The sequence below is a fragment of the Bartonella bovis 91-4 genome (genome assembly GCF_000384965.1).
Taxonomy (GTDB): Bacteria; Pseudomonadota; Alphaproteobacteria; order Rhizobiales; family Rhizobiaceae; genus Bartonella; species Bartonella bovis.
Genome location: NZ_CM001844.1, coordinates 673,568 through 788,910 on the forward strand (window position 1 = coordinate 673,568; position 115,343 = coordinate 788,910).

The window sequence follows — 115,343 nt, forward strand, 5'->3', positions numbered from 1 at the left end:
AGACAAAATTCCCACAGATCATAGAGTAAATAGTATCAAAAAATAACTCTATTTTAGATTTTTACAATCAAATAGAGTTATATTTTAAAAGCATTCTAACCTAACAGTTAGTTTTATGAAAATACATTACAGGCAAATTTTATTCTAATTCGGAAAAACTCACACTCAGCTGACTATATCTTTCTTCTCCAATAGTGTTAAGAAGCTGAATCTGAGTTTCAAGAGAATCAATGTGATTCTCTTCATCTTCAAGTAATTCATCGAATAATTTCTTTGAAACATGGTCAGAGAGTTTAGAACAAATCTCCCGCGACTTAAGATAAGATTCCCGAGCATCATACTCACTTTTAAGATCGCATTCTAAAACTTCTCTAAGGTTTCTTCCAATACGCAACGGTGCAGGAAACTCAAGGTTAGGGTGCCCTTCAAGAAAAGTGATACGCTTAACAATTCTATTTACATGTTTCATTTCTTCTGTAGCTTCTTTACGTTCTATTTCAGCTAACTTTGCGTAACCCCAACTTTCTGTCAGGCAAGAATGCAACTGATATTGATTAACGGCACTAATTTCAAGAGCAAGAGCTTCATTGAGCTGCTTGATGATTTCTGGATGACCTTTCATGGTATTTAATCTTCCTATATCAATTTCTTTAATGGATGGACACAAATAAAAAAGAAGGTAACATATTATCCCCCTAATTATGTTTATAAAAATAATTTTTTATTATCTTAATGATAATCTCTACAATATTAGGAAAATAACCACAATATTTCTCATATTACTTCACTAAACTAAATTATATAATTTTTTATGAGCTATAATCAATAATCAACACTCTTTTTGAGAAAGAAAAGAAATGATTTTCGCTGTTTAACTGATTGATAATTTTGCAAGGATGTATGATCACTATAAATTTGAATTTGAATAATGAGAGTTATGCTAAAGTCGTTTCCTAAAAGAGTCAATATAAACAAATTTCAAAAGAGATATAGTTAATCATTGTATTCTATAAAGTGGTATGTTTTGCTATAATAACTGACTTTTTAACAGAAGATGGCAAATAAGTCTGTGAGAATTGAGGAAACAGGGTGTTTTTTTGTTATTAATTCATAATTAATAAAGATAATCGGTAACAGGAAAAGTGTTCATGGATGCTCAAAAATTAAAAAAGATGGCGGCTGCTAAAGCACTTGAGTTTGTTCAAGATGATATGCGACTTGGTATAGGTGCTGGTTCTACAGTCAATGAATTTATTCGTTTACTTGGTGAGCGTGTTGCAGATGGTCTGCGTGTCATTGGTGTTGCTGCTTCACGTTATTCTGAACAATTATGTATTAAATACGGAGTGCCTGTCACTACTCTAGAACAAATATCTGAACTTGACCTTGACATTGATGGGGCTGATGAAATTGGTCCTGATATGACTTTAATTAAAGGAGGGGGGGGAGCATTATTGCGTGAAAAAATTGTAGCGGCAGCATCTCGTACGATGCTTGTTATCGCAGATGAAACAAAAGTGGTAAAAACGCTTGGTTCTTTTGCACTACCGGTTGAGGTTAATCAATTTGGTATGAGTGCTACATGCAAAGCAATTGAAAAAATGGCTGATAATCTAGGACTTTCAGGAAAAATTAGATTACGGATGAATGGAGATATTCCTTTTGAAACAGATGAGGGTCATTTTATTCTTGATGCATTTTGGGGTCGCATTATGCAACCCAAAATATTATCAGATGCATTATTTGAAATTCCTGGTGTTGTTGAGCACGGCCTTTTTTTGGGGTTGGCTTCGCGTTCAATTGTAGCAATGGCAGATGGTACAATAAAAATTTTAGAGCCGTGTGATTTTTGAACGAAATATTTATATTGCTGATGTATTAGTTATAATAAAACGTTATTAAAAATTTTGAATAGAAATAATATAATATGGGAGTAATAATTGAATGAGAACTATACTTTCTCTTCAGCGCTTTGTAATATCACTTGGTACAGTTGTTATTTTTATTGTGAATATGGGAATGGTTTATGCACAAGATGTGAAAGACCAACATTTAGATTCAGCAAGAAAGATGATCAAGGCCATTCAAGCAACCGATCAATTTGATAATTTTTTACCAAGTGCTGCGTATAACCTCAAAAATGAATTAATAAGTGGTGATCCAAATTTGGCAACAACTATTTCTGAAATTGTTGATAAGCAAGCACTTGCTTTGGCTAAACGGCGTGCTGATTTGGAAGAAGAAATTGCTCATGTCTACGTAAAACATTTTAGTCAGGAAGAGCTAGATACAATTGCAACATTTTATAATTCTGCTGCTGGTAAAAAGTTTTTAACAGAAGTTCCAAATATCGCACGTGACTCTTATTCTGTCTTTGATAAGTGGCGTTCTAATGTAATGCAAGATCTTGTAAAAAATGTAGAAAAAGAGATGGTTAAGATACTCGGTTTGAATAAATCTACTACTTCAGAGCCTGCTTCTTCAGCAGATTCAAAATAGTTTTATGATAGTATCATAATTATCAGTGTTTTTTTATCTCACTAAAAGTGGCAGTTTTATTGTCGTTTTTAACGAAAATAAGTATTTTTTAAGTATCGTATTTATACAAAAAATTTTATTAAAGATAAAAAAGACTTTCATTCAGTGATAAAGATTAATAACCTGTACGATATAGCTGTATGGGAAGGAATGATTTGTGGCATCTTTTGATTTTGATTTATTTGTTATTGGGAGTGGTTCTGGTGGTGTACGTGCTGCTCGTCTCGCAGGGGGGCTTGGTAAGCGCGTAGCTATAGCGGAAGAATATCGTATAGGGGGTACTTGTGTTATTCGCGGTTGTGTCCCCAAAAAATTATTTGTTTACGCATCAAAGTACGCACAAGAATTCAGTGATAGCGTTGGTTTTGGTTGGCAATGTGCTGATCCAGTTTTTAACTGGGAAAAATTAGTTGCGGCTAAAAATAAAGAAATATCAAGACTAGAAGAGCTTTATCGAAAACAATTAAAAAATAATAATGTTCATATTTACGAAAGTCGTGCTGTTTTTATTGATGATCATACATTAGAGCTTTCTGCAACAGGTGAACGAGTAACAGCGGAAAAGATTTTAATCGCAACAGGAGCAAAGACTTTAACAAATACCGCAATAGGTAGTGATTTATGTCTTACTTCTAATGAAATTTTTAACCTTAAAGAGTTACCAAAATCAATAGTAATTATTGGTGGGGGGTATATTGGTGTTGAATTTGCTAATATTTTTCATGGATTAGGTGTAAAAACAACATTGCTCCATCATGGTGATTTAATCCTTCGTAATTTTGATCATGATTTGCGGCAGTTGCTAAGTGATGCAATGATTGAAAAGGGGATTTCTATTGTCTATGAGGCAACAATCTCTCAGGTTAAAACCAACGGTAATGGCTATGATGCTATTTTGTCAGATGGAAGAACTCTCAGTGTCGATCAGGTTATGTTTGCTACAGGGCGTGTGCCAAATACTGTAGACTTAGGGCTTCAGCGGGCAGGGGTTAGATTTAATGAAATTGGTGCAGTTATTGTTGATGAAAAGATGACCACCAATATACCCCATATTTGGGCTGTTGGTGATGTGACTGACCGTCGTCAATTAACACCTGTCGCTATCCATGAGGCAATGTGTTTTATTAAAACCGCATTTCAAAATACTCCAACTATACCTGATTATGATTTAGTTGCGACAGCTGTTTTTTCACAACCGGAGATTGGGACAGTTGGTCTTTCAGAAGAGGAAGCAATACACTGTTATAAATGTGTTGAAATTTATCGTACGTTATTTCGTCCTATGCGTAATACTCTTTCCGGTAACCCAGAAAAAATGTTTATGAAACTTGTTGTTGATGGTGAAAGCCGTGTTGTTGTTGGTGCGCATATTTTAGGGGAGGGCGCTGGTGAGATGGTACAGCTTATTGGAATATCTCTCAAAGGAAAACTGACGAAAGATGTATTTGATGAAACTATGGCAATACATCCAACGGCAGCAGAAGAACTGGTAACGATGTATAAACCGAACTATATATATGAAAATGGAAAGAAGTTGGAAGGCTAAACGTTGATTACTATGGTGAACTAACTTAAGACTTTTATGCTATAATCTGCGTGGAGGGGCTTTAAAAGAAAGTTACGATGGTAAAAAAATGGACACCTCAATCTTGGAAAGAAAAGCCAATTAAACAGGTTCCAACTTATCCAGATCAATCTCTATTAGCGAATATTGAAAATAAGCTACGTAAATATCCTCCTTTAGTTTTTGTTGATGAAATTCATGATTTGAAAGATAAATTAGCGGCAGTTACTAAAGGTCAAGCTTTTTTGTTACAAGGTGGTGATTGTGCGGAAAGCTTTGCAGAATATGAGGCTAATAATATTCGTGATTTTTTTCGTGTATTTTTGCAAATGGCGATTGTTTTAACTTTTGGCAATTCTAAGCCAGTTGTTAAAATTGGTCGTATTGCTGGTCAATTTGCAAAGCCACGCTCTTGTGATATGGAAAGCAAAGGTAAGGATAAGCTTCCTGCTTATCGGGGTGATATTATTAATAGCATTGAATTTGACAAAAATTCTCGTATTCCCGATCCACGACGAATGTTAATAGTCTATCGTCAATCGGCAGCAACGCTTAATTTGTTGCGTGCTTTTTCACAAGGTGGCTATGCTAACTTAGAAAATCTCCATACATGGATGTTGAGTTTTATTTCCAATAGCCCACAAGGCGAACATTATGAATTGTTGGCAAAACGTATTTCTGAAACAATAGATTTTATGCGTTCAATAGGAATTACGGCCAAAACAAATCCTTTATTATATACAACGTCTTTTTATACCAGCCACGAAGCACTTTTACTTAACTATGAAGAACCTTTAACGCGGATTGATTCAATTTCTGGAAATTGGTATGCTACATCTGGCCATATGTTATGGATAGGTGATCGTACGCGCCAATTTGATCATGCGCATGTTGAATATTGCCGTGGTATTGAAAATCCTATCGGATTAAAATGTGGTCCTTCTATTGAACCTGATGAGCTTTTGAGATTAGTTGATATTCTTAATCCTAAGAATGAACCAGGTAGGCTTACTCTCATTGTTCGTTTTGGTTATGATAAGATTGAGAATTATCTTCCTCAACTAATTCGTGTAATTAAACGTGAGAGGCGCAATGTTTTATGGTCTTGTGACCCAATGCATGGCAATACAATTATTGCAAATGGTTATAAAACTCGCCCTTTTGGTCATATTTTAAAAGAAGTCAAAAGTTTTTTTTCAATACATCAAAGCGAGGGAACTTATCCAGGTGGTATTCATATTGAAATGACAGGTCGTGATGTAACTGAATGTACAGGTGGTGCGTATGCTATTTCAGTAGAAGATCTTTCTGATCGCTATCATACTCATTGTGATCCACGATTGAATGCGAATCAGGCATTAGAATTGGCTTTTTTTGTCGCTGAACTTCTTAAAAAGAATTGTGATTCTAGTCCATTAATTGTTGAATCAAATATATAAATGGGAAATACCTAATATAATTTATAATCAATGTTTTTCTATTTGTGGAATTAAGCGCTTTTTGACAAAAGAAATGCTTTGGTGATTGAAACTGAATTATAGTCACATTAAATTAATCTGATGACACAACAACTTATAAAAAATGATTTTCGGGTTGCGGTTGCCCAATTAAATCCTATTATCGGTGATGTTGAAGGAAATTTTGCTCTCGCAGTAATGGCACATCAGGAAGCTCAAGAACAAGGTGCCGATCTTGTATTATTAACTGAGCTTTTTATAAGTGCTTATCCACCGGAAGATCTTGTGCTTAAACCTGCTTTTATAAAAGCATGTGAAAATGCTATACAGAAATTAGCAAAAGTAACAAAAAATGGACCAGGAATTGTTATTGGTGTTCCGCTAAAGCGTGGTGATGCTATTTATAATGGTATTATACTTCTTAATGATGGGCAAATAGTTGCTGAACGCTTAAAATTTGATTTGCCTAATTATGCTGAATTTGACGAAAAGCGTATGTTTTCTTCTGGTTCGTATCTTGAGCCTATTGTTTACCGTGGAGTGACATTAGGAATTGTGATCTGTGAAGATATTTGGGGTGATTCCTCTATTTGTGCACAGCTTAGTAATAAAGGAGCTGAAATTATTCTTGTTGCTAATGGATCTCCTTATAAGCGCCATAAAACATTCAAACGCTTAGATATTGTTCGAGCGCAAGCTATTCAATCGGGTGTGCCAATTATTTATGCTAATCAAGTTGGTGGTCAAGATGAGTTAGTTTTTGATGGAGGATCTTTTGCATTGAATGGACAAGGCAAAATAGCATTTCAGATGAAGCATTTTGAGAGCCATATTGCTTTAAGTCACTGGCAACGACAATCTATCGGGTGGCAATGTGTTTCTGGGCCTAATGAAGAACTTTTTAGTGGATTAGCTGCTGATTATCAGGCTTGTGTTTTAGGTTTAAGAGATTACGTTAATAAAAACTGTTTTCAAGATGTTATTCTTGGTCTTTCGGGGGGAATTGATTCAGCACTTTGCGCGACAATGGCAGTAGATGCTCTTGGAGCTGAAAGAGTGTGCGCTGTAATGATGCCTTATCATTATACTTCACAAGAATCATTAAAGGATGCTGAAGATTGCGTGCGTTTGTTAGGGTGTCATTACGAAATCATACCAATTATTCAACCTGTTGAGGGTTTTTTAAATGCACTAGCACCTATTTTTTCACAATTAAAGCCTGATGTTACAGAAGAAAATCTTCAAAGTCGTACACGCGGAACTATTTTAATGGCTCTTTCGAATAAATTTGGTTCAATGCTGATTGCAACAGGTAATAAGTCAGAAATGGCCGTTGGGTATGCAACACTTTATGGTGATATGAACGGTGGTTTTAATCCTATTAAAGATATTTATAAAATGCAGGTCTATGCATTAGCGAAGTGGCGTAATGAAAATCACTGGCAGAATTTGTTGGGGGCAAAAGGGGTTGTTATTCCATCTAATATTATCATGAAAGCACCTTCCGCAGAGCTACGAGAAAATCAGAAAGATGAGGATTCTCTTCCTCCTTATCCCATTTTAGATGATGTTTTACAATCTCTTGTCGAAAATGACATGAGTGTTGATGAGATTGTTCAGTGTGGGCATTTACGAGAAACGGTTGAGAAAATTGAACATTTGCTTTATTTAGCTGAATATAAAAGGCGGCAGTCCGCACCTGGTGTAAAAATCAGTTGTAAAAGCTTCGGGCGTGATCGTCGTTATCCTATTGTCAATCGTTTTCGTGATAAAAGTTGAGCATTGTTTAATGATAAAAGTTCGTTTTGCCCCATCTCCAACGGGTTATATTCATGTTGGCAATGCCCGTATTGCTTTATTTAACTGGCTTTATGCGCAGACATGTAATGGCACATTTGTTTTGCGTTATGACGATACAGATGTTGAACGTTCTAAACAAGAATATATTGATGGTATTATGGTTGATCTTGAGTGGCTTGGTATTAAGCCAGATGAGATTTACTATCAATCTAGACGATTTAGTCGGTATGATGAGGTTACAGAAACTCTCAAACAACGCGGTCTTCTTTACCCCTGTTATGAAACGGCAGAGGAATTAGATCGGCGCCGCAAAATCCAACTTTCACGTAGGCTACCTCCTGTTTATAATCGTGATGCATTAAAATTGAAACCAGAAGATAAAAGAAACTTTGAATTTCAGGGTCGTAAACCCCATTGGCGTTTTCTTTTACCTAATTTTGAAAAAGATCCATTTCAAACAAAGCGGACAGAAATTTATTGGGATGATCTTGTAAAGGGAAAGCAGGCGATTGATTTAGCCTCTATCTCAGATCCCGTTTTAATTCGTGAGGATGGGAGCTATCTTTATACACTGCCCTCTGTAGTTGATGATATAGATATGGCTATTACACATGTTATTCGTGGTGATGATCATATTACCAATACAGGTGCACAGATTGCTATTTTTAAGGCTCTCGGTGTAAAGCCGCCTATTTTAGGGCATATTAATTTATTGACTACAATTTCAGGAAAAGGGCTTTCAAAACGTAACAATGATCTTTCCGTTCGTTCTTTACGACAAGAAGGGTTTGAATCTATAGCTGTTCAGTGTCTTTCTGTATTGACTGGAACATCGCAAAATGTGCAGATTTATCCTAATCAAGCTGCTCTTTTAGAGCATTTTGATCTCCAAAATACGTCAAAATCAGCTGCAAAATTTGATTTTGTTGATCTTCTTTCTCTAAATAGTCATTGCGTTCATGAGTTAACATATGAAGATGTCAAAGAACGGCTTGAAAAACTTTCTATTGGTGGAGAAAAAGCAGAAGAGTTTTGGAATGCGATAAGAAGCAATATTAATAAAGTGAATGATGCAGCTTTATGGTGGACAATTATTCATGGTGATCAGAATTTTGAGGCGATTTCTCCTGAAGATCATACATTTGTACGCCAGTCTGTTGAGTTGTTACCGAAAGGTGTGTTAAATGATGAAACTTGGAAAGTTTGGACAACAGCATTAAAAGAGAAAACGGACCGCAAAGGAAAGGCTTTGTTTATGCCATTGCGTCAGGCACTTACTGGAATGGAATATGGTCCAGAAATGGGTAAGCTTTTGCAGCTTTTAGGGCGTGAAAAAGTCATAAAAAGATTAACTGTTTAAAATATTCAATATAGAACAATTAAAAAATATTTTATCAATCTTATCCGTTTCTCAATGATCAAATTTGCTATTTAAGAGCGAATTTTTATGAGCATAAATGCTGGGATATCGCTACCAAACCCAAGAGGGGTAGGACCTTTATCTTTTTCTAAATGGGATAAGTCGGGTGAATTTACTTTGTTTTTTGCAGTTTCATTATAAAATACTTTATCTTCTTTTGACAATTTTTTGATATGAGCGGTGCGTTTTTTAGGGGTGGATTTCTTTGAAAGTTTTGCAGATTTTGTTTTTATAATAGAGTCATTTGCTTGATCGTTGACTAAAGTAGAAAGGTCCCCATTGAGCCATTCAATTTTTTCTTTGCTTATTTTTTCAATAGCACTGATGTATTTTTGGTCATCGGGTGTAACAATGGTAAAAGCTTTTCCACTACGCTTTGCACGCCCTGTACGACCAATCCGATGAATATAATCTTCAGCGTGTGTTGGTACATCATAGTTGAAAACATGACTGACATCTGGGATATCAAGTCCACGAGCAGCAACGTCAGAAGCAACGAGAAGTGTGAGTTTATTGTCTTTAAAATCAGCTAATGTATTCATACGTGAGTGCTGGTCCATGTCACCATGAAGTGCACCTACACTGAAATTATATTTGATAAGCGATCTAAAAAGCTCAGAAATATCTTTTTTCCTGTTGCAGAAAATAATAGCATTTTTAAGTTCATCACCTTCATTATAAATAAGTTCTCGCAAAACAGCTCTTTTATCCCACGCTTTGCTTCCAGATTTGACAAGACGTTGCGTAATTGTTTTAGCTGTTGATGAAGCTTTTGTAACTTCAATACAGATGGGTGAATGTAAAAATTGCTCTGTCAATTTTGTAATTTCTGGCGCCATTGTTGCTGAGAAAAACAAAGTTTGACGAGTAAACGGGGTTAATTTGCAGATGCGTTCAATATCAGGAATAAAGCCCATATCTAACATACGATCGGCTTCATCAATGACAAGAATTTCAGTACCTATTAAAAGTAATTTACCGCGTTCGAAATGATCAAGAAGACGTCCTGGTGTTGCTATAAGAACATCGGCACCTTGTTCAAGCTTGCGATTTTGATCTTCAAAAGAAACTCCACCAATTAAAAGAACGACATTTAAACGATGATTCACTCCATATTTATCGAAATTTTCTTGAACTTGGGCTGCAAGTTCTCGTGTTGGCTCTAATATAAGAGTACGGGGCATTCTTGCTCTTGCACGGCCTTTTTCGAGTAATGTAAGCATAGGGAGCACGAATGAAGCTGTTTTACCAGTACCGGTCTGAGCGATCCCAAGCACATCTTTGCGTTGAAGCACATGAGGAATTGTTTCACTCTGAATAGGTGTTGGAGTCGTGTATCCTGCTGATCTTACAGCTTTAATAACTTTTTCGGAAAGGCCTAAATCATCAAAACTATTCAAAGGTGGTGTCATTTTTCTATCAATTGTTCTGCAATTTTAACCTAGTTATTGGTTAGGTTGGTTAGCATCCCATGTTATTAAAAAGGGTTAAGATGCATTTACAAAAAAGTCAACTGTAACTACCCTATATGTATAAGAAAGCAATGATAAAAATAATTAATAACGAAATTGTTCTGATAAAATACGTTCATCCCATGAATGGTCAGGATCAAAAAGAATAGAGGCTGTTATTTCTGGAGCCGATGAAATGATAACTGAATGGACAGATTTAACTTCCACATTATCAGCAGCAGCATTTACAGGGCGTTTGTTTGCTTCGAGCATATCAAAACGCACTGTCATTGTATTGGGAAGTAATGCTCCATGCCAGCGCCGAGGGCGAAAAGCGCTAACAGGGGTGAGGGCCATAAGAGGTGCCATAAGAGGCAAAATAGGACCTTGTACCGACAAGTTATATGCGGTAGATCCGGCTGGTGTGGCAACAAGAATACCATCACAATTTAATTGTTCCATGCGCACTTTGTTATCAATGCTGATACGAATCTTAGCAGCTTGATAAGATTGACGAAATAAGGATACTTCATTAATTGCAAGTGCTTCAATATGTTTTTGGCATTCAGTATTTGCAATCATACGTAGGGGATGAATTTCTTTTTTATGTGCAGCAGCAACGCGAGTTGGCAGTTTTTTCTCATGAAACTCATTCATAAGAAATCCTATTGAACCTCGATTCATCCCATAAATAGGTTTTCCGGTATTCATAACATCTCGCACTGCTCGCAACATTGTTCCATCACCGCCAAGTGCAACAACTACATCGCTTTCTTCAAGAGAAGAGTGACCGTAAACGGAAATTAATGTATTGGTAGCTTTAATAGCTTCTTCAGTTTCAGCAGAAATAAAATGAAAGCGGCTTGGTAATGGTGGCATTGAGGATTGTCCTGATATTTATGGTCTATTTTTAATGTATTTTTTAGAATTTGGAAGTTTTATATAAACACCATTTTTGCAAAAAGAAGGAATTTTGTATAAAAAGTTGATCTATTGTGGGACAATATTTTTCTTTTTGCAATTTTTTCAGAATGGTAATTCACCATTGAAGCGGAGAGCATGATCAGTTAAAAGGCTTTAATTGGTTTTTAAAACGGTTTTTAGCACCCGTAGCTCAGTTGGATAGAGCGCTGCCCTCCGAAGGCAGAGGTCACAGATTCGAATTCTGTCGGGTGCACCACATTTTTTAATACTAGAGTATATACTTTAGTTGAAATTAAATAAAAATTGAACAGTGGATATTTACAAAACGTAAGAGAAATTTTCTTTGTTATGTGTTTGTTACTTTATTAAAGCCAAGCGGTTTTTTGTTTATAAAGTCTTTGGAATTTTTGCATCTGCTAAAATAGCTGAAATATAACACTTTACAAAACTATATTAATAGAGAAACTATTCTAACAATATTTTGTTAAATTAATATTTATTAGCAAAACAATCGGTTGATTTCATATTAGTGCAACAATTTTACAATTGACAATGCCGTTCAATATATTTGCTATCATCAATTAACTATAAAACTGGCTGAGTTATTCTGATTTAGTGCAAAAGTTCTCGTTAAGATATTGTTAGGTTGTAACTCTAAATAATTATCAATATTTACATCACACTTGTGACTATGTTGTACTATTGAGGCGTTAAAAATCACACTTATAAGTTAGGTATAAGCATTATAATATTTTATATTAAATTTTAATGACCTAGTATTATTTTGATGAAGTAAATATAAGCTATATAGAATTGTTATGCTTTTTCTTTTCATAAGAAAAGCATTAATTTTGCGTTATACTAGACAAATAAGAAAGAAGATTATGACGATTATAATCAAGTCAGGTGAGGTAACACTTAGCGAACTTGAATCTGTTTATTGGGGTGATGAAGTAAGTAAACTTCATGAAGATACTCATTTAGCTATTAAGAAAGGAACAGCCGGCTCACATTGCTGAAATTGCTGCAGGCGATGAACCAGTTTATGGCATTAATACTGGTTTTGGAAAATTAGCTTCAATTAAAATTAATGTAAATGATGTGGTTATTTTACAAAGAAATCTTATCTTATCGCATTATTGTGGTAGGGGCCCCTTTAGCTGAAAATATTGTACGCTTGATAATTACGTTAAAGCTTATTTCGCTTGGGCGAGGGAGTTCTGGTGTTCAGCTGGAATTAATAAATTTATTAGAAAATATGCTTAAAAAGGGAGTTATTCCTGTTATTTCTGAAAAAGGATCAGTTGGTGCATCAGGTGATCTTGCACCACTCGCTCATATGGTAGCTGTTATAATAGGTGAAGGAGAATCGTTCTTTCAGAATATTCATATGAGTGGAGGAGCTGCTTTAAAAAAGCGGGATTATCTCCTGTTGTTTTAAAGGCAAAAGAAGGCTTAGCTCTTATCAATGGTACTCAGACATCAATAGGCACTTGCGCTCGCAGATTTTTTTCGCGATTATCGGGTACTGTGTGTGGGGCTTCTTTTTTGTGCAATATCTACAAATGTCATTATAGGCTTAACAGCCCCATTTCATTCCGATATCCATATTTTACGTGATCATCATGGGTAAATTATTGTATTGCAGGTATTAAAAAAACTTATGAAAGATTCAAAAAATTCTGGTAGAACATCTACGTGGTGATAATGTGTTCAAGATCCTTATTGTATACGTTCCAGCCACAAATTATGGGTGCTTGTTTTGATATTTTTACAGTGGCAGCAAAAACGCTGATTATTAAAGCAAATGCAGTAACAGATAATCCATTGTTTTAGGAAACGGTGGCAAGTTGTATCGAGTAGAAATTTTCATTGCTGAGCCTATTGTTTTATTGCTGATCAGGTCGCACTTGTTTTATGTGAAATAGGTTCAATTTCTCAAAGACACATTGCTCTTATGGTTGATCTAGCAGTTTTCCATGGAATTCCTGCTTTTTAAGTACAAAATGCAGGTCTTAATTCAGGTTTCATGATCGCTGAAGTGACAGCAGCTTCTTTAATGTTTGAAAATAAGCAAATGGTACATCCCGCTTCGTTTAATTCAACGCTAACTTCAGTAAATCAAGAAGGTCATGTTTCAATGGCTTACCATGGTACTCGTCGATTATTAGCTATGAGCGAAAATCTTTTACTATTATTGGTATTGAAATACTTGTTGCAGCACAGCGAATTGAATGCTGTGCCCCTCTAAAACCAAGTCCTTTATTGCAGGCTGTTATGGAGTATTTACGCAGAAATATCACAATTCTTAAAGCGGATCGTTATATGGTTGTAGGTCTTGAAAAGGTGCATGTACTTGTGAATGAGGGGCATTATTTATATATTTTATCAAAAACAATTTTTCCACAATTGGAGCTGAAATAATATTTATTTTGAGATTGAACAAAGAAAGAGGCTCATTATTCTAAGTTTATCTCATAAGTTTGGAGTCAGATGATATATTTACCAATTGAGTGAGGGGAAACAAATTTATAAATCAGACGAGCATATTTATTATTGCTATGATTGGTTTATAATAATGTAATGGCAGCACACGCAAAGTATCATAAAGGGGTATTATTTAATCAAATACCTCTTAAAACTTAAAGAGACAGAAAGAATGCAATTTTTTTGTTATGAACAGTGCAAATTGCACCACCATACATAGTGATTATGCGTCTTAACTATCATGATATTATATTTTATGCGATGAAAAAATAGAAATTTCAAAATCTTTCAGATCCATTAAAGTTTTTTACATTTCAGTTGGCTTCAGTGCTTGTTAATCTGAAGAGTGAGCCTTTATAAGGATTATACAGCATTTGAAAAGGAAAAAAATGTCAGTAAACAAGCTTAAACGAGGTATGAATAAACGTCAGGTTATATTTTTAGCTTTCGGATCTGCTATTGGAACAGGCCTTTTTTACGGGTCTACGCAAGCAATTAATCTTGCTGGTCCAAGTGTTCTTATTGCGTATTGTATTGCGGGTTTAGCTGTTTTTATGGTGATGCGGGCTCTAGGTGAGATGATTATTCATAATCCTTTGCCAGGTTCTTTTGCCCGTTACGCTGCAAATCATATATCACCTTTGGCTGGTTTTCTAACAGGGTGGACATATGTTTTTGAGGTGGTTCTTGTTGGTTTAGCTGATATTACAGTTTTTGCAACTTATATGGGTTTTTGGTATCCTGGTGTTTCTCCTTGGATCTGGACATTGAGCATTACGCTTATTATTACCGCTATTAACTTAGCGGCAGTCAAAGTATATGGTGAGCTAGAATTTTGGCTGTCTTCTATCAAAGTAATTGCTATTATCGTTATGATTGTTTTAGGCATAGCAATTATTGTGTTTAATTGGAATATGGGCACACAATCCACTGTTCATAATTTATGGCAAAATGGTGGTATATTTCCCAATGGTTGGTTTGGTTTTTTAGCTTGCTTTAGTGTTGTTGTTTTTTCTTTTGGTGGGGTAGAGATTGTTGGAATAGCAGCTATGGAAACGCAAGATCCTAATAAAACTATTTCAAAAGCAATTAATTCTATTCCAATTCGGATTTTACTATTTTACGTTATAACTTTGACGGTTTTAATGATACTTTATCCTTGGAATAAAATTGGGTTGATTGGTAGTCCTTTTGTTTCAATTTTTGAAAACCTTGGTATTTCATCAGCAGCTAACATTCTTAACGTTGTTGTTGTTACAGCGGCTATTTCAGCCATTAATAGCGAAATGTATGGCGCTAGTCGCATGATTCATGGGCTATCACAAGAAGGCTATGTATTTAAGAAATTTCAATATCTATCAAAAAACGGTATACCAATTTTTATTATTTTACTAATATCTGTCGTATTTTTTTTTGGTGTTGTTCTTAACTATTTTTATCATGATCAACTTTTTTTTCTCATTGCAGCAATGGCAACATTTGCAACAGTTTTCGTTTGGCTGATGATTTTACTTTCGCAAATTTTCATGAGACTTAAAATGCCTAAAGAAAAACAGCATAATCTAAAATTTCCTATTCCATTTTGGCCAGTAGGATCGATTTTTGCTATTTTATTTATGATCTTTATTTTTGTTTTGTTATGTTTTTTTGATGATACACGACCAGTTTTAATGATAGGAGTAGCTTGGCTTAGTTGGCTCGTAGTTTGCTTTTATGCACTTAAATTTTTTAATAAAGAAAAAAGAAAAACTATCTGTAAAAATTGAATTTTTCATTTATTAAAAAGCAAAATACTTTTACTATTTGGGTAGATAATTATTACAAAAACGCTAAATATTATAAGCGTATTTCATTGGTAAGCCTAGTTTTATTAATTGAGTGGCTAGAAAAATCTACTTTATAAATATTCTATATAGCTAATAAGATTAACATAATATTTTAGAAAGAAGACATGGTTATATCAAGGTATAAATTTCAAATTCTTGGAAAACTTTTATGGTTAAACTAATAACTGCTTTTGAATGTTTATGGAATTAATTTATGTTACTTGTTTTTTTTCATCGATCTTCAAGAGTGTGGGAACGAATTGACGAGGCAGGAGGAAGAGAAAATCTTGGATGCTTGCAATCGTGTGCAGAGATTGCTCAGTGTGAAAGCTTCGGATGAGCAGGTTAAGAAAGCTGCTTTTTTGCTCTCAAGTTGAGAGTTCCAGCCAACACAGATCCCAGTGTAGTTTCCTTGTCTTACAAGACGATACTCGAATATGTTTCAGCATACGCTCTTGCACAAGCCGTTGAAAAATTTTCACGGGTCAAGCCAAGAATTATGTCAAAGGTATTCATGCCTACGTGTGCAGAGCTTGTTTCCTACTGTCAGCAGATAGGATGAAATAACAGGGCTGTTAACAACAATCCCTTTTTCTTATTAGTGGAAAAATGAAGAGTAGCCAAAACATATGACGAAGTATCAAGGAGATGGAGTAACTGTCAAAGAGTAGTAAATAAAAGAGCATCTTTATGTCTTGCTCGCTAGTAATTTGATCGGTGAGATAGAATCCCTAGTTTTTTTGGTTTTCAGCTTCCATCACGAGTACTGCTGCCTCTGTATAAGGCGCTACTCTAATGCTGCATGTACACTATCAGGTAGCAAAACAGCTACTACAGGAGCACAAATAACAAGAAAACGTGAACAGTAGAGATAAAAGCGTTTCAATCTGCATTAATGCAAGGTGTGACACGGGCAGAAGCAAAACTTGTAGAAAAGGAAACTATAACAAGCAGGTGCAAAGAAAGAAACAGCAAAATTTTTTTAGGGCGCTATAAAAACAGATGCGATCTATGGGGCTATAGCGGGAAGCGGTGAGAGCAGTGTTGTTAGTACTATTAGCAAAGGTAGCTTAGATGGCAATGGTGAAAACAGTATTTATGGTGGTGCAGGAGGCGGGGTAGGGGATGGTTTAGCTGCTTTTTTTATGATTTTAACTAAGGTCTTTCGTTTTGGAAGACAAGTTAAACAGTGCAAGCAAACAGAGGAAGTTTTAAAAATAGCAAGAACACGATTTGAAATAGAAGATGAAATTAATAAGAAAAGTGATGTTGATGTATGCTCTGATCTTTCTAAGTGGGTGTGTAAAAAATGAATATGTTTCTTGTATTGGGTGTTGCCAATGTATTTAGATCAGCAAGATTATGATGGAATCAGTTCAAGCTTGGCAAGAGACATTTTAAAGCATAATGAATACGGAAAATGCTCGTGTGGTTGGGAAACTATTAACAAAAGTTCAAGATAATTTTAGTGCAGTTTATAAAGACAAGTTAAAAAATTTTATTCCATAACTTGATTATCTTTTTTCTAACCTTAAGTAAATAGCAATAAAATCAACAGGTTATAGAAAAAAAACAACTGGTGGGCGTGACAGGGATTGAACCTGTGACCCCTACGATGTCAACGTAGTGCTCTCCCACTGAGCTACACGCCCATTCAATGATGGTGCATACTGCATATAGAATTATAAACGTCAATGTCTGATTTAATTTTTTATTTGATTAAATGCAAACAATTTACAGAAAATATTCTATTAAGCAGCTATAAGTATTTTTTCAACTTCACTAACTAATTCACGCAAATGAAATGGTTTAGAAAGCACTTTAGCATCAGGAATAGTATTATTATTTGAATTTAATGCAACTGCTGCAAAGCCTGTAATGAACATAACTCGTAAATCAGGATCAATTTCAGTAGCACGTCGTGCTAATTCAATTCCATCCATTTCTGGCATAACAATATCAGTGAGTAGAAGAGAAAATGGTTCTTCTTGTAAACGTTTATATGCACTAGCACCATTATCAAAATCGATGACTTCATAACCTGCACGTTCTAGTGCTTTTGCTAGAAAGCGGCGCATATCATTATCATCTTCCGCGAGCAGGATTCGTTTCATGATTATGTCCAATTGCTCCATTTATTAGTTTTTCACTATATTGATGTATACGATATAGTGTATTTATAAAAAAGCGGTAAAATGCTTATAATTAGAATGAATAGCAAAATGGTTAACTCTTGCATATTTGTCAAGGATACATAATGTCGTTTTTAGTTGAGTTCAATTTAAAATATGTATGACAGTAGAAGGAGACCGGACATTTATATATTTTGAGTTTTCTTAATTACATGTTTTGTTTTTAAATTTTTTTCATATTTGTTTTATAAGTATGCTGGTTTAGAGGTTATTGATACTCAAAATTCAGAAAGGTATTGTGTTAATTTTCTATTTTGAAATATCATACAGAAAAACAATATTTTCGAGCAGTCGTTCTATCTATTTTTAGTAATATGAATTGTAGGACATATGAGTTAGTCCTAATATGCTTGCTTTTTCCTCACCAAATTTTGGTTATTCCAAAAGAATATTAAAGATTACAAGAAAAATTAATATATTTTGTAAAAGGAGCTTTCTTATTAAAGCCCTTAATGAAGGCAAAAAGCTATAATTTTTCTTCCCACATAGTGTTAAACTAAGATAACACTTAATGGCTAAGTTATAATAGTGATGAAGAAATAGTAAATAGTTATCTTATTTTGTCCTCTTTTATGAGTTAAAATATAAAAGAGTTGAAATGGAAAAGATTGATTACCAAATAAATGTTACAATCGCCATAATGGGATTGTTGGTTTGTAAGAAAGTCTGCCATTTGGAGACTTTGTAAATTAATTGTAGTCGCTCTAAAGGAGGGCAATTATGCGTCAAGTAGATTTTTCACCATTTTATCGTTCAACAGTAGGTTTTGATCATCTTTTAAATTGGTTTGATTCCAGAACACAACCGGATGATGTCTCTTCTTATCCACCATATAATATTGAGCGTTTAAGTGAGGATTCTTATCGGATTTCTATGGCTGTTGCTGGTTTTTCTTTAAATGAAATCGATATTGAAACGCATTGTAACCAGCTAACCATTAAAGGTGAGAAAATACCTGAAAATGATGATGAAGGACGAGAATTCCTTTATCGAGGAATTGCTTCGCGTGCTTTTGAAAGACGTTTTCATTTAGCTGATCACGTTAAGGTCATAGGAGCAGAATTAAGAGATGGTCTTCTTCATATTCAGCTTAAAAGAGAAATGCCGGCTGAATTAAAACCAAAAAAGATAGTTGTGCAACAAGCCTCGCCAGCTGTTGCTAAAAGTAGCAATGGTTATAATATGCCTAAAGCAAGCTTAGAAGTTGAAACAACAGAATGATTTATAATTTTTAAAATATTTAGAACGCGAGACAAAAGTCTCGCGTTTTTTATTTTCTACTGATGAAAAGACTATTTAACTGAAAGTTTGTTACGTAAATAATGGCATTTTTTTAGTAATACGAGATGAAGAGATATATAAAATGTAGCTAAACTAAAGGCAGGATAATTTTTGTAAATCAATTAATAACTATAAAATCTTATAACTTACTGCGTGATAAGCTATTTATATAGGCAATAAAATTTTTTTGATAATTCAACACAATGTGTAATAAGTAAGCACGATATTAGATTAAGTAAGTGTATTTATTATATATATTAAGTAGGTATCAGATTTGGAATAGAATATAAAGAATGGTCGGAGCGGCGGGATTCGAACCCACGACCCCTTGACCCCCAGTCAAGTGCGCTACCAGGCTGCGCTACGCTCCGAGTTGTCAAAAACGACTAAACGACTGTCTCTTTAAAGGCAAGAGGAAAAATAAACAGAATAAAATCTAATAAAATGCTTTTTTCCAGTTTAAAAAAAAGCTTAAAAAAGTAAAAGTGAAACTTGGCACTTTATTACTTCGGAGTAGCTTTGAAATAAAAAATCAAAGCTTAAGTTTACGGAAAAGGTTAAACATTCCGATTTATGTCTTGTTATTTTGTTTTTAATATATCAAAAAAATAAAATTATCGTAAATAAAGTCATTGAAAGCGCTTATTTGGTAAGGGAAAAATGAACAATGGGTCGTTCGGTAATAAGTTTGACAGAAGCCGCAGTAGATCGCATTAAAGATATTATGAAAACAAAAAATGCGTGTGGTATTCTTATTGGTATCAAAAAGGGTGGCTGTGCGGGAATGGAATATACAATTACTCTCGCAAAAGAAAAAATGCACGATGCGGATGCTGTTGAAATTAATGGTGCTCACGTTTTTATTGCGCGCGATGCAATATTATTTTTATTAGGCACACAAATAGATTATGAAGTGACCACACTTCGTTCTGGTTTTATATTCAACAATCCCAATCAAATTTCAGCATGTGGATGTGGTGAATCAGTAGAAATTCGCCCCGCTTCACAGAATAAATTGAATGAAATGTATGAAAACCATTGAGTTTTGTTAAATTGTGTTTAGTAAAGCAAGGTTGTGATTAGTTTTTTCTTATTGTGTATTTTTAGCTTTATTCCAAAGATTTTCCATTTCTTTTAAAGATACGTCAACCAATGTTTTTGACTGGTTTGATAGACTTTCTTCAATATAGGTGAAGCGATTTCTAAATTTTATATTTGTTTTTTTTAATGCCTTTTGTGGGTCAATATTCAAATGGCGTGCAAGGTTAAGTATGGCAAAATAAAGATCACCAAATTCTGCTTCTATTTCTGAGGTTTTATCAGCTTTGATTGCTTCTTTAAGTTCATTGAATTCTTCTTTTATTTTTTTTAAGACTTTATCTTTTTTATGCCAATCAAAACCCACTTTAGCAGCCATATTTTGTAAAGCGAGCGCTTCTTGATCTGCTGGTTGTGTCGGTTTTACTTGTGCAAGATAGCCTGTTGGTGCATCGTCTGCTAAACCTGCCTCTTTGAGCTGTTGTTTTCGTTCAGCTTTTTCTATTTTTTTGATATATTCCCATGTATCCTCTGGAGGAAGGTCTACGTTTTTTTGTTCTGCATTTTCAAAGATATGAGGATGACGGCGAATTATTTTTGCGGTAATCGCGTAAACAACGTCATCAAAAGAAAAGCTACCTTCTTCCTTAGCAATCGCAGCATAATAAACTATCTGTAAAAGAAGGTCACCTAGTTCATCGCAAAGATCTACTCGGTTACCTCGCTCAATGGCATCGATAACTTCATAAACTTCTTCGATCGTATAAGGTATGATGGATTCAAAGGTTTGTTTTATATCCCAAACACAACCATTATCGCGATCTCGTAATATTGAAATAATTGTAATAAGGTCATTAATATCTTTTGATGCTAACACTGATGTCTCTTTTATGTGGATAATATGGATACATTATTCACCCCAACGTCTATGAAACCACATCCATTGTCCAGGATATTCACGCACCCAAGTTTCAACAATATCATTTAATTTTTGTACAGAGGCATTTATGTCAATTTCATTTTTATCATCAAGTGGCAGTTCCATACGCTCATATAACTCTAAACGATAACGTCCTCCAGCTAATCGGATACAGCGTGCTGGATAAATATCACAATTATATTGCCGAGCAAGTTTTATAATTAAGGGATTAGTTTTAAGCGATCGATTAAAAAATGTACTAGGGATACCTCGGCGAAATTTTTGATCAACAAGCATGCCAACATTTTCATTTTTTGCTAATTTTTCTGCTAATGCCCAAGTTGCGTGCGCTGCAGATGGCACAAGGTGCCCCATAGAATTTTGTCGAGCTTTCAAAACTCGATCTGCAATATGAGGGTTGTTGGGTGGTCTAAATAACACTGTAACATTAAGATCAAAGCTTTGTGCACATATAGGAAGAAGCTCAAAATTTCCAGTATGGGCTGTGAAAAAAATATGAGGCTTTTTTTCATTTTTTAATCGTTGAAATATTTCAGCACCACTGACTTCAATTAAACCAGGTTGGCTGGCATTGGGATCAAAATCAAAAATTTTATCGAGAAAAATATATTCGACAAGAAGTCGTCCCATATTTTCCCACATTTCTAGTGCAATTGCATGTAATTCTTGTTCTGTTTTTTCTGGGTATGCAGCTCTAAGGTTTGCAAGCGCAATTTGATGACGAGATACAAGAGGACCAAATGTCTTTGCTAACCAAGAAATAAAAGAGAATCCAATGTTAATAGGGAGATGTCGTAAAATAGCTAAAAAAGCAATAAGCAAATGTACCCACAGCCAATTGACAGAATTTTTAATAACCATTTTAATACGATACATTGAAATTTTGATAAAATGCTTTGTCATGATTTAGTCAATTTTGAGAATAATTTTACCAAAAACATCACGACTTTCTATTCGTTTTAAGGCTGTATCGATTTTATTAAAGTCAACAATCGTATCAATGATAGGGGATACAATCCCTTGTGCCATTTTCTGCATAGCATTTGCCATATTTTCCATACGACAGCCAAATGAACCAAATATTTTAAGTTGTTGTTGAAATAGTTGCATTAAATTTATAGGTGCTGAAACACCAGAAGTTGAACCACAAGTTACTAAACGAGCGCCTCGTTTCATACACAATATAGAGCCTGTCCATGTATCAGCACCTACATGTTCAAAAACGACATCAACTCCTTTTTTTTGAGTTAATTTGCGGACCACACCTTCAAAGCGATCTTTACGGTAATTAATCACATAATCAGCTCCAAGGGATTGTGCTTTTACAATTTTATTGTCTGAGCCCACAGTGGTAATAACTGTGCACCCTATGGCTTTTGCGATCTGGATGGCTGCTGAACCAATACCAGAACCACCGGCATGTATTAAAATTGTTTCTCCAGCTTGTAATTTTGCGTTATCAAAAAGCATATGTTCTACAGTGCCAAAAGTGATTGGAGCGACAGCTGCTTTTATTGCATCACATTCCAATGGAGCTGGCACTAATAGACGTGCTGGAAGGTTAACAAGTTCACAAGCAAAGCCATCAAGATGAAAACCATAAACACCTTTTACATCACTACAAAGGTTGTCACGTCCTTCGCGGCAGGCTTTGCACAAACCGCAGGTTTGTGCACCATAAATTGAAACAATTTGCCCGAGTTGTAGATTTTCAACGCCATCTCCTAGTTGAACAATTTCACCGGAAGCTTCTGCACCTATAATAAGCGGCATTTTTCTTTTAGCAAAAGCCATACCACGCCATCCCCACACATCAATATGATTAAGAGCAACAGCCTTTATACAGACTGTCACTTCACCAGGGCTAGGCAGTGGTGGTGGTGCAATATCAGTGATCTCAAGTTGACGCTCATTAAATAGTTGCAGTGCACGCATCATTATTCTCTATTAATATATATTGTTATAAGATTAGTGTTTACGAAATTTAATTATTAAAGGATTACTGTTTATATGCCGTAATAACAAGACTAGTATTTTGACCGCCAAAACCAAATGAATTAGATAAAACCGCATTAACGCAAGCTTTACGGCTATAATTAGGAACAACATCCAAAGGGATAGTAGGATCTGGATCATCATAATTGATCGTGGGGGGAAGTATTCCCGATTGGATAGTTAAAAGTGAAAAGACAGCTTCTATAGTGCCAGCAGCAGTTAAAGTGTGCCCAATCATTGATTTATTGGAAGAAACGGGAATATGTTCTAAAATATCACCAAATACCTTTGATAATGCTAGATATTCCATCTTTTCATTTTCAGGTGTAGAAGTTCCATGTGCGTTGATATAATCAATTTCATTGATTGTTATTTGTGCATCAGCTAATGCTTTACGTACTGCTTCAGTTGCTGGGGATGCGTCGGGTTTTGAACGAGTACGGTGGAAATCATCTGCTGTTTCTCCACAACCAGCTAGAATTCCCAGAACTTTTGCTTTACGCTCTAGAGCACTTTCAAGAGATTCAAGAACAAGAGCACCCGATCCTTCTGCCATGACAAAGCCGTTTCGGTCACGGCTAAATGGTTTTGATGCTTTTTCTGCGGGATCATTATGGGTTGAAAGAGCAGATAATAAAGAAAAACGAATAAGAGATTCCGCTGAAACTGAACCGTCAGTAGCGATGATAAGTGCGCGATCTGTTTCCCCTCGTCGAATAGATTCCACACCTAGTTGAATTGCCGTCGCGCCAGATGCACAAGCAGTTGAAAGTGTAATAGGAAGCCCCTTTGTTCCAAATGTTTTTTGCAGTTTTTCTGCAATTGCTCCAAATTGCGTTGTTTCGAAAAGTGCATACTGAGGCTTACGGCTACAGACTTCGAGAAGATGCGCATAAGAAGGTTCATCATTAGATACCTCTTCTTGATCAAGAGCAAAACGAGCTTTCCACTCAAGTTCAACAGGGGGAGCTGCTAAGAATAATGGTCCATTAAAATTTGTTTTATCAAGATTGGCTTGCTCTAAAGCTTCTTCTGCTGCAAGATGTGCTAGTTTTTCAGAAAGAGCTGAAGCTCCAATTGTGCTTTCTTGAAGAAAATCAACTGTTCCTGCAATAATTGTATTTAATCCTTCAACAGGAAAGCGTGTTATTTTATGAATACCGCTAACGCCATTGATTAATTTTTGCCAATTTTCTTGTTTACCTTGCCCTAGTGATGTTACAATTCCTGTTCCAGTTATTGCTATAAGTGGACGTCCGAAATGATCGTTATATTCCGTCATGGAAATTCCTTTTAAACAGCAGCTAAGTGCACTATACCTTCGGCTCTTTTTATACCAATTGTAGTGGCTAATGCTTCATGTACTTCTCCAGAAAATGGTTTTTCATGAGTACTCAATGTTGGAAAACTAAGTTTTTTCTCAACAGAAATGGCAGCTAATGCGAGCGCTAAGAGAAATTGCGCTTCTCGTAAGTAGCCAAATAATGTTGTTATACCACGGTAAGGTATATTAGCAGCATCAAGTGCACTTTGTTCTGCTTTTGTTGCTTCATGCGATCCTGAAGCACCTGAAATTGTAAAAGCAGATTTAGCCGTTATTGTTTTCAACATTGTAGCAATTGTATCTTTAAGTGGAATTTTTGTCCTATTTGTTTGATCTGTAATGATTTGGCTTATTTCAGCATAAACACGAGCATTTCGCTTTTTTGCTTGTTCACCTTTTTCAAGAACTAAAAAAATGCCCACAGAACCAGTTATTATTTCACCGCCAAGAGAGTTTTTACGCCCCCAAACTGGCGACCAACCATCACGTGCTAAAAGGCCCCCAAGCCCATGAGCTAACAACATATCATAGCTTTGAGCGTTATAGGAGCTGCCTACTAAAACGTGTGTACTCTGTCCTGCTCGAATCCGGGCAACAGCTACTTGAACAGCAGAAAGTCCACTACCTTCTTCACCCATAAATGTACGAGAAGAGCCTGTTACTTTATGAACAATTGAAATATTACCAGCTAAAAGATTAGATAATTGTGCTAAAAACAAAGTTGGTCGGAGTTCAGTTGAAAGAACAGAGTTAAGCATAGAAGCATGATTATCTGTTGTGCGTGCTTTAGCGAGAATTTGTGTATCAACAGCAATATCACGTTCGCCTCCACTAGCAGCAACGATCATATCCATTGTTGATGTTAACTGTTCATTGTTTTTTATTCCAGCATCTTCAAGAGCAAGGCCAGCTGCATAGGTACCAAGACGTTGCCATGTTTCCATTTGTCGTTGATCACTACGTTTTGGAATTTGTAGATTCCAATCGACTTCAGTTAATTTATGGACAGTGTAAGGTGAAAAACTTGTACAATCTAGATTTGGTATAACTTTAGGATCGTTCAATTTTTGCCAATGACAATCAACCCCTTCACCTAAAGAGCTTATCAGTCCTATACCGGTAATGAATACAGATTGATCGCGCATAGTAAAAAGAGTCAATTAGCCTTTTTCAAGGTAATGAGTTCATCAATTTTTGCACAAAGGTTTTTAAGAACAAAATATTCTTCGGTTGTAACAATACCTTCATTAATTTCTTGAGTCCACTGTTCTAGCGGAATTTTAATTCCAAAAGCTTTATCAAGAGCAAAAACGATATCAAGAAAATCCAGACTATCGATTCCTAAATCATCAATTGTATGACTTTCAGGCGTAATCATGCTGCGATCGACTTCACTAATTTCCGCAATAACATCAGCGACTTTATCAAAAGTAGAGTGCAATGTGTAATTCCTTATTATAGGTTGATAGCTTCATAAAACATTTAAATATAACTCTATCTAGCTTTTTTTACCTAAAAAAAAAAGACTTAATCCAAAATGCAACTATCTTTTCAATATGAAAAATGAATTTGCGATGGATTAAGTCACAATTTTTGACGATTTATGAGGAGATACTTTAAATTTTATCGTAATGAGGGTTACTTATTTTTTATCATGAAGTTTTTTTCTATTTGCGGCAAGCACTGCCAGTGCTGTCATATTGACAACCCCTCGTGAAGTTACTGAAGGTGTAAGAATATGCACAGGGCGTGCTGCCCCAATTAAAATAGGGCCAACATGGAGTGAATCTGTTAGATTTTTTACAATATTGAGTGTGATATTGGCCGCATCAAGTGTTGGAAAAACAAGCAAATTAGCTTCTCCCTTGAGACGTGAATCAGGAAAAACACGATCACGAAAAATTTGAGAAAGTGCAGAATCACCATGCATTTCCCCATCTGCCTCCAGATCTGGGTATAACTCTGCCAAGATTTCAGCTGCACGACGCATTTTACGCGCGCTTTCTGTATTTTTAGAACCAAAATTTGAATGTGATAATAATGCTACTTTTGGTGTTATACCAAAAGCTTCAACTTCCTGTGCTGCCAACACTGTCATTTCCACTATCTCTTCTGCAGAAGGATTTTCGTTAACGTAAGTATCCGTTAAAAAAAGAGTGTTATGCGGAAAGATAAGTAAACTAACAGAAGAAAAACGGCTAACATTAGAATCAAGTCCAATAATTTGCTCGATTAATTGAAGATTACGTTCAAAACGTCCTTCTAAACCGCAAATCATTGCATCAGCTTCTTCACGCATAACTGCAAGGGCAGCAATAGCTGTTGTTGATGTTCTTACAATTGTTTTTGCAACTTCAGGTGATACACCACATCTACCTGTATAACGAAGCAATAAATTAACATAATCACGAAAACGTGGATCATCTTCTGGATTTGTGAGCTCAAAGTCTACACCGGGACGAATTCTTAAACCAAAGCGCTCTAATCTAGATTCCACTACATGTGGACGACCAATGAGAAGAGGAATTGCAGTTTGTTCTTCAAGAACAATTTGTGCTGCACGAAGTACACGTTCATCTTCGCCATTGGCATAAATTACACGTTTGCGTTTTGCTGTTTTCACACTAGCAAAAACAGGTTTCATTGTTAGACCAGAACGGTATACAAAACGATTAAGGTTATCATGATAAGCAGCAATATCTTCAATTGGCCGCATTGCTACACCAGTTTCCATTGCTGCATTAGCAACTGCAGGTGCAATACGTAGTATTAAACGTGGATCAAAAGGGAAGGGGATAAGATAATCTGGACCAAAATTAGATGTTTCTTTTGAATAGGCAAGTTCTGCAACATCTGAAGATTCTTCACGGGCAAGGGCAGCAATGGCATGAACTGCAGCTATTTTCATTTCTTCATTAATTGCAGTAGCACCAACATCTAATGCACCACGAAAAATATAAGGAAAACAAAGGACATTATTGACTTGATTGGGATAATCAGAACGTCCTGTGCAGATCATTGCATCTGGTCGTACAGCACGCGCTTCTTCTGGCATGATTTCCGGTGTTGGATTAGCAAGTGCTAAAATTAAAGGTTTTGAAGCCATTTTTTTGAGATATTCAGGTTTTAAAACACCACCTGCTGAAACACCTAAAAAAACGTCTGCATCATCAATAATCTCGGATAAAGTTCGTGCATCAGTTTTTTGAGCATAATTGATTTTCCAACGATCCATAAGTGTTTTGCGGCCTTTATAAACAACACCGTCTAAGTCACTAAGCCAAATATTTTCAACTTTTGCTCCAAGACGAACCAAAAGATTGAGACAAGCCAAGGCAGCAGCACCTGCACCTGAAGTAACTATTTTTACATCTTCAATTTTTTTACCAGCAAGATGTAATCCATTTAGTACAGCAGCAGAAACAATAATGGCAGTTCCATGTTGGTCATCATGAAAGACTGGAATATTCATTTTGGCACGAAGTTGTTCTTCGATTTCAAAGCATTCAGGAGCTTTGATGTCTTCAAGATTGATACCACTAAATGTCGGCTCCAACGCAGATACGATTTCTACCATTTGCGCAATATCAGGTGCATCAAGTTCAATATCAAAAACATCAATATTCGCAAATTTTTTAAATAAAACAGCTTTTCCTTCCATAACAGGTTTAGAAGCAAGCGGACCAATGTTTCCTAATCCTAAAACAGCCGTTCCATTTGATATAACAGCCACCAAATTGGAACGGGAAGTATATTGAGCTGCTAGGTTTGGATCTTTATGAATTGCAAGACATGGCGCAGCAACGCCGGGAGAATAAGCAAGCGCTAAATCACGTTGATTACCAAGCGGTTTTGTTGCTTGTATTTTTAGTTTTCCAGGTTTTGGATATTGGTGGTAAAAAAGCGCTGCGCTATCAAGTTCAGTTTGATGTGAACTGACTTTATTATTTGATTTTGTAGACATTTTTGTGATATCCGAGTTAATATATTTTATAGGGACATTGCCATTTATAATAAGATTATGTCCGCTAAAAGATTCTAATTTTAAATATAAGAAGGCATAAATACGCACAAATTCTTGTGAATTTTCAAACTAATACACCAGATTAATTTATTTACGTTAATTAATAATTTCATTAACATTATTATTTTTGCCTCCTTAACAATTTTTACAACAATTGATCAGTTTGAAAAGGCCCTGATAAGATAGTGTTGGTGGTTATATTACAAGTAGTTATGTTTTTGTAATGCTTACAAGAAATGATGCAAGCTTAATATGTATGCTGAAAATGGAAAAAAATCTAAATTTATGATTGATGTGCAGAGGGATACAAAGATAGTTATAAATACGCTTAATTATTTGTAAAATAACATTTAGCATTACTTTTATAACCCTTATGAGAATAATTTTATTTTGGATAAAGTTTGTCATAAATTTTTCGTATTTTAACTTTTCCAATTCGTAACATCCAAGATTGTTATTATTACTAACAAAAGTTCAAGTAAATGTATTGAAAATGATACGCTTTATTCTCCTTTTGTCCATATATTTGGAATAACATTCGTCATTTCTATATTAAATTAAGATAATTTCTGCTGTTGTTTTCTGAAGTGTATTGAATAGCGTTTATTCATGACCATATGTAGTTTATTATTCCGGCACATGTGCACATACTTTTTCTTGTGTTCTGTTTAAGCATAAACGGGCGGTTTATGATTTTTTATCTTAATTCCATGAAGTATACTTCTCTTATAAGCAAGTAACGGGATTTTGAAACAACATTTACGCTTTTGACTTACTAAGTATGCTTAAAAAAGAATATTAGCAAGTTGAATGATGAAGAAACTGCTGCTTGTAGTTGAACGATGTAAAAGTTAGCTACTTTTACGGTTAAAACTTATTAGTATTATTCATAACATTGTATAAATTCATGATGATGATGATTAATTAATACAATAAAAAAAGGAAAAAGTTATTCTTTTTCCTTTTTTTGTTGGTTTATTGAATGCGTCCACTTGCATGGGCAAGCATAGTATAAACTTTTCCGGTATCTGATATTAAATATTGTCGTGCTGTACGGGTATTTCCAGAACTACGGGATACATCACGTAATAATTTTTCAAAATCTGCAATGTATTGATTGACTAAGTTTTTAAAATTAATATCATTTGTATATTTTTGTTTAATCATTTCAAATATTATTTTCCCGCTTGAGGTATAAATCTGCTCAGTTATGATATTTTTTTGTCCACGCCGATAATGATTCCATAACTCAACAATCGCGTTATGATTAATAGCTTGTAAAATACTTGTTGCTAATGAATTAAGAGATCCATTCGCAGAATGAGATTTTGTTTGTACTGATGAAGCAACTGAGCTGTTATTAGTGCTTTCAGGTTGTGTTTTTTCACACGAAGCTTCTGCCAGCAAATCTGATACCCATCTGTTTTGATTTGGTTTGCTTTGTTCTTGAGACCAAATAGGCTTTGGTGGCACTATCTTCTTTGTGGTTTCAGAAGAAGTACTATTGACCCCATTTGACGTTAATGATGTAGTTATGGCTGACATCAATTGATCTTTTCCGCTATTTTTGTCATTGTTTTGTATAACATTTGTTAAGTCCTTTAATGCTGCAATTTGTTCATTCAGAGTGTAACGGACTGTTTGTATTGTTTCTTTTGTTTGCTCTGGTAGTTTTTGAATATTCTCATTAATATCATTATTAACTTTTAAAAGTTGTAAACGAATTTCACCAGCTAATTTACGTATATCTTCTGCAGCTCCTGAGAAACGTGCTGAAACTTCATTGATAAGTTGATTAAGTGTCTGTTCCAGTAATTGCGTAGAATTACGTGTATTTTCATCGGTGTGTTTAAATGCTAAACTAAGAGTATCTTCATAATGTTTGATAAATTGATTAATCTCATCAGACTTTGAAACAAGAGTATTGCTCAGCGTAGATAGTGCATTTCGTTTTTCTTCAAGTGTTACACTCAATGCATTTTCTGATTTCTCGAGCATATGAATGGTGTCAGAAAGTGTTTGAGCATGTTCGCTGAAATTTATTGTGATATGACTAATTTTATCAAATGTATTTTGCATAAACTCTTGCAGAGTTTCCATATTATTATTGAGCGCTTGACCTGAAGTTGATAAGTGCTCTGCTGCTTGATTGGTATTTTGGAAGAAATTATTTGTTGTTTCATTAAATTGAGTGTCAATATTTTGAACTGTTGATATCAAAATATTACTATTTTCGTGGATATTATAAATTGATTGATTCAACTGCTCAAGGATTGCCGAGACATTATTGATAAGGTCTTCTTTCATCGTAGCCATGGTCTGAATAGTTTCAGAATTGGTTTGTGCAAAAGTATTTACCCAAGCTTCATTTTGTGCGTAAATTCTTTGTTCAGCATCTTGTGTTGAGAGGGCAAGTTGTTCACTGATATGCTGCGTTAAATTACCAAATGATTCAGTTGTATGTTGTGCAGTTTGATTTAAATAATCTGTTAATTCTGTTAACTGTTCAACATATCCTGAAACTTGAGAAGCTGTTTGATTGTTTGCTTCTTCTAAACGATTACTTATATCAGACAGCCGATACCCTAAATTACTTTCAAGCTCCTGCATGGATTGATAAAGAACATTAGAGCGTTCATTAAGTAATTGTTCAACAGCTGTTGTTGAAGAATGAATTGCTTCATTAAATAATGTTTGTACATTATTGTTTGCTATTGTAAAGGCTTCTGCAGTATAAGCCGTCTGCTCTTCTAGGACAGAGAGAATTTTCTCACTGGTGTTATGAATCGTTTGCTCAACGTTTGATACAATACGATTACCAGATTCAAAAATAATATTTTCCGCCCTTGCAGTTATATCATTAACAGATGAAACAAACTGGTTACCGGCAGAAAGGATAGAGGTTTCTGATTTTTCTGCTTGATCGGCCATTATCAATGCCGCTTGCTGAGAAGCGTTGATAAGTTTTTCTTGTACTTTATTTGTTTCATCATCTAATGATAAAAGCATTTGTTCACTCGTGGAGGCAAGAATATCAGATGCTTCCATGACTTTGTTATGTAAACTACCTGTGACTGTATTAACAGAATTCTCTAGTGTTCCGCATATATTATCTATGCTTGTTTCCAACGTTTGCTGGATTGTTTGGGTATGCTCATTATTAAGGGTAATAGATGTTTTTAGAGTTTCAGAGTGTTCCTCAAATACAGATGTTTGTTCTTTAATAGTTTCACATATTTGGCCCATTTTTTCAGATAATGTCTCCCCTAACGTAGTTACACGTTCAAAGATTTGACCTGTTCTATTTTCTAGATTTTCGTCGAATGATTCTATACGATTTTCAAAGGTTTCAAACAGTATCTCATTAGATTGAGAAAGAGTATCCTTTAAAGTTTCAGTATGATTTTCAAGGTTTTTGATGTGGTTTTGGACAGCTTCGGTAATAGTTTTATTATTATTATCAATAACATTTTCAACCAAGTCCATTTGCTGTTTTAAGGCTGTATCGATGTGTATGTCGCTTTTTGCGATGATATGATGGATTGTTTCCATGCGTTGCTCGATCGTGCGAGTTTGATCTGCAAGAACTTCATTAAGAGAAAAACTATTGGCAGCCAAAGAATCGCGCAAGGCTTCAGCACGTATATCAATATTTTTAGCTTGCGTTTCTAAGGCATCTTGAGTGGTTTGGCAGCTTTGCGTAATGGTTTCTCGTAGTTTTTCTGTGCAATGGACTATAGCGAACAGGTGATTTTCCGCGCGCTGGTCAATGATTTGAATATTATCAGTTAAAGTTTTTTCAATGGATGATACATTTTGAGTTAACTCATCAATTTGATTTCTCAATGTATCAGCAATCTTATCCTTTTCGCTGGTGAGCATATTTTCCATTATATTTCTTTGATCAGCAATTTGTAATTTAAAGTCTTGTGAACGTTCCTTTATAATATCAACAATTGCATCATCAACATTTTGGATTTCTTCTCTTAGAAGTTTTTTACTTTCATTGATTGCAGAAAGAACATTATCATGGCCGTTTGTAAATACATTGGCAATATCAGCAGTTCTTTCTTGAAGATTTGCATTAATTTGCAAGCTGTGAGCTTCCAAAAATCCGCCAAGTTTTTCAATGTTATCTTCTAAGGTTTGACTACGAGAAATGAAAGATTTGATAATAGAATCGCCATGTTCTTTAAGAGATAAATCAACAGTTGCTAAACGGTTTTCAAAGGCTTCAAGCGCTTCTGTGGTGATATTATCGAATGTAGAAGAGATTTTATGAGCCTGATCATCAAGCAGTATGATTTTTTCATCCAAATTTTGTAATGATTGATTATGGCGATCAACAATTACTGTATCGATTGTTTTAAATTTTTCATCAATATTGGAGAGGGTTTGATCTGTTGCAGTTTGTACGTTTTCCACGATTTTAGCGATATGCATTTCAGCTTTAACAGTTGTTTCATTAAAGATTTTTTCTAACTGTTTTTCATTATTATCAAAACGCTCTGAAAAACCATCAAAGTTTTTTCCTAATTCATTAAAAAATTCCGTGTTTTTTTGCTCAATGTGTACTGTCGTTTCGTTAAATTTTTCAAAGAGCTTTTTTGTTATATCATCCCCTACATAGGAAAGTTTTGTAACAAGATCTTCACCTTGTTTTTCTAAAGTGTGAGAAAGGGTCTGCGTAAGCTTGTCAATATTGGTTGAAATTTTAGATGCAACCAAATCAAATTCATCACTCAACTGTTCCTGTGTTCCTTTAATTGTTGACTGTACGCGGCTGGCATGATTCAAAATTGCTGTACGTTCATTATTTAATTCTTCTATTAATTTGTGAATCCGCGATTCATTTTCTGCATAAGCCTGTTCAAGATTATGGACTTCACCTTGTATAATAGCTTCAAGTTCAACAGCACGCCCAAGAGTGCGTTCAATTCCTTCATTCATTGCAACTACTTCTTTGCGAATAGTCTCTCCTATAGCAATGGCTTGTTTTTCAGATATGTGCCGTGGTTCACTAAGGTGTTGCGCTGCATGCGTTATGAGAACAGCAATATTGCGTAATTCAGTTGAACGTTTTGTCAGCTGAGCAAAACCCCAAGACATAAGAATAGGAATTATAGTTCCTGCAGTTACAATTAATCCAGTAGGTGATGTAATAAAGGAAGTAATATTGGTTAAAGAACTTAATCCAGCAGGAGCTAATTTATGCGCAACAAAAGCACCCCCTGTTGCCCACAAAGCGCTGAGTGCTGTTGTGCTCCAATAAATCCGAGAGATAGAATTTTGCTTTAGTAATCCCAAATTTAAAGGCTCTATTGTATCATCATTAGCGGGGAGAGGTTTTGTAGGCAATAACGTGTCACGCACAGTTCCACCCGAAAGCTCATCTGTAGGTTTTTGACCAAAAAGCTGTTCAGCAACAGATTCATCAATAACAACGTCATCATGAACATTAGAGGTAAGAATCGAAGCACTGTTTTCAGAAAAAATTTCTTCTTCTGCTGTTGCAATTTTTTGAATCAAATCATCCACATGAATAGGATTTAAAGAGTCATTTGATAATATTACATCACTTATCGAATTATCAAGGTTAAAGTCCATTGCTTTTTCGAGGGCTTCTTCAAATTCGACTTCAAATGCTTGTAATTTTGTTCTACGTGCCATACTTGCCTCACACTTTTACAAATGGAAAAGAAATACACTCCTTTCCAGTTACTTCTATCATATTAGCTGTTAATTATTTAGAAAGGAATATGTATAAGGCAAAAGTTTTACAACTTATCAAGATAGGGTTAACGCGACTTTTGTTTTTAGTGCAAAATCCATTAAAAACAATACAGTACGCGATTATATCTAATAAAATTGTTTATCTATTTGTTCTAATAGCCAATATTATAAACTTAATTATGTTTAATAGAGCAATTGGAATAAGTATTTTAGTTGTATACAATGCTCTGAAAATTTCTACAAAATACAACAGTTTTTTAAGTGCATAACCATTCATGTTTAAATTGATACAAAATGATTATGTCGCAACAAAATTTAGACAAAATAATTAATTATACAATGAATAATTAAATGTAGAATTTTTTAGCACTATGAAAAATTGTTTTTATAGTGAAGAGGTAATAGACTGCATTAAAATGACAAAAACATTTACTATACAATGAAAAAGCAAATATATCTATGATAACAATAACTTATTTTAATATATTTAAGTAATAAATTAAAAAATTAATGGAATTCATTCTACAGATACTAGATCAAAACATTACAATTTTTTAGCTATTTTGGTTATAACATGTATTAGAATCTATGTTTTACTTATCACGTTATTTAGAATATTTTTCCGCACCGTTATAGTTTTGTCACTATTGTTACAAAGTTTATCAATAGTGATAAAAATAAATTTGCTAGTATAAATTCAATGTAGAAAGATGCTTCTTTGTTATGCCTTTAAGTTATAATATATCAGCTGATCTTCTATATTTTTATGTTGAATAATACTAAAACCTGATCGATAATATATGGCAAACACTATTACGTAGAGAGATATCGTGTATGCTGGTATCTTTTGTACAAAAAAGCGTTTTTAAATAGTAACCAGTAAAAACAGAAATTGAAAAATTTTTATATTTAATTTTTGATCTTGTTAGTTGTGGTGTTTATTACTTACGCATAATAGGTTGTTTTTCAAATATTAAGCAGAGTTTTTCTGAATTTTTAATGCTAATACATTGACAATTTGTTATTTTTTAGTCGATATAAAACAGTGGATATTTTTACGATTCTCATCAAAGGTGTAAGAATATGGTAGAACGATCACAACACCTGCAAGATGTATTTTTAAATACAGTTCGTAAGCAAAAAATTTCTCTCACAATTTTTCTTGTGAATGGTGTTAAGTTGACAGGTGTTGTAACGTCATTTGATAATTTTTGCGTTCTTTTGCGGCGAGATGGGCATGCGCAACTGGTTTATAAACATGCTATTTCGACAATTATGCCGGGTCAATCTGTACAAATGTTTGAAGGTGAGGGCTCTGAATAAATAGGCTATTATCTTGAGTTCTTTTACTCTTTTTCTATTACCTTGAATTATTATGATGGATACAAATAAAAGATCTGGAAAATTAATTTCACAGATTGCAGAGCAAGTGCGTGTTGTCATTTTTTTACCGGTTTTTCCCGTAAACAAGAATGAAAAAATTTTAAGTGAGCACTCAATAGATTCTCGGGTCAAAGAAGCATTAGGGTTAGCACGTGCTATTGAGCTAGATATTGTCCATTATGAAACCATCAATATTAGCACACCACATCCTTCGACTTTGTTTGGGGTAGGTAAAGTAAGTGCATTTGCTAATTACATAAGTGAACATCGTATTGCACTTGCAATTGTAGATCATATTCTTACACCAGTACAGCAACGTAATTTAGAAAAATTATGGAGCTGTAAGGTTATTGATAGAACGGCTTTGATTCTTGAAATTTTTGGTCGTCGTGCACGAACAAAAGAAGGAAAATTGCAAGTCGAATTGGCACATTTGTCTTATCAAAAAAGCAGGCTTGTCCGGAGTTGGACACACTTGGAAAGGCAACGCGGTGGTAGTGGTTTTTTAGGAGGACCTGGTGAAACTCAAATTGAAGCGGATAGACGCCTTCTACAAGATAAAATCACTCGTATTCGTCATGAATTAGAAAATGTTGTTAAAACGCGTGCTCTTCATCGAGCTAAGAGGAAGAAGACGTCTCATCCTATTGTTGCTTTAGTAGGGTATACTAATGCCGGGAAATCAACACTTTTTAACCGCTTAAGTAATGCAGGTGTATTAACAAAGAACATGTTGTTTGCAACGCTTGATCCAACTTTACGCAAAGTTATTCTTCCTCATGGACAAACTATTTTTTTATCTGATACTGTAGGTTTTATCTCTAATTTACCAACACATTTGATCGCGGCTTTTAGAGCAACTCTCGAGGAAGTAATTGAAGCTGATTTAATTATCCACGTAAAGGATATATCAGATCCCGATCATCGTGCTCAGGCTCAAGATGTATTGGAAATACTTTCAAGTTTAGGTGTTGATACTGGCAATACAGATCATATCGTGGAAGTTTGGAATAAGGTCGATATGTTGGATAGGCATACATTGAATGTTTTGCAAACAAGTGCAAAAACATTGTTAAATCCTGCATTAATGATATCAGCAGTCACTGGAGGAGGATTAGATCAATTATTAATAACAATTGAAAAGCGGCTTTCTGGAGAAATGCAGAGCGTTAAATTAATATTAAAACCTGATGAAATGCAGCTTATTAATTGGTTTTATAAAAATTCTGGTAAGATAGAGCAGGAAAGTCATGATGATGGTTCTGTTACTATCCGAGCACTCCTTACTTGTGAAGCAAAGAAACGGTTAGATCATATTAAACAAAATATGTATAAATACTTCTTTTAAACTACGACCTCAGAAAATTTCTTTTATCTTTACGTTTTCCTAATCCAAAAATAATATAGCTTTAAATAATATAACTTTGAGTTAAGAGGATAGTCACTCCTTTCTCTTAAATCAAAGAGCGTGAGATATTTTGTTGGTTGAAATAAGATGAGTTTTGAGCGTGAGTAAGAGATTGTTAGTGCGCATAACGCAAAACGCTTTAATTGTTTTTTTCTCAGCAATATTATGTGCATTTTTGATTTGGTTATATTATTTTGTTCAGCCGCGATCCTACCAAGCAACCTTAACATTTATGTTATCTGATTCTGTTGGAATCCCATTATCAAGTGATGAGCAAGATAACATTGTTGGATTACTATTTGCCCAACCTATTTTTTTTAATAATTCAAATGTACAAAGATTTTTTCCTCATAATGTACATAAGAAAGAATTTCATGAAAATATTCGGTTTACTCGTGATGGTGATCTTATCAAGCTTTCTTTTGAAGCAAAAACTGCTGAAAATGCTCAAAAAGGGTTGGAAAGTTGGTTTTCTGCTTTTTCAGACACAGTCATTAAACGAAATCAAAAATTATTGTCGATGGGAAAGAAAGCTGATCAACAATACGATAATACTGCAATATTGAATATATTACAGACATTTCGTTCATCTATTAATTCTTCCATGCATCATGAAGCAAAACAGGTTGAACTTAATGCCCTTTATGCGAAATTAACAGATGCGACTTTAAGGCGTATTCATTTAACAATTTTGAATTCGATCATTAAGATGACGCGTAAAAATGGCCAATCTTTATTGTCTTTATCATTTATTGCAAACAACTCAGCCGTCGTTGCATTAGAAGCTAAAATTAATCTTTTGGAAACACAAAAGGCTCATATGGCTGCACAATTAGGTTGGGAACATCCTCAAATCAAAGCAATGATTGCGGAATCGAAAGCGCTTTCTACTCAGTTAGAAGATAAAATTTTGCAGATTACTAATCAAATTTATTCAGATGAGATTATCGCAAAGAAGTTTGAAATACAGCTAAGAGAAAAAATTAGAATTTTTGTAAAGAATCAATCTCAGCCTTTCAATCAAATGTTAAATGAGTTGGAAAATAAAATCAAAGTAGTGATAGATGGGCAGAATAAGGAAATGAACATTCATGCTTCTTTATTACAAAATGCAAAGATTCGCGTGATTGTTCCAATAGCAGTAGCTCCTGTTTCTTTTATAGCTCTTTATGGCAAAAATGTTTTTGTGCATACATTAGCAAGCTTGATAGCTCTTTTAGTAGGGTTATTATTATTTCAAAGATATTCTGGAACAAAAAAAATTCAATCGAAAGAGGACTTAGAAGATAGCAAAAATACTTTATTACCTAAGGTGATAGAAAATTCTGAAACTTTTATGACATTAGAAGAATTATCGGTCTTTTTAAAATTACGTTCTTCAATGATTGTTTCAATAATTGGGACACAGGCTGCTCGGATGGCGGCAAAATTATCTCTTCATCTTGTAGGAGAGAAAAAAACAGTTTTGCTGGTAGATATTTCTGGTCAACAAATAGAGAAAATAATTGGTCCTCATCGAGGATTGAGTGATGTGTTAACGGGCGATGCGCAGTTACAAGATGTTATTTATCGCGATTACGATACAGGAGTTGATATTCTTCCACAAGGGTTAGCAAGCGCTGTTCGTGCTCAGGATTTTTCAAATGATATTCCTCATCTATTAGAAGAATTTAAAAGAAATTATGATTTAATCATTTTAGAAATAGCTAGCGAACCCAAATACGGGTCTGAGCAAATTACGCAATCGACAGATTATTATATTTGTAGCGCTAGTCTTGATAAACATAACTGGATAGTGCAAATGATATCCAGATTTCCAAAAACTGTTTGTCGTGTGAATTCGTATTGAATATTGGCAAAATAAGAATGGTGATCACGTGTTGAACAAAAGCACTTTCTTTTTGCATAACATCGTTGAATTTTATAAGAACAATTGAGATTTAATCTTTAGATTTAAGAAATATTTGCAGTTGAAAATAAACTAAAGGAAATCCAAAATGGCAATAAAGGAATTGAATGATGTAGCTTTGACATCGCTGCAGAAACAAAATCGAAAACAAATTCAAGTGTGGCTTTATGTCATTTTATTGCTTTGTTTGGCAATTGTTTTAGTGGGGGGGGCTACCCGTTTGACAGGGTCAGGGTTATCAATAACTGAATGGAGGCCAATTCATGGTGTAATTCCACCAATTGGTCCAGATCAGTGGCAGGAAGAATTTTTGAAATATCAGCAAATAGCACAATATAAGTTGCTTAATCGCGATATGACATTAAATGCGTTTAAGGTTATTTTCTGGTGGGAGTGGGGGCACCGTGTTCTTGGTCGTCTTGTTGGTCTTGTAGCTTTATTGGGCTTGATTTGGTTTTGGATTACCAAACGTATAGAAAAAAGTATTTTGCGCCAACTTATTGTCGTACCAATTCTTATTGCTGTTCAAGGTGTTATTGGTTGGTGGATGGTAGCATCAGGGCTTGGTCAAAGCAATCTAACAAGTGTCAGTCAGTATCGCTTGGCAATTCATCTTATGACAGCATGTTTTATTATTATTTTTATCACTTATTTATCCCGAGGTCTTACAGAATCCACAGAGAAACCAGCAACCCAGACGGTTCAACGTTTTGCAGGTTGGCTTGTTTTTCTTGTTTTAATTGAGATTTATTTTGGTGCTTTAGTTGCAGGTCTTCATGCAGGTAAAGTCTATAATACATGGCCATTGATGGATGGTCAGATTATTCCTGATGGCTTACTTAATTATGATCCAATTTGGCTTAATTTATTTGAAAATCCTTTGACAGTTCAATTTGTTCATCGTTGTTTTGCTTATTTTCTGTTTATTATAGCAGTCGTTCATTCTCTGTATGTGCGAAAAAACATTCCACACTCAGCTCATGCTCGTCGTGCATTTTTTTTATGCGTTGCCATAGTTGCTCAAGCGCTTTTTGGCATTGTTACATTATTAAATGAAGTACCCCTAGGTTGGGGAGTTCTTCATCAAGGTGTTGCGTTAGTTATATTGTATTTTTCAGTTTTACATTGGCGAGCAACAAAGGGAGCATATCACGTTATTGAATAAAGATCTGCAATCGGAAGAAAGTCAGTTATTTTCAAGCATTAAATCAAGATTTTGAATAACAGCCGCAGATGCGCCTTTTCCAAGGTTATCTAATATGGCGCATAGATTGAAAATACCTTCACTATCGTTGCCAAAAACGAAAAGTTTCATACCGTCTTTATGCACTAAACATTCTGGATTTAATTTGGTAAGTGTTTCAGTCTCTTCTTGGGATGCGACTGATATGATGTCTTGACCATTATAATGGGCGTTGAGAATTTCACGCAGATTGCAACAATTAGCTGATTTTGCTAATAGATGACGATGGAGTGGAATGTTTACAATCATTCCTTGGGGAAAACGGCCAACACTTGGTACAAAAATAGGTGTTTGACTAATTTGCCCGTGAAATTTAATCTCTGGTACGTGTTTATGTTTGAGATTGAGACCATAAGTAAAATAATTTTCCTGAAGAGTATCTCGTCGGGATTGATTTTCCATCTGTGCAATTAATTGTTTACCTCCACCCGTGTAACCGGATATAGCATTAATTGATATTGGGTAATGAGCATCTAGTAAACCTGCTTCACGTAATGGCCGAATTAAACTAATTGCACCGGTCGGATAACATCCGGGGTTAGCAACGTAACGTGCTTGCTGGATACGCTTTTTTTGCCCCGCTGTCATTTCAGGAAAACCATAGATCCAATCTGGTGCAATGCGATATGCTGTTGAGCTATCAATAATTCTAATTTTTTTATTATTTTTAAGCAGTTCTATTGTTTCGCGTGCAGCTTCATCTGGAAGACATAAAATAGCAATGTCAGTTTGATTAAAATAATCTTGCCGCACATCAATTTTATGCCGATCTGCATAAGGAATAGAGAGCAATTCTAAATCATAGCGCTCTGCTAGTCGCTTTTGTATTTGCAATCCAGTTGTTCCATGTTCACCATCAATAAAGATTTTTGTTACCATTATATTTACCTTGAACTGACGTTTTCTGTCATATTAAGCCTGTAATATTGTATTCGGTTTGAATAATTGAATATTCTAAAATTACAGTTTGTCTTGTTTGTATGAAAAATGTTGTAGTAAAAGGAATTTAGAACAAGCTCGACGCTTAATTTTGCACCATTTATTTTTGTGTGGCGAGAGTTTTATTGCTTAAATAGCAAAAGAATAAGATAGATATATAGTATTTGCAATTTTTGAATTAAAATGCTTCAAAATATTTGGTTTGTGATACTTACCATATTACTTTTTATTTTAAGTTAGGGCATGCTTTATGACTAAGAAAGCAGATAAGCTGCAAAAATGTTTTTTTGATAGTAATTTACAAACTGTTGATTCTACAGTTTTTGATGCAATTAATGGTGAGCTTAAACGCCAGCATCATGAAATTGAGCTAATTGCATCAGAAAATATTGTTTCAAGAGCAGTTCTTGAAGCTCAAGGATCAGTTCTGACCAATAAATATGCAGAAGGTTATCCAGGAAAGCGTTACTATGGTGGTTGTCATTTTGTAGATTTAATTGAAGAACTGGCAATTAAACGAGCTAAAAAGCTTTTTGGTTCTGTTTTTGCAAATGTTCAGCCTAATTCTGGTAGCCAAATGAATCAAGCTGTATTTTTAGCTTTGCTTCAGCCTGGTGATACATTTATGGGATTGGATTTAAATTCTGGTGGTCATCTTACGCATGGTTCTCCTGTCAATATGTCAGGAAAATGGTTCAATGTTGTTTCTTATAGTGTGCGTCAAGAAGATCAACTTCTTGATATGGAAGATATTGAACGCCTTGCAAAAAAACATAAGCCAAAGCTTATTTTAGCAGGAGGAACAGCTTATTCACGTATATGGGATTGGAAACGGTTTCGCGAAATTGCTGATGAGATTGGGGCGTATTTAATGGTTGATATGGCACATATTGCTGGTTTAATTGCTGGTGGTGTTCATCCTTCACCTGTGCCATACGCTCATGTTGTTACTACTACGACGCATAAATCACTACGTGGTCCCCGTGGTGGTATGATATTAACTAACGATGAAGTTTTAGCTAAAAAGATTGATTCAGCAGTTTTTCCTGGTTTACAAGGTGGCCCTTTAATGCATGTGATTGCTGCTAAAGCAGTTGCACTAGGAGAGGCTTTACAACCTGCTTTTAAAGACTATGTTACCAATGTAGTTGATAATGCTAGAACTTTGGTAAAACGCTTACAAAATAATAATTTTGATATTGTTTCTGGCGGTACAGATAACCATTTATTATTAGTTGACTTGCGTTCTAAAAATTTAACAGGAAAATGTGCAGAATTGGCTTTAGGACGTTCTGGTATTATCTGTAATAAAAATAGTATTCCCTTTGATCCTCAAAAACCATTTGTAACCTCAGGTATTCGTTTGGGTACACCTGCAGCAACAACACGTGGCTTTACAGAAAGTGAATTTATCCAAATTGGTGACTTCATTTCAGAAGTTCTTGATTGTCTTAAAACAGTAGAAAGTGTTGAAGATAATGCTTCCATTGAAAGTGCTGTTAAGAGAAAAGTAAGAGATATGACAGATAATTTTCCTCTTTATTCTCATTTGAGTATTTGTTGAGGCACAAAAAAGATGCGTTGCCCTTACTGTCAATGTGAAGATACACAGGTTAAAGATTCGCGTCCTGCAGAAGAGGGCGCAGTAATTCGTCGTCGGCGTGTGTGTTCTGTTTGTGGCGGTCGTTTTACAACTTTTGAGCGTATTCAATTACGTGAATTGTCAGTTTTCAAAAAGAATGGTCGGCGTGAACCATTTAACCGTGATAAATTAATAAGATCAGTTAATGTGGCAGTGCGTAAACGTAATATTGATCCTGATCACATCGAACAAGCAATTTCAGGTATTGTACGCCAGCTTGAAAATTCAGGGGAACCTGAGATTGCTTCAGAAAAAATTGGGTATCTTGTAATGGAATGGTTAAAGAGCATTGATGACATTGCTTATATCCGTTTTGCTTCCGTGTATCGTGATTTTCGTAATGCAAGTGATTTCCATGATATTATAAATGAGCTTTCAAAAGATGTGGTGGATATAAAATCTTATTTTGATGAATAAAGAAGCACAAGATAACCAATTTATGGCCGTAGCTATTCGTTTAGCACAACGCCACATCGGACTTACTGGACAAAACCCATCCGTTGGCGCACTAATTACCCGAAATGATGGTACAAAAATATCTATAGTCGGCTACGGTATAACAGCTGTTGGTGGGAGACCACACGCTGAAACGCAAGCATTATTAATGGCAGGTCCATTATCCCACGGCGCTACTCTTTACACTACTTTAGAACCTTGTTCACATTATGGTAAAACTTTACCGTGTGTAGATGCACTTATTAATTCAGGTATTTCACGGGTTGTTATTGCACTTACTGATCCAGATGAACGGGTTTGTGGTCGTGGTATTGCTTTTTTACGTGCAGCTGGCATTGAAGTTGTTGAGGGAATTCTGGCTAAGGAAGCTTTTGAAACGTTGAGTGCTTATTTATGCGTGAAAAAGCTGCGACGGTGTGAAGTAACTTTAAAAATGGCAATTTCTGCAGATAATGGTATAGGAAAAAAAAAGAAGGGAAGTATAGAAATTAGTGGAGCGCAGGCTCATACATATACTCATATTCTGCGTGCTCAAAATGACGCTATTATGGTTGGTATTGGCACTATATTGGCAGATAATCCACAATTAAATTGCCGTTTGCCTGGGCTTGAAATACGCTCACCTATACGTATTATTTTAGATACAGATTTACGTATTCCATTTGATGCAAAGGTTATACAAACAGCAACTAAAATCCCCACATGGATTATTTGTAATACAACTCTTGCGAAAGAAAGCAAAAAAATGGCACTGGAACAGTGTGGTGTACGTATATTTTCAATAGAAATGAGCGATTATTTGATGCAACCTTTTGCTATTTTACAGCTACTTTGTCAGCGTGGAATCAATAGTATTTTGCTTGAAGGAGGAGCAAAGACAGGAGAAAAATTTTTAAATGCTGGTTGTGTGGATCAGCTGATATGTTTTCATGCACCAATTATTTTAGGTGAAGATCGTATTGATGCTCCCCATTTTGAAACTTATCTTTCAGAATTTAATAAAATTGAGACGAAAATGCTAGGAAATGACTGTTTGTGTAAATGGAGGCGCAAAATATTATGTTCACAGGAATTGTAACAGATATTGGTTGTGTTGAAGATATTCAATCTTTAAAACAAGGAATACGCTTAAGTATTTCTACACATTATGATGTAGAAACTATAGAAATTGGTGCATCAATTGCGTGTTCAGGCATTTGCCTAACGGTTGTTGAACGTGAGCTAAAACAGACAAATATTAATTGCTTTGTTGTAGAAGCGTGGAAAGAAACGTTGTATTTGACTAATCTTGCTAAGTGGACGAAAGGGACTTTTGTTAATTTGGAACGTTCATTACGGCTTGGCGATGAGATAGGTGGGCATTTAGTCTCTGGTCACGTTGATGATTTGGCTGAGATCGTTGATCAAAAAAATGAAGGTGATGCAATTCGTTTTTATTTAAAAACTTCAATGCGATTGGCGCCTTTTATTGCAGAAAAAGGTTCCATTGCGCTTAACGGTACATCTCTAACCATTAATAGTATTGAAGATAATATTTTTGATGTTCTTATTATTCGTCATACACTTGAAATGACAACATGGGGGCAGGCTAAAGTCGGGGACCAGGTGAATTTAGAAGTTGATCAGCTTGCTCGTTATGTTGCCAGACTTTCTGATTTTAAAATGAGAGATAAGTAGACTGAAAAATTGTTATGTTGTTTTTTAATTTGATGGTTATGTAATTTTTAAAGTTCTTTATTGATTTTAAATTGAGGATTTTATTGTGACAAAAAAAATACATAAAAAGTCGCATTTATTGATTGTTGAAGCACGTTTTTACGATAAAATTTCTAATGAACTTCTTGCAGGTGCAGTGAGTGTTTTGCAAAAAGCTGAAGTAAGTTATGATATTGTAACAGTTCCAGGGGCATTAGAGATACCCGGTGCAATAGTTTTTGCTGAGGAAAACAATAATAAGGTATCTTATGATGGTTATGTGGCACTTGGTTGTGTTATTCGGGGTGATACATATCATTTTGAAATTGTTGCTAATAATTCTTGTCAAGCATTAATGGATTTAACTCTTCATAGGCAATTGGTTATTGGAAATGGTATTTTGACTGTTGAGAATGAAGAACAAGCCTGGGTTCGTGCTGAACAGAATAAAAAGAATAAAGGTGGTTTTGCTGCTGAAGCTGCTTTATGTATGATTGCTCTAAAGAAGAAATTTGGAGATAATCATTAAATATGGCTGATATAAAAAGCAAACATTCTTCGCATTTGGCTAATAAACGCGGAGTAGCAAGGCTTGCTGCAGTGCAGGCACTATATCAAATGGATATAGTTGGTATTGGTGTTACGGAAATAGCAGCTGAGTATAAAGCTTATCGTTTGGGAAAAAATATTGATGGTAATCAATATCTTGATGCTGATTTTCAATGGTTTCGAGCTATTATAGCTGGTGTTGTACAAGAACAAAAGAAACTTGATCCTATGCTTCAGAAAAAACTTTCTGAAGAATGGTCACTTTCACGTCTTGATTCTATTTTACGTGCAATTTTGCGTGCAGGCTTATGGGAGTTAGTAAATCACAAGAACATACCTACTGCTGTTATTGTAAGTGAATATGTTGATGTAGCAAAAGCATTCTTTGAAAGTGATGAGCCAAAGCTTGTCAATGCAATTCTTGATAAAATAGCAAAAGAAATCCGTCTGCAAAAATAATAAAATAAAACTCTGACACTATTGAGATTTTATAAATATCACTAAAAACTGGAAATCGGTAATTAAATTAACGCGAGGTGTTAGCAAAACCTTTAACGACTTGGATTAAAAAAGAATGATCACTACCACCTGTTGGTGTTGTTTGAGTGATAAAATCGAATATTTGACCATCTTGTAAACCATAATTGGCTATCTTTGCGACCTGACCATTTTTATTGAAATAAATAGCCAAAACTTTACGATCAATAATTTTGGTTTTCATAAATCGCATTTTACGATACCGAGTTTGTGAAATATAATAAAAAACCTCGTTATCATATTTTGTTTTCAGTGAAGGAGTTCCTAAGGCTAAACGAACTTGCTCCTGACTTGATCCAATAGAAATGGAATCAAGAGCACTTTGATCAAGAACATAACCTTCCTTATAGGTTTGGCTTGAAGTTAAAGAATGAATTGAACTACATCCAGCAAACGCTGCCATACTTACTATAAATAAGCTAATCAATAATTTATGTTTGATTAAGTTTACTACGTGAGGCATCTGAAACAATGATATCTCCATTTACATGTAAGCATAGATGAGAAAGCAACCCGCATTTTCCAGCTTTTAGCTTAATTCGATATAATCTGCAATAGCTTACAGCGAGTTTCCTCTGTTATAAAATTAGTAATTTTACAAAGAACAACTTAAAAAGTTATAAAATATATTGATTAAACGAAATTACAATATACTACACTTTTTCTTGTTTTGGAGTTATCAATGAGTGTAAAAAATGTTTCTCAAATGATGTTTGCTCTGACTTATCCAATATCAGTGCGTTCGTTGTCTGCTAAGGGTGTAAAAATTCGTATTTGCGCAGATAAACAAGAATGCGCACATTTAGCTAAGAATCATGATTTACTTGAAGTGAAATTTTGTGAGGGAGAATTTCATATTTTACCATGGAAAAAGCGTGGGGTGTATGTAAAAGGTTTATTACGAGCACATATAGTACAATCATGTGTCATTACACTGGAGCCATTAGAAAATATTCTCCACGAAAATATTGAAATTACCTTTCTTCCTGAAGATTCAAATTTGGTTAAACCAAAAGTGTCAAAAGATACAAGAGAATTGCTTTTAGATGCAGATGGACCAGATATACCGGAAATTTTTTATGGTGATAAAATTGATATAGGCGCGATTATGGAAGAATTTTTTGAGCTATCAATTAATCATTATCCACGCAAAGAAGATGAAAATATGAGTTTGATTGAAAATTCGGAAAAAATTGAGCCAAAAATATCACCATTTTCTGTTTTGAAAGGGTGGAAATGATTATAAATATATAAAAAACACCTACTATATAGTCAAAGAGACAGTATTTCTGTAAGTCTGTTGTAGTGATAATCTTTGTATAACAAGAATTTTCAGTGTAAATTAAAATATAGGATGTGCAAGTGTGATTAGAATTTCTGTAGATGTCATGGGTGGTGATTATGGTCCAGAGGTTACTATTGAGGGGGCAGCAGTTGCACAGAAACATTTGCCAAATGTTCATTTTTTGTTTTATGGGGTAGAGGATGTTGTTGAGCCAATTTTTAAAAAATATCCTCATTTGGCTACAGCGTCGCGTTTTTATAACACAGAAAGTTATACACGTATGGATGAGAAACCAAGCCAAGCGCTTCGTGCAGGGCGCGGTAAATCATCAATGTGGCACGCAATTGAAGCTGTAAAAAATGGCGAAGCTGATGTTTGTGTCTCTGCTGGCAATACTGGTGCACTTATGGCAATGTCTCATTTTTGTTTAAAAATGATGGCAGAATCTAACCGGCCTGGAATTGCTGGTATTTGGCCAACTCTTCGTGGTGAGAGTATTGTGCTGGATATTGGTGCAACAATTGGTGCATCTGCTGATCAATTGGTTGATTTAGCGGTTATGGGGGCTGGTATGTTTCGTACTTTATATCATATTGAAAAACCAAGTGTTGGGCTTTTGAATGTGGGTGTTGAAGAGATAAAAGGCTTAGATGAAATCAAAAAAGCCGGAATGATATTACGTAAAGTGCAATTAGAAGGATTAGAGTATAAGGGATTTATTGAAGGTAATGACATTGGAAAAGGAGTAGTCGATGTGGTTGTCACTGAGGGGTTTTCTGGTAATATTGCTTTAAAAGTTGCAGAAGGAACTGCACGGCAAATAGCCGAACTTTTAAATACTGTTATGCGTCGCTCTGTTTTTTCACGCCTTGGATACGTTTTGTCTCGAGGTGCTTTTCATCAACTGAAACAGAAGATAGATCCTGATCGGATTAATGGCGGTGTGCTTTTAGGTTTAAATGGTATTGTTATAAAAAGTCATGGTGGTGTTAATGCTGGCGGTTTTGCTTCTGCTATCCGCGTTGGTTATAAAATGGTAAATAACGGACTTTTAAAAAAAATAGTTGAAGATTTACGACACTTTCATGAAAGTAAAGTGATACTTTAAAATTATGAAGGTAGAGCTGTCAATTAATATGCAAACAGTATGATCGGCATTCGTAGTAGAGATAAAAGATTCCAAGAGAGGGTGAGGACTGTATGATTCGATCAGTTATATGTGGTGTAGGAAGTGCTTTACCAAAAAAAAGTTTATCGAATAATGAAATTACCAAGTTTGTTGAAACATCTGATTCGTGGATTGTTCAACGTACGGGAATTCGCCAACGTTATATTGCTGATACAAACGAAACAACTGTTTCTTTGGGGGTAACAGCAGCACAAGCTGCACTTAAAAATTCTAATATGACAATAGAAGATATTGATTGTATTATTTTAGCTACTTCAACACCTAACCATACTTTTCCTGCTTCTGCTGTTGAAATTCAACATGCTTTGGGAATGAAACGTGGTTTTGCTTTTGATATTCAAGCTGTTTGCTCTGGTTTTATTTTTGCATTGACAACAGGAGATGTATATTTACGTTGCGGAGCAGCAAAAAGAATCTTGGTAATTGGATCTGAGACATTTTCTCGGATTTTAGATTGGCAAGATCGTACAACATGTGTTTTATTTGGTGATGGTGCGGGTGCAGCTGTTTTGGAAGCGCAAGAAGTTGAAGGTAATGTTCTTGTTGATTGTGGTATATTGTCTGCGAAATTGCGCTCTAATGGTGCGTATGTGGATAAATTGTATGTTGATGGTGGTCCTTCAACAACACAAACAACAGGTCATTTACGTATGAAAGGGCGAGAAGTTTTTAAACATGCAGTTGGTATGATAACCGATGTGATTGATGATTGTTTTGCAGCTGTTAATATGAATTCTTCTCAGTTAGATTGGTTTGTACCTCATCAGGCTAATAAACGTATTATTGAAGCATCAGCTAAAAAACTAGGGATCGCATTGGATAAAGTTGTGATGACTGTTGATCAACATGGTAATACGTCTGCAGCATCAGTACCATTAGCTTTAACAACTGCTGTTCAAGATGGAAGAATTAAAAAAGGAGATCTCATTATGTTAGAGGCCATGGGGGGTGGATTTACGTGGGGAGCAATTCTTGTTCGTTGGTAAATTATAGTGGCTTGACCATATTTGAATAAAACGTATAAATCGCTTTGTAACTTTAAATTTTAATAGGTGATTATGATGGCAGGTAAAACAATAACACGTGCAGATTTGGCTGGTGCGGTTTGTAGGAGAGTGGGCTTGTCATATACTGAGTCATCAGCTTTGGTTGAGTTGATTTTAGATGAAATTTGCAATTCACTTGTAAAGGGTGAAGTGGTTAAATTATCTTCTTTTGCGACTTTTCAAGTTCGCAATAAAAGTGAACGAATTGGTCGTAATCCAAAAACAGGTATTGAAGCACCTATTCCACCACGGCGTGTAGTAACATTCAAGGCTGCGAATATTTTGAAGAAAAGAATTTTAGATGCACATCGCGCAAGAGAGAAGTAAATTCATACAAATAAGCGATATTTAAAATGTTTGAGGTTTGATAAAGGAATTTATATTGGAATAACTTTTTCTATTTGAGTAATAGGTTTTGTATTAAATATAATTGAGGATAATCCCTATTTTAATCAATTTTAGCAAGAAATTTAAACTGATTCAGTTATTATAAAATCGTTAGTATGATATTTAAATAAGGTATTGTAGAATGGACAAGAGCCCTGATGCTTTTCGGACAATTAGCGAAGTAGCGGAATTATTAGGGTTACCACAGCATGTATTAAGATTTTGGGAAACACGTTTTGTTCAAATTAAGCCATTAAAGCGTGGTGGTGGGAGGCGTTACTATCGCCCTGTTGATATTGATTTGCTCAATGGTATTAAACAATTACTTTATGGTAAAGGCTATACTATAAAAGGTGTACAACGCCTTTTAAAAGAAAATGGTGCTTCTTTTGTTATTGCGCTCGGTAATAACGATCTTGATGCCATGAATGTTATAATAGAAAAAGAATGTATAGAACAAACATCTGAATCTACCAAAATTAATGAAGCCTCTAAGACTAAGTCAAAAAAGGCAGCATTTGGACTTTTAGGGTTTATGAAGAGTGAAGAAGAATCTGTTGGTGCTGTTAAAAGGCATCAAGACAAAACTGATAAAACATTGTTACAGGAAACATTATTTGAATTAATTGAATGTAAACGCATGCTTGATAGAGCACGATAAACAATCAACTTAGTTGAGCATATTACTTTCATTATTGAGTGTTTATTAAGCGGCGCAAATCTGGGGGGGTTGCTTCATTTGAAAGTTGTTTCATCACTTCTTCTATAGATAAAATAGTTTGATCTGCACTTCCTAAACGGCGCATACTCACACTATTTGTTTCAGCTTCACGTTTACCGCATACAAGGATTACAGGAACTTTTTGTAAAGAATGTTCACGTATTTTGTAATTAATTTTTTCATTGCGAAGATCTGATGTGGCTGAAAGACCAATAGCTTTGAGCTTTCTCGTTATTTTTTCTGCATATTCATTTGCTTCAGATGTGATTGGTGCAACAACAATTTGTTGGGGGGCAAGCCAAAGCGGTATATGTCCAGAAAAATTTTCAATTAATATACCAATAAAACGCTCCATTGATCCCAAAATAGCTCTATGAATCATAACAGGCTGACGTTTTTCTGAATCCTTGTCAATATAGAATGCACCAAAACGTTCAGGTAGATTGAAATCTACTTGTGTTGTTCCACATTGCCATTCGCGACCAATAGCATCTTTTAATGTATATTCAAATTTTGGTCCATAAAATGCACCTTCACCTGGAAGGATACTTGTTTTGATACGTCCTTTTGATTTTTTCTCAATAGTTTTAAGAACAGATGACATTATATTTTCGCAATGATCCCATAATTTGTCAGAACCGACGCGTTTTTCTGGACGCGTTGAAAATTTAAGACTGATTTCTTCAAAACCAAAATCTGCATAAGTTGATAAGATTAAATCATTAATACTAAGACATTCATCAGCTAATTGTTCATCTGTGCAGAAAATATGTGCATCGTCTTGTGTAAAACTACGAACACGCATAAGACCATGCAGAGAACCTGAAGGTTCATAACGATGGATAACACCAAATTCAGCAAGTCTAATAGGCAAGTCTCGGTAAGACTTTAAGCCATGTTTGAAAATTTGCACATGACCAGGGCAATTCATGGGTTTTAGAGCGTAAATACATTGATTATCCCAATCGTCAGTCGCTGGGGTTGTTTGAAACATATTTTCCTTATACCATCCCCAATGACCCGATATTTCCCAAAGTGATTTATCAAGAACTTGTGGTGCATTAACTTCAGCATATTTATGATCATCAAGGCGGCGGCGCATATAGCTAATTAAATTTTGGAACATTTTCCACCCCTTTGGGTGCCAGAAAATCATTCCTGGGCTTTCTTCTTGGAAATGAAATAAATCCATTTCACGTCCTAAACGGCGGTGATCGCGTTTTTCTGCTTCTTCTAGTGTATGGAGATAGGCTTTTAAGTCATTTTCGTTAGCAAATGCTGTACCATAAATTCTCGTTAACATAGGATTATTGGCATCCCCACGCCAATAAGCACCTGCGACTTTTGTCAGTTTGAAGGCATTGCCAATTTGACCAGTAGATTGCATATGTGGACCACGACAAAGATCAAACCAATCTCCTTGATAATAAACTTTTACGTCTTGATTTTCAGGGATAGCATCAATAATCTCAACCTTATACAGTTCGTTTTTTTCAGAAAAAATTTTCTTAGCTTTTTCACGAGACCAAATTTCTTTTCTGAAAGGTTTGTTTCGTTGGATAATTTCACGCATTTTTTTTTCGATGATGGTGAGGTCATCTAATGTGAAAGGTTGTTTACGCGCAAAATCATAATAAAAACCATTTTTAATAACGGGGCCGATTGTAACTTGTGTTTCAGGAAATAGTTCTTGTACTGCTTCAGCTAAGACATGAGCACAATCATGGCGTATTAATTCAAGTGCACGTGGATCATCACGAGTGATAATTTCCACTTGGCCAGATTGCTCTAATGGGTCTGAAAGATCTCGAATGATTCCGTTAAAGCTATAAGCAACTGCTTTTTTTACGAGTGATTTAGAAATAGATTCGGTCAATTCTAAACCTGTCATTTCAGAGGGATAATCACGTTTTGAACCATCAGGAAAAGAAAGAGAAATAAGGTCAAACATAAAAACACCCCTTTAGTCCAATTCCGCTAACGATTGCGGATGGTTTCGTGAAAATTTAATAATAGTTCAGATAGAGCTAGTAGATTAATTTTCTATCAATATGCATAAAAAAGAAAGACAATTATTTATCATTTTTAGCAGAGATTTTCCAATAGTGCCAAGGTTTATAAGAATAGTCAAGAGACGTTGGTACTGGATCAAAGCCATATGTTCCAAATGGGCCACAGCGTATAATACGAAAAAGCCCCATCCATGCACCGGCCCACAGGCCATAGCGTGCAATTGCTTCATAGGTATATTCTGAACAGGTTGGGATATGGCGACATTGATTTCCGATCAAACTGGAAAGTGTTATTTGATAAAGACGTATTAATGTAGTACCAAGTAATCGTCCAGGTGTTTTCTGCCAAGGACCTGTATAATTCCGAGTTTGTATTTTTTTTTGTTTGGGTTGTAATTTAACCATTTGTTTTTTCTTCAATTTGTTCAATACAGTCTACGACTGCATCAAATGTAAGCATTGTTGAAGCATGGCGTTCTTTATAATCTTTAATAGGTTGCAAACAGGAAAATGCTTTAAATGGAGCTGAGGGAGGAGGGCCATTTTCTGTTAACATATAAAAAATAATTTCACGTAATGCTTTAAGATCTCGCGTTTTTTTGCCAATAATATGATGCGCTAAAATAGAAGATGAAGCTTGTCCAAGTGCACACGCATATACTTCATGAGCAAAATCTATAACAATGTCGTTGTCTACTTTTAGATCCACAAGAACTGTTGATCCGCAAAGACGTGCACGTTTTTTTGACGTTGCATCAGGGTTATTAAGACGCCCAATTCTACTTATATGAGCAGCATATTCAAGGATTTTATTGCTATAAATGTTGTCCATCATGAGCTATTGCTTGGAATTTTTAGAGTTTTCACTATTCAGGCTTTTAATTCACTTGCGTAGAGATTATTATAAAATAAATTAATGTATATTAAATACTTTATACATAATAAGCTGGAGTTTTTTTTAATGCATAACCTTACGGAAGGAATCGCTACAGATTTCTCTTTATCTGAGAAAAAGCGTCCTAGTTTTGAAGAAGTGGAAGCAGCGGTTCGTACATTGTTGTTGTGGGTAGGGGAAAATCCAAATCGAGAAGGGCTTTTAGATACTCCCAAACGTGTTGCTAAGGTGTATAGTGAACTTTTTTCTGGTTACGATGAATCAATTGAGGAGATTTTAGGAACAGTTTTTGAAGAAGTTTCAGGTTATAATGAACCTATAATTATGAAGGATATTAGTTTTTATTCACATTGCGAGCATCATATTCTTCCAATTGTTGGTAAAGTTCATATTGCCTACCTTCCCGATACGAAAATTGTTGGTCTTTCAAAAGTTGCACGTGTTATAGATATTTTTTCCCACCGTTTACAAACGCAAGAAGCCATGACAGCTCAAGTGGCTAATGCTCTAAAAACACAGTTAAAACCCCGCGGTGTTGCAGTGGTAATTGAAGCTGAACATATGTGCATGGCTATGAGAGGGATACGAAAATACGGAACTACAACAATTACAACAAGTTTTCATGGTTCTTATAAAGAAGATCAAATTGCTCAGGCCAATTTGATGATGGTACTTCGCTCATTATGATAATGTATACAGTTTAACGACTTGTATCTGAAGCGTCCTGCGGTAATTGAGATAAAATAAATTATAAAAACACGAAAATGGGCTTGTATCGTGCTTTATGATTTGTTAAATCCCCGAAAGTGTAATGTATTTGGCCTCTACCATGTGCGGTCGTGGCGGAATTGGTAGACGCGCAGCGTTGAGGTCGCTGTGGGGCAACCCGTGGAAGTTCGAGTCTTCTCGACCGCACCATTATTTATTTTTAATACTTTGAAATATATAGATTTTTACTTAGTTAGATAATTTTCAGTCCACCTTTTGGTCCACTCTTTAGAGTTTATATAATTTTATCTAAATTTGTGTTATTTTTAGCTTATTTCCTTTGGGGTGAATGCCAAAACCTCTTTTTTTCTCCATCTAACTGACTTACCAAGCTTATATGGTTGGGGAAATACTCCTCGTATCACCCAATTGCGAATCGTTGTTGTTGACACATTAAAAAGTTGTGCACATTCACGTGTCGTGACATATCTATCGCAATCATCAAATGTTATCTCATTACCTTTCTCTTTTTGGATTACATAAATGGGCGCGAGTGCTTAGAGGAGATTGAAAGCGAAAGAGCGCTCCTTATAGGTTAAGCAGCTTGTGTAAAGAATTGTGTTTCTTGTTCTATTTCTGCTAAAAATGTTTCGACAGCTTTATTGATGCGCTCAATCTTTTCATTATTACGTTGAACGTGTTGAATCTTTACACGAAAACGAATTAATTTGCGTTTGAGCAGAGGATCATAACTGACAAAATCACATCATTTTCGCCTTGTGCAAGTCATTTGGAATTGCATTTGTAAGATATATTCAAACTTGATTTTGCTATTTTGCAAAAAAAACATATGCGTTGCTGGTTGAGAACATTTGACCTCTACAAGGCCATTATCTCCAATGAGACTGTCAGAACTAGTACCTGCCATTTCAATGTTGGGTGAGGAATAAATCCGCATCTAGTGACAGGGGTATTGCAAAAGAAGCTGTATTTTTGAATTGCACATGTCTTCATGTTCACGCCCCCATCGCATGGCAGGTGTTTCATAAGATGGTATTATTTCACCTGTTAAGCGTTCCCTGATAAGTTTATTTTTGTACTTTTCATATTTACTGTCGGTGAGTTCTTAGTTGTTTTATCGATAACGCTGTTAATGTTTGAAGCTGTGGTTTTTCCTAAACGAGCTTGAAACTATTCTGCTATTCTTTGTTCCATATCACACCCCTATTAAATCTTGTTGAGTTGGTGTGTGTGTGGTTGTTTTGATGAAGGTAAGACTTGTTTTTCTTTTTCATTTGGAAGAGTTGCCTTTTCTTCAGAACTCTAAAATAATTTGTCCCATCTCATGAGATATTTCTGTGAGGTTTGAGATTTTTGCAAAAGAGAGTACATTTTTCCGTTTACGTTTGTTTTATTAGCTCTTTGATTTGCTCAAGCACTTCATCAGGTACGCTCTCGTTTTGGAGAATATGGTTAACTTCATTAATGCGATCAGCTTCATTTTCGTCATAGATATTAGGAACACCGAAGGCAAGACGTGCACATTGTGTAATAGCTTTAACCATATAAACTAGGTAAATCAGTAAGATGGAAAAAGAATCTTGGCATTTATTCCAAAGGAAATAAGCTGCAAATAATAGCAATTTAGATAAAATTATATAAACTCTAGAGGATAAGCTAAAGGTAGTCTAAAAATTATCTAATTAAGTAAAAATCTATATATTTCAACATGTAAAAATATATAATGGTGCCCCCAGAGAGACTCGAACTCCCGACCCCCTGATTACAAATCAGGTGCTCTACCAACTGAGCTATAAGGGCACTACTGTATCGGAAGTAACACAAACTTACAAAAAGGCAAATAGAAAATTATAGATTCCAATACATATTTTTAAAAATGTATATTTAAAATATGAAACAGTTAGATTTTCACTATGTCTTTATCTTTTACTGTGGTTAATATTTATTATAAAATATAAAAAAGCGCTATTTAAGTTTAATCATTCTTATTGTTTACGAATTTGCTTAAGTTGATTTATCAGAAAGATATTTTTCTAACCAGTGGATATTGTAGTTGCCATCAATAATATCTTGATTACTAATAAGATCACGAAATAGAGGTAACGTAGTTTTAATCCCATCAACCACAAATTCATCTAAAGCACGTCGTAAACGCATCATGCATTCTAAGCGTGTACGTCCATGAACAATTAATTTTCCAATTAAGCTGTCATAATAAGGTGGAATATAATAACCTGAATAGGCACCTGAATCGACACGCACTCCTAAGCCTCCAGGTGTGTGAAAATGTGTGATAAGCCCTGGTGATGGCGTAAAATTAATTGGATTTTCAGCGTTAATACGACATTCAATAGCATGACCAGAAAAACGAATATCATCTTGTGTAACTGAAAGCCCTTGACCAGATGCAATATGAATTTGTTCATGGACTAAATCTATTCCCGTAATTGCTTCAGTTACAGGGTGTTCAACCTGTAAACGGGTATTCATTTCAATAAAGTAGAATTTTCCATTTTCATAAAGAAATTCAATAGTACCTGCTCCACGATAACCGAGTTTTGCACAAGCATTCGCAACAATAGAACCAATTTTTTTTCGTTCAGATTCATTAAGGGCAGGTGAGTAGGCTTCTTCCCATACTTTTTGATGGCGCCGTTGAAGTGAACAATCACGTTCTCCTAAATGAATGGCATTGCCAGCTCCATCACCCATGACTTGAATTTCAATATGACGTGGTTTTTCTAGATATTTTTCGATATAAACTGCATCGTCATTAAATGCAGCAAGAGCTTCTGAACGTGCTGTATTGAAAGCGGTGGAAAGTTCTTTTTCAGAACGAACGACTTTCATACCACGACCACCACCACCTGCAGAAGCTTTAATAATAACAGGGTAACCAATTTCATTAATGATATGCAGAGCTTCCTTTTCACCAGTTACAGCTCCATCTGAGCCCGGTACAATAGGAATTCCAAGATTTTTAGCGGTTTTTTTTGCTTCAATTTTATCGCCCATAATACGAATATGTGCAGATGTTGGGCCGATAAATGTAATTTCATGAGCTTCTAAAATATCTGCAAACTTTGCATTTTCAGAAAGAAAACCATATCCTGGGTGAATAGCATCAGCTCCTGTAATTTCGCATGCAGAAATAATTTGATGAATATTTAAATAAGAATCACGAGATGGAGGGGGGCCAATACAAACACTTTCGTCAGAAAGGCGAACATGCATAGCATCAGCATCAGCTGTTGAGTGAATAGCTACAGTTTTGATTCCAAGCTCTTTACAAGCCCGTAGAATGCGAAGCGCAATTTCTCCTCGGTTAGCAATGAGGATTTTTTGAATCATAGCTACCTCTCACTTTATTCAACAATAATAAGTGGCTCATCAAACTCAACTGGTTGAGCATCTTTAACAAGAACAGCAGTCACAGTACCTGAGCGTGGTGACGGAATATGATTCATTGTTTTCATTGCTTCAATGATAAGCAATGTTTGACCTTCAGAAACATTTTGTCCTATTTCTACAAAAGGCTGTGCACCGGGTGCAGGTGCAAGATATGCAGTACCAACCATTGGAGATGTTATTGCGTTATTTGATTGTTCTTCTTTTGTTGAAACTGTAGCCGTTAGGTTTGAAGAAGAGGTTAAAGTAGGAGCGGGAATGGACGCATAAATTGTCTGTTCAGAAGCAGCTGGAGTGTTTTGGCGTGATACACAAATACGAAGTTCACCTTGTTCAAGCTCAATATTAGTTAAATTCGTATCATTCAAAATCTTAGCAAGGTCGCGGATAAGTTCCATATTAATTTCGGTATGTTTAGTCGCGTCCGTTTTTTTTATTGCCATTTTATTTATAACTCCTTGCCCCATAAAGATCATTGTTATTTATATTCTCATGCTTAAATATCTCTAGGCTGCTCGTTACCTTTTATCTGGTATTTTTTTATTACACTTTGCAGCCTTAAATTTAGTCTATTCAATAAAATCACATTTATAAGCTTGTTAACAAAAAAGAGAAAGTAGAAAATATATTTTAACATTTCTCAATAAATTTGATGAAGCAAAAAAGAGATTCATTGTATGCTCTCTATTACTTTTTTTAAAATATCCTCACTGACAGCTCCCATAAATATTCTATCGCCAATGATGTAAGAGGGGGTACCGTTAATATTTAATGCAGAAGCAATTTGAATATTTCTTTTAAAAGATTTTTGCAAATTAGGGTTTTGTATTGCATTGTATAAATCTTTTTCATTTGCCCCTAGTGAAACTGCTATTTTTATAGCCTTGGCTTTATTTGCACGATTCTGACCAGTTAAAAGTTCTTTGTAAAATTGAAAATATTTTTCTGGGAGTTGTTGTCGAAAAGCATAAGCAATTGTATGTGCTTCTATCGAATCGGGCCCTAAAATTGGCAAGTCTTTAATAATTATTTGCAAGTTTGGGTATTCTTTTATTAAATTTACCATACTGGAATAAGAACGTTTACAAAAATTACAATTATAATCAAAAAATTCAACAAGTGTTATTTTCCCATTTGGATTTCCAAAAACAGCATCGTGAGAAGATTGAAAAATTTCCTTTTCTAATGATTTAACAACAAAAGCTTGCTGCTCCTCTATCCCCCCCAATTTTTCTTGAAGAACAAGCTGCATTTCAATCATAATTTCTGGATTTTTGAGAAGATAGTCTTTTATAATCTCTCGAATGTAATCATCATTTATATGTGGTGTTATTTTTTCTCTAAATTTGGATAAAAAAGTAGAATCTTCCAGAAGCTGTATTTTAAGGTTTTCTATGATTGAATTATTTGATGTTTTTTCTTTTGCTTCTAAACTAGATAAAGGTAAGCAAATTAGAATACTTAACGCAACTATTATTGAAGTTTTTGCAATGAATATTGTTGCTAAGTGTTGAAGTTGGTGTATCATCTATATATCTTTATATTTTAATAAAGTATCTATAAAATTATATGGAGAGTATTGCGTATACACAATAAAATATTGAATCATAGCGTAAACTTAGTGGGTAATGAAAATAACATCAATTGCTTTTTTCCTATTATGAAATAATTATCATGTAACGTATGATTTGTGGTAATTATATTTTCTGCTCAGGTTATTTTTTTTATGTGAAAAGCCTACAATAAACGCAAAAATAAAGCATTCTCTAGTGTTAATACTACAGATTTATTGGTGTGTATTTGGAAAATTATAGCATTAAGAGCAGTGTATTTTGGTGGAATTTCTGTTTAATTTTAACAAAATTTAGGTAATTTGAACAAGGCAATAAGTATAAAGCACGTTTTTATATCCTCAACCGATAGTGAAAAGTAATAAAGTTGTTGTGAAGAAAAAAACATTGCTCATATACATGAATAAAATGCTATGAATGAAAATGTATAAGTAATGTTTCTATGACGTTGTATAGCTCTCCATCATTAGTGAGATTTGCTGTGGCACCAATGTTAGGTTGGACAGATCGGCATTGCCGTTTTTTCTACCGTCTTTTAACAAAAAAGGCACTACTTTATACTGAAATGGTTGTAGTAGATGCTGCAATCCATGGCATTCGTGAACGACTATTAGCTTTTAGTGATGAAGAACATCCAATTGCATTGCAGTTAGGAGGATCGGATTCGCAAAAACTAGCAGAGGTAGCACGAATTGCAGAAGACTTTGGATATGATGAAATAAATCTCAATGTTGGTTGTCCATCAAATCGTGTTCAGGCAGGTATGTTTGGTGCTTGTTTAATGCTCCATCCTGATATTGTGGCAAGGGCTGTAGAAGCAATGAAACAGGCTGTGACCATATCTGTGACTGTTAAATGTCGTATTGGTGTAGACAAACAAGATGAAGAGTTAGCTTTAGATATTTTAGCTGATCAAGTGTGGAACGCTGGTTGCGATGCACTTTGGGTACATGCACGCAAAGCATGGTTAAAAGGACTAAATCCGAAAGAAAATCGTTGTATTCCAGAACTTAATTATGAAAGAGTTTATAGATTAAAACGTAAATATCCTCATAAATTTATTGGGATAAATGGTGGCATTCAATCGATTGATGAAATCAAAGAACATTTAAAATTATGTGATGCCACCATGGTGGGACGGCAAGTTTATCATGATCCAGCTTTGCTAATGTTCATTGATTCTCAAATATATGGTGAACCGCAAAACAATCTTAGTGATTGTGATCTGATTGCTACTATGTGTGATTATGCCGCTAAACATATAGCATCAGGTGGACGTCTTTCTCATGTGACACGCCATATGATTAATTTATTTCATGGTCGAAATGGTGTGCGTCGATGGCGACAAATATTATCGAATGATGCAACAAGAGAAAATGCAGGCGTAGCTGTTTTAAAAGAAGCTTTTGCTGCTTTTATTTAAGATAAGTTTTGTTGAAATTTTAAATTTTAGTTTAATATTTTAGATTAATTAATTTAATTTATATATTGTTATTTATATATAATTTTAATTAAAAAATCTCTCTTAAAGAGAGAAGTATGAAATGCTATCATCTATGATAATGAAACCCTGTTAAAATTTTGGGAAAAAGATATGAGAACTTTTTTGTAAATGTATATGTAAAAAATAAATACTGAAACATTACAACTTTTAGAATATTTTTGCGATGAAAAATCTATAAGCTTGGTGAGTCTACTTTTTTGAAGCAGCCTAGTTTTATCGGCTTTTAAAAATAAATGATTTTAAAATAAGCATAAAACATTACTTCAATAACGATGTAATGTATTTACACTGTAAAAAACAACGAATTATTTATACTCTGTTTATAAGATAAAATTTTAATTGATACGTTATAAATTTAAAAAGATATTTTTATGAACAGCAGTCCATTTGATGATTTTCGTGCATTATTAACAAACTTACCAAGTGCTGATGAATTTTCTATGATTTTGGCTGGAAAACGGCAAGCAAAGTTAGTAAAGCCGCAGACAGCCCTCGGAAAGTTGGGAGATATTGCGGTTTGGTATGCGGGGTGGAGAGGTGAAGAAAAGCCGATTATAACACAGCCTTTAGTGGCTATTTTTTCTGGTAATCACGGTGTTATCGAGGAAAATGTTACACCATTTCCGCAATCTATGACACAAGAAGTAGTAAAAAATATTACTGCTGGTGGTGCGGCTATCAATCAAATCTGCGTGGCTTATAATCTTAGACTAAAGATATTTGACTTAGCTCTAGAATGCCCAACAATGAATATTACTAAAGATGCAGCAATGGGTGAGCGTAACACAGCTGCGACGATGGCATTTGGTATGGAGTCAATTGCTGGGGGAACAGATCTTTTGTGTGTAGGTGAAATAGGAATTGGTAACTCAACAATAGCATCAGCTTTATGTCTGGCTTTGTTTGGTGGGGAAGCTGAAGAATGGGCTGGGTCTGGTAGGGAATTTGTAGGGGAATTTTATGAACGCAAAGTGAGAGCGATAAAAACAGCAATTTCTTTGCATGAGGGTTATTTAAATGATCCTTTTGAAATTATGCGCCGTTTAGGAGGACGCGAAATTGCAGCGATGGTGGGTGCTATCTTAGCAGCAAGAATGGAAAAAATTCCGGTTATTTTGGATGGTTTTGTAGCAACAGCAGCAGCGGCAGTATTGTATAAAATAAATCCAAGAATACTTGATCACATTATTGTTGGTCATATTTCTTCTGAACCAGCTCACTGTAAACTTTTGGAAAAAATTGGAAAAGAACCACTTCTAGATTTAAAGATGTGTCTTGGGGAAGGAACAGGTGCGGCTATGGCTGCTGGTGTGGTCAAAGCTGCTCTTTTAACCCACGCACAGATGACAGCTTGTGAACAAGAAAATTAATAGAAAAATAATAATGTAATCAATAAATATCACGAGAAGTCTTTAAGAATTCTACTCATTTGTTTTTTTTGCTGTTTTATATAATCAGGAAGTATCTCTATCGTTAATTCTATTATGAAAGATGATGGGAAGTTACAGAGGTGTTAATTTAACAATTAAAATCTTTTATAAAAAAGCCATCAATTTTAAATTGGAACCACAAAACATAATTAAGTAGGGCCGTATTTTGATTTATTGGATAAAATTTTAATCATTCCACGAAATTTTTACATGATTTTTAAAAAATATTAAGGCTATTTGTAATTTTATTGAGCCGGAATGGGTGGACGGTAATATATACAACTGTCTTTTTCAGAAAATAACTAAAACAAGTGAATAAGGCTATCTTTAGAGATTTTGAATTTTGTGTTAAAAAACAAATATCTTAAGCAATATCAAAGACAAAAAATGTAATATTTTCTTACAAAAAATAAACTTTTTTGATGAAGGTAATCTCTATTTTTCTCTTTCAAGTCTAAATTATAAAAATTTACGCACTAAATGACGAAGATATACGAGCAATTCGTCATTAAACCATGGGTGTTGTTGTAGCCAAAAAGTATTTCGCCATGATGGATGGGGTAAGGGCATAACATTATATCCTCGGGGTTGACGGATAGAAAGAATGTTTTTCCAATCATTGACGGTTTCTGAAACGGTTTTATGTTTAAGTCCTGCAATATGCCACTTTTGTGCATAATTTCCAATAGCAAGAACAAGCTTTATTTGTGGCATAGCTTGAAATACTTTTTCATGCCATATTTCTTGACATTCACGTCTTGGTGGTAAATCAGATTTGTTTTGATCGTAGCCAGGAAAACAAAACCCCATAGGAACAATAGCAAATAAAGATCTATCATAAAATTCATCACTTGTTACACCTAACCACTCACGTAATCTATCTCCAGAACGATCATTAAAAGGAATCGAACTTTCATGAACACGCAATCCTGGAGCTTGGCCTGCAATCGCAATAGAAGCTGTACTAGATAAATAAACAACAGGTTTGGGTTCATGAGGAAGAGGGGGAAGGTAATATGGACGCTCAATACAAACACGACAAAAACGAATCTGCTCCCCCAATTTAACAATTTGATTACACTTTTGTTGTGTCATGGTAGATAGAAAACTAATGACAGCATTACGCAAAAGCAATAATTTTATTTTTTCATATAAGGATGAGCTCTCCGCCATTCTTGCGGTTGCTGAAAATATGAACGCCATATCCCCCTTTTTTGTGCCTTAGCCTTTTGCTCTTCTTTTTGGTAGCTATAACCATAGTAACTTATAGCCCAACCATCACGCACCATTTTCGCATTAATATTCTTAACTTTTTCTGTTTCACACGTACCAAGAATACGCTGATATTTGTCTCTTTTATTCCAATAACATGTAACAAATCGGTTCGCTATAAGCTTTTGTAAGTGTTCTTTGGCTTTAATGCCACATGGATAGCGATCTTTTTCCGTACCACAAAACTGACGCAACTCAGGAGCATCAATTCCTGCAAGCCGAATCATAACATCACCAATTCTGATTGAATCACCATCAATAACAATAGCACTTCCCTTGATAAATTCTGTTGAAGGAGAAACCACCTCTTGAGATTGTGACCAAACACACCCCCCACCCCCCATCACGTTCATAAGAACACCGATGATTATAAAAACACCTAAATTTTTATTCCGATTAAAATCACTTAACTTAAAATAAAAAATATTATTTTTCATGGAATAATTAATATCACAATGTGTTTGATAAAGTCAAGATATTACTTTATACTATGAAAATATCTTATTTTTCTTGATGTTAATTGTATCATTATGAAAATAAGTATGGGGCAATGTTATTAGTATTAAAATATTATGCGGATAAAAGCCCCTTTGAATATTTAAATTCACTTTATAAAATTATTTATTAATTGACTGAGCTCATTTAATTGTACGTATACAACAAAAAAAAATCCCATTTGTTTAATCTATTTTAATTGTTCTGATTAAACAATTATTTGCTATTATCTTTAATATAACAAGTTTTTTCTCATACTAAAGCAGCAAAATATTCGCTAATTATGGGGGAGTAGAACATAAGTCACCATCATCACAGCAAAATACAAACTAACTCTTCAGCGAATTTTACTTTGAAATGGCAGCTCTTAAGATAGAGCTTTATAAAACGCTAAATATTTATTAGTATTTTAAAAGTGTGTTTATTTATATACTTAGTTAGAAATAAACAACATTATAACTAAATGAAATAAAACCAATTATTTGATTTTCGTTTCTTTAAACTCAACGTGCTTTCTAGCAATTGGGTCATATTTACGTTTGCTCATTTTGTCTGTCATTGTGCGGCTATTTTTCTTTGTTACATAGAAAAAACCAGTATCTGCAGTTGACAAAAGCTTAATCTTAATAGTTGCTGCTTTAGCCATAATAAGGATCCTATTAAACTGAAAATGATACTATCTTGCTATCAAAACTCATTTCTGATGCAATTATATTTCATTTATCAACACTACGGATGTTATAAAAAAAGTCAAGACTTGATTAAATTGCTTATCAGGTAGGTAAGCATTAAATTAATATATCAGTCAAAAAAGAAACTCTTCATAGAGGAAAAACAAAAATTTTAATATTTATTACTAGATCGATGACAATTGATTCAGTGAGTATGCTAATTCTGTAACAAAAATAGTCTCAGTAATTACGGTGATTTTGCTATAATCGAAATGTTATTAAAAAAATCTGCTCAGTCATCAGTAGTGAGACAAACTGTGTTTACACTTTTAATATTAACATTTAATCTAAGAGAGAAGGGGCTTTAAAAATTACTCTTATTTTTTCGTAGATTGTTTAAACGAGGATAAGTATAAGCATTTATATAGTATAACTTAAAGTAATGAATTGCAACTTTTTCAAATATGGACAAAATCAATTGAAGTAAAAATAAATGACATTATAGCGTAATGATAAGTTAAAGATTCTTTTTTAGAAAAAGGTACCCCCAAGAATAAAGAGATATTTCTATTTTTCATAGAAAAATTGTGATATATTTTTTCAATATCGTTTTTGTTTATAGGAATTACGTTTCTGTTTTTTTGCTATAAATTTGTTTTTATGATAGGAAATAGGTGAAAAAGTAAATAAATGAGGTTGTGTTAATACTTCAAAACATAAAGCACCAGCAAGAGGTTGTACTTCTACAAGCTTTACCTCTACTTCATCACCAAGTTGATAGCCTTTACGACTCCATTTTCCTATAAGGGTATGGTGTGTTTCATCAAAATGATAATAATCACGTTTAAGCGTAGAAATAGGAACAAAGCCGTCTGCATTTAGTTTATCAAGTGAGATAAAAAGACCTGCTTTTGTAACTCCAGAGATGCGACCTTTAAATGAATGACCGATTTTATTAACCAAATAGTGTGCAACAAGCCGATCAACAGTTTCCCTTTCAGCCATCATTGCGCGACGCTCATGTGCAGAAATTTGCATAGCAATTGCTGCCAGGTTTTGTTCTTGTGCATCTATTAGTTTATCGTCACCTAATTGCAGAGCTTTAATAAGAGATCGATGAACAATTAAATCAGCATAACGGCGGATTGGTGATGTAAAATGTGTATAGTTATGCAGATTTAAGCCAAAGTGACCTATATTTTCAGGGTTATATTCAGCTTGAGATTGTGAGCGTAAAATAATTTGATTTACCAATTCCTGTTGTTGCGTATTAATGACTTGTGTGAGAATACTATTGAATCGTTCTGACGTAAGTTCTGCTCTTTGAAAAAATGATATTCCCAGACTCTGAAGAAAGTTCTGTAGCATTTCTTGTTTTGCGAGAGACGGTTTGTCATGAACACGATAAATGAAGGGCTGATGATATTCTTTTAATGTTTCTGCGGCTGCAACATTAGCCTGTATCATAAATTCTTCAATTAAACGATGTGCTTCTAAATGAGGTGGAACCACAACATCTTTAATGTGCCCATTTTGATCAAGAATAATTTTTTTTTCAGGCACTTCTAATTCAAGTGGTTTTCGACGATTACGCGCAATTTTAAGTTTGCTATAAGCTCTCCACAATGGTTTCAGGATCTTCTCAAGAAGAGGAGCTGTTTTTTCATTTGTATTTCCTTCAATTGCACATTGTACTTCTTGATAAGATAGTTTGGCTACTGTACGCATAATAATACGGTGAAAACTATGTGTGCGTTTGTCGCCATTTGCGTCAAAAATCATACGAACAGCTAAAGCAGGTCTGTCTTTTCCTTCAAGAAGAGAGCATAAATTATTAGAAATATATTCAGGAAGCATTGGCACAACGCGATCAGGAAAATAAACAGAATTTCCTCGTTTTAATGCTTCTTTATCTAAGGCACTTCCTGTTTTTACATAATAAGAGACATCTGCGATTGCTACAGTGATAATCCAACCATCGCTATTTGCAGGATCTTCATCTTTTACTGCATAAACGGCATCATCATGGTCTTTTGCATCAGGTGGATCAATTGTAATAAACGGTAATTGTCGCCAATCTTCATGATTTGTTGTGCCAACAATAGGTTTTACATTTTTGGCTTGCTTCAAGACCTCTTCAGGAAAAACATAAGGAATTCCTTTTGAAATAAGCGCAATCATTGAAAGTGCTTTTTCACTATCAATAGATCCTAAAACATTTTTTATTTTTGCGCTTTTTAACTTGTAAACTGTATTTTTTCTAATTTCAGCTTCAACGAGATCGCCTGATTTTATATCAATATCTAAAGGTTCTTCAATAATCAGGTCATTAGTTTTGCGATCTATAGAACAAAGCTGCCATTGATTATTTTCTAATTTTTTTACTATGCCAAGCACAGTTCTTTCTTGCTTATCAATTTTACGGATAATACGTCCTTTATAGGAGAAACTTTGAGGGGTCTTATTTCTAAAAATTTTTACAAGACAGTAATCTCCAAGACTAATACTGTCTCCCTTTATATAACGAGGAGGTATTTCAATATTTGGCTTTAAATCACTCTTCCATTCAAGAGGTTGTGCAATAAAACCACCATCGTTATCTAATGCACTTATTTTAACTAAAGTAACAGGCGGCAACCTATCTTGAATTGTTATTTTTTTATGTTTTTTTGATATAGAATGATCCTTCAATTGATTGAGCATATCATTCAGCCAAAGACGAGAATCTCCTTTCAAATTAAAAGTTTTAGCGATTTCGCGTTTATTTAATAAGTTAGGATTATCAGTAATAAAAGACAAAATTTCTGCTTTACTAGGCAGTCGTTTAATATGAGAAGACTGAAGATATTTTGCTTTTTTTTTACCTTTAACCAAAATTTATACCTCTTTTATTTTGGAAGAAATTTATTTTTTCTACGCAGTTGTTTTTTTACTACCAGCTTTTTTTGCTTTTTTAGGGCTAGATGTTTTGGCTAAGAGAAGGTCTAATGCTTCTAAAAGCGTTACATCAGCTGGGTCTTTATCTTTGGGTAATGTTGCATTGATTTTTCCCCAATTTACATATAAGCCGTAACGTCCATCGCGCACAGTGACAGCTCCACCTTCTGGGTGTTCACCTAATGTGATCAGTGCTTCAGGTGCTGTCCGACCTCGTTTTGTTTTATTTTCTTGTTTTTCAGCTAATATTGTAACAGCACGATTAATACCAATCTCAAAAACTTCATTGATATCGGAAAGATTGGCAGATTTTCCATCATGAGAAAGGTAGGGACCATATCGCCCAATTGTGGCGGTAATTATTTTTCCCGTTTCAGGATGAATCCCAATTTCACGGGGAAGGGATAGCAAAGATAGGGCTTGATTAAGATCAATATTTTTTCTTGCCCACTCTTTTGGTAACCCTACACGTTTAGCTCCTTTATCCTGACCAAGTTTAATATATGAACCAAAGCGGCCAGTGCAAAGAGAAATATCTTTCCCCGTTTCAGGATCAACGCCAAGTACAAGAGGTTCATCACTGCGCACAACTTCATTTTCTTCTCCTGTATCTATACCAAGTTGGCGTGTATATTTGCACTCAGGATAATTGGAACAACCAACAAATGCGCCGTAACGACTTAATTTTAGCGATAACTGGCCATTTGTACAAAGGGGGCAAGATCGGGAATCACTTCCATCTTCACGTATAGGAAAAGCAAGAGGCGCTAATATTACGTTTAAAACATCAAGGACATGTGTTATACGCAATTTCTGGATATCGATGACGGATGCATTAAATTCATTCCAAAATTCATGTAAAACATCTTTCCAAGCTAATTTTCCATCCGATATGAGATCGAGTTTTTCTTCAAGGTTTGCCGTAAAGTCATATTCTACATAACGATTAAAGAAATTTTCAAGAAAAGCTGTGACAATACGTCCCTTAGCATCAGGAACAAGCTTTCGTTTATCAGTCACAGTATAGCCGCGATCAGAAAGTATTGCCAATATAGAGGCATAAGTTGAAGGGCGACCAATCCCCAATTCTTCAAGTTTTTTGATTAATGAGGCTTCAGAATAACGAGGAGGGGGTTCCGTAGTATGTTGAGTTACCTCAACTTTTTCTTTTATCAGTGTTTCACCAGTGTTGACATGGGGTAGGTGCTCTGATTCATCACCTTCACTATTTTCTTCATCTCGTTGATCGGTATAGGCAGAAATAAAACCATCAAAGCGGATAACAGACCCTGTTGCACGCAAATTTGCGTTATTTTTTCCTTGAATCGCTTGAATTTCAATCGTTGTGCGTTCAATTTCAGCAGAACGCATTTGGCTTGCAATAGCGCGCTTCCATATCAATTCGTACAGTTTTGCTTGGTCACTATCAAGAAAATTGCGTACTTGACTGGGGTTGCGTTGAAAGTCTGTTGGGCGAATAGCTTCATGTGCTTCTTGCGCATTTTTTGCTTTTGTTGAATAAAAACGCGGTTTTTCAGGAACATAGTCATTGCCAAACGACTCTTTAATCATTTTTCGTGCTGAATCAATGGCTTCTGGTGCCATTTGTACACCATCTGTACGCATATAAGTGATAAGACCTGACGTTTCACCATTAATTTCAACACCTTCATAAAGTTTTTGGGCAATTCGCATAGTACGAGAGGCTGAGAAACCTAATTTTGAGGAGGCAGCTTGTTGTAATGTGGATGTTGTAAATGGTGGAGAAGGATTTCTTTTTATAGGTTTTGCTTCAACATTTAAGGTGTGATATTCTGCTTCTTCCAACATGGAGCGGATTTTATCCGCCTGTTCTGAGGATTTAATATCAAGCTTTCCAAGTTTTTCTTGGTTAAATGCTACCAGTCGCGCGTAAAAATTATCATCTCGAATCGTTTTTAAGCATGTTGTAATTGACCAATAATCTTCTTTGATAAAATGTTCTATTTCTGATTCGCGATCGCAAATAATACGCAAGGCAACTGATTGAACACGACCAGCCGAACGTGAACCAGGCAGTTTACGCCATAAAACAGGTGAGAGTGTAAAACCAACAAGATAATCAAGAGCACGGCGTGCAAGATAAGCATCGACAAGCGATAGATCGATATCGCGTGGATTATTCATAGCATCCAGTACAGATTTTTTGGTGATTGCGTTGAAAACAACTCGTTTAACAGGTTTGTCCTTTAAAACTTTTTTTTGATTAAGAACATCAAGGATATGCCATGAAATGGCTTCCCCTTCACGATCAGGGTCAGTTGCCAAAATAAGACTATCAGCTTCTTTAACTGCTTTTGCTATTTCATTTAAACGTTTTGCAGAAGCGGTATCGATATCCCATTTCATGGCAAAATTTTGATCAGGTAAAACAGAGCCATCTTTTGCAGACAAGTCACGTACATGCCCAAATGATGCTACTACTTTATATTGAGATCCAAGATATTTATTAATTGTCTTCGCTTTAGCTGGAGATTCGACGATAACGATATCCATGATTTTATCCGAATGTTAAAATAAAAAATTCTTTCTATAAACTCCTTTCAAATGAATAGCTAATGGCAATTAGTCAAGAACACATAAAAAAAACTATGTTATACAACTTTTGATTGTTATTATTTAAAATACACTTTATAAGAGATCTCACAGCTTATTTCCCGAGGCTAATATAAAAGTATGCGGTAAAATATTGAAATAACATCTATTGAGAGATGGGGAGAATGCTCAAGGATAAAAAAATTATGCTTATAAATCGTTTAAAAGTTATCCATTATATCACGGATATGTCAAAACAAATGAGTCAAATGGCGCGCCAAGCTCATAGTCCACTTTTAGCATTACTCTTGGATATGGTAGCCAAAGAGGGGCAAAGTATTATTAATAGCTCTGAGGGGCTTGGGGAGGATTCAACGCCAACAATGACACACAACCATCAGGGTGTCGAATAAGTTTTCCAGCAAGTTCAAGTTCAACCAATAAGAGATAGAGGTTTTGTAAAGGAATATCTGAATGATTGCTTAATGTATCTAGGTCAATTGGAGTTGTTGAAAGAGCTGAAAGAACAGCTAAGCGTTCTGCATCATTTCCTATGGGAGCGGGTTTTTCAGTTTCTGTATCAGGCAAAGTAAAACTTTCCTGTTGAATTGGATATTCTTTTTCAAAAAGATTGAGCTGAGAACTTACAGTATTTGAGACTAATGGTGTAAGTGTTTCTACTATATCAGAAGGATGTGTAACCAGCAAAGCACCTTCTTTAATGAGATTATTTGTACCAACTGATCTCGGATCAAGTGGAGAGCCGGGAATAGCAAAAATTAATCGCCCTATATCAACAGCTTGACGGGCTGTAATTAAGGATCCTGACCGCATAGCTGCTTCTGCTACTAAGAGGCCAAGCGATAAGCCTGCAATAATACGGTTTCTTCTTGGAAAATCGTTAGCACGTGGTTTCCAGCCAACAGGCATTTCACTAATAATTGCCCCACCATTAGTGATAATGTCATCATAAAGCTTTTTATTTTCAGGAGGGTAGATATGATCAATCCCGCCAGCCATAACTGCGACAGTGCCTGTTTTTAAACTTGTTTGGTGAGCAATACTATCAATTCCACGTGCAAACCCGGAAATGGTTATAAAACCAGCTTTACCAAGAAAATGAGAAAATTGAGCAGTTAGTTTTTTACCTACTGCCGAAGCATTTCGAGAACCAATAATTCCAACGGAAGGTTTACGAAAAACTGAAATATTGCCTTTTATGGTAATAAGTGGTGGGGAGGCTTCTGTTACTTTAAGGTATGGTGGATAATCTGGTTCTCCTACACCGACAAAACGAATACCCAATTTTTCAGCTTTTTGCATTTCTTTTTCGGCATCTTCTAACGTTGCTATTCGAATAGGCATACAACGACCACCTTTTCTACTAAGCTCAGGAAGTACAGCCAAAGCATTTTCCGCTGTTTTATAATGGTCAATTAAATTACGAAAAGTAACTGGCCCAACATTCTCGCTACGTAATAACCGTAACCAGTTTAAACGTTGATGATCAGTAAGTAGGATCCCCTTATCCATTTCTATTTTTAATACCAACCTTACTTTCTTTTCCAGCTAATAATCTACCGATATTTGTATGATGTTTTATAATCACAAGTACGCTCATCATTATTATTACGTAATGAGCATAGAAGTAAGGAGAAAAAAAATAAACAAAAATTGGAACAATAATAACAGCAATAAGCCCAGATAATGAAGAATAACGCGTAAATAGAAAAATCCCTATCCAGATGATAATAAAAATATTTGCTGCTGGCCAAAAAAATCCTAAGCATACACCTAGATAAGTAGCAACACCCTTGCCACCTTTAAATTTGAGCCATATAGGAAAGATATGTCCTAAGAAGGCAAAGAAACCGGCTAGAATAACAATAATATTGTGTTCTACTGGAATCCCATTTTCTATTCGATTAATTAAAAGTTTTGCAATTAAAATAACAAAAGTTCCTTTTAGTATATCGCAAAGAAAAGTAAGAGCTGCAATTGCTTTATTTCCTGTACGTAAAACATTTGTTGTTCCAATATTTCCAGAGCCAATTGTTCTTATATCACCAAGTTTAGCAAATCGTGTGAAAAGCAGTCCAAATGGGATAGAACCAATGAGATAAGATATTAGAAAAATTAGAAAAATAAATCCTGTATGAAACTGAAAAAGTACTTCTATTTCATTCATCAAACATCTCATTCAATTTTGTTGATCAAGCTTAAACACTGACTGGCCCTTAACAAGGGTTTGGACAACACGCCCCTGAAAGTGAGTGTTCTCAAATGGTGTGTTTTTTGAACGTGAATGTAGCATATCTGAAGACAATATCCATGGTTCATCAAGATCAACTAAAATAAGATCTGCATTAGCGCCTTTTACGAGAGTTCCAGCATTAAGACCAAAAAGCTTTGCAGGTGCCGTTGATAAGAGCTCGGTCAGTCTCAAAAGAGATATCATGTCATTGTGATAGAGGAGTAAAGCCACACTTAAGAGAGTTTCCATTCCAATAGCACCTGCTTGAGCGTCTTGGAAGGGTAAGCGTTTTGTATCAACATCTTGAGGGTCATGGGAAGAAACAATAATATCAACTGTTCCATCTTTTATTGCTTCAATCATTGCTATACGATCTTCTTCTGCACGTAGTGGAGGCACTAAACGGAAAAAGGTACGATATTCGCCGATATCATTTTCATTAAGGGATAAATGATTAATAGATACACCAGCTGAAATCTTCGTATTATTCTGTTTTGCTAAACGAATAGCATCAGCAGACATAGCTGTCGATATTTGTGCAGCATGATAACGTGCTTGTGTTAGCGCAGCCAGTCGTAAATCTCTTTCCAATGGAATAACTTCTGCTTCGCGCGGAATTCCACAAAGACCAAGCCAACTTGCTAATAGACCCTCGTTCATCACACCTTGACCTGTAAGGTCTTTATCTTGTGTTTCATGAATTAAAGTGACATCAAAATCACGAGCATAAGTCATTGCACGTCGCATAACAGCTGAATTTTGAAGAGTTTTTTTTCCTTCACTAAAGGCGACAGCACCTGCATTTTTTAACAAACCAAATTCGGCAATTTCTTGTCCACCTAACCCTTGAGTAATAGCGGCAACAGGATAAATATTGACCAATGACGTTTCATGTGCTGTGCGGGTGATAAATTCAACAAGTGCTACATTATCAATAACTGGTTGTGTATCTGGCATCATAAGGAAGGAAGTAATACCTCCTGCAGCAGCAGATTGACTAGCTGAAGCGATTGTCTCACGATGCTCAGCTCCTGGCTCACCAACAAAGACTCGTGCATCAACAAGTCCAGGTAGAATCACTTTATTTTGCGCGTCAATAATTTCTGCATCTTCAGGTGTTCCTTGATTTAGTGCTTCTTTTCCAGCAGCTGTAATCAGTCCATTTTCAATGATAACCGTACCAATTTCATCGATTGTACGTGAAGGATCAACAATACGAGCGTTTTGAAAAACCATTGGTTTTGTCATTTTTTTTCTCCACTCCAATTATGACGTGAATCTAGTAAAGCCTCCATAACAGCCATTCGCACAGCTATTCCCATTTTTACTTGTATGGGGATCACACTTTGTGCTCCATCTGCTATGTCAGAAGCAATTTCTACTCCACGGTTTATTGGGCCAGGATGCATGATGATGCAATCACTTTTGGCATAAGCCAAATTTTCTTTATGTAGACCAAAATGATGAAAATATTCACGAACCGAAGGAATAAAGGCACCTACCATACGTTCGCGTTGTAAGCGTAACATCATGATAACGTCGGCATCTTTAAGACCTTCTTTCATTGTGTTAAAAACTTCAACACTCATATCTTCTATTCCGGTTGGCAGAAGTGTTGAAGGAGCAACAACACGAACACGTGCCCCTAAAGCATTAAGACTAATAATATTGGAACGTGCGACGCGTGAATGCAAGATATCTCCACAAATTGCAACAGTTAATCCTTCAATACGTCCTTTTATTCTTCGAATGGTCAGAGCATCTAATAAAGCTTGTGTTGGGTGTTCATGTGCACCATCGCCTGCATTAATGACACAACAATCAACTTTTTGTGCTAAAAGAGTAGCTGCTCCAGCGCAGTTATGGCGAATGATAAGTATATCCGGATTCATTGCATTAAGAGTTATTGCCGTATCAATCAATGTTTCTCCTTTTTTGACGGACGAATTACTAATAGCCATATTCATCACGTTTGCTCCTAATTGCTTGCCAGCTAATTCGAATGAAGATTGTGTTCGCGTAGAGGCTTCAAAGAAAAGATTAATTTGAGTACGTCCATGCAGTGTGGATTTTTTTTTATCAGTTGTTTTAGAATAAGTAATATTTGCATCTGCACGATCAAGAAGTGTAATAAGGTCTTGTACATTTAAACCTTTAATACCTAAAAGGTGACGGTAGGGGAAAATCGGAAAAAGAGTATTTTGAGTCATAGCATTCTTTTCTAGAGATCTCTAAAGAATTTAAACAAGTATTTGTTTGAATGTAATAATGTTTTTAACTGTAAAAAGATAAATAGTCTATGATATCAATGATTCGAATAAGGAATATACTATGAGTGCTCTGTTTATGCAGAATGGCCAACGGAAGAATGCGTTTCTTAGTGATACACTTATGTTTCGTATTGCATCCAGTTTACCTGCATCATTATTAACAAGTTTTGAGGAAATAGGGGCATTTGTAGCTAGCCACGAAGCACGAGATCTCTCCCGTTTAGCAAATTGTTATCGACCAATATTACGTTATAATAACGAATGGAGTTGCTTAACAGAACAGTTAGAAATCCACCCCGCTTATCATACTCTTCAACGATATTCTAGGCAAGTGGGTTTAAGTACTTCACTATGGGAAAATAGTGCTGCAGAAAATGGAATACGTTATCAAGCACGTGCTATTCGTTTGGCTTTATCTGCCGGTTTGGAAACAGGGCATTTAAATGAAGTTATTATAACAAGCGCAGCTATTGCAGTATTAATTGGTGACATTGAATTATTTAAAAGATGGCAAAATGTACTTTTGTCACGTCAATATGATTTATCTTCAAAGCCTATTAATAATAAAAAAAGTGCTTCTCTTACTTGTGCTTTTGATAATGTTGCAAAAAGTGAAAAATATCCTTCTAGTTTTTCAATTGCTCAGAAAGTTTCTTTTGATGAAAAAATGGGGCGTGACCTGTATCATTTAAATAGTGTAAAAACCAACGTTATTAATCCGGTGGTTGATGGGTATCTTGTCAGTGCAGAAATAGATGGTCATTTAAGCTGTTTTTTAGTTCCACGCATACAAGAAAATGGTGAATTAAATAATATCTCAATTCATTATTTATTGCAGCGTTCTGGAGAATATTCAGTGCCAGAGGGAATTGTTCATTTCAAAGGCAGTTATGGTTGGCTTTTGGGCAATATTGGGGAGGGGGCTAAAGTAATTAAAGATATCGAAACTATGATGCGCTTTGATCAGTCTGTGATATCAACAGGTGTTTTGCGCGCAGCACTTCAATTTGGTGTAGATTTTTTTCGGCAAAAAATGCCAAACCAGCCTCTACCCCCACTAACAGAGCGTATTTTTGCTGACATTGCACTCGATATTGTTGCTTCACAAGCATTGGTTTTACGTTTAGCACGGGCATTTGATAATGCTACAAATATTCGCTCTGAAGCAGCTTTTGCACGTATCATGACACCTATTATTGCTTGTCATGTAAATCAATTGGTTGTTCCTATTGTTAGTGAAATTATTGCACAGCTTGGTTTAGAAAGTTTTGTAGAAGGAAATCCATTATCGCAAATGTTACATGATGGATCTGCACGGATAGTTAGAAATAATGATTCTAATCAATTGGTACGTGACGCAATCCTTATAGCTAATAAAGCCCCTGGATTGTTTCAGCAATTGTTAGAAAAAATTGCAACTGATATTGGACCGGCAGGTCCGAGGACAGTTGAAATTATAAACTCTGCTATCCATATGGCTTCGACAAATGAAGGAGCAGGCCGTTTTTTTGTTGAGCAAGTGGCATATGCTGCTGCAACTGCATCGCTACGTTATAAGGAAATGGAATATATTGTAAATGCTTATATGGAAAGCCGCCTTGGAGGGCAATGGAGGTTATCTTATGGTATGATGGTTGCACGATATAATCCCGGACAATTATTGGAGATCCTTTATCCTTCTGTGTGATTTAGGTTCTCAATTCTGTCAAGAACGCCTTGTAATATAAAAGCAGCTGCTGCAGAATCAATACGGGTTACTCTTTTAGCGCGCGATACATCCATTTCTAAAAGGGAGCGTTGTGCAGCAATTGTTGATAATCGTTCATCCCAAAAAACGAATGGAACTTTTGTATACGTTTCTATATTGCTAACGAAAGTTCGGGTTGCTTGAACACGAGGGCCATTACTTCCATCCATATTAATAGGCAAACCAATGACAGCAACTCCTACATTTTCATTGTTAAAGATCTGAACAAGTGTAAGAGCATCTAGCGTAAATTTTTTTCGCAGAATAACAGGACGTGGGTTTGAAAATGTTAAGCTGATATCAGAAATGGCAATCCCAATAGTTTTTGTGCCTAAATCCAAGCCTGCTATTGTTTGTTTGGGTAAAAGATGTGTAGTAATTTCATGTATGTTAATGACAGCCATGTGTTTTATACTCAAAGTTTCTTAACATTTTAGGTTAATATTTATAGTAAAGCTTTGATACAGATATCAATATTCTTGCGCTTATAGAAGTGAGCTTGTATAGCCAAAACATGAAGAGAGTAATGTCGCAATCAAAATTCAGAAGAAAGGCATAATATGTCTGTTGATAATAAGACAGTCAAAAGAGTGGCACATTTAGCGCGTATTGCCATCCATGATGATGAAATAGAGCGGATGACAAAAGAATTCAATGTCATTTTAAAGTTTGTAGAACAACTTAATGAAGTTGATATCAATGGAGTTGAACCATTAACATCGGTAATGCCTATGGCTTTACGAATGCGTGAAGATAGTATCACAGATGGTAATAAAGCTGCAGAAATTGTAGCAAATGCACCTATAACAGAAGAAAATTTCTTTCTTGTTTCAAAGGTCGTAGAGTAATTTTTTAATATTTTAAAATTCGAGAATCAATATGACTGATTTAACAACCCTAACAATTGCACAAGCTCGTGATGCTTTAACAAAGGGAGATCTAAAAGCAACTGAATTAACAGAGGCTTATTTAAAAGCGATTGAATTAGCTAATCCAACTCTAAATGTTTATGTGGCAGTAACAGCAGAACAAGCAATGAAAATGGCTGCTGAATCAGATGACCGTTTTATAAACAAGCAAGCTGGTGTTTTAGAAGGGATTCCGCTAGGAATTAAAGATCTTTTTGCAACACAAGATGTCCATACTCAAGCTTGTTCATATATTCTTGATGGCTTTAAACCGAAATACGAATCAACAGTAACGGCTAATTTGTGGAAAGATGGGGCGGTTATGTTAGGCAAACTTAATATGGATGAGTTTGCAATGGGATCGTCTAATGAAACATCATATTATGGACCAGTTATCAATCCATGGCGGAAAAAAAAATCAGATGAAAAACTTGTACCAGGTGGTTCTTCAGGTGGTTCTGCAGCTGCAGTTGCAGCACGACTTTGTGCAGGAGCAACGGCAACTGATACTGGTGGATCAATACGTCAGCCAGCAGCCTTTACTGGTACTGTAGGGATAAAGCCGACTTATGGGCGGTGTTCGCGGTGGGGAACTATAGCTTATGCTTCATCGCTCGATCAAGCAGGGCCTATCGGGCGAGATGTGCGTGATTGTGCTATTATGCTTAAATCAATGGCTTCCTTTGATGATAAAGATTCAACTTCAGTTAATATACCAGTACCTGATTATGAAAATTATATAGGTCAATCAATTAAGGGAATGAAAATTGGTATTCCAAAAGAATACTATATTGAAGGAATGTCTGCTGAAATTATTGAGCTTTGGCAAAAAGGAATGGACTGGCTAAAAGAAGCAGGAGCCCAGATTATCGATATTTCATTACCTCACACAAAATATGCTTTGCCTGCTTATTATGTTGTGGCTCCTGCAGAAGCGTCTTCTAATTTAGCACGCTATGATGGTGTCCGTTTTGGACTTCGTATGCCCGGGAAAGATGTCATTGAAATGTATGAAAATACGCGCTCATCTGGCTTTGGTGATGAAGTCAAACGGCGTATTTTGATAGGAACTTATGTTCTTTCTGCAGGTTATTATGATGCTTATTATCTTAGAGCTCAAAAGGTGCGAACATTAATTAAACGTGATTTTGATCAATGTTTTGCTACTGGTATTGATGCTATTCTAACGCCTACAACACCGGTATCAGCTTTTGGTATTGCTGATGAAAAAATAAAGAATGATACAATAGCAATGTATTTAAATGATATCTGTACTGTATCAGTTAATATGGCAGGGTTACCAGGCATTTCTGTTCCCGCGGGCCTATCATTAAATGGTTTACCGTTAGGATTGCAATTGATTGGTAAGCCTTTTGCTGAAGAAACAATTTTTCAGATAGCCTACATTATAGAGCAAGCGGCGGGAACATTAAATGCTAAAAAATGGTGGCCATAAAAATCAAAAGCTTACATTTTTACAAAGCAATAAAAAACTCTTTCCTTAAGATACGAGAGAACCTTTGGGGGAGTGTAATTTCGTGCTATAATTTTTAGCCACCAAGATATGCTTCTTTTACACGTGAATCAGAAAGTATGGCTTGGCTTTCACCATGAAATAAAATTTTTCCTACTTCCAAAATATAAGCATAATCAGCAACAGAAAGAGCTGCAAATGCGTTTTGTTCAATAAGAAGGATAGTTTTTCCCATTTCATTAATTTTACGAACGATCGAAAAAATTTTTTGCACAAGAAGTGGTGCTAAACCAAGAGATGGTTCATCCAATATTACCATATCAGGATTGCTTATGAGTGCACGACCAACGGCCAGCATTTGCTGTTCACCACCTGACATTGTACCACCCAATTGCTTGGACCTTTCACGTAACCGTGGAAATAAGTCAAATATCCATTCAATATCATGAGCAATACCAGCTTTGTCATTACGAACATAAGCTCCTAGCTGGAGATTTTCTAAAACAGTCAAATGAGGCATAATACGTCGTCCTTCAGGACTTAATGCAATGCCTAATTGCAAAATTTCTTCTGGCTGTTTTTTTATAATAGATTTACCTTTATAGATAATATCTCCACAAACAGGCCGGTTAAGTCCTGCAATAGAACGTACAGTACTGCTCTTTCCTGCTCCATTGGCACCAATTAAAGTTACTATACTCCCTTTTTTTATGGACATAGAAATATCTTGAACAGCTTTAATAGCACCGTAATGAACGTGAAGATTTTTTATTTCAAGAATGTTCATACATATCTCCACCAAGATAAGCTTTTATAACTTTAGGATTATGGCGAATTTCATCTGGTGTCCCATTAGCAATACAACTGCCATATTCTAGCACCCAAATATCTTGGCAAAGTCCCATGACAACTTTCATATCATGTTCAATAAGCAGAATTGTAAGGTCAAATTCTTTTCTTACTTTTTCGGTGAATTTTCTAAGTTCTTCACTTTCTTGAGGATTCATTCCAGCAGCAGGTTCATCAAGAAGAAGTAATTTGGGTTTTGTCGCTAAAGCCCGAGCAATTTCTAAACACCGTTGAGCACCATAAGCCAAAGTGGTTGCTGGTTGGTTGGCGAGATGAGCAAGCTGAAGTCGTTCAAGAATCTCCATCGACTCTTTATAAAGCTTGTTTTTTTCTTTAATTGCACTTGGTAATAAAAGGACAGAAGCAAACCATGGGTATTTTTGCCGGACATGAGCACCAACCATAACATTTTGCAATACTGTTAATCCTTGAAAAAGGCGGATATTTTGAAATGTTCGCGCAATATGGCGTTTACAGATAATATAAGGTGCAAGACCACAAATATTTTCTCTGTCTAGAAGAATTGTTCCATTTGTGGGTGTATAAAAACCAGAAATTATATTAAAAACAGTGGTTTTTCCTGCACCATTGGGACCAATTAATCCAGTAATTGTTCCCCGTTTGATGGTCATATTGATATTGTTAACAGCGGTTAATCCACCAAAACGCATGGTAACATCATTGAGTGAAAGGATAATGTCGTTCATGACTTTTCCTCACTACTAGAGAGTGTCCTCCTTGTTAAAAGGCAATAGATCCAATTCCATGAAAATTCACGTTGACCTAGTAATCCTTTTCTCCAAAATAAAATGATTACTAACAATAAAAGTGAAAAAACAACCATACGTAGTCCTGGTATTCCTGGGATACATATAAAGCTTAAGTTTAATGGAGATTCGATAATACGAAGTGATTCAAGCAGCACCGTAATAATAATACTTCCAATAATACTTCCTGTAATAGAACCAAGACCGCCAGCAACAACGATCATCAAAATATTAAAGGTTAGAAGGAAGTTAAACATTTTAGGGTCAATGGTTGAAATGAGAGCAGCCGTCAATGCACCTCCAATACCAGCAAAAAATGCACCAACAGTGAAAGAAAAGCTACGGTAGAAAAAGGTATTAATACCCATTGTTTTTGAAGCGATTTCATCGTCACGAATAGCACGCAATACATTACCAATATTACTTTGTAGTAAAAGAGTTATAAAAATAATTGTAAATGCCAACCAACCATAATTCCACCACAATGTAGCATTTTGGGGTATCCCTTTAATTCCTAATGAGCCATTTGTTAAAGATGTAGCATTGGTAATAATAACGCGAATAATTTCTGCAAAACCTAATGTTGCAATTCCAAGATAATCACCACCAAGACGCAGTATGGGAAAAGCAATCAATAAGCCTACAACTGCAGCACATAAGCCACTTATAATAACAGCGATAAAAAAGGGTAACTGCAAACTTTGCAATGGTTCAGCTATTGGTTCTAGAATCCACATCATTTCTTTTTGTTCAGGAGAGAGAAGTAAAATTGCACATACATAAGCACCGATAGCCATAAAACCAGCATGTCCAAGAGAGAACATACCCGTAAATCCGTAAATCAAATTAAGCGAAATTGCCAATATGGCGTTGATAGCAATAAGATTAATAATACGCAGTGTATAGTCATTAAAATGATTATCGGCATAAAATAAAAAACCGATAAGAGCTACAATACTAATAAATGACAGAAAAAGCGTAGTTGATTTTGCCATTAGATTTTCTCTTGACTTTTTTTACCCATTAAACCAGTTGGCATTACCAATAGGATAATAATTAATAAAATAAAGGCGAAGGCATCTCGATATCCAGATAAAGCCGGAAAAAAGGCGACAATCATAACTTCAAGAAAACCTAATAACAGTCCTCCAAGCATTGCTCCTAGAATTGAGCCAATACCTCCGATAACAGTAGCAATAAATGCCTTTAGTCCAGGAAGAATGCCCATATAAGGTTGAATTTGGGGATAACGTAAAGCCCACATAATCCCTGCTACAGCACCTAATGCCGAACCTATAGCAAATGTGAAGGCGATAATCTTATTAACAGAAACCCCCATTAAACGAGCAGTTTCAATATCGTGCGAGATTGCACGCATAGCAAGACCTGGTTTTGTTTTATGAATAATCCATAACAAGATGATAACGAGAATAAAGGAAACAACAGGAACAATAAAAGACATAGGGCTAATTCGAATAATTGTATCTAGTCCTTGTCCGAAATGCCATTGGATTGGTGTGACAAGAAAATCTGGCTGTTTTACACCTTTTGGAACACCGCTAAAAAGTACAGTTGCGAGATTTTCAATGAAAAAGGAAATACCAATTGCACTGATAAGTACTGAAATTCGTGGAGCATTACGCAGGGGTCTATAAGCGCATTGGTCAACAGCAATACCCAGTGCGCTTGTGATAAAAACTGAAAAACAAATGGCCACAATCCAGATTGGTGTAAAGTTTTGTGGAGCAATTTTTAAGTAATAAATAAGGCATGAAATAAGGATAAAAAGAATTGCAATCCAATAAATTTTAGGTCGTTTTTTAAATCCTATAAACACTGAATAATAAATGAGAAGAGCTAACAATATAAGCAAGATAGCAACCCACGCAGGCATAAAGCTGATTGTAGAAAAGAAAACGAAATATGCACCTAACATAAAGATATCGCCGTGAGCAAAATTAATTAACCTCAGGACACCGTAAACCATGGTGTAACCAATCGCGATAAGCCCGTAAAGTGATCCTAATGCCAGTGCGTTTAAAAAATGCTGAATGAACATTTCAGTATTCATCTTTTATTCTTCCACATTTGTTAGCTCATATAGGGTAGAATATAAGATTTCTGAACAATCTAGTTGAGAGAATAATTTTCAATCAGATCTTATATTTCGATTTAATCGATCAATGTTCTGAAATTTATCAAATGGCAGGTTTTATTTCGCTTAAATAGATACGTTTTCCGTCTTTTATTTCAATAACACCGATAGGAATTTGAGGATTGTGATTTTCATCCATAGACATATTGCCAAAAGGTGTTTGTACATCTTTCAATTTATTCAATTCTATAGTGATTGCTTCGCGATCAGCACTTTCAGCATTTTCAATAGCTTTCATAAACATTATGTAAGCTGTGTATCCTAAGACCGAATTGATATTTGGTTCTTTATGGGGGTAAGCTGCATTCCATTCATTTGTGAATTCTTGTGCAGCTCTTGACATATTTGGCATATTTTTATCATATGGGAGCGTTGTATGTAAAAAGTTTTCTGCGGCTTTTCCTGCAATTGCAATGGTTTCTGGGTTATCCATAGCATCCCCCCCCATAATGCGGAATTGTGCACCTAATTCACGTGCTTGTTTCATGATAATGGAACCTTCAGAAAAATAGGATGGGATAAATAAAACGTCAGGTTTTTGTGCTATAATTTGTGTAAGAGCAGCTGAAAAGTCTTGATCTCCAGAATTATAATTTAAATTTAAAATAACTTCACCACCTAATTTTTTGAATGAACGATTAAAATAATTTGCAAGCCCAATTGCGTAATCACTTGATATATCTTTTAATATAGCTGCTTTTTTTGCATGTAAATTTTGAATTGCATAAGTTGCAGCACCTGCTCCTTGATAAGGATCAATAAAGCATGTGCGAAAAGAATATTTTTTACCATGCGTAATAAGTGGGTTTGTTGCTGAAGTTACGATAACAGGAGTTTTTGCTTTTTCAGACACTTCTCCACCAGCTAATGCTAATGAAGAGCCATAAGTTCCAATAATACCGTTAACATTATCGTTTGCAGTTAAACGCATAACAGCATTAGCTGCCTCTACCTTATCGGATTTATTGTCAATAATAACAAGTTCAACTTTACGTCCCAGTATTTCAGGTATTTTTTTGTGTGCCAACAGTATACCTTCCAGTTCAAGTTGTCCCCCAAATGCATTTTGTCCTGTTAATGGAAGGTAAACACCAATTTTAATAGGAACATTAGCATAAGCATTTGCTATGAGCATCATCATTGTAGCGACTATAGTAAGGAATTGCTTCAATTGCATTATATACTCCCCTTATTTATAATTATTTATACTTTATATTGAACTTTATTGCCATGCAAGTTACACATTAATAAAAATTAATCACTGTGTATGAAGGTTCTTTATTCATTGTGTGAAATATAAGATTAAGCATTTCAGAAAAATATTTGTATTGCGGATTAATGTGCCAAAATTTTGGGTGTTACTACAATATAGGGGAAATCTTATCTTGGGGCTTGCTTGTTGATGCAATAGCAATGTTTACTAAACATGATAGAATCAATTTGTAGAATTTAAACCACGGGAATCACGTTTAATTATGACGAGTAAGGATACCTTAAAAAATTATTCCCTATCTGAAGATAATTTCGATGTTTGTGGTGAAATTACTGAAATTAGTGGTGTTATTAAATGGTTTGATAGCAGTAAGGGTTATGGGTTTATAGTACCTGATTTGTATGAGCTTCCTGATATATTATTACATGTTACTGTGATGCGACGAGATGGTTTTCAAACAGCTTTGGAAGGTGCTAAAATTATTTGTGTTGTAAAGAAAACTGAGCGGGGGTTAAAATGTGTTCAGGTCAAGTCTATTGATTTATCATCTGCTGTTCATCCATCAGAAATTCCGGTACGTACACATATTGTAGTTACTCCTGAAAGTGGCTTAGAGCGTGCAATTGTTAAGTGGTTTAATCGTGATAAAGGTTTTGGCTTTCTTAGCCGAGGGCAGGGAACAGAAGATATCTTCATTCATATAGAAACATTGCGCCGCTTTGGTTTAGCAGAGCTTCGTTCTGGTCAAGTTGTTATTGTGCGTTTTGGTAAAGGTGAAAAAGGCTTGATGACAGCAGAAATTTACCCTGATATAGCGTTTCCATTTACTACGCACTAAATTTCAATATGCATAGTTATTATATTTCTTTTTTTAAGATTTTAATGCTTTTAGTTTTTAATAAAGATAAAGACTTATCATTAATAAGGGGTAAGATATTTGAAGCTTTCTAAAGGAAAACAAATCATTCAATTGATCTTTTTTTGTATAGGGGTATTTTTTTGTGTAGGTATAAAGATGATTATGGCACAAAAACCTATACAGATTCCAGTTGATTCAACCCCTTTAGTAATTAATACAAAAAAAGGTGCATTTTCTTATAATGTTGAAATTGCTTTTTTGCCGGCTCAATCAAACGCTGGCTTGATGTACCGTACCCATTTCCCTAAAAATCATGCAATGTTATTTAAAAATTCGTTAAATAATACATCTGAAAATACACAGGAAATGTTTATGTGGATGGCAAATACTCCTTTACCCTTGGATATGATTTTTTTAAACTCTGAGGGTATTATTGTTTCAATTGTTGAAAATACTCGTATATTTTCAGAAGATATTATTTCATCAAAAGTGCCGGCAACCTTCGCTATTGAGCTCAATGCTGGTGAGGTTGCTGATAAAAAAATACAAAAAGGGCAGCGTGTTATTCATCCTGCTATTTGTGGGAAATGTGAAGGTAATAAGGAATGACAGCAAAAGATGTTTATTTTTTTGAACACGATGGATTACGATTCGCTTATCGCGAAGAAGGTAAAGGTATTCCTATTTTATTGATTCATGGTTTTGGGTCTTCTGCGTGGGTTAATTGGTATGCAACAGGGTGGTTTCGTAGCCTTGTTGAGGCAGGTTATAGAGTTATAGCTCTTGATAATCGTGGACATGGTGATTCAGTTAAAAGTTATGATTCTTTATTTTACACTCCTCAAGCTATGGCTGGCGATGCAGTTAAATTGCTTCAACATTTAGAATTACCTAAAGCTCATGTCATGGGATATTCCATGGGTGCTCGGATTAGTGCATTCATGGCGCTTTTATATCCAACATATGTGCGTAGTGTTATTTTTGGAGGATTAGGCATTGGTATGGTAACAGGAGGAGGTGATTGGAAGCCTGTTGCAGAAGCTCTTTTAGCGGAGGATTCTTCAACTATTACTAATGCACGTGGTCTGATGTTTCGTAAGTTTGTAGATCAAACTAAAAGTGACAGACGCGCTCTTGCTGCTTGTATTACAACATCAGCGCAAAAATTAACAGAATCTGATGTTCAAAAAATCAAACAGCCTGCACTTGTTGCTATTGGTTCATTGGATGATATCAGTGGTGAGGCAGAACCATTAGTAGCTTTGTTGCCACATGGTGAAGCATTACATATTCCCGGGCGAGATCATATGCTTGCTGTGGGAGATCAGGTTTATAAAAAAGGTGTTATTGATTTTCTTTCTCGTTATTCTTTTACATGAGATTCGTTTATATTTATAGAAGCTGAAACAGAATTTAACATTTTGTTATTTTGGAAATATAAAAAGCTTATCCGGAATCTCTTCTTTATTGTATAGCTTATGTTTAGAAGTAGGAAGGCATTGGTAAAAGCTTATATTTACGGATTGTGTTATAATTTAATTTTGATTTATAAAAATTGAAATAAATGATATAAATCAAATGAATATTTCAATTTATTAATTTGCAAAATAAATGGAATGATTTTTATATCATTAGATTTTATAGACGAATTGTAACTGTTATAAATTTAAAACAACTTATGTTAGAGCAGAGAATTTGCTTCACAATAGAGTAATTAAACTTGTTTTCTTTTTGAATTCAAGGTTATTATCTGTAGAAATAAAAACAAAAGAGTAAATTTATTTTTTTATTTTAAAATCTGGTCAGATAGATTAAATAATTATAAGCTTTTTGTTGGAAGTTATTCAATAAAGTTTGTGAAAATGATCTTATTTTAAGCATTAATGACAGGATTAAAGATTGAGAGTGGAAAATTTTTACTATCTTTACAGAATCATAGGAGTATTTTATCTGCAAAAAAGGAATTAGATTGATAATCTTAAAATGTAGGAGAGTGCAGTGAATGCTGATGAAATAAGAAAACTTGATAGTTATTTTAAAAAGACGTTCCAAAATTCAGCATTGCAGGTAAAAGCACGGCCGAAAAAAGATGATTCTTGTGAAGTTTATATAGGGGATGAATTTTTGGGTATTATTTATCGGGATGAGGATGAAGATGAATTATCCTATAACTTCTCAATGGCTATTTTAGATATTGATCTAGGAAAATGATGCAATTAATTATAATTGAATACGTTTTTCTTTTAATTCAAAGAGTTTTATATAAGTTTTTGTGCTTTTAAACTTGTGTGACCGTTACGCGCAATAATGAGATGGTCATGAAGGATAATTCCTAGTGCATTGGCAATATCTTTTAATTTATGTGTCATTTCTATATCTGCTAGAGAAGGCGACGCGTCACCTGAAGGATGGTTGTGAACTAAAATAATTCCTGATGCAGATAATTCTAAAGCTCGAGAGACTACTTCACGAGGATAGACGGGAGTATGGTCAATAGTACCAGTTTGTTGCACTTCATCAGAAAGTAGACCATTTTTCTTATCAAGAAATAGAACACGAAATTGTTCCCGCGTTTCATGTGCCATAACAGCTTTGCAATAAGCTAATACTTTATCCCATGTAGAAAAAATATCACGTTTAGACAATTGTGCACGAGCAAGGCGTCCTGCGACACCTGAAATAATTTTTAAATCTATTGCGGTAGCTGGACCACATCCAGGAACTTCTTGAAGAAGGTTAATATCAGCGTTCAACACATCAGTTAACGAGCCAAAACGTTCTATTAAATTTTTAGCTATTATTTTTGTATTTATTCGAGGAAGGGTACGAAAAAGCAATAGCTCAAGATATTCATAATCTTCAATTGCATTCCCCTTCGTTTTTAAATAGCGTTTACGTAGACGTTCACGATGTCCTTCATAATGTTTAGTTGTTTTAAGCTTTTCACTTTTTATTTTTGGCATCATATCAAGAGGAACACTTGATGTTAGTTCAAAGGAATTACTTTTCATGACTCCATTTTTATTTGATTTTTTAGCCATAATATTACTACATTTATTAAGCGTATAAACTTGGAACGTAAAAAATATCTTTAGGAGATTCAGTAAATATTTCGCATCCTTGACTTGTTACACCAATTGTATGTTCGTACTGTGCGGTAAGTGAACGATCACGTGTTACAGCAGTCCAGCCATCAGATAAAACTTTAACTTGTGGTTTACCAAGGTTAATCATAGGTTCTATTGTGAATATCATACCTTGTTTTAGTTCTTCACCTTCTCCTGGGCTTCCATAATGTAAAATATTTGGTGCATCATGAAAAAGTTGACCAATTCCATGACCACAAAAATCTCTTACAACTGAACACCGTTCAGATTCTGCGTAACACTGAATGGCTGCACCAATATCACCTGTAGTTGCACCAGGTTTAACTGTTGCAATTCCTCTCATAAGGCATTCATGGGTTATTTTAAGTAAGCGTTCTGCAGCACGCCTGATTTTTCCGACAGGATACATACGGCTTGAATCTCCATGCCAACCATTGAGAATAAATGTTACATCAACATTAACAATATCACCTTCTTGTAAAGATCTTTGATTGGGTATGCCATGACAAACGACGTGATTAATAGATGTACAGCATGAATGGCTGTATCCATGATAATTTAAGTCAGCAGGCAAAGCACCGCGTTCAGCCCCATAAGTGAAGACAAAATCATCAATTTCTTGTGTAGTTGTACCAGGCTTAATGATATCTGTAAGTGCATCAAGGCATTCTGCTGCAATGCGACCAACTTTACGCATTTCAGAAAAAGCATAATCGTCAAAAATACGAATTTGCCCATTAAATTTTAGGGGTATTTTATTATATTCAATATAATTGGTCATTTTTCTTGCTATTTTCTATTTTTACTTGGTGAATCGGAAAAATACCTTTTATACTTACGTGACATTTTATAGCATAAAATTCTACCCCTGATTTTAAAGCTAAATCAAATTTGCATCCATAAGTAGGATCAAGATCACGACAAATTGTAAAAGCTGAGCAATCTTCTCGTTGAATGATGTAAAGCATAACTGCTCGCTTTCTTTGTTGTACAATTTTTATGAGCTCATCAAGATGGCGTGCACCACGTTTTGTTATGGTATCGGGAAATTCTGCTAATCCCTTTTGACGTATAAAATGGACGTTTTTTACTTCCAGATAACATTCTGGAAGAGCGTCATCATGTAGAAGAAAATCAATACGTGAGTGTGTACCATACCGCTGTTCACTTAAGATAGTTTTATATCCGCCTAATTCGGGTAATAAACCGTTTTGAATTGCTTCTAATGCAAGTTTGTTAGGCAAAGTTGTATTAATACCAACTAAAGTATTATCTGCTTCGACAATTTCTAGTCGATATGGGTATTTTCGCTTGGGATCATTACTGTATGAAAGCCAGACATTAGAGTTGGGAGTTATTAATCCAAGCATTGAGCCAGTATTAGGAACTGAAACGGTAAAGATATGCTGGTTACTCTTTCTAACATCAGCAAGAAAGCGTTTATAACGACGGACAAGCTTTGCAGGATAGAGTTCAGGAATAAAGAACATATTCCTTTATTAAAGGAGATGATCTTATAATTCAACTCAAGGCTTATATTCAAATGAGTTGAAGTACATCAGTTATGGTTACATTAGCATAAAAAATAACAGTTGTAACAATCAACAACATTGTTATGAGTGCAAGAGTCATTTTTCTTTCAGAGTTCATATTTAATCCTTTTTCAGATAAATCAATGAATTTCTATTGAGAAGATAAAATTGACTACAATTTGTCGCTAAAAAGGTTATTTCATGGAGTATTGATTTGAGAGGTTGAGTTACAAAAAAAATAGCTATAGAGATATAATTTATGAAGATCGGTGAAATAAATGGCTGGGACAAATAGGAATCGTCAGAATATAATGAATGGTCCAATTATTGTCTTAGTTGAGCCACAATTGCCAGAAAATATTGGTATGGTGGCAAGAGCAATGGCAAATTTTGGGCTATCTGATCTTCGGCTGGTTAAACCGCGAGAAGTATTTCCAAATGACAAAGCTAGAGCTGCAGCCAGTAAAGCTGATCATATTATTGATAATGCATTGGTTTTCAATACATTATGTGACGCAATCGCAGATTTAAATTATGTTTTAGGTACAACAGCACGTAAAAGATGTGGCTTCAAAACTGTTAAAAGTGCTGTAGAAGGGGCAAGTATTTTACGTCATCATGAAAGTGTTGGACATAAGATAGGTATTTTATTTGGTAGAGAAAGATGGGGATTGAAAAATGAAGAAATTAGCTTTGCTGATGAAATCGTTACTTTCCCAGTTAATCCTGCTTTTGCTTCATTGAATATTGCACAAGCAGTTCTGCTGATGTCTTATGAATGGATGAAATCCGGTTTAGATGATTTAAACGATACTGCTTTTCGTGTAAAAGAAATGAAACCAGCGGATAAAGCTACGCTACATGGTTTTTTATCACAGTTAGAAAATGCTTTGGATGTTCGTGGATATTTTAGACCGCGAGAACGCAAAGAAGTGATGATCATCAATATACGCTCTGTTTTTACACGTGCTAGTTTGAGCGAATCTGAAATTCGGCTGCTACGGGGAGTTATATCTTCATTAGATCATTTTTCACCTAAATTTCCACGGGGTAGTGGTGCACCTGTGGGACGTGATCGCAAGAAGAAAATTACAACAGGTGTAACCACTAATGAATGAGCAACCACTTCTTTTTTTTGATAGCGGTATTGGTGGGTTAACAGTGGTGAAGGAAGTACGCGCTCTTATTTCTGAATTCCAATTTATTTATATTGCTGATGATGCAGGATTTCCTTATGGTATGTGGAGTGAAGATGCTTTGAAACAGCGCATTTTAAAGATTTTTACAAATCTATTAAAACTTTATAATCCTGCTTTATGTGTTATTGCCTGCAACACAGCTTCTACATTGATGATAACAGATTTACGAAAAAAATTTCCTAATATTCCTTTTGTTGGAACTGTTCCTGCAATTAAATTAGCAGCTAAAAAGACAAATTCAGGTCTTATTTCAGTGTTAGCAACTCCTGGGACAATTCAACGTGCGTACACACATAAATTAATCGATTCTTTTGCTAATCAGTGTCATGTTCAGCTTGTAGGGAGTACAAAGCTTGCAGGGTTTGCTGAAAATTATTTACGTGGGAATCTCATCGACGAGGAAGAATTACGTCATGAAATCTTACCATGCTTTGTTGAGAAAAATAACAAATATACAGATGTTATTGTTTTAGCATGTACACATTATCCTTTTTTAATTAATTTGTTTCGTCAGCAAGCTTTATGGCCGGTAAGTTGGATTGATCCAGCAAAAGCTATAGCCAGGCGCACCAGATCATTATTATTAGAGGAAATACCAAATAAAAACGTAAAGAAACATAAAGATTGTGCTTTATTTACATCGCAAAATATAGAAATTGCAACTGAGCATTTGTTACAAAAGTTTGGTTTTAATATAGTAAAGGGAGTTGACTTTAAAGTATAATTGAATAAAGCTATTTTAACTTTTTCTTTTAAGAAAATAATATTAATTGACGTGTCCCGTGGATAGCTTTCGAATTTGTGTGTAAGATATCCTGTCAGTCTTCCTTTTGGAAGGCAGAGGAGGGTGCGTTTCCTTAAGGTCTAATTTATGATCTTGTTTTTTATGTGAAGGAAATGCGATGAGTAAGCGCGAATCAACAAAATATAAAATTGACCGCCGTATGGGGGAAAATATCTGGGGGCGTCCGAAATCGCCTGTAAATCGCCGTGAATATGGTCCTGGTCAGCACGGACAGCGCCGTAAAGGAAAGCTTTCTGATTATGGTGTCCAGTTACGTGCTAAGCAAAAATTAAAAGGATTTTATGGAGATATTTCAGAAAAGCAATTTCGTAAAATTTATAAAGAAGCTGTTCGTCGTCATGGTGATACAAGTGAAAATCTTATCGGTCTTCTAGAATCACGTTTAGATGCTATCGTTTATCGTGCAAAATTTGTACCTACTATTTTTGCTTCTCGTCAATTTATCAACCATGGTCACATCAATGTAAATGGTCGGCGTACGAATATTCAATCATATCGCTGTAAACCAGGTGACGTTATTGAAGTTCGTGAAAAATCAAAGCAGCTTGTTTTGGTCTTAGAGGCTATACAGTTAGCTGAGCGTGATGTACCTGAATATATTGAAGCAGACCATAGTAAAATGAAAGCGACTTTTACTCGTATCCCTGCTTTTTCAGATGTTCCTTATGCCGTCCACATGGAACCTAATTTAGTTGTTGAATTTTATTCACGTTAAATTTGATGCGAGAATTTATCACTCTCTAATTTAATTGTGTGTTTTAAAAATCACTCTATTATCTAGCAACTGTTGGAACTGATAACATCATTAACCCGCTGATGTTATCAGTTTATTTTTTCTGTAATAAGTAGGTTTTTTGACTATTGGTATCCAATTACAGACAGAATTTAGCATTAAATTTAAGTCCTGTTATATTTGTTGTTTGTATTATGATCGAAAAATGAATCATTGTATTATTATACAGGGTATAATACTATAAATTAAGTCTTCTAAATGATATCAAGCAATAGAAAAATGTGGGTATAGGTGATTTTTTGGAGGAAAGTTTTGATGATTGCCATCCAATGTTTCGGGTTGCTCCTTCAACTGTAGAATTTAATAAATTACGTAAACGACTTTTGCGTCATATCCGACAAGCGTTTGATGATTTCTCAATGTTGTCTGCAGGGAAAAAATGGCTTGTTGCTTTATCTGGGGGGAAGGACTCTTACGGCTTACTGGCTCTTCTCTTGGATTTAAAATGGCGTGGTCTTTTACAAATTGAAATTTTAGCTTGTAATCTTGACCAAGGTCAACCAGGCTTTCCAAAGCATATTCTTCCTGATTTTTTGAATAATTATCAAATTCCTTACCGCATTGAATATCAGGATACTTATTCAGTTGTTACAGATAAGTTAACACAAACACAAACATATTGTTCGCTTTGTTCTAGATTGCGACGTGGGCATTTGTATCGTATTGCACGTGAGGAGGGGTGTTCTGCATTAGTGCTCGGACATCATCGTGATGATGTTTTAGAAACGTTTTTTATGAATTTGTTTCATGGTGGTCGCTTAGCAGCTATACCTGGAAAACTTATAAACGATGAGGGAGATCTTTTTGTTTTACGTCCTCTTGTTTATGCAGCTGAAGAGGATATGAAAAAGTTTTCTCAAGCAATGCAATTTCCTGTTATTCCTTGTAATCTTTGTGGTAGTCAAAGTGGTTTACAACGCAATGTAATGAAAGAAATGCTAAACGATATCGAAAAAAGAATGCCAGGGCGTAAAGATACTATGATTCGCGCTTTGACAAATGTACGCCCAAGCCATTTGCTTGATAGAAAACTTTTTGCTTTTGATGCTTTACTATAATTTAAACTGCAATACCGTAAAGATCGTAAGCATCAGATTGTTCGATTTTAACGGTGACAAATTCACCGGTACGAAGTGGTTGGCGTGATGATACATGAATAACACCATCTATCTCTGGAGCATCATATTTACTACGGCCTTTAGCCACTTTACCTTGACTTTCATCAATAAGGATTTGAAGTCTTTTTCCAATCTTTTTCTTTAAGAGACGAGCAGAAATTTGTTGTTGTTTTGCCATAAAGCGATGCCAACGGTTTTCTTTCACTTCTTCCGCAATACTTTCTAATTCAAGATCATTTGCAGCAGCGCCTTTTACTGCTTCATATTTAAAGCAACCAGCACGCTCAATTTTTGTTTCTTCCAACCATTCAAGAAGCATCTCAAAATCTTCATTGGTTTCTCCTGGAAAACCGACAATGAATGTTGATCGCAAAGTGAGATCTGGACAAATTTTTCGCCATTTTTCAATTCTACGATTTGTTTTTTCCATATGAGCAGGGCGTTTCATATTACGTAAAATAGTTGGTGATGCATGCTGAAAAGGAATATCTAGATAAGGGAGAATTTTTCCTGCTGCCATAAGTTCAATAACTTCATCAACATGAGGGTAAGGATAAACATAATGCATTCGCACCCAAACACCCATGTCTCCTAGTTCGCGACAAAGATCCAAAAATTTAGCTTTTATTGTGCGGTCTTTCCAGGAACTTTCAGCATATTTAATATCAATACCATAAGCACTGGTGTCTTGTGAAATAATTAAAAGTTCTTTTACACCTGCTTGTACAAGCTTTTCTGCTTCACGAAGAATATCGCCTATGGGGCGCGAGACCAAATTACCGCGCAGAGCAGGAATAATACAAAAACTACATCGATTAGAACACCCCTCAGAAATTTTTAAATAAGCATAATGGCGAGGTGTAAGGCGGATACCTTGCGGAGGAACTAAATCAACGAAGGGGTCATGGACTGGAGGAACGACTGTATGAACTGCTTGTATGACGTTTTCATATGCTTGTGGTCCAGTAATAGCTAATACACTGGGATGTGCTTGACGAATGACATCAGGTTCCGCACCAAGGCATCCAGTTACAATAACTTTTCCGTTTTCTTTGATAGCTTTTTCAATATTAGTTAGCGATTCAGTTCGCGCAGAATCAAGAAAGCCACAGGTGTTAACAATAACAAGATCGGCTCCTTGGTGCTTATGTGAAATTTCATAACCTTCAGAACGAAGACTTGTAATAATACGCTCAGAATCTACAAGCGCTTTTGGGCAACCGAGAGAAACAAAACTAATGCGAGGTGCTGCCATAATAATCCTTGTAATTCTTTAATGAAAATCTAATTTATCTATTATTCCTACTTTTTTAAGGAAAAATATCTGTATGCTCTATTAACCTTTAAACGTATTTGATACATTTTGCTACAAAGTTATGCAAATTTATTTATAGTATTAAAAGACAAAAACGCTAATAAATGGCGTTATTTATAATCATTACGGCGACGACTTTGTATATATAGACATTCTATAAACGTACACAGTTTTTTATTCGTGTTTTCAATTATTTTATCTTTTAATAATAGCGAATAAGTCCAACAAGTTTACCTTGTATATGAACACGTTCAGGCCTATATATGCGCGTTTCATAATGAGGGTTTGCAGCCTCTAATGCAATCGAAACCCCTTTACGTCGGTAACGTTTTAAAGTTGCTTCTTGTTTATCAATTAATGCAACAATAATTTCACCTTGTGTTGCTGTACTTTGGCGTTTAACAATTATAGTATCTCTGTCAATAATACCTGCTTCAACCATAGAATCACCTTTAACTTCCAAAGCATAATATTCACCTAAACCAATCATATCTGGTGGAAGAGATAGTGTATTTGTTTGTTGCTGTATTGCTGAAATAGGTACGCCAGCAGCAATACGCCCCATTATAGGGATAGTAACATTTTTTTTGTTTTTTGTTTCAGAATCATCAAAATTATCAAAATCTTGAAATGTTTTTCTTTTGTTTTTTTCTACCATACTTGGAAAAATTTTACGTGCAGAAGAAAGATCGAATGTTATTTTATTAGGAAGCCGGATAACTTCCACTGCACGAGCACGATTTGGTAAACGACGTATAAAACCGCGCTCTTCCAAAGCTGTGACAAGTCTATGAATGCTGGATTTTGAAGCAAGTTCTAACGCATTTCTCATCTCATCAAACGAAGGGGGAACACCAATTTCTTTCATATGATTGTGAATGAATAAAAGTAGCTCATATTGTTTACATGTCAGCATTCAACATTCCAAATCAAAAAATCGAAAAAGAAAAAATAGAAGACAAAGCATAAGTATTTCATGATTATTCTACAATTTTTTATAAAATAACGCAAAATTCTCTACTTTATTTTTGAGTCTGTAAATTTGAGTCTAGAAAGAAATGTGGATTCATTTTATCTGACAATATTGGTATATATCATCATCAAATTTATATTTTGTAGTATATGCAGGAGTATCGTGTTTTAGGTAAGCTGTAAATTATCATTGATGAACAGACAATTGCTCAAAGTTTTAAATGAAGTAATTTATGTTAGCTGTATTTTACAGATACAATTAACTTTGGAAATGGTTTTTAGGGGTATTAATCAAGATTTTTTTCAAATTGAATAAATAACTTCCATATGATTTTACGAGTCGTTTTTTGAAAAGTGTTATCTATACCTTATAAAATAGATTCAAATATTTTGCTAACTTCTGTTATAAAATGTATCAATTAAAAAATAACTTTTCAATTAAATGAATTCTACAACTGGAATCGCTTTATGCAAATTGTTAGTTCACAACAATGTTAGCTACTGTTATGAGAGATTAAGTCACACTAAAATTGGCGAAAAAGAAGCAAAAAATTTTTAAAAATCTAAATCATTAAATATCTTATTTTCATTTGAATGATACCATTTGAATTTGCTGAAAAGCTTATCTTTTGTCTATATTAATTGGGTGTAAAGAATACAATATGCTATTGTTGTGTTATTCTATTTTACATCCAAAAAGAACGCGTAGAATAGTGAGAAAGTTAGGTGCAATAAACAGTATTTTAATAAATAAAGTAAAAAATAATATTTTTTCATAAAAGGTGTTGACCAAATGAAAAGTCGACCGTATGTTCCCATTCATTTTCTACAAGCAAAATAATTGTGTGGGAGCGCGTAGCTCAGTTGGTAGAGCAACTGACTTTTAATCAGTAGGTCCAGGGTTCGAATCCCTGCGCGCTCACCATAGATAATATTTCCAAATTCCCCGTAAATTAGTGAAAAATTATTTAAACTATTTATAAATTACACTTACCTTCTATTATTCAGTCTAGTTTAATTCACAATTTATATTATAGCATTTTATTTTTGATTTTATATTTTAATCTATTGATTTTGTTTAATTTTAATTCATGCTTGGTGATACATTATCACTATAAATTATAACAAATATTCTTTTATATTACATTAATATCTTGATGAAAGATGGCTTTTTAGAATACCAATAAATTTAATAAATATAGTCATCCACAGATATAAATTTCAATCATACACAAAGAATGCGATTTGTATATTTACAATAAAAGCTAAAAAAGGATAAGCGGGCTGATAAATGCTTTTAAATAGTAAAAGAGAGTTACCCTCCGTTGTTAAAGTGATATTTCAATTTGTGTTTATAGTTGGTGTTGGGCTATTAACGGCTTGTGCAAACCAAACAACACAATTTGCAGAAAAAAGCTCTAATAATAAGACACCTAAGGTAAAAGCGGCAAAAGCTGTTACTGTACCTGAAAAGGTTTTAAATACACAGAATAAATCAAAAAATAAAGGTGGTAGAGCCGTTGTTGGTAAACCTTATCAAATAAAAGGAAAGTGGTATTATCCGGAAGACGATCCAACTTATAAACGTGTTGGTCAAGCTTCATGGTATGGCTCAGATTTTCATGGGCGTTTAACTGCAAATGGTGAGATCTATGATATGAATCTCTTGACTGCTGCTCATCCTACAATGCCTTTGCCCAGTTATGCTCGCGTTACAAACCTAGAAAATGGCTCTTCTATTATTGTTAGGGTAAATGATCGTGGTCCTTATATAAAAGATAGAATTATTGATTTATCAAAACAAGCTGCAACAATTCTTGGTTATGTCGATAAAGGGGTGACGAATGTTAAAGTAGAGTACGTCAGTAAAGCGCCTGTAAATGATTATGATAGCACTTATTTAATGGCCTCTTATACGTCTGGAGATTATAATTCATCTATGATGTTAGCGTTGGCGAATACTCCAGAAGATAAGAAAGATACTGTATTTTTTGCATTTTATACAAATTCCCAAAAACAGCCGGTGAAGACTATGATGAATCCAAAACAACCAATTGGGAGCTTTTTGATAAAATTACCAGATATTGGTCCTGTTTTGACAGATAAACCTGCATCACTTAATCAAGTAGCTTTTGCTAATAAACTCAATAAAGGAAATCCAGGATAAATCGATTACAATTGTTGTAGAAAGAAAAACTGTATTTTTATATGCATTAAAAAGTAACTGAATGATCCAAGGAAATTGAATTTGATATAATTATCTTCATTTAAGAACAAAGTTGAATTAAATATATTTATAGCAAGTCAATAGTTGAATGAAGTATTATAGGTAAATCCTATATAACAAGAAAAATATATAATATATAATATGTTATATTAATAATATAATGTGTTTTATGACTTTATTTTAATAATTATAAGAAAAACAAAAAATTTTTTAATTTATAAATATATTTCTTTTGAAAAAGGAATGCTCTCTTTTTTTGTGCAATCTTCTTTTTATGCTGATTTTTTAGATAAAGAAGAATCGGCCGCATATAGCATTAAAGTTTTTTATTTATTTTAGAAATTAACGCTTAGTATATAAAAAACATAAAATTTCAAATTTCTATATCGCAATCGTTATTATTGATGCTGCATAAGGATAATATGATTTGAGAAACAAAATAGTATTACTTTTTTCTATTTTCAGTAGCAAAATTAATAGCAACTGAAGTAATATTTTATTTATTTAAAAATTGCTTTTTATAAAATAATAATTGGACACTTGCAAAAACACTTATAATGTAGGCCAAGATAAAGGATTAAGGTTCATACGTGTCAGGTTATTTTATTACATTTGAAGGAGGAGAAGGAGCAGGCAAAACGACTCAAATTTCTTTGCTTGCACAGTATCTTCGTAGTAAAAACTATGATGTTGTTATAACTCGGGAACCTGGTGGAACAGCAGGTGCTGAAGCAATGCGCTATATTTTACTATCAGGTAATACAGAACAATATGGAGCATTCACTGAAGCAATTTTATTTACAGCAGCACGTGTTGATCATGTTACTGAAATTATTTTGCCTTCTTTGCAGGCAGGAAAAATTGTTTTATGTGACCGTTTTATTGATTCTATGCGTGTTTATCAAGGGCTTAATAATAAGGTAAATTCCCATCTTCTTTCCATTTTAGAGCGTATAGGTCTAGGTAAGGTTATGCCCAATTTGACATTTTTATTGGATATACCAGCAACGTTTGGTATGGAGCGCACAGATTTACGAAGGAAAGAAACTGGAAAGATCGATTATTTCGAAAAAGATCAATTAAATATTCAAGAGCAAAGACGACAAACTTTTCTTCGATTGGCTAGAAATGAATCTCATAGATTTCGTGTAATTGACGCAACTTGTGCAGTAGGAACGATAGCGTCACAAATAAAGGATATCTGTCATCAGTTAATATTGGGTCATGTGCCATGAATGATATCAACTTTTTGCGTCAATATGACGATATCGAGGGGATTTTATCACCATCACAAAATAACATCATCATTGGTCATAAAGAAGTTCGTCATTTTTTGGCGCAGATATGTAAAGAAGGGCGTATACCTCATGCATTATTATTTGAAGGAGAAAGGGGGATTGGTAAAGCAACGTTAGCATTTCACTTTGCTTGGAATATTTTAAGTAATCAAGAAAGTGGTTTTTTACAACCAGAACATGATTCAACTGTATGGCATCAGATAATGCAAGGCAGTCATCCTGGTCTTATACATGTTTCTCGCCATTTTGATTTAAAAATACAAAAATTCAAAACAAGTATATCAATTGATGATATTCGCGATGTCACATATTTTTTAAATCAAACATCGCAAGATGGTGGATGGCGTATTATCATTATTGATTCTGCAGATGATATGAGTAGAAGTGCTGCCAATGCAATTCTCAAAATACTTGAAGAACCTCCAGCAAAAGCTTTATTTATTATTATTACACATTGTTCAGGAAAATTACTTCCGACAATTCGCTCACGCTGTCAACAAATCTCTTTGCGACCATTATGTGGTGATGAAATAAAACAAGTCATTTCACATATTCTTTCTGACCAGGTGTTTACCGATAAAAAATCTATGGAAATGGTTATTCAGAAATCCAAAGGAAATCCTCGAAAAGCGCTTTTACTTACGTGTTATGGTGGGCTTGAAATTATTCAAACCATTGATAGTTTTTTAGAACAATCCGTTTGTAATTTGGCTCTTGTACACAATCTTGCTCAGACATTTTCATCATCGGATTCGGATGTCAAATTTCAACAATTTTGCGATGAAATTCTTGATAAAATTCAAAAAAGAGCTATTATCTTAGCTGAAAAGGGAACTCTCTCTCTTTCGAAAAAATGTGCGCAAACATGGCAAGAGATTTATCAGGAAATAGCGGAACTGCAATCATTTAATCTTGATAAAAAGCAATTTGTTATCAATCTGCTTTTTAGAGTTCATAAGATCGTTCACGAATATCAGCTTTTTCCGTGACAATATGATTGATAAGCGTTATGTCATTATATCCTTTTTTTATGTTTCAACTGGGTATAACATGCGTGACACATATTATATAACAACTCCAATTTTTTATCCTAATGGTGCTCCGCATATTGGGCATGCTTATAATGCAATTGCAAGTGACGCATTAGCTCGCTTTCAACGATTAGATGGCAAAGACGTTTTCTTTCTATCTGGCACGGATGAGCATGGCCTCAAAATGCAACAAGCGGCAGAAGCATTAAATATAGCACCTCAACAACTTGCAGATCGCAACAGTGCTATTTTTAAAAAAATGCTTACAGTGCTAAATTGCTCTAATGACGATTTTATTCGCACAACAGAAGAAAGACACTATCGAACCTGTCAAGCAATTTGGAAAAAAATGGAAGCTAATGGAGATATTTACCTGGATCGATATGCCGGTTGGTATTCAGTTCGCCAAGAATCTTATTATGAAGAAAAAGATACCCAAATTGGGGAAGATGGAGTCCGTCGTGAAAAAGAGCTAGGCTCTCCAGTTGAGTGGAATGAAGAAGAAAGTTATTTTTTTAGGCTTTCTCGTTATGAAAAAGCTCTTCTTGAACATTATGAACAATGTCCTGATTTCATTGGTCCTAATGAACGGCGTAACGAGATTATAAGTTTTATCAAATCAGGGTTGAAAGATATTTCTATTTCGCGGACGAATTTTAATTGGGGAATTGGTGTTCCAAATAATTCAAAGCATGTAATGTATGTCTGGGTTGATGCACTTACAAATTATCTTACAGCAATTGATTTTTTCAATGAAACTTCAGACAAGCGTCATTTTTGGTCTGCAAGTACTCACATTATAGGTAAAGATATTATCCGTTTTCACACAATTTATTGGCCAGCATTTTTGATGTCAGCTGGAATTGAATTGCCTAAACGTGTTTTTGCACATGGTTTTTTACTAAATCGCGGAGCAAAAATGTCAAAATCCGTTGGAAATGTAGTTGATCCTTTTGAAATAGTCGATCGTTATGGCCTTGATCAAGTCCGTTATTTTTTTCTTCGTGAAGTACCATTCGGGCAAGATGGTAGTTATAATCACGAGAGTTTTGTGAATCGCATCAATGCAGATCTTGTTAATGATCTTGGCAATTTAGCGCAACGTTCTTTATCCATGATACAAAAAAATTGCGACATGAAAATTCCTACGCCAACTATGTTTTTGACTCAAGATAAACAACTTTTAGAACAATCTCTTCAGATAATTGAGGTTGCACGCCAAGCTATGTCATGCCAGGCACCGCACTTAGCACTTTCAGCTATTTTTTCAGTTGTGGCAAATGCTAATCGTTATTTTGCTAATGAAGAGCCCTGGAGTTTATGCAAAAGTAATCCAAAAAGGTTTTTTACAGTTCTTTATGTAACTTTAGAAGTTTTGCGACGGATAGGTATTATGCTTTTACCTTTTATTCCTCAATCAGCTACTAAACTTCTTGATAGTCTTGCAATTGCTAAAGAAGATCGCTTACTACGTCATATAAACGATTCGAAAATTAAAGAAGGTGTAAGTCTTCCACTACCAGTGCCAATTTTTCCCCGTTATGTCTTTAAGAAAGTTGATGTGAATGATGTTGATTGATACGCACTGTCATCTTGACTTTGAAGATTTTGCACAAGATTTGGATGGTGTTATTCAACGGGCTTTGAGTGCTGATGTTGGACGTATGATAACAATTTCAACACATGTTCATAAGTTGGATAAACTTTTAGCAATCACACAAGCTTATGATCAGGTCTTTTGTTCTGTTGGTACTCACCCCAATTATGTGTGCGAAGAGCAGAATATTAAAGCTGAAAATCTTATTTCTTTATCGAAACATCCCAAAATTGTTGCATTTGGCGAGTCTGGGCTTGATTATTATTATAATTATACTTCACCACAAGAGCAAAAGAAGAGTTTTCAAGAGCATATCATTGCTTCTCGGGAAACACAGTTACCTCTTGTAATTCATTCACGTGATGCGGATGCTGATATGGAACAGATATTACGTGAACAGATGAAAGAAGGAGAATTTCCATTTATTTTTCATTGTTATTCATCTGGGCTACAGCTTGCTCGTGCTGGCATTGAACTTGGTGGCTATATATCTTTTTCGGGTATTCTCACTTTTAAAAATGCACTTGAGATCCGTGAAATAGCAAAAATTGTACCTCATGAACGTTTGTTAATCGAAACAGATTCACCATTTTTAGCACCTGTTCCTTACCGTGGACAAATAAATGAACCATCTTTTGTATGTCATACAGCGGTTGTTTTGGCTGAAACTATTGGCTTAAGTATCGAAGAAATTGCTCAGATAACAACACAAAATGCTTTTCGTTTATTTAGAAAAATGAAATAAAAAGAATGTTTGATTGTTACCGATTTACGATATTGGGTTGTGGTTCATCTCCTGGGGTACCGCGCCCCAATGGTTATTGGGGAGCTTGTGATCCGAACAATCCCAAAAATAAGCGCTATAGAACTTCTCTATTAGTTGAACGAATTGATAAGTCGGGAAAAAAAACAACAGTTGTTATTGATACAGGTTCAGATTTTCGATCACAAATGATTGAATCGCACGTTAATCATCTTGATGCTGCTGTTTATACACATTCTCACGCAGATCATGTCCATGGTATTGATGATTTACGTAGTTATGCACTTGCACAAAAATCTTTAATAGATATTTATGCAGATTCGTTTACGCTAGAATATCTTAACACGGCTTTTGGCTATTGTTTTCAAACACCAAAGGGCTCTCGTTATCCCCCCATTTTAAAGGCACACCTTATAAATGAAAACAGTAAATTTACAATTCAAGGACAGGGGGGAGAAATTACTTTTAATACACATTTACAATTTCATGGTGCTATTTATTCTTTGGGTTTTCGTATCGGCAATGTTGCTTATTGTACTGATGTAAATCAATTTCCCGAAAAAGCATTTCAAAATCTTACGAATCTAGATGTTTTAATTATTGATTCTCTTCAATTTAAACCTCATTCAAGTCATTTTTCGGTTGATCAAGCATTGCATTGGATAGAATATTTGAAGCCTAAACGGGCTATATTAACTCATATGGATAATTCGCTTGATTATAATGATGTTTTAAATTACGTCCCACTAAATGTTGAGCCTGCTTATCAAGGGCTTACTTTTGAAACAAAGGTACTTTAGAATATATAAAATTGTTGAATTTACTTACAATAAAAGTCATGAAATAGAGAATAATTTAAACTTTAATGTCAATTAAAAGAAAAATCTCTTATACAAAAATATAACCTTTATCTAATAACTACATGTACATTATATATTCTTTATAAGAAGATTTTTTTACGCAGTTAAATGTCAATGTGTTTTTTGCAAAAAGTGGATTCAATGTACTTTCTTTCTGCTATAGTCCTACAAAAGAAAAATTTATATAAAGAATTAGAATAAGAAAAATATATATTTTAATTTATATTTTTATAGAAAGGTAAATTTATATTAATGTTAAAAAAAGTTATGATCGTGGAAGATAATGAACTTAATATGAAATTATTCCGTGATCTTGTAGAGGTGAGTGGCTATGAGACCGTTGAAACACGTAATGGTCTTATTGCATTAGATTTAGCTCGCTCAGCGATGCCTTCTCTTATTGTTATGGATATTCAGTTACCTGAAGTTTCAGGAATTGATGTTATTAAACAGCTAAAAAAAGATGAAGAGCTTAAATCTATTCCTATTGTCGCTGTAACAGCTTTTGCCATGAAGGGGGATGAAGAGCGGATTCGCGCAAGTGGCTGTGAAGAATATATGTCAAAGCCTATTTCTGTTCCGCATTTTATTACAATGCTGAAGTCCTTTTTAGACTAAAATTTTATTGAGCTTTCTTTTTAAACAGCAATAAAGAGAATCACACTAAAAGTATGACTTTAAAGATAATTTTTAGGTATGCTGTTAAAGATAAAAACCCCACTGAAAAATGGGATTTTACATATCATACAAGAACTAAAATTAACGCTTTGAGAATTGGAAAGAGCGACGTGCTTTCGCTTTACCATATTTTTTGCGTTCAACAACGCGACTGTCTCGTGTAAGAAAACCACCTTTTTTTAAGATAGTACGAAGTTCCGGCTCATAATAAGTTAGAGCTTTAGAAATTCCATGACGTACTGCACCTGCTTGACCGGAAAGACCACCACCAGCAACAGTTGCGACAATATCAAATTGTGTATCTCTGTTAGTTATAACAATCGGCTGACGAAGAATCATTCTAAGAACAGGACGGGCAAAATATTTATCGAACTCTTTGTTATTAATAGTAATTTTTCCAGAACCTGGCTTGACCCATACACGGGCAACAGCATCTTTACGTTTTCCTGTTGCATAAGCACGCTTTTGTGAATCAAGTTTCTGCACGTGAATAGGAGCAGTTTTATTATTCACTTCTACAGTGGATATTGTTGCGCCAAGTTCAGAAAGAGAGTTAATTTCAGCCATAATTTAAGCAATCCTTTTATTTTTGCGGTTTAGAGCACCGACATCAAGAGTTTCGGGCTGTTGCGCTGCATGTGGATGTTGACTACCGGCATAAACACGTAAATTTTTCATTTGACGACGACCAAGTGGACCACGGGGAATCATGCGCTCTACCGCTTTTTCAACAATTCGTTCAGGAAAGCGACCTTCAAGAATTTGACGAGCTGTACGTTCTTTAATGCCGCCGATATAGCCAGTATGCCAATAATATTTCTTATCAGTATATTTTCTGCCAGTAAGAGCTATTTTCTCTGCATTGATAACAATGACATTATCACCGTCATCAACATGGGGGGTAAAAGTAGTTTTATGTTTGCCACGTAAGCGATTGGCAACGAGCGTGGCAAGACGACCTAAAACAAGGTTTTCTGCGTTAATAATAACCCATTTCTTTACCACTTCAGTTGGCTTTTGTGAAAAAGTTGCCATAGAAGTATCCTTTATTAAAGCCCTTTAATATGAAAACATTTTTTGTTGTTTTACGTTATGAATGATTATCACAACAAAATACATCTTAGTGTATATTATTTATTTGATATAATGTCTTATGATTTGCGTCAAGAAAAAATAAAACTAATAAAATAACGCATTACAACTAAGAATATTTGTAATATTCTTAGTTGTAACATTCTACTCATATCATGAGATAAAACGTTTGCTATATACAACATTTCATTTTTTAAGTGTTCATTGTATTTTTGCCGTTTTCATTGTACATAAAAAGGATAATGCAGCTATCTTATTATTGTCTTAATGTTAAATCTTCTGCTTGTGGTCAGGCTTGGGTAGATCCTCTTGATATTCAGGGAATTAATAATGCTCGTGCTATTTCTCAAAAATTTGGTTTTCCAGATCAGTTAGCTCGGGTCCTTGCAGCAAGGAACGTTGATGAATCTGAAGCTGTTGCTTTTATTAATCCCACGCTACGCAATTTACTACCTAATCCAGAAAGCTTTACGGATATGCAATGTGCAGCAGAGCGCCTGGTTACAGCTATTATGAACCAAGAAAAAATAGCTGTTTTTGGGGATTATGATGTTGATGGAGCTTGTTCATCAGCGCTTTTGGCGCGTTTTTTACGTTATTTTGGTATAACAGTTAAAATCTATATTCCTGATCGTATTGTTGAGGGTTATGGCCCGAATGAACAAGCAATGAAAATGCTGGTAGAAGAAGGGGCAAGTTTAATTATTACTGTTGATTGTGGGGCAAACAGCCCAGATGCATTGAAAGCAGCTAGGCTTGCAGGTGCTGATGTTGTGGTTTTAGATCATCACCAAATGTTAGATGTTCATCAAGAGGCTGTTGCTCTTGTTAATCCTAATCGCCCCGATGATTTTTCTGAACAAGGGCATTTATGTGCTGCTGGCATCGTATTTGTTACATTAGTATGGGTAAATCATTTACTGCGAAAGCAAAAATGGGTAGAGACTGTTCCTGACCTTTTGAGTATGCTTGATCTTATTGCGTTAGCCACTGTATGTGATGTGGTTCCATTGAGAGGTGTTAATCGCGCTTTTGTAGTTAAAGGGCTTCAAGTCGCGCGTTCTATGCACAATGCTGGGATAGCTGCTTTAGCAAAGGTTGCGCGTATAGGTGAGCCGATTAATAGTTTTCATTTAGGTTTTCTATTAGGGCCTAGAATTAATGCGGGAGGACGTATTGGAGATCAAGCTTTGGGAGCACGTTTGCTCAGCTGTGATGATAGAGATGAAGCTGATAAAATGGCAGAGCAATTAAATCAACTTAATCAGGAACGCCAAGAGATGGAAGCTACTCAATTAGCTCAAGCAGAAGCTTATATTAATTCTATTTATCATGGTAACGAAGTGCCATCATCACTTGTAGTTGCTTGCCAAGAATGGCATCCAGGAATTGTTGGTATTCTTGCATCCCGTTTAAAAGAACGTTTCTTTTGTCCTGTTTTTGTAATTGCTTTGAAAGCAGATGGTAGCGGTACAGGATCAGGCCGCTCAATTAGTGGTATAGATTTGGGAGCACTTGTTCATGAGGCTGTTACACTGAATTTATTAGAAAAAGGGGGAGGGCATAGTATGGCAGCTGGGATTACAATTCAATCTACAAAAGTTAAAGCTTTTCGAGAATGGTTAGAAGAAAAAGTTTATTCGGTAGTTTCGCAATTGCGTGCTAAAAAGTCTCTCAGTATAGATGGTTTTCTTTCTGCTTCTGGTGCTAATAAAGATCTTTTTGATATGATTGAAAAAGCAGGCCCTTTTGGTTCAGAAAATGCGACACCTGTTTTTGTCCTTCCTTCTCATCGATTAGTTAGTGTATCTGAGGTTGGGAAAGGGCATTTGCGCCTCTTTGTTTCTGATCTTGAAGGTAAAAAACTTCAAGGAATAGCTTTTCATGCAGTGGGAACATCCCTTGGCAATTTTCTTTCTGAAAATGTTGGTGAAACAATTCATGTGGCGGGCAATCTTAGTTTAAATTACTGGAATGGAACAATCAACCCGCAATTACGTGTTATTGATGCGGCAGCAGTGGTTTGATAAACATTTTTCCGATTAGATATCGAGATTATGGGCAAAAGTTGAATTTTCCTGTATGAATCGAAATCGTGCTTCTGGTTTTGACCCCATTAAACTTTCTACTGTCTCTTTAGTTTTTTGCATTTCAAGTGCATCGATAGAAATGCGCAAAAGTGTGCGTTTTTGGGGATGCATAGTTGTTTCTTTAAGCTGTTGCGCGCGCATTTCTCCAAGGCCCTTGAAACGCCCGATTTCAATTTTAGCTTTTCCAGTAAATTCTGTTTTTAGCAATTCGTCCTTATGAGCATCATTACGTGCATAAGCTACTTTTCCTCCTTGTGATATTCTGTAAAGAGGAGGTACAGCAAGATATAAATGCCCCCCACGGATGAGCTCTGGCATTTCTTGAAAGAAAAAGGTTATTAAGAGTGAAGCAATATGTGCACCATCAACATCTGCGTCAGTCATAATAATAATACGTTCATATCTGAGATTATCTTCACGATATTTAGAACGTGTTCCACATCCAAGCACAAGGATAAGATCACTAATTGTTTGGCTTGTAATCATCTTCTCACGTGCAGCACTAGCTACGTTTAAAATTTTTCCCCGAAGAGGTAAAATTGCTTGGTTTGCTCTATTACGTGCTTGTTTGGCAGAACCGCCAGCCGAATCTCCTTCAACAATAAATAATTCAGCGCCAGCGGCAGAATTTTGGCTGCAATCTGCTAATTTACCTGGCAGACGTAATTTACGCACAGCTGTTTTTCGATTTATTTCTCTATCTTGACGTCGTTTTACACGTTCTTCAGCTCGTTCAATAACCCAATCGAGAAGTTTTGTTGCCTCTTGTGGAGAATTAGCAAGCCAATGGTCAAAAGGATCGCGTATTGCATTTTCAACAATACGTTGCACTTCAATTGTAGCTAATCGATCTTTAGTTTGTCCAACAAATTCAGGTTCTCTAATAAAGACTGAAAGCACTGCAATGGTTGATGCCATAACATCATCAGAAGTAATAATAGTAGCACGCTTGTTTCCTATTAATTCAGCATAAGCTTTCAGTCCACGCAGAAGAGCTTGCCGCAGCCCTGTTTCATGTGTTCCACCTTCTCGTGTAGGAATAGTGTTGCAGTAGGATTGTATACCAGCATCACCGTTATGCCAAGCTACCGCCCATTCAACTGAGCCATGATTAGCAAGTTGTTTTATTTTACCAGAAAAGATTTCAGTTGTTATACAATATTTATCATTTAATAATGATGATAAATAATCTTTAAGCCCATCTGGAAAATGAAAAGTAGCTTTTTCAGGAATATTATTGATACCTTCAAGTACTATGGGATCACAACTCCAGCGAATTTTAACTCCACTGAAAAGATAGGCTTTAGAACGCGCCATTTTGTAAATTTTTTCTGGTTCAAAAACTGTTTTTTCACCAAAAATTTTACTATCAGGATGAAAACGAACTCGCGTACCGCGGCGGTTGTAAACATCACCTAAATCTTGTAATCCAGATTGAGGAATACCACGTGAGAAACACTGACGGTAAAGTTTGCGTTCCCGTGCTACTTCAACTTCCATATCATCAGAAAGAGCGTTAACAACGGAAATACCTACTCCATGTAAACCACCAGAGGTTTGATAAGCTTTCCCATCAAATTTTCCCCCTGAGTGAAGTTGTGTCATAATGACTTCAAGGGTAGATTTATCTGGCATTTGAGGATGGTTTTCAATGGGGATTCCACGTCCATTATCCATAACTGTTAAATAACCATCTTTATCCAGTGATACATCAATTAAATCAGCGTAACCAGCAACAGCTTCATCCATCGCGTTATCAATGATTTCAGAAAATAAATGATGAAGTGCTTTGCTATCTGTTCCACCGATGTACATTCCAGGTCGCAAACGTACAGGTTCCAAACCTTCAAGTACTCGGATGGATGATGCATTGTAGTTATTCATTTCCGCATTATCCTTAGAAGCAGATACAGGTGCCTTTGAAGGTATTGCTTTTGAATTTATTGGAGTTTTCTGATTATTTGCTTTCGTTTCCATACGAAGCTGAGCTTTATTTAAAATACTAAAAAGATCTTTATTATTATCGCTCATAGCATTCAATTATCTATCTAAATTGTAAGTTATTTAAAATAAACGTTTAATCGAAATAAGTTTTATGCCTGTTTTTTATTTAAAAATCAACGCACTTAAGAAATATCAATTGTTGGACCAAAAATTTGTTCAAATGTTTGTTTTAGCGCAATATCAACATCATGTATTGTTACAGGTAAGCCTAGATCAATTAAGCTTGTTACACCATAATCTGCAATTCCGCATGGGACAATTCCTGAGTAATGATTTAAGTTAGGATCAACATTGATAGCAATTCCATGAAAACTTACCCACTTACGTATGCGGATACCAATAGCAGCGATTTTATCTTCACAAGGGATACCTTTTATTGTTTGTGGACGATCTGGTCGTGTAACCCAAACACCAATTCTATCTTCACGACGTTCACCTTTAATATTAAATTGTGCAAGCATCTGAATAATCCACTGTTCTAATGCACTAATAAAGGCGCGTATATCTTGCTTTCGGCGTTTCAGATCAAGCATAATATAAGCAATACGCTGTCCGGGGCCATGATATGTAAATTCACCACCACGGCCAGCTTCATATACAGGAAATAAATTAGGTGCTAGAAGATCCTTTTTGTTGGCGCTTGTACCAGCTGTATAAAGGGGAGGATGTTCAAGAAGCCAAATTTGTTCATGTGCGGTTTTTGCAGAAATATTTTCCACACGCTCTTGCATATAACAGAGTGCTTCCGGATATTCGATTAAACCATCACTTATTTTCCACTCGACCGGTGAGCTAGGATAGGTTGTTTTAAAATCATGCAATAAATGGTCACGATCAGTACGGTTTAATTTAAATGTCATCAGAAATATGTATATTAGAGTTATATTTAGTTTACTATTGGCAACAGTAAATCACATAGCAAGACATGGGGTTGTTTATTACAATCAAAATAGAAAATGAGTGATATCGATAATTTTTCTCTGTTAGTGAAAACACTTAATTATTTCTACCATTTTAATTGAGTAGAAAGCCGTTAGTCAAATTATAAGTAGACATTATAGCTGTATTATTATGTTGAATTTAAAGTTCGCAATTTTATTGATTAGTAAATGTATTACAATCCTAATTTTTAGTACTACATTTGAAAGCTTTTAATCTATTAAGAGCGACAGCAACTTACCTAATAAATTAAAAATGCAATTAATGTGAGTATAATAAATTAGAATTTAATATAAAACTAGCAAAATATCTCATTAATTAAATGATGGGCATATGGTATCATTGTATTTCAATGATTGAGCGAAAAATTTATATTAATTAAGTGCCATTTCTTTTAAAAAATGAATATATATTAAGATGTCACTTAGATATAACATTGAAGCATAATTTTAAAAAAGATTTTACTCCATCTAAGCAGATTGAGCATAAATTAGCAATTTAAGGTATTTTGTGACAAAAACCAATGAGCATTTTACCATCTTCCTGATGCTCCATCACCTCATGATGAACCTCCTCTACTTTTAAACTCACTACCACCTGAATATCTTCCAAATCTTTTATTATAGTGTTTTTGTTTAGCATTTATATTAGTAAACCAAAGCGTGAAAACTGTACTCATCCAACGATATTTTCGTGGACCTATTTTTTTACCAAAAATAATTGCAAGAATAGGCAAACCAACCATTGTAAAAAAGATTAAAAAGAAAATAATATTTGCTATCATTTCTTCTTTTTCAGCTCGTTTACTTTGTACTTCAATAATTTCAGCCTTTGCTTTGATTCTAGACATAACATCAGCATTACTTCCTGTAATAACTTCAGTAATTGCGTTAACTGCTTCAATAATCCCTTTTTGATAGTTTTCTTCATGAAAATTGGGAACAATAAAATTGTTAATAATGACTGCAGAAATCGCATCTGTTAGCTCTTTTTCCAAACCATAACCCACCTCAATACGTACTTTGCGCTCGTTTGGTGCAACGACAAGTAGCACACCATTATTAACCTCTTTTTACTCCAAGCTCCATGTGCGAAAAAGAGAATTGCTATAAGTTTCAATGTTGATTCCTGAAAGAGTAGGGACAGTCACAATGACAATTTGGTCACCTGTTTTTTTGTAATGCAGACAGCTTTTCTGTCAGACTTTTTATCGTTGTAGTATCAAGAAAATGGGCAACATCATTAATATGACCTGTAAAGAGAGGAAATTGAATTTGTGAATAAGCAGTATTATTCAATGTAATTGCAAAAAATAGAAAACTTATGAAAGACTATAAGTATAAAAAAGTGTTACGTTGAATAAGTTGAATAAAATGAAATGATACCATTAATTGAAATTGACCTTTAGTATTTGTTGGGCATTAATATCAATGGTAAATGTTTGCATAGGCTTAGCATCACGAAACCATAGTTTTACCCAAATCATTGTTTGCATTGTTTTCAATGCAGTATTATATATACGTACTGCTTCAATATAATCACGGCGAGCAACGGAAATTCGATTTTCAGTTCCTTTTAATTGTGATTGAAGAGCAAGAAAATTTTGATTAGCTTTGAGGTCAGGATAGTTTTCAACAACAGCTATAAGACGTGAAAGCACACTCGACAAATTAGCTTGGTTATTGAGGTATTGTTGCATAACTTGTCGGTTATTCAATATATCTGCGTTAATGGTCATTTGCATTGCTTTTGCACGTGCTTCAATAACGCTAGTAAGAACAGCTCGTTCATGGGATGCGTAAGCTTTGATAGTTTCTACGAGATTAGGGATGAAATCTGTACGGCGTTGATATTGATTGAGAACATTACTCCATACCGCATATGCTTTTTCTTGATGTTGGGATTGTATTAAATCCACAATCACTTAAAAATGGTATTAAAAATGCTGACGCAACGGCAATTGAGAATCGTCTTAATATTTTTGTCACAAGATAAGTAGGTATTTAAGTATACCTGGCATAAGAATATCTCCAAAGCTATTTTGCACACTATACTACATAAAGTGTATTTTACTTAGGAAAAGTATCTTGAATTTCGTAAATAGCAAATTTTCATTTTATCAAATAGTTCATTTAGATCTTATTACGTATTTCAATCAATTGAAACAACCAATGATAATATGGTTTTTTATCCGCGTTATTTCAGAAGTTTATCTGACAAAATTCAATTCTGCCCATGTTGAATATAAGTATATGCAATTTTTAAAATAAAGAATTTAATATATCTAGTCTAAAGAATGGGAGAGCATTTATATTCGTAACGGATTTTACTTTTAAAAATATATAAGACACATTGTGTTGTTGCTATAAAATTGTTGTGATGATGCATAGTATGAAACTATTAATATGGGGTTGTATAAGAGAGGCAATACTAAAATTTCACTATAGTAAAATTGGTATATTTTTAGAATGGTTTTGCAATTATTTGCTTTAAGATAAAATACTATAAATACTCTTTTTAATTTCTAATTTATCTCATTTATGGCCTGTGAAATAAATAAAATAAGCTTTGTTTATTGATTGGAATTATACATTGTTTGAAGAGCTTAAAAAGTTACTATCATATTCGAAGTTTATTGATGTATAAAAAAGGGTTGGGAAGAGTGTCTTAATTGTAGGGGCTTATTTTCAAAAGAAAATTTTAGCTTCAAAGAAAAGGTAGAGGGGATGTATTTTGTAATTTGTTGATATCACTTTATGCTTTCTGAAATATTGAAAAAATGTGAATAACTATAGAAATACTACAATGATATAGTTTATTTTTGATTGGAAAATTTTGTTGGTACTTCTTTAATGGCAAAAAACATATTTGTAATGTTAGTTTTAAGAGTTGCTTTGCAAATAGAGATTTTAGTGTTGATTATAAGCTCTTTTTCTAAGTTTATAGGGGTGTTAGAATGATCCCAGTCAATGAATTGTGGCAGAAATTATGGTTTAGTTTTCAGTATAACATTGTTTTGTTTTTTAACATTTCTGGTAACCGTAAAAAAGTTTCATTTACTTACGAGTCACTGACTTATAATCACAATTAATTGTTTAAGATACTATAGAATATATTTTTTATGATTGTGTCATTTTTATTATAGCTCTTTTTGAAAAGATTCTGTAATGGAGATAAATATATCATTATGTGGTTCTCAACATTATCTCCGGAGTAACTTATGAACACAAAATGTTTAATTAGCACATCTATTATCACTCTATTTACAGCTTCTGCAGCACAAGCAGCAGATATTATAGTACCTCAAGAATCGAGGCCCATCGTTTCACCTCCTAGTAAAATGTCAAAACAAGTTTTACCGCCAGTTGAAATGAATCCGAACTCTGATGCTCCACCAGTTATCTCTGCACCTACTTTCTCTTGGAATGGTTTTTATCTTGGAGGGCAGATTGGTGGCTTCTCAGGTAAAACTAGCATCAATTTATACGCTAAAAAAGAGACCGGCACGAGAGAATGGACTCCTGTTGAAAAAGATAAATTACCTCAACTTTCTGGTTTTATGGGTGGTCTTTATGCAGGAGCCAATGTCGATCTAGGAAATAGCCTTGTTCTAGGTGTTGATACGGATATAGTTTGGTCCAATAAACAGGATACAAAAATTGTTGCAAGAAGGAAATCTGAAGAACTAGAAGAAATAGAAGGGGTAGAGGAAGTAGAAGAACTAGCAGAAAGGACAAGGCGTCAAATTGAAGGTGTACAGATGGATAGTAGAGAAATCTCAGTATCTCCTGCAAAAGAAGAGAAAAGAGTAAGGAGAAGTAAACGTAGTAGAGGTGAAACAGGTCCAGCGGGCCCTACTAGTTCTATAAGCTCTGTAGCAGCACAAGAGGTCAATATTCGAGAAGTTCGTAGTGAAGAAGGAAGACAGAATTTAGAAAAACAATCTTCACAGCAAGTAAGAAAAGAAAGGCTTCAAATACAAGAAGCTAGACCTTTAATTTCATCTGCAATGCGTGTAAGGGAAACAAAGCAAGTACAAGTAGATGAGGAGGAAATTGCTGATGAAGTCTATAGTAACACTTTAAAACAAAAATGGTCTGGTGCTACACGGGTACGTATAGGCTTTTCAGTTGATCGTGTGATGCCTTATATTGCTGGCGGTGTTGCTTATGCGCAGATTCAAAATACTCTTTCCAAATCAATTGAGATATTGAGTAAAGAAATACCTTCTTCTAGCGTATCAGATACAAAAATGATGGTAGGTTATACTCTTGGTGGTGGTGTTGATTTTGCAATGGCTGATAATGTTATCTTACGTGCGGAATATCGTTATTCAGATTTTGGTAAGCAGAAATTCGCTAAGGATGAATTAGAAATTGATTACCAAACCAATGATTTTCGGGTTGGTGTTGCTTATAAATTCTAATTTGTTATATAGCGCTCAAGTCACTTAAAAAGCTTTATCTTTGATAAAGCTTTTATTTTTATCTATTGTTATGCTTTTCCGAATCAGAGGAGGGAAATAGTTATAATTACAGTCTATAACGAAAAGAAAGATAAAAATTTCATTTCTTATTATTATTTAATCCATTATAAAATATACTATTGAAATCAATAGAGTATATTCTGTAAAAATATATGGTGGGCAATGAGAGACTCGAACTCCCGACATCCTCGGTGTAAACGAGGCGCTCTACCAGCTGAGCTAATCGCCCATTCAATGACTTGTCATTGGATGAGAGCTTTTTAAGGAAAATTTAATTTAAACGCAAGAATAAAAGATATTTTTATTTGATATTTTTTAAAGGATATTAATTTTTTATTTTTTTGAAAAAAACGCATTAAGAATGCTTGACAGAAACGAATGAACCTCTTACACCAGCTAGACAATTGGTGCGCGGGTGTAGCTCAGTTGGTTAGAGTGCTGGCCTGTCACGCCGGAGGTCGCGGGTTCGAGCCCCGTCACTCGCGCCATTTTATAGTGTTTTCTTAATTTGCTCTTGTAATGTACATATTTTATTTGCAGGGTACTTAAGAAAGTTTAGTGTTAGCTATAAAATTCTTTTTAACATTTCAATTTTTCCTCTTTATTTATATAGTTTGTAAGAATAGGGCTTGCGTCTTTTTTTGCGCTGCTGTACCTATATAATAAGAAAAAATTGCACGGCATGCCTTTTGAAGCTGTACGAGCGGGATTAGCGGGACAATTATGATAATTTATGTTCTTATCTAGACAATATCAAACAATTACGTTGCTTCAGATACTTTATAAAAGCGGAAAAAAATGATGACTCATTTGTTGAGTTCCTACTTACCAGTATTGATTTTTATTATTATTTCAGCAGTTATTGCGGGAGCTCTTTTAATTACACCTTACATTGTGGCTTATCGTGCCCCTGACCCTGAAAAATTATCAGCTTATGAATGTGGGTTTAACTCTTTTGATGATGCCCGCATGAAATTTGATATTCGGTTTTATTTAGTTTCAATTTTATTTATTATTTTTGATCTTGAAGTTGCTTTTCTTTTTCCTTGGGCCGTTTCGT

The 115,343-nt window shown here is 34.9% G+C and carries 98 protein-coding genes, 8 tRNA genes and 4 pseudogenes (2 of these 110 running past the window's edge); 57 read left to right on the plus strand and 53 right to left on the minus strand.

Annotation, left to right across the window (positions count from 1 at the left end):
• Positions 1-24, plus strand: the 3' end of a protein-coding gene (locus tag BBBE_RS02890; protein ID WP_010701117.1) for a ComEC/Rec2 family competence protein. 2,250 nt of this gene lie to the left of the window's left edge; 24 of the gene's 2,274 nt are visible here — the last part of the coding sequence; its start codon lies off the left edge, out of view; its stop codon occupies positions 22-24.
• A 115-nt stretch (positions 25-139) separates the two neighbouring features.
• On the opposite strand, the gene bfr is transcribed toward BBBE_RS02890, so the two are convergent.
• Positions 140-622: a bacterioferritin gene (gene bfr, locus BBBE_RS02895; RefSeq protein WP_010701118.1), complete on the minus strand. Its 483-nt coding sequence runs from the start codon at positions 620-622 to the stop codon at positions 140-142.
• Between the two features lie 526 nt (positions 623-1,148).
• Here bfr and rpiA point away from each other — a divergent pair.
• The 6 genes from rpiA (at position 1,149) to gltX (ending at position 8,719) form a co-directional block, all read left to right on the plus strand.
• Positions 1,149-1,853, plus strand: coding sequence for a ribose-5-phosphate isomerase RpiA (gene rpiA / locus BBBE_RS02900; protein WP_010701119.1), 705 nt, complete (start codon positions 1,149-1,151; stop codon positions 1,851-1,853).
• Between the two features lie 91 nt (positions 1,854-1,944).
• Complete coding sequence (locus BBBE_RS02905) at positions 1,945-2,499, plus strand: DUF2059 domain-containing protein (RefSeq protein WP_010701120.1); 555 nt, start codon at positions 1,945-1,947, stop codon at positions 2,497-2,499.
• A gap of 196 nt (positions 2,500-2,695) precedes the next feature.
• A complete protein-coding gene (gene gor / locus BBBE_RS02910) occupies positions 2,696-4,084 on the plus strand; it encodes a glutathione-disulfide reductase (RefSeq protein WP_010701121.1) in 1,389 nt (462 codons plus the stop codon).
• Positions 4,085-4,161: 77 nt separating this feature from the next.
• Positions 4,162-5,541, plus strand: coding sequence for a class II 3-deoxy-7-phosphoheptulonate synthase (locus BBBE_RS02915; protein ID WP_010701122.1), 1,380 nt, complete (start codon positions 4,162-4,164; stop codon positions 5,539-5,541).
• A 120-nt stretch (positions 5,542-5,661) separates the two neighbouring features.
• Complete coding sequence (locus tag BBBE_RS02920; RefSeq protein ID WP_010701123.1) at positions 5,662-7,338, plus strand: NAD+ synthase; 1,677 nt, start codon at positions 5,662-5,664, stop codon at positions 7,336-7,338.
• A 10-nt stretch (positions 7,339-7,348) separates the two neighbouring features.
• On the plus strand, positions 7,349-8,719 hold the full coding sequence (gene gltX, locus BBBE_RS02925; protein WP_010701124.1) for a glutamate--tRNA ligase: 1,371 nt from the start codon (positions 7,349-7,351) through the stop codon (positions 8,717-8,719).
• Between the two features lie 71 nt (positions 8,720-8,790).
• Here gltX and BBBE_RS02930 read toward each other — a convergent pair whose 3' ends face one another.
• Together BBBE_RS02930 and BBBE_RS02935 are read right to left on the minus strand one after the other, a co-directional pair.
• Positions 8,791-10,191, minus strand: coding sequence for a DEAD/DEAH box helicase (locus BBBE_RS02930; RefSeq protein ID WP_010701125.1), 1,401 nt, complete (start codon positions 10,189-10,191; stop codon positions 8,791-8,793).
• Positions 10,192-10,335: 144 nt separating this feature from the next.
• Entirely contained in the window at positions 10,336-11,109 is a 774-nt protein-coding gene (locus tag BBBE_RS02935) for an NAD kinase (protein ID WP_010701126.1), read from the minus strand.
• A gap of 224 nt (positions 11,110-11,333) precedes the next feature.
• Here BBBE_RS02935 and BBBE_RS02940 point away from each other — a divergent pair.
• The 5 genes and pseudogenes from BBBE_RS02940 to BBBE_RS02960 all read left to right on the plus strand — a co-directional run bounded on the left by BBBE_RS02940 (position 11,334) and on the right by BBBE_RS02960 (position 15,407).
• Positions 11,334-11,410, plus strand: a tRNA-Arg gene (locus BBBE_RS02940).
• A gap of 628 nt (positions 11,411-12,038) precedes the next feature.
• The gene (locus BBBE_RS07665) at positions 12,039-12,173 is read left to right on the plus strand and encodes a hypothetical protein (protein WP_420806242.1); all 135 of its coding nucleotides are present in this window, start codon (positions 12,039-12,041) and stop codon (positions 12,171-12,173) included.
• Between the two features lie 31 nt (positions 12,174-12,204).
• A pseudogene (locus BBBE_RS07670) lies at positions 12,205-12,774 on the plus strand (aromatic amino acid lyase).
• Between the two features lie 439 nt (positions 12,775-13,213).
• Positions 13,214-13,405: an aromatic amino acid lyase gene (locus tag BBBE_RS07675; RefSeq protein ID WP_420806246.1), complete on the plus strand. Its 192-nt coding sequence runs from the start codon at positions 13,214-13,216 to the stop codon at positions 13,403-13,405.
• Positions 13,406-14,030: 625 nt separating this feature from the next.
• The gene (locus tag BBBE_RS02960; RefSeq protein WP_010701127.1) at positions 14,031-15,407 is read left to right on the plus strand and encodes an amino acid permease; all 1,377 of its coding nucleotides are present in this window, start codon (positions 14,031-14,033) and stop codon (positions 15,405-15,407) included.
• A 1,637-nt stretch (positions 15,408-17,044) separates the two neighbouring features.
• On the opposite strand, the gene BBBE_RS02975 is transcribed toward BBBE_RS02960, so the two are convergent.
• A tRNA-Val gene (locus tag BBBE_RS02975) sits at positions 17,045-17,119 on the minus strand.
• Positions 17,120-17,218: 99 nt separating this feature from the next.
• A complete protein-coding gene (cpdR, locus tag BBBE_RS02980) occupies positions 17,219-17,581 on the minus strand; it encodes a cell cycle two-component system response regulator CpdR (RefSeq protein ID WP_010701128.1) in 363 nt (120 codons plus the stop codon).
• Between the two features lie 798 nt (positions 17,582-18,379).
• Here cpdR and BBBE_RS02985 point away from each other — a divergent pair.
• Positions 18,380-18,880, plus strand: a complete 501-nt coding sequence (locus BBBE_RS02985; protein ID WP_010701129.1) for an Hsp20 family protein — start codon at positions 18,380-18,382, stop codon at positions 18,878-18,880.
• Positions 18,881-19,234: 354 nt separating this feature from the next.
• On the opposite strand, the gene BBBE_RS02990 is transcribed toward BBBE_RS02985, so the two are convergent.
• Positions 19,235-19,311 (minus strand) — tRNA-Pro (locus BBBE_RS02990).
• Between the two features lie 296 nt (positions 19,312-19,607).
• Between BBBE_RS02990 and BBBE_RS02995 the strand changes: the two genes are divergently transcribed.
• Positions 19,608-19,982, plus strand: a complete 375-nt coding sequence (locus BBBE_RS02995) for an iron-sulfur cluster assembly accessory protein (protein ID WP_010701130.1) — start codon at positions 19,608-19,610, stop codon at positions 19,980-19,982.
• 48 nt (positions 19,983-20,030) lie between these two features.
• On the opposite strand, the gene mazG is transcribed toward BBBE_RS02995, so the two are convergent.
• From mazG to BBBE_RS03035, 8 genes are all read right to left on the minus strand, one after another.
• On the minus strand, positions 20,031-20,855 hold the full coding sequence (gene mazG / locus BBBE_RS03000) for a nucleoside triphosphate pyrophosphohydrolase (RefSeq protein WP_010701131.1): 825 nt from the start codon (positions 20,853-20,855) through the stop codon (positions 20,031-20,033).
• 33 nt (positions 20,856-20,888) lie between these two features.
• A complete protein-coding gene (locus tag BBBE_RS03005) occupies positions 20,889-21,821 on the minus strand; it encodes a lipid A biosynthesis lauroyl acyltransferase (protein WP_010701132.1) in 933 nt (310 codons plus the stop codon).
• A 3-nt stretch (positions 21,822-21,824) separates the two neighbouring features.
• Entirely contained in the window at positions 21,825-22,853 is a 1,029-nt protein-coding gene (locus BBBE_RS03010) for a zinc-binding dehydrogenase (RefSeq protein ID WP_010701133.1), read from the minus strand.
• 64 nt (positions 22,854-22,917) lie between these two features.
• Complete coding sequence (locus BBBE_RS03015) at positions 22,918-24,195, minus strand: beta-ketoacyl-ACP synthase (protein WP_010701134.1); 1,278 nt, start codon at positions 24,193-24,195, stop codon at positions 22,918-22,920.
• An 11-nt stretch (positions 24,196-24,206) separates the two neighbouring features.
• Positions 24,207-25,382 (minus strand): beta-ketoacyl-ACP synthase, encoded by a 1,176-nt coding sequence (locus tag BBBE_RS03020; protein ID WP_010701135.1) that lies wholly within the window; start codon positions 25,380-25,382, stop codon positions 24,207-24,209.
• A gap of 11 nt (positions 25,383-25,393) precedes the next feature.
• Positions 25,394-25,678: an acyl carrier protein gene (locus BBBE_RS03025; protein WP_010701136.1), complete on the minus strand. Its 285-nt coding sequence runs from the start codon at positions 25,676-25,678 to the stop codon at positions 25,394-25,396.
• Positions 25,679-25,879: 201 nt separating this feature from the next.
• Complete coding sequence (locus tag BBBE_RS03030; RefSeq protein ID WP_010701137.1) at positions 25,880-28,201, minus strand: NADP-dependent malic enzyme; 2,322 nt, start codon at positions 28,199-28,201, stop codon at positions 25,880-25,882.
• A gap of 1,035 nt (positions 28,202-29,236) precedes the next feature.
• Complete coding sequence (locus tag BBBE_RS03035; protein WP_010701138.1) at positions 29,237-33,931, minus strand: rhoptry family protein; 4,695 nt, start codon at positions 33,929-33,931, stop codon at positions 29,237-29,239.
• A gap of 1,146 nt (positions 33,932-35,077) precedes the next feature.
• Here BBBE_RS03035 and hfq point away from each other — a divergent pair.
• From hfq to BBBE_RS03060, 4 genes are all read left to right on the plus strand, one after another.
• Positions 35,078-35,317: an RNA chaperone Hfq gene (hfq, locus tag BBBE_RS03045; RefSeq protein WP_007477688.1), complete on the plus strand. Its 240-nt coding sequence runs from the start codon at positions 35,078-35,080 to the stop codon at positions 35,315-35,317.
• 52 nt (positions 35,318-35,369) lie between these two features.
• A complete protein-coding gene (gene hflX / locus BBBE_RS03050) occupies positions 35,370-36,725 on the plus strand; it encodes a GTPase HflX (protein ID WP_010701139.1) in 1,356 nt (451 codons plus the stop codon).
• A 292-nt stretch (positions 36,726-37,017) separates the two neighbouring features.
• The gene (locus BBBE_RS03055; RefSeq protein ID WP_244428357.1) at positions 37,018-38,634 is read left to right on the plus strand and encodes a hypothetical protein; all 1,617 of its coding nucleotides are present in this window, start codon (positions 37,018-37,020) and stop codon (positions 38,632-38,634) included.
• Positions 38,635-38,782: 148 nt separating this feature from the next.
• Positions 38,783-39,859 (plus strand): COX15/CtaA family protein, encoded by a 1,077-nt coding sequence (locus tag BBBE_RS03060; RefSeq protein WP_010701141.1) that lies wholly within the window; start codon positions 38,783-38,785, stop codon positions 39,857-39,859.
• A gap of 21 nt (positions 39,860-39,880) precedes the next feature.
• Here BBBE_RS03060 and argC read toward each other — a convergent pair whose 3' ends face one another.
• Positions 39,881-40,816 (minus strand): N-acetyl-gamma-glutamyl-phosphate reductase, encoded by a 936-nt coding sequence (gene argC / locus BBBE_RS03065; RefSeq protein ID WP_010701142.1) that lies wholly within the window; start codon positions 40,814-40,816, stop codon positions 39,881-39,883.
• Positions 40,817-41,126: 310 nt separating this feature from the next.
• Here argC and glyA point away from each other — a divergent pair, with 310 nt between their 5' ends.
• The 6 genes from glyA (at position 41,127) to nusB (ending at position 45,677) form a co-directional block, all read left to right on the plus strand.
• Positions 41,127-42,440, plus strand: coding sequence for a serine hydroxymethyltransferase (gene glyA / locus BBBE_RS03070; protein WP_010701143.1), 1,314 nt, complete (start codon positions 41,127-41,129; stop codon positions 42,438-42,440).
• 12 nt (positions 42,441-42,452) lie between these two features.
• Complete coding sequence (gene nrdR, locus BBBE_RS03075) at positions 42,453-42,935, plus strand: transcriptional regulator NrdR (RefSeq protein WP_010701144.1); 483 nt, start codon at positions 42,453-42,455, stop codon at positions 42,933-42,935.
• The gene (gene ribD, locus BBBE_RS03080) at positions 42,928-44,052 is read left to right on the plus strand and encodes a bifunctional diaminohydroxyphosphoribosylaminopyrimidine deaminase/5-amino-6-(5-phosphoribosylamino)uracil reductase RibD (protein ID WP_010701145.1); all 1,125 of its coding nucleotides are present in this window, start codon (positions 42,928-42,930) and stop codon (positions 44,050-44,052) included. The genes nrdR and ribD overlap by 8 nt, the downstream gene beginning before the upstream one ends.
• The gene (locus BBBE_RS03085; RefSeq protein ID WP_010701146.1) at positions 44,034-44,651 is read left to right on the plus strand and encodes a riboflavin synthase; all 618 of its coding nucleotides are present in this window, start codon (positions 44,034-44,036) and stop codon (positions 44,649-44,651) included. The genes ribD and BBBE_RS03085 overlap by 19 nt, the downstream gene beginning before the upstream one ends.
• A gap of 85 nt (positions 44,652-44,736) precedes the next feature.
• On the plus strand, positions 44,737-45,198 hold the full coding sequence (locus BBBE_RS03090; protein ID WP_010701147.1) for a 6,7-dimethyl-8-ribityllumazine synthase: 462 nt from the start codon (positions 44,737-44,739) through the stop codon (positions 45,196-45,198).
• A 2-nt stretch (positions 45,199-45,200) separates the two neighbouring features.
• The gene (gene nusB / locus BBBE_RS03095; RefSeq protein ID WP_010701148.1) at positions 45,201-45,677 is read left to right on the plus strand and encodes a transcription antitermination factor NusB; all 477 of its coding nucleotides are present in this window, start codon (positions 45,201-45,203) and stop codon (positions 45,675-45,677) included.
• Between the two features lie 67 nt (positions 45,678-45,744).
• Here the strand turns inward: nusB and BBBE_RS03100 are convergent, their stop codons facing one another.
• Positions 45,745-46,218: an outer membrane protein assembly factor BamE gene (locus BBBE_RS03100; protein ID WP_010701149.1), complete on the minus strand. Its 474-nt coding sequence runs from the start codon at positions 46,216-46,218 to the stop codon at positions 45,745-45,747.
• Between the two features lie 219 nt (positions 46,219-46,437).
• Between BBBE_RS03100 and BBBE_RS03105 the strand changes: the two genes are divergently transcribed.
• The 5 genes from BBBE_RS03105 to BBBE_RS03125 all read left to right on the plus strand — a co-directional run bounded on the left by BBBE_RS03105 (position 46,438) and on the right by BBBE_RS03125 (position 50,323).
• A complete protein-coding gene (locus tag BBBE_RS03105; RefSeq protein ID WP_010701150.1) occupies positions 46,438-46,995 on the plus strand; it encodes a YceD family protein in 558 nt (185 codons plus the stop codon).
• A gap of 124 nt (positions 46,996-47,119) precedes the next feature.
• Positions 47,120-48,148 carry a phosphate acyltransferase PlsX gene (gene plsX / locus BBBE_RS03110; protein WP_010701151.1) on the plus strand — a complete coding sequence of 343 codons (1,029 nt, stop codon included), beginning with the start codon at positions 47,120-47,122 and terminating at the stop codon, positions 48,146-48,148.
• 92 nt (positions 48,149-48,240) lie between these two features.
• Positions 48,241-49,215, plus strand: coding sequence for a beta-ketoacyl-ACP synthase III (locus BBBE_RS03115; protein ID WP_010701152.1), 975 nt, complete (start codon positions 48,241-48,243; stop codon positions 49,213-49,215).
• 75 nt (positions 49,216-49,290) lie between these two features.
• Positions 49,291-49,602, plus strand: a complete 312-nt coding sequence (locus BBBE_RS03120) for an integration host factor subunit alpha (RefSeq protein WP_035464508.1) — start codon at positions 49,291-49,293, stop codon at positions 49,600-49,602.
• 202 nt (positions 49,603-49,804) lie between these two features.
• A complete protein-coding gene (locus BBBE_RS03125) occupies positions 49,805-50,323 on the plus strand; it encodes a MerR family transcriptional regulator (protein ID WP_010701154.1) in 519 nt (172 codons plus the stop codon).
• A gap of 31 nt (positions 50,324-50,354) precedes the next feature.
• Here BBBE_RS03125 and thrS read toward each other — a convergent pair whose 3' ends face one another.
• From thrS to BBBE_RS03140, 3 genes are all read right to left on the minus strand, one after another.
• Positions 50,355-52,334: a threonine--tRNA ligase gene (gene thrS, locus BBBE_RS03130; protein ID WP_010701155.1), complete on the minus strand. Its 1,980-nt coding sequence runs from the start codon at positions 52,332-52,334 to the stop codon at positions 50,355-50,357.
• Positions 52,335-52,455: 121 nt separating this feature from the next.
• Positions 52,456-52,800 carry a membrane protein insertion efficiency factor YidD gene (yidD, locus tag BBBE_RS03135; RefSeq protein ID WP_010701156.1) on the minus strand — a complete coding sequence of 115 codons (345 nt, stop codon included), beginning with the start codon at positions 52,798-52,800 and terminating at the stop codon, positions 52,456-52,458.
• Complete coding sequence (locus tag BBBE_RS03140) at positions 52,793-53,230, minus strand: iron-sulfur cluster assembly scaffold protein (RefSeq protein ID WP_010701157.1); 438 nt, start codon at positions 53,228-53,230, stop codon at positions 52,793-52,795. The genes yidD and BBBE_RS03140 overlap by 8 nt, the downstream gene beginning before the upstream one ends.
• Positions 53,231-53,356: 126 nt before the next feature.
• Between BBBE_RS03140 and folE the strand changes: the two genes are divergently transcribed.
• Both folE and BBBE_RS03150 read left to right on the plus strand, forming a co-directional pair.
• Positions 53,357-53,977, plus strand: coding sequence for a GTP cyclohydrolase I FolE (folE, locus tag BBBE_RS03145; RefSeq protein WP_010701158.1), 621 nt, complete (start codon positions 53,357-53,359; stop codon positions 53,975-53,977).
• Between the two features lie 146 nt (positions 53,978-54,123).
• A tRNA-Leu gene (locus BBBE_RS03150) sits at positions 54,124-54,208 on the plus strand.
• 116 nt (positions 54,209-54,324) lie between these two features.
• Here BBBE_RS03150 and BBBE_RS07210 read toward each other — a convergent pair.
• The 7 genes and pseudogenes from BBBE_RS07210 to BBBE_RS03175 form a co-directional block, all read right to left on the minus strand.
• Complete coding sequence (locus BBBE_RS07210; RefSeq protein ID WP_081632653.1) at positions 54,325-54,510, minus strand: helix-turn-helix transcriptional regulator; 186 nt, start codon at positions 54,508-54,510, stop codon at positions 54,325-54,327.
• Positions 54,511-54,593: 83 nt separating this feature from the next.
• Positions 54,594-55,153 (minus strand): annotated as a pseudogene (locus tag BBBE_RS07215) (lambda exonuclease family protein).
• Between the two features lie 245 nt (positions 55,154-55,398).
• Complete coding sequence (locus tag BBBE_RS07410) at positions 55,399-55,563, minus strand: hypothetical protein (protein ID WP_022708662.1); 165 nt, start codon at positions 55,561-55,563, stop codon at positions 55,399-55,401.
• A 180-nt stretch (positions 55,564-55,743) separates the two neighbouring features.
• Positions 55,744-55,819 (minus strand) — tRNA-Thr (locus BBBE_RS03160).
• A 204-nt stretch (positions 55,820-56,023) separates the two neighbouring features.
• Positions 56,024-57,370, minus strand: coding sequence for an acetyl-CoA carboxylase biotin carboxylase subunit (gene accC, locus BBBE_RS03165; RefSeq protein ID WP_010701159.1), 1,347 nt, complete (start codon positions 57,368-57,370; stop codon positions 56,024-56,026).
• A gap of 14 nt (positions 57,371-57,384) precedes the next feature.
• The gene (gene accB / locus BBBE_RS03170; RefSeq protein ID WP_010701160.1) at positions 57,385-57,870 is read right to left on the minus strand and encodes an acetyl-CoA carboxylase biotin carboxyl carrier protein; all 486 of its coding nucleotides are present in this window, start codon (positions 57,868-57,870) and stop codon (positions 57,385-57,387) included.
• A gap of 227 nt (positions 57,871-58,097) precedes the next feature.
• On the minus strand, positions 58,098-58,955 hold the full coding sequence (locus tag BBBE_RS03175) for a DsbA family protein (RefSeq protein WP_010701161.1): 858 nt from the start codon (positions 58,953-58,955) through the stop codon (positions 58,098-58,100).
• A gap of 485 nt (positions 58,956-59,440) precedes the next feature.
• Between BBBE_RS03175 and dusA the strand changes: the two genes are divergently transcribed.
• Both dusA and cobT read left to right on the plus strand, forming a co-directional pair.
• The gene (dusA, locus tag BBBE_RS03180; protein WP_010701162.1) at positions 59,441-60,421 is read left to right on the plus strand and encodes a tRNA dihydrouridine(20/20a) synthase DusA; all 981 of its coding nucleotides are present in this window, start codon (positions 59,441-59,443) and stop codon (positions 60,419-60,421) included.
• 452 nt (positions 60,422-60,873) lie between these two features.
• Entirely contained in the window at positions 60,874-61,872 is a 999-nt protein-coding gene (gene cobT / locus BBBE_RS03185; RefSeq protein WP_010701163.1) for a nicotinate-nucleotide--dimethylbenzimidazole phosphoribosyltransferase, read from the plus strand.
• A gap of 519 nt (positions 61,873-62,391) precedes the next feature.
• Here the strand turns inward: cobT and BBBE_RS03190 are convergent.
• The 5 genes from BBBE_RS03190 to topA all read right to left on the minus strand — a co-directional run bounded on the left by BBBE_RS03190 (position 62,392) and on the right by topA (position 69,842).
• Entirely contained in the window at positions 62,392-63,027 is a 636-nt protein-coding gene (locus BBBE_RS03190; protein WP_010701164.1) for a uracil-DNA glycosylase family protein, read from the minus strand.
• Between the two features lie 44 nt (positions 63,028-63,071).
• Positions 63,072-63,557 carry a thermonuclease family protein gene (locus tag BBBE_RS03195; RefSeq protein WP_244428358.1) on the minus strand — a complete coding sequence of 162 codons (486 nt, stop codon included), beginning with the start codon at positions 63,555-63,557 and terminating at the stop codon, positions 63,072-63,074.
• Between the two features lie 620 nt (positions 63,558-64,177).
• Positions 64,178-64,345, minus strand: a complete 168-nt coding sequence (rpmG, locus tag BBBE_RS03200) for a 50S ribosomal protein L33 (RefSeq protein WP_007477349.1) — start codon at positions 64,343-64,345, stop codon at positions 64,178-64,180.
• Positions 64,346-64,970: 625 nt separating this feature from the next.
• Positions 64,971-67,244 (minus strand): ribonuclease R, encoded by a 2,274-nt coding sequence (rnr, locus tag BBBE_RS03205; protein ID WP_010701166.1) that lies wholly within the window; start codon positions 67,242-67,244, stop codon positions 64,971-64,973.
• Between the two features lie 39 nt (positions 67,245-67,283).
• On the minus strand, positions 67,284-69,842 hold the full coding sequence (gene topA / locus BBBE_RS03210; protein ID WP_010701167.1) for a type I DNA topoisomerase: 2,559 nt from the start codon (positions 69,840-69,842) through the stop codon (positions 67,284-67,286).
• A gap of 245 nt (positions 69,843-70,087) precedes the next feature.
• Here topA and BBBE_RS07610 point away from each other — a divergent pair, with 245 nt between their 5' ends.
• Positions 70,088-70,294 carry a hypothetical protein gene (locus BBBE_RS07610; protein WP_081632662.1) on the plus strand — a complete coding sequence of 69 codons (207 nt, stop codon included), beginning with the start codon at positions 70,088-70,090 and terminating at the stop codon, positions 70,292-70,294.
• On the opposite strand, the gene dprA is transcribed toward BBBE_RS07610, so the two are convergent.
• The 4 genes from dprA to BBBE_RS03230 are packed head-to-tail and all read right to left on the minus strand — an operon-like array spanning position 70,224 to position 74,345.
• The gene (gene dprA, locus BBBE_RS03215) at positions 70,224-71,414 is read right to left on the minus strand and encodes a DNA-processing protein DprA (protein ID WP_035464646.1); all 1,191 of its coding nucleotides are present in this window, start codon (positions 71,412-71,414) and stop codon (positions 70,224-70,226) included. The genes BBBE_RS07610 and dprA overlap by 71 nt on opposite strands.
• Positions 71,407-72,069: a glycerol-3-phosphate 1-O-acyltransferase PlsY gene (plsY, locus tag BBBE_RS03220; protein ID WP_010701169.1), complete on the minus strand. Its 663-nt coding sequence runs from the start codon at positions 72,067-72,069 to the stop codon at positions 71,407-71,409. The genes dprA and plsY overlap by 8 nt, the downstream gene beginning before the upstream one ends.
• A gap of 12 nt (positions 72,070-72,081) precedes the next feature.
• Positions 72,082-73,383 (minus strand): dihydroorotase, encoded by a 1,302-nt coding sequence (locus tag BBBE_RS03225; RefSeq protein WP_010701170.1) that lies wholly within the window; start codon positions 73,381-73,383, stop codon positions 72,082-72,084.
• Complete coding sequence (locus tag BBBE_RS03230; protein WP_010701171.1) at positions 73,380-74,345, minus strand: aspartate carbamoyltransferase catalytic subunit; 966 nt, start codon at positions 74,343-74,345, stop codon at positions 73,380-73,382. Before BBBE_RS03230 ends, BBBE_RS03225 begins: the two co-directional genes overlap by 4 nt.
• 121 nt (positions 74,346-74,466) lie before the next feature.
• Between BBBE_RS03230 and BBBE_RS03235 the strand changes: the two genes are divergently transcribed.
• Positions 74,467-76,092 (plus strand): acyl-CoA dehydrogenase family protein, encoded by a 1,626-nt coding sequence (locus tag BBBE_RS03235; protein ID WP_010701172.1) that lies wholly within the window; start codon positions 74,467-74,469, stop codon positions 76,090-76,092.
• Here BBBE_RS03235 and ruvX read toward each other — a convergent pair.
• Positions 76,077-76,556 (minus strand): Holliday junction resolvase RuvX, encoded by a 480-nt coding sequence (gene ruvX, locus BBBE_RS03240; RefSeq protein WP_010701173.1) that lies wholly within the window; start codon positions 76,554-76,556, stop codon positions 76,077-76,079. The two genes, BBBE_RS03235 and ruvX, sit on opposite strands and share 16 nt — an antisense overlap.
• A 156-nt stretch (positions 76,557-76,712) precedes the next feature.
• Here ruvX and gatC point away from each other — a divergent pair, with 156 nt between their 5' ends.
• Both gatC and gatA read left to right on the plus strand, forming a co-directional pair.
• The gene (gene gatC, locus BBBE_RS03245; protein WP_010701174.1) at positions 76,713-77,000 is read left to right on the plus strand and encodes an Asp-tRNA(Asn)/Glu-tRNA(Gln) amidotransferase subunit GatC; all 288 of its coding nucleotides are present in this window, start codon (positions 76,713-76,715) and stop codon (positions 76,998-77,000) included.
• Positions 77,001-77,031: 31 nt separating this feature from the next.
• On the plus strand, positions 77,032-78,516 hold the full coding sequence (gene gatA / locus BBBE_RS03250; protein ID WP_010701175.1) for an Asp-tRNA(Asn)/Glu-tRNA(Gln) amidotransferase subunit GatA: 1,485 nt from the start codon (positions 77,032-77,034) through the stop codon (positions 78,514-78,516).
• 94 nt (positions 78,517-78,610) lie between these two features.
• Here gatA and BBBE_RS03255 read toward each other — a convergent pair whose 3' ends face one another.
• The 5 genes from BBBE_RS03255 to BBBE_RS03275 form a co-directional block, all read right to left on the minus strand.
• Positions 78,611-79,321, minus strand: coding sequence for an ABC transporter ATP-binding protein (locus BBBE_RS03255; protein ID WP_010701176.1), 711 nt, complete (start codon positions 79,319-79,321; stop codon positions 78,611-78,613).
• Positions 79,308-80,090, minus strand: coding sequence for an ABC transporter ATP-binding protein (locus BBBE_RS03260; RefSeq protein WP_010701177.1), 783 nt, complete (start codon positions 80,088-80,090; stop codon positions 79,308-79,310). The genes BBBE_RS03255 and BBBE_RS03260 overlap by 14 nt, the downstream gene beginning before the upstream one ends.
• Entirely contained in the window at positions 80,087-81,145 is a 1,059-nt protein-coding gene (locus BBBE_RS03265) for a branched-chain amino acid ABC transporter permease (protein WP_010701178.1), read from the minus strand. The genes BBBE_RS03260 and BBBE_RS03265 overlap by 4 nt, the downstream gene beginning before the upstream one ends.
• A complete protein-coding gene (locus BBBE_RS03270) occupies positions 81,145-82,221 on the minus strand; it encodes a branched-chain amino acid ABC transporter permease (RefSeq protein ID WP_010701179.1) in 1,077 nt (358 codons plus the stop codon). Before BBBE_RS03270 ends, BBBE_RS03265 begins: the two co-directional genes overlap by 1 nt.
• A gap of 127 nt (positions 82,222-82,348) precedes the next feature.
• Positions 82,349-83,482: an ABC transporter substrate-binding protein gene (locus BBBE_RS03275; RefSeq protein ID WP_010701180.1), complete on the minus strand. Its 1,134-nt coding sequence runs from the start codon at positions 83,480-83,482 to the stop codon at positions 82,349-82,351.
• Positions 83,483-83,780: 298 nt separating this feature from the next.
• On the opposite strand from BBBE_RS03275, the gene BBBE_RS03280 reads away from it, so the two are divergent.
• From BBBE_RS03280 to BBBE_RS03295, 4 genes are all read left to right on the plus strand, one after another.
• Complete coding sequence (locus BBBE_RS03280) at positions 83,781-84,356, plus strand: cold-shock protein (protein ID WP_010701181.1); 576 nt, start codon at positions 83,781-83,783, stop codon at positions 84,354-84,356.
• Positions 84,357-84,539: 183 nt separating this feature from the next.
• Positions 84,540-84,986: a DUF192 domain-containing protein gene (locus BBBE_RS03285; RefSeq protein ID WP_192812777.1), complete on the plus strand. Its 447-nt coding sequence runs from the start codon at positions 84,540-84,542 to the stop codon at positions 84,984-84,986.
• Entirely contained in the window at positions 84,983-85,756 is a 774-nt protein-coding gene (locus BBBE_RS03290; protein WP_010701183.1) for an alpha/beta fold hydrolase, read from the plus strand. The genes BBBE_RS03285 and BBBE_RS03290 overlap by 4 nt, the downstream gene beginning before the upstream one ends.
• Positions 85,757-86,375: 619 nt before the next feature.
• The gene (locus tag BBBE_RS03295) at positions 86,376-86,588 is read left to right on the plus strand and encodes a DUF3126 family protein (protein WP_010701184.1); all 213 of its coding nucleotides are present in this window, start codon (positions 86,376-86,378) and stop codon (positions 86,586-86,588) included.
• A gap of 47 nt (positions 86,589-86,635) precedes the next feature.
• Here BBBE_RS03295 and radC read toward each other — a convergent pair whose 3' ends face one another.
• The 3 genes from radC to sfsA are packed head-to-tail and all read right to left on the minus strand — an operon-like array spanning position 86,636 to position 88,974.
• The gene (gene radC / locus BBBE_RS03300; RefSeq protein WP_010701185.1) at positions 86,636-87,418 is read right to left on the minus strand and encodes a RadC family protein; all 783 of its coding nucleotides are present in this window, start codon (positions 87,416-87,418) and stop codon (positions 86,636-86,638) included.
• 16 nt (positions 87,419-87,434) lie between these two features.
• On the minus strand, positions 87,435-88,265 hold the full coding sequence (gene map, locus BBBE_RS03305; protein WP_010701186.1) for a type I methionyl aminopeptidase: 831 nt from the start codon (positions 88,263-88,265) through the stop codon (positions 87,435-87,437).
• The gene (gene sfsA, locus BBBE_RS03310; RefSeq protein ID WP_010701187.1) at positions 88,249-88,974 is read right to left on the minus strand and encodes a DNA/RNA nuclease SfsA; all 726 of its coding nucleotides are present in this window, start codon (positions 88,972-88,974) and stop codon (positions 88,249-88,251) included. The genes map and sfsA overlap by 17 nt, the downstream gene beginning before the upstream one ends.
• A gap of 320 nt (positions 88,975-89,294) precedes the next feature.
• Between sfsA and BBBE_RS03315 the strand changes: the two genes are divergently transcribed.
• From BBBE_RS03315 to ttcA, 4 genes are all read left to right on the plus strand, one after another.
• The gene (locus BBBE_RS03315) at positions 89,295-90,134 is read left to right on the plus strand and encodes an RNA methyltransferase (RefSeq protein ID WP_010701188.1); all 840 of its coding nucleotides are present in this window, start codon (positions 89,295-89,297) and stop codon (positions 90,132-90,134) included.
• Positions 90,127-90,939 (plus strand): glutamate racemase, encoded by an 813-nt coding sequence (gene murI, locus BBBE_RS03320; RefSeq protein WP_010701189.1) that lies wholly within the window; start codon positions 90,127-90,129, stop codon positions 90,937-90,939. The genes BBBE_RS03315 and murI overlap by 8 nt, the downstream gene beginning before the upstream one ends.
• Positions 90,940-91,117: 178 nt before the next feature.
• Entirely contained in the window at positions 91,118-91,735 is a 618-nt protein-coding gene (rpsD, locus tag BBBE_RS03325; RefSeq protein ID WP_010701190.1) for a 30S ribosomal protein S4, read from the plus strand.
• Between the two features lie 347 nt (positions 91,736-92,082).
• Complete coding sequence (gene ttcA, locus BBBE_RS03330; protein WP_051093585.1) at positions 92,083-92,871, plus strand: tRNA 2-thiocytidine(32) synthetase TtcA; 789 nt, start codon at positions 92,083-92,085, stop codon at positions 92,869-92,871.
• 1 nt (position 92,872) lies between these two features.
• Here ttcA and rimO read toward each other — a convergent pair whose 3' ends face one another.
• Both rimO and lexA read right to left on the minus strand, forming a co-directional pair.
• Complete coding sequence (rimO, locus tag BBBE_RS03335) at positions 92,873-94,186, minus strand: 30S ribosomal protein S12 methylthiotransferase RimO (protein WP_010701192.1); 1,314 nt, start codon at positions 94,184-94,186, stop codon at positions 92,873-92,875.
• A 262-nt stretch (positions 94,187-94,448) separates the two neighbouring features.
• Entirely contained in the window at positions 94,449-95,162 is a 714-nt protein-coding gene (lexA, locus tag BBBE_RS03340) for a transcriptional repressor LexA (RefSeq protein ID WP_010701193.1), read from the minus strand.
• A 905-nt stretch (positions 95,163-96,067) separates the two neighbouring features.
• On the opposite strand from lexA, the gene BBBE_RS03345 reads away from it, so the two are divergent.
• From BBBE_RS03345 to BBBE_RS03380, 8 genes are all read left to right on the plus strand, one after another.
• Positions 96,068-96,143: transfer RNA gene (locus BBBE_RS03345), tRNA-Lys, on the plus strand.
• 366 nt (positions 96,144-96,509) lie between these two features.
• Complete coding sequence (locus BBBE_RS03350; protein ID WP_010701194.1) at positions 96,510-97,385, plus strand: septal ring lytic transglycosylase RlpA family protein; 876 nt, start codon at positions 96,510-96,512, stop codon at positions 97,383-97,385.
• A 650-nt stretch (positions 97,386-98,035) separates the two neighbouring features.
• On the plus strand, positions 98,036-98,680 hold the full coding sequence (tmk, locus tag BBBE_RS03355; protein WP_010701195.1) for a dTMP kinase: 645 nt from the start codon (positions 98,036-98,038) through the stop codon (positions 98,678-98,680).
• Entirely contained in the window at positions 98,677-99,732 is a 1,056-nt protein-coding gene (locus tag BBBE_RS03360; RefSeq protein WP_010701196.1) for a DNA polymerase III subunit delta', read from the plus strand. Before tmk ends, BBBE_RS03360 begins: the two co-directional genes overlap by 4 nt.
• A gap of 61 nt (positions 99,733-99,793) precedes the next feature.
• Entirely contained in the window at positions 99,794-101,353 is a 1,560-nt protein-coding gene (gene metG / locus BBBE_RS03365) for a methionine--tRNA ligase (RefSeq protein WP_010701197.1), read from the plus strand.
• Positions 101,343-102,116, plus strand: a complete 774-nt coding sequence (locus tag BBBE_RS03370) for a TatD family hydrolase (RefSeq protein ID WP_035464647.1) — start codon at positions 101,343-101,345, stop codon at positions 102,114-102,116. Before metG ends, BBBE_RS03370 begins: the two co-directional genes overlap by 11 nt.
• A 5-nt stretch (positions 102,117-102,121) precedes the next feature.
• Positions 102,122-102,934 (plus strand): MBL fold metallo-hydrolase, encoded by an 813-nt coding sequence (locus BBBE_RS03375; protein WP_010701199.1) that lies wholly within the window; start codon positions 102,122-102,124, stop codon positions 102,932-102,934.
• A 312-nt stretch (positions 102,935-103,246) separates the two neighbouring features.
• Entirely contained in the window at positions 103,247-103,612 is a 366-nt protein-coding gene (locus tag BBBE_RS03380) for a response regulator (RefSeq protein ID WP_010701200.1), read from the plus strand.
• 141 nt (positions 103,613-103,753) lie between these two features.
• Here the strand turns inward: BBBE_RS03380 and rpsI are convergent, their stop codons facing one another.
• Together rpsI and rplM are read right to left on the minus strand one after the other, a co-directional pair.
• On the minus strand, positions 103,754-104,239 hold the full coding sequence (gene rpsI / locus BBBE_RS03385; RefSeq protein WP_010701201.1) for a 30S ribosomal protein S9: 486 nt from the start codon (positions 104,237-104,239) through the stop codon (positions 103,754-103,756).
• A gap of 3 nt (positions 104,240-104,242) precedes the next feature.
• Entirely contained in the window at positions 104,243-104,707 is a 465-nt protein-coding gene (rplM, locus tag BBBE_RS03390) for a 50S ribosomal protein L13 (protein ID WP_010701202.1), read from the minus strand.
• A 299-nt stretch (positions 104,708-105,006) separates the two neighbouring features.
• Between rplM and recJ the strand changes: the two genes are divergently transcribed.
• Positions 105,007-106,791 (plus strand): single-stranded-DNA-specific exonuclease RecJ, encoded by a 1,785-nt coding sequence (gene recJ, locus BBBE_RS03395; RefSeq protein ID WP_010701203.1) that lies wholly within the window; start codon positions 105,007-105,009, stop codon positions 106,789-106,791.
• A 15-nt stretch (positions 106,792-106,806) separates the two neighbouring features.
• Here the strand turns inward: recJ and parE are convergent, their stop codons facing one another.
• The 4 genes and pseudogenes from parE to BBBE_RS03415 all read right to left on the minus strand — a co-directional run bounded on the left by parE (position 106,807) and on the right by BBBE_RS03415 (position 111,800).
• Complete coding sequence (gene parE, locus BBBE_RS03400; protein WP_010701204.1) at positions 106,807-108,885, minus strand: DNA topoisomerase IV subunit B; 2,079 nt, start codon at positions 108,883-108,885, stop codon at positions 106,807-106,809.
• A gap of 95 nt (positions 108,886-108,980) precedes the next feature.
• Complete coding sequence (gene lipB, locus BBBE_RS03405) at positions 108,981-109,718, minus strand: lipoyl(octanoyl) transferase LipB (protein WP_010701205.1); 738 nt, start codon at positions 109,716-109,718, stop codon at positions 108,981-108,983.
• Positions 109,719-110,356: 638 nt separating this feature from the next.
• Positions 110,357-111,122, minus strand: a pseudogene (locus BBBE_RS03410) (TPM domain-containing protein).
• Between the two features lie 62 nt (positions 111,123-111,184).
• Positions 111,185-111,800, minus strand: a pseudogene (locus BBBE_RS03415) (LemA family protein).
• A gap of 1,217 nt (positions 111,801-113,017) precedes the next feature.
• Between BBBE_RS03415 and BBBE_RS03420 the strand changes: the two are divergent.
• Positions 113,018-114,223, plus strand: a complete 1,206-nt coding sequence (locus BBBE_RS03420; RefSeq protein WP_010701207.1) for an outer membrane protein — start codon at positions 113,018-113,020, stop codon at positions 114,221-114,223.
• 213 nt (positions 114,224-114,436) lie between these two features.
• Here BBBE_RS03420 and BBBE_RS03425 read toward each other — a convergent pair.
• A tRNA-Val gene (locus tag BBBE_RS03425) sits at positions 114,437-114,512 on the minus strand.
• A 182-nt stretch (positions 114,513-114,694) separates the two neighbouring features.
• Here BBBE_RS03425 and BBBE_RS03430 point away from each other — a divergent pair.
• A tRNA-Asp gene (locus tag BBBE_RS03430) sits at positions 114,695-114,771 on the plus strand.
• 313 nt (positions 114,772-115,084) lie between these two features.
• Positions 115,085-115,343, plus strand: the 5' portion of a protein-coding gene (locus BBBE_RS03435) for an NADH-quinone oxidoreductase subunit A (RefSeq protein ID WP_010701208.1). Its footprint extends 107 nt past the window's final position; only the first 259 of its 366 coding nucleotides appear in the window; it begins with the start codon at positions 115,085-115,087; the stop codon falls past the right edge of the window.

Coding starts and splice junctions, on each gene's coding strand:
- argC (WP_010701142.1), bottom strand. CDS start 40,816: ATGGTAACAAAAATCTTTATTGATGGTGAACATGGAACAACTGGATTG.
- metG (WP_010701197.1), top strand. CDS start 99,794: ATGCGTGACACATATTATATAACAACTCCAATTTTTTATCCTAATGGT.
- BBBE_RS02995 (WP_010701130.1), top strand. CDS start 19,608: ATGGGTCGTTCGGTAATAAGTTTGACAGAAGCCGCAGTAGATCGCATT.
- topA (WP_010701167.1), bottom strand. CDS start 69,842: ATGGATATCGTTATCGTCGAATCTCCAGCTAAAGCGAAGACAATTAAT.
- hflX (WP_010701139.1), top strand. CDS start 35,370: ATGATGGATACAAATAAAAGATCTGGAAAATTAATTTCACAGATTGCA.
- BBBE_RS07610 (WP_081632662.1), top strand. CDS start 70,088: ATGCTTATAAATCGTTTAAAAGTTATCCATTATATCACGGATATGTCA.
- parE (WP_010701204.1), bottom strand. CDS start 108,885: ATGAGCGATAATAATAAAGATCTTTTTAGTATTTTAAATAAAGCTCAG.
- accB (WP_010701160.1), bottom strand. CDS start 57,870: ATGGCAATAAAAAAAACGGACGCGACTAAACATACCGAAATTAATATG.
- BBBE_RS03370 (WP_035464647.1), top strand. CDS start 101,343: ATGTTGATTGATACGCACTGTCATCTTGACTTTGAAGATTTTGCACAA.
- BBBE_RS02935 (WP_010701126.1), bottom strand. CDS start 11,109: ATGCCACCATTACCAAGCCGCTTTCATTTTATTTCTGCTGAAACTGAA.
- BBBE_RS03260 (WP_010701177.1), bottom strand. CDS start 80,090: ATGAACGACATTATCCTTTCACTCAATGATGTTACCATGCGTTTTGGT.
- BBBE_RS03230 (WP_010701171.1), bottom strand. CDS start 74,345: ATGACTCAAAATACTCTTTTTCCGATTTTCCCCTACCGTCACCTTTTA.
- BBBE_RS02985 (WP_010701129.1), top strand. CDS start 18,380: ATGCGTCAAGTAGATTTTTCACCATTTTATCGTTCAACAGTAGGTTTT.
- rpiA (WP_010701119.1), top strand. CDS start 1,149: ATGGATGCTCAAAAATTAAAAAAGATGGCGGCTGCTAAAGCACTTGAG.
- BBBE_RS02930 (WP_010701125.1), bottom strand. CDS start 10,191: ATGACACCACCTTTGAATAGTTTTGATGATTTAGGCCTTTCCGAAAAA.
- BBBE_RS03055 (WP_244428357.1), top strand. CDS start 37,018: ATGTTATCTGATTCTGTTGGAATCCCATTATCAAGTGATGAGCAAGAT.
- lipB (WP_010701205.1), bottom strand. CDS start 109,718: ATGACATTTAAATTAAACCGTACTGATCGTGACCATTTATTGCATGAT.
- BBBE_RS03270 (WP_010701179.1), bottom strand. CDS start 82,221: ATGAATACTGAAATGTTCATTCAGCATTTTTTAAACGCACTGGCATTA.
- BBBE_RS03285 (WP_192812777.1), top strand. CDS start 84,540: ATGGCACAAAAACCTATACAGATTCCAGTTGATTCAACCCCTTTAGTA.
- BBBE_RS03315 (WP_010701188.1), top strand. CDS start 89,295: ATGGCTGGGACAAATAGGAATCGTCAGAATATAATGAATGGTCCAATT.
- nrdR (WP_010701144.1), top strand. CDS start 42,453: ATGCGTTGCCCTTACTGTCAATGTGAAGATACACAGGTTAAAGATTCG.
- dprA (WP_035464646.1), bottom strand. CDS start 71,414: ATGGATAAGGGGATCCTACTTACTGATCATCAACGTTTAAACTGGTTA.
- BBBE_RS03380 (WP_010701200.1), top strand. CDS start 103,247: ATGTTAAAAAAAGTTATGATCGTGGAAGATAATGAACTTAATATGAAA.
- gltX (WP_010701124.1), top strand. CDS start 7,349: ATGATAAAAGTTCGTTTTGCCCCATCTCCAACGGGTTATATTCATGTT.
- BBBE_RS07665 (WP_420806242.1), top strand. CDS start 12,039: ATGACGATTATAATCAAGTCAGGTGAGGTAACACTTAGCGAACTTGAA.
- lexA (WP_010701193.1), bottom strand. CDS start 95,162: ATGCTGACATGTAAACAATATGAGCTACTTTTATTCATTCACAATCAT.
- BBBE_RS03350 (WP_010701194.1), top strand. CDS start 96,510: ATGCTTTTAAATAGTAAAAGAGAGTTACCCTCCGTTGTTAAAGTGATA.
- BBBE_RS03125 (WP_010701154.1), top strand. CDS start 49,805: ATGGACAAGAGCCCTGATGCTTTTCGGACAATTAGCGAAGTAGCGGAA.
- rpmG (WP_007477349.1), bottom strand. CDS start 64,345: ATGGCTAAAGCAGCAACTATTAAGATTAAGCTTTTGTCAACTGCAGAT.
- BBBE_RS03100 (WP_010701149.1), bottom strand. CDS start 46,218: ATGCCTCACGTAGTAAACTTAATCAAACATAAATTATTGATTAGCTTA.
- BBBE_RS03035 (WP_010701138.1), bottom strand. CDS start 33,931: ATGGCACGTAGAACAAAATTACAAGCATTTGAAGTCGAATTTGAAGAA.
- ruvX (WP_010701173.1), bottom strand. CDS start 76,556: ATGGCTGTCATTAACATACATGAAATTACTACACATCTTTTACCCAAA.
- gatA (WP_010701175.1), top strand. CDS start 77,032: ATGACTGATTTAACAACCCTAACAATTGCACAAGCTCGTGATGCTTTA.
- BBBE_RS03225 (WP_010701170.1), bottom strand. CDS start 73,383: ATGACAAAACCAATGGTTTTTCAAAACGCTCGTATTGTTGATCCTTCA.
- BBBE_RS03255 (WP_010701176.1), bottom strand. CDS start 79,321: ATGAACATTCTTGAAATAAAAAATCTTCACGTTCATTACGGTGCTATT.
- BBBE_RS03235 (WP_010701172.1), top strand. CDS start 74,467: ATGAGTGCTCTGTTTATGCAGAATGGCCAACGGAAGAATGCGTTTCTT.
- BBBE_RS03005 (WP_010701132.1), bottom strand. CDS start 21,821: ATGACAAAGCATTTTATCAAAATTTCAATGTATCGTATTAAAATGGTT.
- BBBE_RS03020 (WP_010701135.1), bottom strand. CDS start 25,382: ATGCGCGATCAATCTGTATTCATTACCGGTATAGGACTGATAAGCTCT.
- glyA (WP_010701143.1), top strand. CDS start 41,127: ATGACTAAGAAAGCAGATAAGCTGCAAAAATGTTTTTTTGATAGTAAT.
- BBBE_RS03120 (WP_035464508.1), top strand. CDS start 49,291: ATGGCAGGTAAAACAATAACACGTGCAGATTTGGCTGGTGCGGTTTGT.
- BBBE_RS03375 (WP_010701199.1), top strand. CDS start 102,122: ATGTTTGATTGTTACCGATTTACGATATTGGGTTGTGGTTCATCTCCT.
- rpsI (WP_010701201.1), bottom strand. CDS start 104,239: ATGGCTGAAATTAACTCTCTTTCTGAACTTGGCGCAACAATATCCACT.
- BBBE_RS03420 (WP_010701207.1), top strand. CDS start 113,018: ATGAACACAAAATGTTTAATTAGCACATCTATTATCACTCTATTTACA.
- rplM (WP_010701202.1), bottom strand. CDS start 104,707: ATGGCAACTTTTTCACAAAAGCCAACTGAAGTGGTAAAGAAATGGGTT.
- BBBE_RS02960 (WP_010701127.1), top strand. CDS start 14,031: ATGTCAGTAAACAAGCTTAAACGAGGTATGAATAAACGTCAGGTTATA.
- BBBE_RS03190 (WP_010701164.1), bottom strand. CDS start 63,027: ATGACACAACAAAAGTGTAATCAAATTGTTAAATTGGGGGAGCAGATT.
- dusA (WP_010701162.1), top strand. CDS start 59,441: ATGACGTTGTATAGCTCTCCATCATTAGTGAGATTTGCTGTGGCACCA.
- BBBE_RS03280 (WP_010701181.1), top strand. CDS start 83,781: ATGACGAGTAAGGATACCTTAAAAAATTATTCCCTATCTGAAGATAAT.
- BBBE_RS03265 (WP_010701178.1), bottom strand. CDS start 81,145: ATGGCAAAATCAACTACGCTTTTTCTGTCATTTATTAGTATTGTAGCT.
- nusB (WP_010701148.1), top strand. CDS start 45,201: ATGGCTGATATAAAAAGCAAACATTCTTCGCATTTGGCTAATAAACGC.
- BBBE_RS03115 (WP_010701152.1), top strand. CDS start 48,241: ATGATTCGATCAGTTATATGTGGTGTAGGAAGTGCTTTACCAAAAAAA.
- thrS (WP_010701155.1), bottom strand. CDS start 52,334: ATGTTTGACCTTATTTCTCTTTCTTTTCCTGATGGTTCAAAACGTGAT.
- BBBE_RS03275 (WP_010701180.1), bottom strand. CDS start 83,482: ATGCAATTGAAGCAATTCCTTACTATAGTCGCTACAATGATGATGCTC.
- rpsD (WP_010701190.1), top strand. CDS start 91,118: ATGAGTAAGCGCGAATCAACAAAATATAAAATTGACCGCCGTATGGGG.
- cpdR (WP_010701128.1), bottom strand. CDS start 17,581: ATGAAACGAATCCTGCTCGCGGAAGATGATAATGATATGCGCCGCTTT.
- BBBE_RS07675 (WP_420806246.1), top strand. CDS start 13,214: ATGTTTGAAAATAAGCAAATGGTACATCCCGCTTCGTTTAATTCAACG.
- map (WP_010701186.1), bottom strand. CDS start 88,265: ATGACCAATTATATTGAATATAATAAAATACCCCTAAAATTTAATGGG.
- folE (WP_010701158.1), top strand. CDS start 53,357: ATGCATAACCTTACGGAAGGAATCGCTACAGATTTCTCTTTATCTGAG.
- BBBE_RS02920 (WP_010701123.1), top strand. CDS start 5,662: ATGACACAACAACTTATAAAAAATGATTTTCGGGTTGCGGTTGCCCAA.
- BBBE_RS03175 (WP_010701161.1), bottom strand. CDS start 58,955: ATGATACACCAACTTCAACACTTAGCAACAATATTCATTGCAAAAACT.
- bfr (WP_010701118.1), bottom strand. CDS start 622: ATGAAAGGTCATCCAGAAATCATCAAGCAGCTCAATGAAGCTCTTGCT.
- gatC (WP_010701174.1), top strand. CDS start 76,713: ATGTCTGTTGATAATAAGACAGTCAAAAGAGTGGCACATTTAGCGCGT.
- ribD (WP_010701145.1), top strand. CDS start 42,928: ATGAATAAAGAAGCACAAGATAACCAATTTATGGCCGTAGCTATTCGT.
- recJ (WP_010701203.1), top strand. CDS start 105,007: ATGCAGCTATCTTATTATTGTCTTAATGTTAAATCTTCTGCTTGTGGT.
- BBBE_RS02905 (WP_010701120.1), top strand. CDS start 1,945: ATGAGAACTATACTTTCTCTTCAGCGCTTTGTAATATCACTTGGTACA.
- BBBE_RS03105 (WP_010701150.1), top strand. CDS start 46,438: ATGAGTGTAAAAAATGTTTCTCAAATGATGTTTGCTCTGACTTATCCA.
- BBBE_RS03085 (WP_010701146.1), top strand. CDS start 44,034: ATGTTCACAGGAATTGTAACAGATATTGGTTGTGTTGAAGATATTCAA.
- BBBE_RS03140 (WP_010701157.1), bottom strand. CDS start 53,230: ATGATGGACAACATTTATAGCAATAAAATCCTTGAATATGCTGCTCAT.
- accC (WP_010701159.1), bottom strand. CDS start 57,370: ATGATTCAAAAAATCCTCATTGCTAACCGAGGAGAAATTGCGCTTCGC.
- plsY (WP_010701169.1), bottom strand. CDS start 72,069: ATGAATGAAATAGAAGTACTTTTTCAGTTTCATACAGGATTTATTTTT.
- BBBE_RS02915 (WP_010701122.1), top strand. CDS start 4,162: ATGGTAAAAAAATGGACACCTCAATCTTGGAAAGAAAAGCCAATTAAA.
- BBBE_RS03030 (WP_010701137.1), bottom strand. CDS start 28,201: ATGTCTACAAAATCAAATAATAAAGTCAGTTCACATCAAACTGAACTT.
- BBBE_RS03290 (WP_010701183.1), top strand. CDS start 84,983: ATGACAGCAAAAGATGTTTATTTTTTTGAACACGATGGATTACGATTC.
- rimO (WP_010701192.1), bottom strand. CDS start 94,186: ATGGCAGCACCTCGCATTAGTTTTGTTTCTCTCGGTTGCCCAAAAGCG.
- BBBE_RS07410 (WP_022708662.1), bottom strand. CDS start 55,563: ATGGTTAAAGCTATTACACAATGTGCACGTCTTGCCTTCGGTGTTCCT.
- hfq (WP_007477688.1), top strand. CDS start 35,078: ATGGTAGAACGATCACAACACCTGCAAGATGTATTTTTAAATACAGTT.
- BBBE_RS03015 (WP_010701134.1), bottom strand. CDS start 24,195: ATGACGGAATATAACGATCATTTCGGACGTCCACTTATAGCAATAACT.
- BBBE_RS03010 (WP_010701133.1), bottom strand. CDS start 22,853: ATGCGTGCACTGCAACTATTTAATGAGCGTCAACTTGAGATCACTGAT.
- yidD (WP_010701156.1), bottom strand. CDS start 52,800: ATGGTTAAATTACAACCCAAACAAAAAAAAATACAAACTCGGAATTAT.
- BBBE_RS03060 (WP_010701141.1), top strand. CDS start 38,783: ATGGCAATAAAGGAATTGAATGATGTAGCTTTGACATCGCTGCAGAAA.
- BBBE_RS03360 (WP_010701196.1), top strand. CDS start 98,677: ATGAATGATATCAACTTTTTGCGTCAATATGACGATATCGAGGGGATT.
- cobT (WP_010701163.1), top strand. CDS start 60,874: ATGAACAGCAGTCCATTTGATGATTTTCGTGCATTATTAACAAACTTA.
- sfsA (WP_010701187.1), bottom strand. CDS start 88,974: ATGTTCTTTATTCCTGAACTCTATCCTGCAAAGCTTGTCCGTCGTTAT.
- BBBE_RS03195 (WP_244428358.1), bottom strand. CDS start 63,557: ATGAACGTGATGGGGGGTGGGGGGTGTGTTTGGTCACAATCTCAAGAG.
- ttcA (WP_051093585.1), top strand. CDS start 92,083: ATGTTTCGGGTTGCTCCTTCAACTGTAGAATTTAATAAATTACGTAAA.
- murI (WP_010701189.1), top strand. CDS start 90,127: ATGAATGAGCAACCACTTCTTTTTTTTGATAGCGGTATTGGTGGGTTA.
- radC (WP_010701185.1), bottom strand. CDS start 87,418: ATGGCTAAAAAATCAAATAAAAATGGAGTCATGAAAAGTAATTCCTTT.